The organism is Altererythrobacter sp. Z27, from assembly GCF_052683155.1.
In genome coordinates, this window is the sequence record NZ_JBQYMC010000001.1 from 1 (window position 1) to 112,795 (window position 112,795).

The window sequence follows — 112,795 nt, forward strand, 5'->3', positions numbered from 1 at the left end:
TCAGGGCTGACGATGGCGATCGGGTCAGGGCTGTTGAACGGCGTTACGTTCTGGATGCGCGAGCCGGTGACCAGAATTGCTTCCGACTCGGTTGAAACCTGATCGGCATCTTCGGCGACTTCGGCATCTTGTGCGAAGACAGGGCCGGAAAGCGCGACCGCCCCAAGTGCAACGCCCGCAAGAAGCGGGAAACGACCGCGTGACGCGGCTACAAAGCTTTTCATATTAACTCACCCCTGAGCTGTGCGGATTTTGCCGCGTTGATGGCCCGAGAGAAGCAAACTGAGCGACGGGAAGCAAGGCAGAGGAGGGGAAATTAACGGAGAAGGTGCGGTTTGGTTCCAGACTGGTGACCAAAATGCAACATGTGGCAACTTGCTCCATGCCAGCAAATGTGCCGTTGGCGGCTCAAGCGCCGGGCCGAGGCAGGTTGCTATTCTATCCGGCGGCCTTTCACGCCCATCTGGCCATCGATCCGGATAAAGTAGGAGCCGAGTGAGGCCTTCTTGAATTCGACGGAATCACCGACCTGCGGCGCGCTCAGTCGCGAAGGTACGTTGCTCATTTGCCAGACGCTGCCTTCTTCGATGGTTATGATCCAGCCATCGCGAATGCCCCTGACCCGCGTTATCGTGGATTGCAGCAGTTCAAGGTCATCCTTGCCGCTGAACAGGCCGAGTTTGGGCAATGTGAAGCCGAACATGCCGCGGCGAGTCTTTTCAAGCTGCTCCTTTTCGACGACCTGAACTTCGCCCGATTGCGTGGCGGCCACGATCGCACCGACCGATTTATCGAAACATGCGAGCCGCGCCGAGTCGTCGGCGATCGCCTGGCACGCGCGGAGTTCGTCGAGATAGCGATCCTGCGCCGAACTATCCTGTGCCGAAGCTGGATTCGCCAGCAGCAGGAAACCGATAGCCAGTGCGATTAACGATCCACGACGCATGCAAACCCTCTCCATCGAACGCTTTATCCGCCGGATCGCACATTTTGCCGCTCTGGCCAACTGTAGCAGCACGGCAACACGTGGCAAAATAGAGGCATCAAACTGCGCGTGCGACGTTGCGATATTGCGCGACCTTGTCCTAGAGGCGTCAAATTCGGTCGCTATTGTCCGAAGGTTTGTAGTGTGCGTCCTTCGGTCGCACGTTTTTCAAGGGGATTGGAATGTCCAACCGTTCAAACAAGGCTATGCTCCTTGCCGGCACCGTTATGGCGTCGGTCATGGCAGCCACGCCGGTATATGCGCAGGACGTCAGCGGTGCTGACGAAGAAGCTGCGCCGTCGCAAGCCATCGTCGTCACCGGTTCGCGTATTCAGCGCGTCGACCTGACTTCGACCAGCCCTGTCGCGGTGATCGCGGCCGAGGAATTCGAACTGACCGGCGCTGTGAACGTCGAGCAGGTCGTCAACACCCTCCCGCAGGTCCTGCCTGGTGTCACCAGCTTCTCGAACAACCCGGGTAACGGCGCTGTCACGCTGAACCTGCGCAACCTCGGCTCGACCCGCACCCTGGTGCTGGTGAACGGCCGTCGCTGGATGTTCTACGATACCAACCAGGTCGTCGACCTCAACACCATCCCGCAGTTCCTGCTTGCTGGCGTTGACGTTGTGACCGGTGGCGCTTCGGCCGTTTACGGTTCGGACGCGGTTTCCGGCGTTGTCAACTTCCGCCTCAAGGATGTCGAAGGCATCGAAGCTGGCGGCAGCTACTCGCTCACCGGCAAGGGTGACGGCTCGCGCTACGCAGCCAACCTCGCGATCGGTTCGGCATTTGACGATGGTCGCGGCGCAGTGACCATGTTCATGAACTACACCCGTCGTAAGCCGATCTTCCAAGGCGCACGCGCGTTCTCGCGCAATGCGGCTGCTGACGGTTGTATCGTTCCGGGCAGCACCGATTCCGCTACCGGCATCGGTACGCCGTTCCCGACTGGCACGACCGTTTCGACCTGCGACTCGCGCGGCGGTGAACTCGGCTTCGTAGCGGGGGGGTCGCCGACTGGACCTGTTGCCTCGATTATTGTTGGTGGTAGCACCTACAAGTTCGAAGACACCGGCGGCGCTGTTCGTCCTTTCCAGGACCCGGGTGATCTCTACAACTTCGCTCCGGCGAACTACTTGCAGCTTCCGCAGGAACGCTATCTCACGGGCGCTTACGGCCACTATGAGATCTCGGACGGCGTGGAAGTCTATTCGGAACTGAGCTACGTCAACAACCGCGTGGCGCAGGAACTCGCTGCTACTCCGACCGGCGTCTCGGCGCCATTGCTGATCGCCAGCCCGTTCTTCAATGCAGCCACGCAGACCCTGCTTCAGGCGAACGACGCTGACGGCGACGGATATGCTCAGACGACGGTCCAGTATCGCTTCCTCTCGGCCGGTGCACGTAACTCGGAACAGAACCGTGACGCTTTCCGCGTTCTCGGCGGCGTCCGTGGCAGCATCACCGATACCATCGATTTCGATGCGTTCTATTCGTACTCGAAGACCAGCAACCGCCAGCTGCAGCGCGGCAACATTTCGCGCAGCCGCTACATCCAGGCGCTGACCTGGGAGCTGAACGGAGGCACCCTCCAATGCGCCGACGCCTCGGCACGTTCGGCTGGCTGTGTGCCGATCAACGTGTTTGGTGACGGCTTGGCTGACCAGGCTGCTGTGAACTTCGTGTCGGTTGACTCGACCAACCTCCAGACCTCGTCGCTGCAGAACGCCGTTGCCTCGATTTCGGGCACGTTGTTCAACCTCGGCCTGGGTGCTGAAGACGTCGGCTTCGCGTTCGGCGCCGAATATCGCAAGATGGCTTCGGAATACATTCCGGACGAATTCCTCGCTTCGGGCGACGTGCTCGGCTTCAACGCCGGCCAGCCGACTTCGGGCTCGTACGACGTGAAGGAAGTGTTCGCCGAACTTCGCGTTCCGATCATCGAAGACGGTATCGTGCATCGCCTCGATATCAACGGCGCGGCCCGTTACTCCGACTACTCGCTTGACGCGGTGGGCGGCAGCTGGACCTACACCGGCGGTATCGACTTCGCTCCGATCCCGGACATCCGCTTCCGTGCACAATATGCCCGTGCGGTGCGTGCGCCGAACGTGGAAGATCTGTTCGGCGGCCAGTCGACCGGCTTCCCGAACTCAGTCGATCCCTGTTCAGACCGTGGTTCGGTGGCTTCGCGCACGACGGCGCTGCGTGACTTCTGTATCGCGATGGGCGTTCCCGCCGCGAACGTGTTCACCCGCCAGGTCCAACCGGCAACGCAGATCCAGGGCTCCTTCGGCGGCAACCCGGATGTGCAGGAAGAAACTTCGGATACCTACACCGCCGGTGTGGTGCTGCAGCCGAGCTTCGTCCCGCGCCTGAACGTCACGATCGACTATTTCAACATCAAGGTTGAAGACACGATCGGCGTTCTTGCTGGCGGTATGAACTCGGCCCTCGGCCTGTGCTTCAACACCATTCAGGACGCAAGCAATCCGATCTGCGCGGTCTTCGCTGGTAAGCGTGGCAGCACCGGTGCTCTGGGCCAGACGGCCGGTGGCGAAAACCCGCAGTTCCTTTCGGATAACGTGGGTATCCTGAAGACCAGCGGTATCGACATTCAGGCCGACTACTCGGTGGATCTGTTCAACGGCAAGCTGGGCTTCTTCTACCTCGGTACCTGGCTGGACAAGTTCCGGTCGATCCCGATCCAGTCGATCCCCGAGCGTGAGAACATCCTCGAAGGCGTGCATGGCCTGCCGAAGTATCGTCACAACGTTCGCGTGACCTACACGGAAGGACCGGCTCTGGCTTCGGTGCGCTGGCGCTATGAAGACGGCACCCAGTCTGGCCGCATCAACAACGTGTTCAGCGGCACCGACCGTGTTGGCACCGATCCGGCTCTGATCTCGAAGCCATATGTCGGTTCGATCAACTACATCGACCTGGCCTTCGGCTATGACATTGACGAGCGTCTTTCGATCAACGTCGGCGTGAACAACCTGTTCGACAAGAAGCCACCGATCATCGGTAGCGATGCAGAACAGGCGAACACCCTGCCGAGCTTCTATGACGTGCTCGGTCGCGACTTCTTCGTCTCGGCTCGTCTGAAGCTCTGATCGAAGTCTGACTGAATGAAGGGGCGGCGGGTCTTCGGATCCGCCGCCCTTTTCATTTGGGCTGTACAGGAAGTGCCGGCGGGCCTTGGCCCGGTATCGGTCCCGGCGGAATTAGCGTGCTGTCGAGGCCGTGACGTCGAAAGCGACGGTCATGCGATCGCCTTCGGTTATCGGCCGCGTTCCGTGGAACAGCGTACTCGGAAACAGGGCGCAAAAGCCCGGCTTGGGACGGATCGCCTTTAGCGGCTCAAGGCCACCGACCAGCTCGCGCGGAGGACGGCCCAATTCGAGCCAGCCTGGGCGTGATTCCAGATCGACCTGCTCAGGAACTTCGAAATAGCAGGCTGACGACAAAAGCCCTCTGGGGTGGATGTGGGTCGCGTGGCGACCCTGGCCTTGCAGCCTGATCGACCAGCTTCCGGTGATCGCCCATGGATACTCTCGATGGGCAAGCAGCGGGTGCGTCGGATCGAATGGGGGCAAGCCTGTGCGGTACTCCGCGAGCACGTCTTCAAGCGCATGTTTGAGACGAGCAAGCTCGGGTTCGATCCGCGCGAACAGCGCTCCTTTGGTCTGGCTGCCTTGCTTGACCGACTGGCCGATTGGCATGAACGAACTTCGGTGGAGTTCCAGCAAGCACTCGCGAATTGAAGCGAATACGCCTTCGCTCACAGGCAGAGCCACTTCCCGCACAAGGCCCGGTTGGCCATGCAGCCATTCATGCCTTGGATCTCCGAGCAGGCGCCAGCAGACATCGATCAGGGCCCATGCGGAGATGTCGACCATCTTCGGATCGACTATCGCCGCAAGCAGGTGCTCTGCCTCTTGGATACGCCCGATCCTCAGCAGATTGCGCGCACGCGAAACGGGCCATTCGGGCAGGCTGCCCTTCGCAAATTGGGCGAAGATTGCTTCGGCTTCGGCGCCTTGGCCCGCTTCTCCCAAAGCGATCGCCCGCGATAATGCGATCGGCTCGCTATCGGGCCATTGTGACGATGCCTGGGCCAGGACTTCCGCAGCTTCACTCTGACGGTCGACGCCCGACAGAGCCGCCGCCCAGGCGAGGTAAAGATCGGGGGTGATGTCTTCCTTGGCAGCCTGCGCGAAATGGCTCGTAAAATCGCCCCTTTCGCCTGCCCCCCAGCGCATTTCCGCATGGAGCGCGAGACCCTGGACCCACATCGGCAATTGCCTCACCAGTGCATCTGAACATTCGAGCGCTTCACTATGCCGCCCGGCTGCTGAAAGCGCCTGGATATAATCATGGAACAGCTGCGCATCGCCGGATGCGCGAGACAAGGCGAGCTCGTAATCCGCAACCGCGCTGTCCAGCCCGCGCTCTAGCGCCAGCCGCGCCTGGCCCGCGAGTGCCTTGGCATTATCGGGATCGAGCGACAGCGCTCGGGCATAGTGGTTGCTAGCCCACTCAAATTGCGCAGCCTGTCGTTCGGCATTGGCGCGGATCGTCCAATAACGGGCAGAGCGCGTGCTGCCAGCCTCATGTTGTGCGAGCAATTGCGCCGCACGTGCCGGTTGATCCATCTTCAGCAGTACGATCGCGGCATTGATCGCCGCTTCCTCGAGTTCCGGTTCCAGCGCCAGTGCCCGCTCGAACAATTCGAGCGCCTGGGCATCGCGCCCGGCACGCGCATGGAAATTGCCCGCGCTGTTGGCAAAGCGCGCGTCGCCCGGAAAACGCTCAAGCCCCTGTTCGTAAAGCGAAGATGCCGCCGCGTCGTCGCCGCTTTGGGCGAGTAGCGAGGCCTGCTGGGCCAGTGTCGGGGCGTCGCTCACGCCGGGCTTATCGGTCGCGGAGCCATCCGGTGATGGCGTAGCGCCCGATCGGCGCGAAGGAGGGTACAAAGGTAACCTGATGCGGCTGCGGCACGCGGAACAGGTTGAGCGAGTTGAAGCGCGGGCGGAAACCCTGCACCACATTGCCGTCATCATCGAGGAAGTTGAGGTAACCGCCCCAGTCCGGGTGCCAGTCGTCGATCGTGAAGTTCATCACATAGGCGACCCTCCAGCCATCCATCACATGGCTGTCGATATGCCGACCGAGGAATTGCTGCTTTGCGAACAGCGTGGCCTGCCCATCGGCCTTCACGAGGTGTTCGCCGGTGATGTCGCGTGCGAGGTCAAGGAATTCGGGTGAATTGACGTGCTCTAGGATTATCTCGTGCGGGCCGCCCGGCTCCCATCCTTGCTCCATTGCTTTGAGGATCGGGTATTGCGCGAAACGGAATGCGTAATCGCCCCGTGCCGCTGCTTCCTGTGTCGCCTCGCCAATCGCCTGCGCTCGTTGCTGGCCTTGTGGCGCTCTCATCTCATGCGGAAGGATCTGTTGCGGGCCGGTGAATGCGGTCCCTTCTGCCTGCATCGCAAGGCCCCAAGGGGTGCGGGTAGCCAGGATCTCGCGGATTTCCTCGGCTGTGTCGCGCGTCAGGAAATCGCGCACTTGGACACGGGTGTCGCGCGCGAAGGCTTCCGCCAGGGCCGAACGGTCCAGATCCGGATTAATTTCGAACAATTGTCGCGCCATGATTGCCGGAGGGAATAGGCGTCGGCCACCGATCTTGGCAAGTGAACCTTGGTGGCGATTGCCGTCAATTTCGGACTTGCCGTCTACGAGCCCGTTTTCAGCTGCGGCGATAGGACCGGAAATCGGCGAATGGCTGGGACTTGCCATCTTCGAATAGCGGTTCGTGGGCGATTACTTCAAACTCGGCGGATGCCATTGCCGAATCGAACCGCTTCGCGTCTGTCGTTGTCTCGCAAGCGGACTCCAAAGACGCGATGCGGCCCAATTCGTTCTGCGCTTTCGACACGATTGAATCGATCAGGCGAGCGACATTCGCTGGATGGTCACGAGCGCCCATCACCAGCGATTGCTTGATAGCTTCGGCAATGTTCCAAGCCACGGACTGGGGGCCATATGTGCGCGCCCCTTCCGCAGGAGCGTCGGCGATCTGCTGCGGAATCAAGGCGACGCCGGCCGATCTGAGCTGCAGGCTGCGCTTGGCGATTGCTGGCAGGTCCCGCTCTTCTAGTGCCCAGCGAAGCTGCTCGCGCTGCTTGAGGTTGTGCGCCAGGATCGGGCCATCCTTGCGGTGCGTCAGAATGGCAAGCGTGCCCCCTTGGCGCAGAACCCGCGCAGCCTCGCCAGCAACGATTTCGATATCTCCATACTCGAAACCGAACTGGCTCGTCACGGCATGAAAGCGGCCATCAGGAAAAGGCAGCGACTCCATCCTGATGCCGGGCCTGATCTTGGTCCCGCGCGGAGGCTCAGGAAGCTGTTCCGCCGAATCCGTGCCCGTCAGTTTCAGATCGCGTCTCGCCGCCAGCAGCCAGCGCATGACCTTGCCATCGCCGGTTGCAAGGTCGAGAACCTGCGCAGATTTGGGCAAGCTCTTGGAAAAAGAGTGCCAGGCAGCCTGCTGCGCCGCATCGATCAAGCGGTAACCGGCGGGAAGGCATCCGCTGCCTTGTCCGGCACTCTTGTTTGCAGCCCAGAATTCGTTCCAAGCGCCTTGGGAGGTCTTGCTCATTGGACCATTTTCGACTGGCCCAGCGTCAATTGCAACCGCCGTCGGCCCGATTGCACCGGCAGCAGCGCCGGGCGCGAGCCACCAACTTGATTAGTTGACGCAAACGTAAGCCGTGCCTAACCGAGTGGCGAATTGAAACGCGAGTGAGGAGTCTCCCAATGCCGACCGCCTATATCGTCGAAGCCGTGAGAACCGCAGGCGGGCGCCGCGGCGGACGCCTGGCCGGGGTGCACCCGGTCGACCTGCTCGCCAAGTCGCTTGATGCCATTGTCGAGCGCAGCGGGATCGACCCGACGGCAATCGACGATGTGGTGACGGGCTGCGTCAGCCAGGCCGGCGAGCAGGCGATGCAGGTCGGGCGCATGGGCGTGCTCGCGTCGAAGCTGCTGCCGCAATCGACCCCCGCGGTGACGATCGACCGCCAGTGCGGCTCCAGCCAGCAGGCGATCCAGTTCGCTGCACAGGCGGTGATGAGCGGCACGCAGGATGTGGTGATCGCCAGCGGCGTCGAAAGCATGACCCGTGTACCGATGGGCTCGAACGTGACCTTCCACATGAAGGAAGGCCTCTACAGCAAGGCCGCCGGGATCGAAGAGAAGTTCCCGGGCATCAACTTCAGCCAGTTCATGGGCGCCGAGATGATCGTGCGGAAGCATGGCTTCACTAAGGACGACCTCGACCGGTTCGCCTATTCCAGCCACCAGAAGGCGATCGCCGCGACCCAGGGCGGGGCGTTCGAACGCGAAGTGGTTCCGGTGGAAGTCGAAACGCCCGAAGGCACGCAGATGCACACGGTCGACGAAGGCATCCGCTTCGATGCCTCGCTCGAGGGCATTGTCGGCGTCAAGCTGCTCAGCCCTGAAGGCGCTATCACCGCTGCCAGCTCGAGCCAGATCTGCGACGGTTCCTCCGCCGTGCTGGTGGTGAGCGAGGAAGCGCTCAAGCGCCACAACCTCACGCCGCTCGCGCGCATCCACAACCTCACCGTGACCGCGGGCGATCCGGTGATCATGCTCGAAGAACCGCTGTTCGCGACCGACCGCGCACTCCAGCGGGCAGGTATGAAGATCGACGACATCGACCTGTTCGAAGTGAACGAGGCCTTCGCTTCGGTTCCGCTCGCATGGCTCAAGCACACCGGCGCCGACCCGGACCGGCTTAATGTCCACGGCGGGGCGATCGCGCTCGGCCACCCGCTCGGCGCTTCGGGCACCAAGCTGATGGCCACGCTGGTCCATGCGCTGCACAGCCGCGGCAAGAAATATGGCCTGCAGACGATGTGTGAAGGCGGCGGCGTCGCCAATGTCACCATCGTCGAGGCGCTTTAAGTCTTTCCAATCTGAGAGGAAATAACTGATGGAAATCAGCAGCAATACCCCTGCAGTCGTCACCGGCGGGGCCTCGGGCCTGGGTGCGGCAACCGCCCGCGCGCTCGCCGCAAAGGGCGCCAAGGTCGCGATCTTCGACATGAACGAAGAGAAGGGCAACGCCATGGCCGCCGAACTCGGCGGCGTGTTCTGCAAGGTCAATGTGACCAGCGACGAAGACGTAGACGCCGGTTTCGCCAAGGCGCGCGAAGCGCATGGGCAAGAGCGGATCCTGGTCAATTGCGCGGGCATCGGCAATGCGATCAAGACCGCCAGCCGCAGCAAGGAAGACGGCAGCATCAAGCACTTCCCGATCTCGGCTTTCGATTTCGTGATCCAGGTGAATCTGATCGGCACGTTCCGCTGCATCGCCAAGTCGGCTGCGGGCATGCTCACGCTCGATCCGCTGGACGAATTCGGCGAGCGCGGCGCGATCGTCAACACCGCCAGCGTGGCGGGTGAAGACGGCCAGATCGGCCAGGCGGCCTATTCGGCTTCGAAGGCCGGCGTTATCGGCATGACCTTGCCGATCGCGCGCGACCTGATGAACGAAGGCATCCGCGTCAACACCATCCTGCCGGGCATTTTCGACACCCCGCTGCTTGCTGCCGCGCCGCAAAACGTGCGCGACGCGCTGGCAGCTTCGGTGCCGTTCCCCAAGCGCCTCGGCATCCCGACCGAATATGCCAAGCTGGCGCTGTGCATGATCGAGACCGGCTATTTCAACGGCGAGGACGTGCGCCTCGACGGCGCGATCCGGATGGCCCCGCGCTAAGTCTGGCGCACGCGACCCGGCGCGGTCGCGCTTGCGGCCCATGGGGCCGGGACAATTCAAGTGACACGAACCCCCGCCAGCGATGGCGGGGGTTTTTGTTCGTCGGTCCGTTCGGGGGCGCTCTAAGACGAAGCGACCAAGGGTCCGTTATTGGGTGGAAAGCGGACATTGTCCAAATCGACCCAGATGCTAGCAACTTAATGCAGCTAAGGGCGCAGGTGGTGCCAATGCTTTTATCGAAGGATATCTTGCTTCGGTTGCATAGCTAATTACGAAGCTCTTGAAGGCAACGAATGATCGAAAAATTATTGAAGTACGTTTTTTTGAGAAGCTCGCTATTCCACGTGAACGGAGGCAGGCTCGGGCAGGCTCGGGCAGGCTCGCAAGCACTTCGACGTTGCTCTGAGCATGACGCCCAACAAATCCGATCTCATGAACGCATATGATGCGCGACTGTTGATGCTCGAAGGTCGACACGAGGCAGCAAGGGATCGATTCAGAGAAGTTATTGAATCAGTTTTAGATTCTGAAGACGTAAATGCAGCCTATATCGAGAGGTTTTGCCGTTTCATTCTCGCCCTTTATGAGCAGGATGCGAAAGCACGAGCTATGAAGTCTGAGGCGATGAAATTGGTGGCCGAGAAGAAATGTCGACGCCTTCTGCCTTTTCTTTCAGATCAATCAATTGGCTCGATTCTGGAGTATCAGAGGCAGGCCGACACCAATTTTGCGGCGCGCTCCCATGCCGGGGCCTTGCAGGCCAACCTCGAATACGATCCAACCGTGTGGCACTAAATTGCTTTGCGCGATCTAATTCTGGACTTTGGCATTTGGAGTGCGCCAACAGAAGGCTGAACGTCCGCAATTGGGTCGTTAGCAGACATTCACGATTTTCAGTGCTCTAATGTCCGAAAGTGGGTGGAAAGCGGGCGCTAGAGACATGAGATCGAAACTTGCCTAGCGGGGTGTCTGGCTCAAGTAAGTGAAGCCGGTGTTGCCTCCTCGCTTTCTGTAGCGCTGGTTAGTTCAGGGTGCCGGTCGACCAATACAGCTGCCGTCGCGTGAGCGGTCACGTTCAAGACAGTCTTGAAGATGTCGGGAATTGTTTCGACAACGAGCAGCACAACCACGAACTCGATTGGAAAGCCAACGAGTGCTGCCATGGGTGCCCAAGAGGCAAGGAATGTGGCGGCGGCTGGAAGACCAACCTTGCTCATTTCAATCAGGATTCCAACAATGCCAATCATCAGGAGGGTGCCGATACTCAGCGGCGGCAGTTCGTAAACCTGGGCGGCGTAGATTGAGGTAATGAGGAAACCCCAGGGGGCAATAAATCGGAAGATCACCGCTACCATCGGCACGGTAGCATCGATAGCTGCCTCCGATATTCCCATTTCGCGGCAACTCTTGATTGTCAGCGGCATGCAACCAGTCGAGCTTTGCGTTCCGATGGCAACCGACTGGGTTGGCAGCATGGCCTTTGCAAACCGATCTAGCGGTATCCTGCCGACGGTAACAGCGATCAGATAAATCACCGCAATCGCCATAAGAATCTGCGCTACTGAGAGTCCGATGTTGTGGGCCAGCCCAGCGAAGACATCCGTCCCGTGGTTGTGAGTGGTTGGGAGGATCAGCAGCGCGACGCCCAAGGGAGCAAAGCGCAAAACCCAATTCACGATGATGAATATCACATCGGCAAGCCCCGTGAGCGCGGCCACCAGTGTCTCCTTGCCTTTGCCATCTTCGAGCTTCGCCAGGGCCGCGCCGAAGACAAGGGAAAAGAACAGGACTGGCAGCAAATTGCCACTGCCCATTGCTGCAACAATATTGTTGGGCACGAAGGATAGGACCGCATCCGCCCAGGGCACGCTGGCAGACGGGATGCCTTCACCTGCCATGGCCCGAAGCGCCTGGGCCATGTCGTCGTTGATCGGGAAAAGCCAAAGTAGGCCATATGTGGAGAGTATCCCGAGTGGGATACCCAGCAGGTAAAGCCCGATAATGACCGTTATTGCTCGACGTGTCGCCCTGCCGCCGCCAGACAACCCTTGGGTTCGCAGGAACAGCGTCGACAAAAGGGCAAAGACCAACGGGAGAATGGTCATCTGGAGCGCCCTTAACCAAAGCTGCCCACCGACGGAGAGAACTGCGACCATGTCGTCCACGCGTTCGACCGTTCCGGCCGAGGGCAGGGCGAGGCCAATTGCGGCCCCTATTGCAAGCCCTACGAGTATTTGTGCCGCCAAGGGCAGTGCGAACAACTTTCGAAAAACACCCATACGACTTCCCCCACAGCCCAAGGTGCGAGTAAAACCGAAGCAAGGCAAGAAAACCGGTTCCTAAGGTCCACAATTGGGTCGTTAGCGGACATCTGTGAGCAACATCTCTCCCATCGTCATTCCCGCGAAAGCGGGAATCCATAAGCCAAATGGCGCTGACCCTCCGTGGATTCCCGCTTTCGCGGGAATGACGAGCTGTGGGTCGTTCCCTGATTGGCCGCTTTCCTACTCGCCCGCACATGCCCTATCGGTTTTGCCGATGACACGCCCCGCCATTTCGCGCCAAAGTGCACATGCTTGCAAGCGCAGGCATCCGGGCGGAATTTTCCTTTCCAGGACAGTGTCGCATGTGTCGCATAGCCGGGCATGGCAGGGAGTGAGATTGAGATGAACTACACACAGATCCTCGTCGACAAGGCCGATGGCATTGCCACCATCACGCTCAATCGCCCCGAGAAGATGAATGCGTTCACGCGCGTCATGATGGACGAGATCATCGCGGCGATGGACGATATCGATGCGGATGACGATGTGCGCGCGGTCATCTTCACCGGCCAGGGCGATCGCGCATTCTGCGCCGGCGCCGACCTTACGCCCGAAGGCGGCGGCCATGTCTTCTCCGATCCGACGCCGGTCGACGACCTTTCGGACGAGCGCGTGCGCGACGGGGGAGGGCGCTTGACGCTGCGCCTGTTCGACAGCACCAAGCCATTGATTTCGGCCTGCAATGGTGTTGCCGTGGGGGTCGGCATCACGATGCAGCTGGCGATGGATATCCGCCTCGCTTCGGACAATGCGCGCTATGGCTTCGTCTTCGCGCGGCGCGGGATCGTGCCCGAAGCCTGCTCGAGCTGGTTCCTGCCGCGGATCGTGGGGATCAGCCAGGCGCTCGAATGGTGCTACACCGGCCGCGTGTTCGACGCCGCGGAAGCCAAGGCGGGCGGGCTGGTGCGCTCGGTGCATCCGCAAGCCGAGCTGATGGACGTGGCGCGCGGCCTTGCGCGCGAGATCGCGGACAATACTTCGGCAATTTCGGTGGCGATGACGCGCGCGATGATGTGGCGCCTGCCGTCGGGCGACCATCCGATGGACGCGCACCGGATCGACAGCAAGGCAATCTATCGCCTGTCGCGCGGAGCGGATGCCAAGGAAGGGATTGCGAGCTTCCTCGAAAAGCGCAATCCGGCCTATCCCGGCAAGGTCAGCCAGGACATGCCCGATTTCTATCCCTGGTGGGACGAGGCCAAGTATCGCTGAGCGCTGAGCGGCGCACTTGCCAGCGCCGATGGTTGCATTAGAAACCGGATCAATGGACGCAAAGGTTAAACCCGGCGGGCGGCTGGCAGATTTCCTGCCATACCAGCTATCGGTCACTTCGAACGCGGTCAGCAGCCTGATCGCCGAGCGCTATCGCGTGCGCTTCGGGCTCAAGATCCCGGAATGGCGGGTGATGGCGGTGCTGGGCGATGCGGGGACGGTGACGCAGCGCGCACTCACGGACGCCACGCTGATGGACAAGGTGGCGGTCAATCGCGCCTGCAAGGTGCTTGAGGATCGCGGGCTCATCGCGCGCCGCCCGAACACCGATGACGGGCGCTCGCACCTGCTCGAACTCACGGCAGAGGGGCGCGCGATCCATGGCGAAGTGATGCCGCTCGCAAGGGAAATCGAGGCGGAAATCTTCTCGACATTGGGTGAGGCCGAATGCGAGCAGTTCCGCGAATTGCTGAGCCGGGTTTTCCGCCAGGCGGAAAGGATGCGGCCCGCCACGCGATCTTGACGCGTGACGGGCCGGCTCCGTCTGGCTCGTCCTAGTTACCCCCTTGGGACGAGCGGCGGTATGCCTTGCGCGGTTACGCCGCGCGGGTCAGTTGCCGCCTCCGCCCCCGGGAGGGCCGCCGGCGAAAGCGTCGGCGATCGAGCAGGCTGCCGGACCAAGGATCACGATGAACAGCACCGGCAGGATGAACAGGATCAGCGGAACGGTCATGATCGCGGGCAGGCGGGCGGCCTTTTCTTCCGCGCGCATCATGCGCTCGTTGCGGAATTCGGCGGACAACACGCGCAGCGCCGAGGCGAGCGGAGTACCGTAACGCTCGGTCTGGATCATGGTGGTGACCACGCCGCGCACCGATTCCAGGTCGACGCGATAGGCCAGGTTGTCGAAGGCCTTCTTGCGTTCGTTGAGGAAGGACAATTCGATCGCGGTCAGCGCGAACTCGTCGCCCAGTTCGGGATAGGCGCGGCCCAGTTCCTTGGCGACGCGGTTGAAGGCAGCGTCGACCGTAAGACCGGCCTCGGCGCAGATCACCAGCAGGTCGAGCGCGTCAGGCAGGCCCTTGCGGATCTCGTTGGTGCGCTTGGTCGCGATGTTCTTGAGATAGATTTCGGGGCCCTTGTAGCCGAAGAAGACGGCGGCGGAGAGCGCCATGACCTTCTTCATCTGCCAGTCGGGATAGATCTCGACGACATAGAGCAGGACGAAAGCGGTGAGGCCCAATACGATCGGCAAGACCATGCGCAAGCCGATGATCAGGACGGCGAGTTCCTTGTTGCGGAAACCGGCATGGGCCAGCTTCTGCTGGATCGCTTCGATCTGGCTCTGCTGGAGGACCTTCATGCCTTCCAGCTGCTGCTTCATCTTGTCGGTCGTCTGGCTCTTGCGAACCAGGCTCGTACGCTTTTTCGCGTTCGAAGTGACGATCCCTGCCTTGAGTTCTTCGCGCCGCTCGTTGAGCGACTTGACGCGCTTGGCCATCGGGTCCTTCACGGTGACCGCGGCGTAGATCGCCATCATCACCGCAAACGCCGCGATACCCGCCAGAATCGTCCCGATGACGATAACGTCGAAGCCGAGAAGCTTGGGTCCAGTGCTCGTGCTAAACATGATGTCCTGTTCCCCGCCTAAATTTCAAAGCTGACCATCTTGGCCATGATGAAGCCGCCAATCGACATCCAGACCATGCCGCCCAATCCGGTTACGATGAGCCGGTCATCGCTGAAGAAGCCACTCAAATAGGCCGGGTTGATCCACCAAATCATGCCGAAGACGACAAATGGCAATGCGCCGACGATATAGGCCGAAGCTTTCGATTCCGAGCTCATTGCACGGATCTTGAGCTTCATCTGTGAACGCTTGCGGAGAACATCCGAAAGGTTCGACAGTGTCTCGGCGAGGTTGCCGCCGGTTTCGCGCTGGATCGCGAGCGTGATGCAGAAGAAGTTGAATTCGGGAATGCCCAGCCGGTCGCCGGTTTCCTGGAGCGATTCCTCCATGGTGCGGCCGATCTTGATGCGCTCGACGATGGCCTTGAATTCCTCGCCTACGGGGCCGGGAACTTCCTGCGCCACCACCACCAGCGTTTCAGTGACCGGTAGGCCCGAGCGCAGGCCGCGAACGAGCAGTTCGATCGCGTCGGGAAATTTGGCGACGAAATTGTTGGTGCGCTTGTTGATGGTCCAGTTCACTACCATGTGCGGCAAACCGGCACCCACAACCATGCCGACCCCCAGCGAGAGCAGCAGAGCACCCGAACGCAGGTAGATCAGCACTGCAATGACCAGGGCGATGCCGAGTGAAGCATAGAGATATTGCGAAAGCGTCCACTTCTTGCCGGTCCGCTTCAGGCGCATTTCGAGCGCTTCGGCCCGCGAGCCGGCGCCTGCCACGCGGTGCACCTTGGGCTTGCGCGCGGCGATCGCCTTCTTGAGTTGCGATTCGACCTTGGTGTCGGTGCTTTCCGAGTGGCGGTAACGCACCGCCTGCAAGCGGCGGCTGCTGGCTTTGGACACTGAGGTGCCGGTCGCCAGGGAATAGACGCCAAACAGCAATCCCATGACTACCAGGCTCAGCAACAGGGTCTGAAACATGCCCATGCGATTGTCCCGCCTTTCGTTCTCAATTCAACGTGCGAAGGGGGCGGCGTGTCTGTCCGGTCTGCATATTTACCGGATGGGCACGCCATGCCCTTTTATTCGGCCGGCTCGTGAGCTGGCTGCGTCTTGTCCTTCTTCGCCATCAGCGATTTCAGGTCGAAGCTGCCCAGCAGCGACTTCTTGCCGGTTTCTCCCGTAGTGAAGTCGTCCGCGCTTGCGCCCATGACGCGTTCACCGATCTGGCGGATCACTGCGCTTGCCTTGCTCGAGCGGTTGGCCTGAGCGAAGGTCTGGCCCAGCTTGGCCGCATTCGCCGCCGCCTTGGCGTCGTACGGGATCGAAAAATCGATCTGGCGTTCGATCGAAGCTTCGAAATCGGCCTTGCTGATTTCGGCAATGCCCGATTGCACCTTGTTGGCGATGACCAGCGAATGCGCATGCGCAGCGTTGGTCTTGAGCCAGGAAAGGATGCGGATGGTGTCGCGCGCCGAGGCGAGCGTCATTTCCGCCATCAGCACCACCAGGTTCACGTCCGACAGGACATGCGGGAAGTTGATCAGCATGTTGCGCGGAAGATCGACCACGGTCATTTCGAACGCCTGGCGGAATTCCTCCTCCAGCTGCACGAAAGCGGCGCCGTCGGTCATCAGCGGCGAATTGATCGGTGCCTCTGCCGAAAGGATCGACAGATTGTCATTGGCGCGGATCATGGCGCGTTCGATGAACAGGCCGTCGATGCGGCTCGGATTGTCGATCGCATCGGTGAGGCCGCGGCCCGGCTCGAGGTCGAGCGTCAGCGCCCCGGTGCCGAAATGCACGTCCAGATCGAGCAGCGCGGTCGGCGACTTGTGCTCTTCGCTGAACATCCAGGCAAGCGAGGTCGCCAGCGTCGAAGCGCCAACACCGCCACGAGTGCCGATAATCGCGGTCGAAATGTGATGCTTGACCCCGTCGCCCTCCTGGTTGCGCGGTGCAGTGAACACGGCCTGGGCCTGGTTCAGAGCATCACGCAACTGGCCGGCCGAGAGCGGCTTCAGCAGGTAATCGTGGATGCCGCTCGCGAGCAGGTCGCGATAGAGACGCACGTCATTGACCTGGCCGATTGCGATCACGACTGTGCCGGGCTCGCAAACCTCGGCAAGGCCGTTGATGTCGTTGAGCGGATCGCCGCTTTCCGACAGGTCGACCAGCAGGATGTTCGGGCTCGCGCTGACACTGAGCGACTGCACGGCATTGCGCAGGCCACCCTTGTTGCACTTCTCCGGCTGCCAGCCCAGCTCGATCACCACCGGGCGCAGAACGTCCAGCGCGGCATCGTCGCAGATATAGGCGGCGAAGGGATCGCGGTTGCCGGCCATGCCGGATTTCCAGGGCGCGTTCATGGCTTAGTTACCTCCGCTTTCGGTTTTGGCGAGACCTTGGGTTCCGGTTGGAGCCTGCTCGCGATAGGAATTGATCGCTTTCGACGAACTCATGATCACGGTTTCACCCGTGCCACGCTGGCCTTCGAGCAGATCCTGCGGATTGGCGACCATGGCAGCGAGGTTGCTGTTGGTTGCACAACCATAGTTCGGGTTGGTCCCATTGTTGTAGTTCATGTCCGACTTGGCCGACCAGTCGGGGCAACCAGGGACCGAAGCGGTCGAACGGGTCAGCACGACGCGGGCATAGCCCGGCAGCATGGAGCCCGAAGTGACCGGCGCACCGGATTCGACCAGGATGCCGCGGCGTCCGGCAAGATCGGCCACCGCTCCGCGGGTCGCTTCGCTGGCGAGCGGATCGTCGATCGAAATGCGGTCGCCATAGCCAAGCTCCATCGCATCGAACCAGCCTTCAAGGCGCTGCTGCTCCGAAATGGTCAGCCCGCTTTCGCTGGTCTTCACGTCAAAGGTATAGCTGGTGCGTTCAACCACCGGCTGCTTGACGCTGTAGAGGCTCTTGTTCGTGGGCATGCCGCCACAAGCACCCAGCGCGAGGCCGAGCGAGAGGGCGAGGGCACCCGCAAGCTTGCTGTGATTTGCAAAGGGCATCGTTCTCACCTTTCCCGATTAGAGGCTGAAACCAGGAGTCGCGGCTTCAGCGCGGCGATCCTTGTTGCGTTCTTCGTCTTTCGACTGGCGCGGCGCGAGTGCGTCAGGGGTAACTCCGCCAACGCTCGGCGGCGGCACTTCCTTGTCGACCGCCGTCGCTCCGGGGCGGATTGCGCCGCTCTGGCCATCGTTCTCGCGATAACCGACAAGCTGCTCAAGCTCGCTCGACGTACGGAAGCCGTCGGTCGGCAGCTTGATGTCGCTGGCGTTGACCGGCTTCACCAGATACGGCGTCACCACGATCACCAGTTCGGTTTCGCCACGACGGAACGAGCGCGAGCGGAACAGATTGCCCAGGATCGGGATGTCACCCGCGCCCGGCGCCTTGTCGATCGTCGTCTGAGCATTGTTGCTCATCAGGCCGGCGATCATGAAGCTCTGGCCTGAACCAAGTTCAACAGTCGTTTCCGCACGCCGGGTCGTCAGAGCCGGGATCTGGAATTCGTCGATCATGACCGCGCCCTGGCTCGAAAGTTCGGAAACTTCCGGACGGACTCGGATCGAAATCCGGCCGTTGGCCAGCACGGTTGGTGTATAGGCGAGGCTAACCCCATATTTACGATATTCGATCGAAGTCGAGCCCAGACCCTGGCTGATCGGGATCGGGAATTCGCCGCCGGCAAGGAATTCGGCGGTTTCGCCCGAAAGAGCCGTCAGGTTCGGCTGCGATAGCGTGGTTACCAGGCCGTCGCGTTCCGCGAGGTCAAGTGCAGCGCCAATATCGAGGCCGAGCAGCTTGCCGAATGCCCCGATCGTGGTTGAACCAGATGCTCCGGTAACCAGCGAGCTGCCGGCCGGGCCACTGGTCAGGCCAACGCCCAGGCCACCAGGGCTGCCGGGCGTATATTGCGGCGAGAAAGCCCGGCCGTTTGTGATGCCGAACTTGAAGCCGCCGGTCTGGTCGACCGTGAGCAAATTGGCGCCGATGGTGCGAACCAGCGAGCGGCTGACTTCCGCGAAGCGCACCTGCAGGTTGACCTGCAGCGGCGTCGCCATCTTGAGGCGGCTGATCACATTGGTGCCGTCGCCGACGAAGGCCTGGACCAGGCGTTCGGCTTCAGCAGCATCTTCCGGGGCCGCCACAGTGCCGGTCAGCAGAATGGTGTTGGTTCCCATGGTCGCAACGCCGATCTTCGCTTCGGGCATCGCCAGCGCCAGCATCTGGTCGATGCTGTCGATGTTCGAGCCGACGCGGACATTGGCGGACCAGATCACGTCGCCGCGCGAGTTGCTGGCATAGATGGTGGTTTCGCCACCGGCCTTGCCAAACACATAGAGCTGGCGCTGCGATTTCACCTGCACATCCGCCACGGCGTCATTGGCGATGAACACATCGGCCATGGCACCGGGGATGGTGACCAGTTCGCCGCGACCGATCGAGATCACGATGTCGCTGGCAGGGCTGGACACCGACTGCGCGGTCGCAGTGGTCATCGGCACGCTCGCCAGCGGCGCGATGGCCAGGCTTGCAAGCAGCATTTTTGCGGTCAGGCGGCGTTTCATGGTCTTGCCCCTCGGTTGAATGCGATTTGCCGGGACGGCGTTGATGGCTTCGAATGTGCTCGTCATCGTCCGTCCCCTCAGTTGATCAGCAGCGAGCCGGCGACCGGCACGGTGCGGCCGGCGTCGTTCACGCCGCGCGCTTGCTGGTTCAGCAGGGCGTTCGAGCCGCCGCTCACCGGCACTGCGGTGGTCTGCTTGCCACGGGTCACGCGGACGACCGGGCCGGCGTTGGTGGCGACATAGGAAGTCGAGCTGCCGTCGCCCGAAGCCGAGCGGGGCGCTCCCCCGTTCATCGGCGGCATCGAACGGCGCTGGAAGCGCGAGACGTCACCACCGGTGCTGTAGCTCGAGCTGCGGTCATTCGGACGGCTCATTGCCGTGCGGATCAGCTCTTCTTCCTGCTCAGGCGTCGCATTGTCGGGGATCACGACGTCACCCGAAGCGATTGCGCGTTCGAGTTCGATCTGGTTGTCCGCGATCGAGCGCAGCGCCAGGCTGAGCGTGCCGATGGTCTGTGCCACGGCAACCTTCTCGGCGATCTTTGGCGTCACTTCGAGCGTCACGGTGCGGAAAGCACGGACGATGGTCTTGCCGTCTTCACCGGTGGTCTGCTCGGTCGACTGGTCGGTCGCGAGCACGCGCAGGTTGCGCATCACCGTTTCGGCAGCCTTGAGGTCTTGCCCTTCGTCACCCTTGACCGTCTGGGTCAGGACGAGGTCGACCCGGTCGCCCGGGAAGACAAAGCCAGCCACACCCGTCTTGGCCGAAACCGGAACGGTCACAGCGCGCATGCCGGGGCCAAGCGCCGCAGCCAGGAAGCCACGGTCGCCCGGGCTCACCAGCGAACCCTGGGTCACCGGCTCACCAGCCGTGATCGGGTGGCGCACGACAGTGCCGAGCAACTGGTTGATGTCCGCTTCGCCGTCGATGAAGTAGGCGTCCTTGACCAGCTCTTCAGGCCACTGCTGGAAGCTGATCGCATCCGCAGTGATGATCGTGCCGGTCGGCAGCGCGCGCTGCGCCACCAGAACCTTGGGTCCTTCAGGAACCGGTGCTGCCACCACTTCGGGTGCCGCGCTGCCGGCAAACATGCTCCGTGCTGCCAATGCGGTGCCGATCGCGATGACCAGCGCTCCAAGCAGCAAAACCAGCTTCTTCCTATCCATGGCTATTCTAGCCCCCTAGTTCGGCCCGATCGCTTGCGGGCGGGAATGGTTCATCCGTCTATTCGCAGACTGGTTAAAATCAGGTTCATCCCAATCCGGCCGCTTCGCCGGCCCTTGGAATATATTGCGTGCCGAGCACCCACAGGCCGCCCGCAGCGATTGCGACGCCATAAGGAACGGCGATGCGATCACGCTGGCGGCGCATGACATGCCAGGCACCGACGAGGATGGTCAGGATGCCGCCTGCCAGCGCCATCACGATCAAAAGTTTCAGGAACCAGCTCGGCTCGATCCACAGCGCCAGGGCGGTGAGAAGTTTCACATCCCCGCCGCCCATCATCTTGAGTGCGAACAATCCGGCGAGCACGGCAAAGGCAGCCAGCGCCACCCCCAGTTGCATCGCCACGCCGGGCCACAAAGAAAGGCCGCTGGCCCACCAGAACAAAGGCGCGGCCAGCGCGATGCCGGCATTGAGCCAATTGTCGATCTGGCGGCGGCGCAGGTCGGTAAAGGCCGCGAAAAGCAGCGCAATTGCCAATCCAACCAGCAATCCGTAGTGGAGATATTCGCCCAGCATGAAGCCCCCAGTGGTTCCCCTAGGAGGCCAGAGCTAAAGGGTATCACTTACCAAAAAGTAACCAAGCCCGAGGGGATGATATTAGCCACATGGAAACAGCGGCCTCCAAACCGATCGATCGGCGGGCAATTCCGGCCGACGCAACAGAGAGCACATGGGCCGCGTCTGACGGCTTTCTGATACGCCGGATCGACTGGCCCGGCGGTGGCGAAGGGCAACCGGTACGCGGCTCTATCCTGTTTTTCCCGGGGCGCGGCGACCATTACGAAAAATATCTCGAGACGCTGGAGCAATGGCATCGCGCAGGCTGGCGAGTCACTGCCTCGGACTGGCGCGGGCAGGCCGGCTCGGGCCGCTTGGGCAATGATCAGGTTACCGGACATATTGGCGATTTCGGCGATTGGGTGACGGACCTCGCCGCCTTCTGGCCGCAATGGAAGGCTTCGACCCCGGGGCCGCACATTCTCGCCGGCCATTCGATGGGCGGGCATCTGGCGCTGCGTGCGCTGGCAGAGCGCAAGGTCGATCCCGATGCGCTGGTGCTCTCCGCCCCCATGCTAGGTTTCGTGGGGCCGCTCCCGCCAGCGTTGGGGCAGCTTGCCGCGCGGCTGATGTGCGCGATTGGCGACCGCCGCCGCCCGGCATGGAAGTGGAGCGAGAAGCCGGGCGAAGTGCCCGCTTCGCGCCAGGCGCTGCTGACGCATGACGACGAACGCTATGCCGATGAATTATGGTGGCGCGAGCACAGGCCCGAACTGGTGATGGGGCCGGGCAGCTGGGGCTGGGTCGAGCGGGCCTATGATTCGATGCGCGGCCTGTTCGCGCCCGGCAAGCTGGAAAGCGTGACCACGCCAGTGCTCTTGCTGGGGACGTCGAACGACAAGCTCATTTCGATGAAAGCGATTGAGGCGGCGGCGCAGCGCCTGCCCAATGCGACGCTGGTGCGGTTCGGCGACGAGGCGGATCACGAGATCCTGCGCGAAGTCGATCCCGTGCGTGACAGGGCGATGGCCGGTATTGCGGAATTCCTCGACCGGGTGGCGCCGCCGCAGTGAGCGAACACTTCGATATTGCGATCATCGGCGCAGGGATGGCGGGCGCCAGCATTGCCGCGGAAATTGGCGATGCTGCCAGCGTGCTCTTGCTCGAAGCCGAGGACATGCCCGGTTATCACGCCACGGGACGCTCCGCCGCTTTCTGGGAAGAATGCTATGGCGGGCCGGCGATCGTTCCGCTCACGCTTGCATCGGGGACTTACCTGCACGAGCACGGCTTTCTGAGCGACCGCGGGGCGCTTTATCTCGCGCGCGAGAAGGACGAGGCACTGATCGAAGGCTTCTTCGCCGATTTTTCAAGCAGCGGCGCGTTGTTCGAGCGGATCGGACGCAGTGAGCTGGACCGGATAGTGCCGGGGTTAAAGCAAGAATGGGACCGCGCGATCTGGCAACCGCGCTGCGCCGATATCGATGTGGCCGGGCTCCATGCGCATTACCTTGCAATGGCCAAGGCTGCTGGCATCCTTCCGCAATGCCGTGCCCGGGTGGCGGCAATCTCGCGCAGGCAGGGCGGGTGGAACCTTATGCTGGCCGACGGCCGCGAGTTCTCTTCTGCCACGCTGGTGAATGCGGCGGGCGCCTGGGCTGACGAGATCGCGCAAATGGCGGGCGTCCGTCCGCTGGGGATCACGCCCTATCGCCGCACCGTGGTGCAATTGCGGGTCGATCCGCCGCCGCCCGACGATCTGCCGCTGTGCCTCGATATTGCGGGGGAGTTCTATTTCAAGCCCGAGAGCGGGCGGCTGTGGCTGAGCCCGCATGACGAAACGCCGTCACCTGCCGTCGATGCCGCGCCAGAAGAACTGGATGTCGCCATCGCGATCGACCGGCTTGAACACACCACCAATTGGCAGGTACGCGGGCTTGAGCGCAAATGGGCGGGGCTGCGCAGCTTCGCGCCCGATCGCCTGCCCGTCTATGGCCGCGATCCATCCTGCCGCGAATTCTTCTGGTTTGCAGGGCAGGGCGGCTACGGCATCCAGACAGCTCCCGCGGCTGCGCGGCTGGGGGCGCAACTATTGCTGGGGAGGGAGCCTGACGCGATGACGCAGGCCCTTGATGCCGACGCATACTCTCCCGCGCGCTTCCGATAGGTCGATTGCAGCCTGCACCGCTCGATAGAGATTAATCACGAGGCACTGGCTTTTTGTTTTCGGTTCTTTAGTCTGTGGCGATCCGTAAAGTCTGTCGAAGGAGAAATTGCATGGCTCACCGCTTCGAGATTCGTAAGAACAAGAAGGGCGAATTCGTGTCCTATTTCGTCTACAATTCGGAAACGATCTGGTGGACCGAAGGTTACAGCTCAAAGGCGAGCGCGAAGAACGCCATCGAATCGGTACTCAAGAACGGGCCGAACGCGGAAGTCGTCGACACTACCACCGGCTGAGCCAGCCTCACTCTTCAGAATTGGCGCCTCAACAGGGCGCGGTGCGGGCGCGGGCTAGGCGCCCTTGCCGTTGCGCTTGTCGGCCTCGTCGCTGGCGAGCCGGTCGGCGCGTTCGTTCTCGATATGGCCGTTGTGGGCCTTGACCCAATGCCAGGCGATCTTGTGGCGTGATGCGGCATCGATCAGTTCGCGCCAGAGGTCTTCGTTGAGCACCGGCTGCTTCGCTGCGGTTTTCCAGCCGCGCTTCTGCCAGCCGTGGACCCATTTGGTGATGCCATCGACGACATATTTGCTGTCTGAGTAGAGATCGATCCTGCACGGTTCGGTCAGCGTGCCCAGCGCCCTGATCACAGCGGTCAGTTCCATGCGGTTGTTCGTCGTCACCGCTTCGCCGCCGGACAGTTCCTTCTCGTGGCGCCCCATCCGCAGCAAGGCGCCCCAGCCGCCGGGGCCGGGATTGCCCTTGCAAGCGCCGTCGGTGAAGATTTCGACCTGCTTCATTTCACGCGCCTGCCGTTCAAAGGCCTTGCGCGAACAGTTCTTCGCCATGCGCGGCGTAGAATTGCAGGCGGCGAGCGAAATCCATCGGGTCCTTGCGCGTGACCAGCGCGTCGGCTGGCGTATTGAGCCAGTCGTCCGCGCGGCTCGAGATGAAGCGCATGCAAGCGCCGCGCGCCAGTGCGGGCAGGGCGTCACGCTCGACTTCGCTTAGGAGGCGCTCGGCCTGATAGCCTTGCAGGAGGGCCTTGGAGACATCTTCGCGGAAGGTTTCGCCGCCACGCTCGAAGCACCATGCCGCATGGGTCACCGCCAGATCGTAAGCGAAGAAATCGCTCGCGGCGAAATAGAAGTCGATCAGGCCGCTTACCTCGTCGCCCAGCATCAGCACATTGTCGGGGAACAGGTCGCAATGCACCACGCCATGCGGCAACCCGCCCGGCCAATGTCCCGCCAGCCATGACAGCTCGCCAAAGGCGAGATCGGGCAGCGCTGGATCGATCGTGGCCAATGCTTCTGCGCCGCAATCGTTGATGGTCCGGTCCCAACCTGCCAGCCCGAGCGTTTGCGTGCGCGACTGCGGAAAATCCGCCACGGCTTGGTGGATGCGTGCCAGCGCGCGACCCACCGAGCGCGCCTGTGCCGGAGTGGGATGATCGATCGAGACCCCGGACAGATATTCGATCAGGGCCACCGCCTTCCCGTCGATGGTCCGCCACAATGCGCCGTCGCGATCGTGGATCGTGCGGGGGACCGGGCAACCGCGCGCCGCGAGGTGATCGAGCAATCCGAGGAAGAAGGGCAGGTCGGAAGTCTCGATCCGCCGTTCGTACATGGTCAGGATGAAACGCGCGCCGCGCCCGTCGTTGCCGGTAGTTTCAATCAGCCAGTTGCTGTTCGACACGCCTTCGGCAATGCCCTTGGCGGATACTAGCGAGCCGACATCATAGGCTTCGATCAGTTCGGCCAGCCGCTCGGCGGCGAGATGCGTATAGACCGCCATCGGTGCCCAGCCGCTATTCCACCAGCTGGCGCGGCAGCTTGAACACCATCTTCTCTTCAACCGCGGTGAAGGTTTCTTCCTCGACGGAGCGCCATTCGGAAAGCCTGGCGACCACTTCACGCACCAGCGTTTCCGGGGCGGAGGCACCGGCGGTGAGGCCGATAGTGCCGACCCCTTCGAGCCACGCCGGGTCTATCTCGGAGGCGCGCTGGATCAGGTGGGCGCTTGTGCCGAGCCGCTCGGCCACTTCGACCAGCCGCAGCGAGTTCGAGCTGTTGGGCGCGCCGATAACCAGCACAAGGTCGCTCGCCGGTGCGATCTGCTTGACCGCCGCCTGCCGGTTGGATGTGGCGTAGCAAATGTCTTCCGCCTTGGGTCCCACGATATGCGGAAAGCGCGCTTCCAGGGCGGCGATGACCTCAGCCGTATCGTCGACCGACAGCGTAGTCTGCGTCAGGAACGAAAGCTCACAGTCGCCCGGCAGGTCCAGCTTCGCGACATCCTCCACCGTTTCGACAAGGGTAATCTGGCCCGGTTCGACCTGGCCCATAGTGCCGATCACTTCGGGGTGCCCGGCATGGCCGATGAAGATGATGTGACGGCCTTTCTCGATCTGGCGTTCGGCCTGGCGATGGACCTTGCTCACCAGCGGGCAGGTAGCGTCGAGATAGAGCAATTTGCGACGCTCAGCTTCGGCGGGAACCGATTTGGGTACGCCATGCGCGCTGAACACGACCAGGGCATCGCCCGGCACTTCATCGAGTTCCTCGACGAAGATTGCACCCTTGGCTTTCAGCGCATCGACCACGTATTTATTGTGGACGATCTCGTGCCGGACATAGACCGGCGCGCCATAGCGTTCGAGCGCGCGCTCCACGATCTCGATCGCACGATCGACCCCCGCGCAAAAACCGCGCGGTGCGGCAACCAGCAATTTGAGCGCGGGAAGCTTGTCCCCGGTTTCCGATGCGTGAAAGGGAGCGTTCATGTCTCGCCCTCTAGCGCTTTGCAACGCGCGCCGCTAGGGCGTGACAACGCAATTGCCGCGAGGGTCGCTTGGCCCCGCGAAAAGGACCATGGCCCGCAAGGGCCGCAGTGAGGATTGCCATTTGATGACCCGTCGCAGCCGTATCGTTTCCACCGTCGCTCTTGCCATTGCCCTGGCTGGCTGTGCCAAGGAAGGCGAACTGGTTGTCGAACAGGGTGTCGGCATCACTGCCGTGCTGTCTTCCTGCCCCGCCGTGGGAATCCCCGACTATACCGGCGATGTGACTCTGTTCCGCGGTGCGGGGGAGCACACTGCGGACAATATCGATGTGGTCGCTGCGATCACCAACCTTCGCTACACTTGCGATGAAACGGGCGAACGGGTTTACACCAACGCCACTTTCGACGTGCTTGCCCGCCGCACCGATGTGCGCGGCGCGCGTACGGTGCAGCTGCCTTACTTCTCTTCCGTCCTGCGCGGCGGCAGTGCAGTGGTGACCAAGCGTGTCGGCACTGTCACGCTGACCTTTGCCGATGGCGAGGAACGCGCAAGCGCTTCGGCGCAGGCGGGTGCCTTCGTCGACCGCGCCGAAGCGACGCTTCCGGCCGAAGTGCGCGAGCGGATCACTCGCCGCCGCCGCCCTGGCGATCCCGACGCTGCGCTCGATCCGCTGGCTGACCCGCAGGTGCGTGCAGCTGTGCAGCGTGCGTCATTCGAACTCCTGATCGGCTTCCAGCTGACGCAGGACCAGCTCGCCTATAACGCCACGCGCTGATGCAGGGGGCCGCAGGCCCCGCCACGCTTGCGATTCTGCGCAATTCGGCTAGGCGCACGAGCCATGTCCGATAGCCCAACCATCTATAAGCTTTTCGCCGCAAAGATCGACGCGGCGCTGTCCGCGCTCGAAGCCGAAGGCGTGCTGCCCGCCGGTGCATCGCGCCAGAACGTAGCGGTCGAACCGCCGCGCGATTCCAGCCATGGCGACCTCGCCACCAATGCGGCCATGGTGCTGGCCAAGCCCGCCGGGCTCAACCCGCGCGCGCTGGCCGAAGCCATCGTCGCGAAGCTTGCCGCCGATCCTTCGGTTGCAAGCGCCGAGATCGCCGGCCCCGGCTTCATCAATCTTCGGCTCGATCCCGCCGTGTGGCTGGCGGAGCTTTCCGCCATCGCCGCTTTGGGCCGCGATTTCGGCCGTTCGCAGACGGGCGCAGGCCGCCGGGTCAATGTCGAATATGTCTCGGCCAACCCAACCGGCCCGATGCATATGGGCCATTGCCGCGGCGCGGTGGTGGGCGATGCGCTGGCCGCATTGCTCGAATTCGCCGGCAATCAAGTCACCCGCGAATATTACATCAACGATGCCGGCGGCCAGGTCGACGTGCTCGCGCGTTCGGCCCATTTGCGCTACCGCGAAGCGCTGGGCGAAGAGATCGGCGAGATCCCCGAAGGGCTCTATCCCGGCGACTATTTGATCCCAGTTGGCGAATATCTCGCGGGCGAACTGGGTGACCGGTTCCGCGACGTTCCCGAAGCGGAATGGCTGCCGATCTTCCGCGCTGAAGCGGTCGAGCAGATGATGGAGCTGATCAAGCGCGATCTGGGCCTGCTCGGCATCCATCACGACCTGTTCTCATCAGAGGCTGCGCTGCACGCCGCGGGCAAGCCCGACGCCGCCGAAGCATGGCTGCGCGAGCATGACCTTGTCTATGACGGCATCCTTGAAGCTCCCAAGGGCAAGACGCCCGAGGATTGGGAGCCGGTCGAGCTGCCGCTGTTCCGCTCGACCAAATTCGGCGACGACCAGGATCGCCCGATCAGGAAGTCCGACGGAAGCTGGACCTATTTCGGCGCCGATCTCGCCTATCACATGGAAAAGGCCAAGGCGGCGGACGAGCTGATCGATATCTGGGGCGCCGACCATGCCGGTACGGTCAAGCGGATCAAGGCCGCGGTTGCCGCGCTGAGCGAAGGCGAAGGCAAGCCGATCCCCTTCGACGTGAAGCTGGTTCAGATGGTCCAGCTGATGAAGGGCGGCCAGCCGTTCAAAATGTCGAAGCGCGCGGGCAATTTCGTGACGCTGGCGGACGTCGTGGACATGGTGGGCAAGGATGTGGTGCGTTTCACCATGCTCACCCGCAAGCCCGAAGCGCAGATGGACTTCGATTTCGACAAGGTTGTCGAAGCGTCGAAGGAAAATCCGGTGTTCTACGTGCAATATGCCCATGCGCGGATCCGTTCGACCATGCGCAAGGCGGCAGCAGAGGGCTTCGCGCCTTCGGGCGATGCGATCGACCTGCTGGGTGCGGAAGAACTCGAGCTGGTCAAGCAGGCCGCGCAATTCCCGCGCGAAGTGGAGGCGGCCGCCAAGGCGCGCGAGCCGCACCGCATCGCCTTCTATCTTTATGACCTCGCCGGGGCCTTCCATGCCTATTGGAATCTCGGCAACGATCGGCCTGACAAGCGCTTTATCGTCGCGGAAAATGCGGCGCTGACCGGTGCGAGGCTTTTCCTCGCCGAACAGTTAGGGCAAGTTGTCCGCAACGGCTTACGGATCCTGGGGGTCGAAGCCGTCGAGGAGATGTGACCATGGTCTCGCCGGGCGAGGGATATCGGGACAGTAGCGGGAACGCCGAACTGGCGCTGAGCGGCGACGACAGCCTGCCGTGGCTCGAATCGGACGAATACGATCCTGACGAAGGCGCAGTCGACACGGCGCGGATCGTCGGCTTCGCTGCCATATTGCTGGTAATCCTGGCCGCCGCGATCGGCGGGGTGTGGTGGTATTCCAACAATGCCTCGGGCGAGCAAATCCTGGCCGATGGCAGTACGATCAAGGCTCCGGCAGGCCCCTATAAGGAACGGCCCGAGGATGCCGGCGGCAAGGAATTCGCCGGAACGGGCAATGTCGCGCCCGCCGTTGGCGAAGGCATCATGCGCGAGGGCCAGCTGGCCGAGCGGCCCATGCCGCAGCCTGTGCCCGTCACGACGCCGACCGCGGGAGGGGCGCCGCGCCCTTCAATCGCGACGCGCAGCAGCGAGGAAACTCCGGTCGAGCAGGCGGGCGTGGGCGTGCAGGTTGGCGCCTATGGCACGCGCGCTGCGGCTGAAGCAGGCTGGGCAACGCTACTGAGGCAAACCGACGTGCTTTCCGGCGTGAGCCACCGCGTGGTGAAGGGGCAGGCCGATATTGGCACCGTCTATCGCCTTCAGGCGGTCGCTTCCGATCCCGCCACCGCACGTACGCTTTGCGAAGCGCTAAAGGCCGATGGCGTGGCCTGCCAGGTCAAACGCTGAAGCCAAGACCCGCAAATGCGCCGGAATGGCGTGGAAACGCGCCGTTTTCCCCCGCGCTAACCATGTCCGAACTTGCCGTTTTTGGACTTTGCTGCGACTCTTTTTGCCATGACGCCTGCCATTTTCGGGATTGCCGGGGCTGAGCTGACCGCCGATGAGCGCGCCTTCTTCAAGGAGGCCGATCCGGCGGGCTATATCCTGTTCGCGCGCAATTGCGCCGATCCCGTGCAGCTGCGTCGCCTTACAGACGATCTCCGGTCAATCCATGGGCGTGAGCGCCTGCTGGTTTCGATCGATCAGGAAGGCGGGCGCGTGGCGCGGCTCAAGCCGCCGCATTGGGCCGCCTATCCCGCTGGAGAGGCTTTCGACCGGCTTTACCGGATCGCCCCCGCCAGCGCGATCGAGGCTGCCCGAGCCAATTCCCATGCGATGGCGCTTGAACTCGCGGCGATGGGCATCAGCGTCGATTTCTGCGCTCCGCTCGACGTGCGCCGCCCCGAAACCGACAATGTGATCGGCAATCGCGCGTTGGGCAGCGATCCGATGCAGGTGGCCGCGCTCGGTCGCGCGGTGCTGGACGGGCTGGCGCGCGGCGGGGTTACGGGGTGCCTCAAGCATATCCCGGGCCATGGGCGCGCGACCTGTGACAGCCATCACGAACTGCCGGTTATCGAAGCGAGCGAAGACGAGCTCGAGGTGGACATCGCGCCTTTCCGTGCGCTCAACCATGCCCCGATCGGGATGACCGCGCATATCCGCTTCACGGCTTGGGATGCCGAGCGCCCGGCGACGCTTTCGCCCATCGTCATTCGCGAGATCATTCGCGGCCGGATCGGCTTCGACGGCCTGTTGCTGACCGACGATATCGACATGGAAGCGCTGGAGGGCAGCGTTCCCGAGCGCGCGGCGCAGGCGCATGCCGCCGGTTGCGATATCGTGCTCAACTGCTGGGCCAAGCTGCCCGATATGGCGGCGATCGCCGAAATCCTGCCCGCGATGGACGCGGTCACCGCCGAACGGCTCGACCGTGCGCTGGCGCCGACCATGCTGCGCGACGAGTATGCCGAGGCGACGGAACTGCTCTCCAAACGCGATGCGCTGCTCGAAATTGCGGGGGCGGCGGCATGAACGAGGACGGCCTGCTGTTCGATGCCCCTGTGGCCGATGGAAGCGCCGATGCGTGGGACAGCCCGGCAGCCGCGCCTGCACAGGACGATTCGGCACTCTATCTCGAACTCAACGGCTGGGAAGGCCCGCTCGACCTCCTGCTCGACCTCGCGCGGCGGCAGAAGGTCGATTTGCGGCAGATCTCGATCCTGGCTCTGGTCGACCAATATCTCGGCTACATAGAACGGGCCGAAGCCCTGCGGCTCGAACTGGCGGCCGATTATTTGGTGATGGCCGCGTGGCTGGCCTATCTCAAATCGGCGCTGCTCCTGCCCAAGGAAGAGCAGGAAGACCCTAGCCCCGAGGAACTTGCGCTGCGCCTGCAATTGCGGCTGCAGCGGCTTGGCGCGATGCGCGAGGCGGCGGCGCGGCTGATGGCGCGCGATCGGCTGGGGCGCGACATCTTCCTGCGCGGCGCGCCCGAAGGCCTGCGGATCGATCGCAAGACCCAGTGGAAATGCGACAGCTTCGCGCTGATCCAGGCCTATGGGCAGGTCAAGGCGCGCACGGCGCCGCGCATCTATCACGTGATGGATCGCCCGGTGATGACGCTCGACAGCGCGCTCGACCGGGTTTCGGCCATGCTGGGCGTAACGCTCGACTGGATGGATTTGCGCGACTTCCTGCCGCCGCATGCCGAGCCGCGGCTGCGCAAATCGGCGCTGGCTTCCAGCTTCGTCGCTGCGCTTGAACTGGCGCGGCTGGGCAAGGCCGAGATCGCGCAGGAGGAGATATTCGGCTCGATGCGTATCCGGAGGATCGTGCAGTGACGGGGGAAGTACCCGACGAAACCGTGCGCGCGCTGGAAGCGACCCTGTTCGCTGCAGAGGAACCGATGAGCGTGGAAGCGCTGGCCGGGCATCTCGGCGGGCTGGAGAACGCACTGGTGAGGCAGGCGCTCGATGAGCTTCAGGGCCATTACTCCCGGCGCGGCATCCGGCTGGTCGAACGCGGCAAGCGCTGGCATTTCGAAACCGCGCCCGATCTGGCGCATCTCTTGCGGCGGGAGCGCGAACAGGTCCGCCGCTTGAGCCGCGCGGCGACCGAAGTGCTCGCGATCATCGCCTATCACGAACCGGTCAGCCGGGCGGAAATCGAATCGATCCGCGGGGTGCAGACCGCCAAGGGCACGCTCGACGTGTTAATGGAGGCGGGCTGGATCAAGCTCGCCGGGCGGCGCGAAGTGCCGGGCCGACCGGTGATCTACGCCACCACGCCCGAGTTCCTCGACCATTTCGGCCTGTCGAGCCGGCGCGACTTGCCGGGCATTGACGAATTGCGCGCCGCCGGTCTGCTCGATCCGGTCGACGAGGCGTTCGAAGCATTCCAGGGCGAGGAAGACGAGAGCGACGAAGCTTCTGGGCCCGATGGCGACGAGGAAACCGACGATTTTTCGGCCGAAGAGCCAGCCTGACTGGCGCTGGCAGCCGGCGCAACCTATATTGGCTGCAGTTCCTAATTTGAGAGACAACCCATGAGTCTTGGCCCCTGGCAACTTATCATCATTGCGATCGTCATTCTCGTGCTGTTCGGGCGCGGGCGCATCTCGGAAATGATGGGCGATTTCGGCAAGGGGATCAAAAGCTTTAAGCAGGGCATGAATGACGAAGCCGACAGCGCTTCAAAGCCTGCCGGGCAGATCGAAGCGTCCGCACGCGATGCGCGCCCCGCCGCCGAGAGCAAGCAGGATCGCGCGCCCGCCGAGCGGAGCGATGGCTCCAACTGACTGACGCGAGAGGCGGCGCCGCACACCAATGTTCGATATCGGCGCAAGCGAACTGCTGGTCATATTGATCGTGGCGATCCTAGTGATCGGCCCGAAAGACATGCCGCTTGCGATGCGCACGGCGGGCCGATGGATCGGCAAGATCCGCCGCGTCTCGACCCATTTCCGATCCGGTATCGACGCCATGATCCGCGAGGCCGAACTCGAGGAAATGGAAAAGAAATGGAAGGCCCAGAACGAAGCGATCATGGCGCGTTCGGGCGAGGGCGATGCAGATCCGGTGCATGAGATGACCGGCCCGCCCGCAGCATCGGCCGAAGCGGCGACACCGACATTCCCGACCGAGGACGACCCGCCCGCTCCCGCCGCCGAGCCGCAATTGCCGCTCGATTCGCCAAAAAAGCGGGATTGAGATCGCGCGATGGCACTCAAGATTCGCGATATTGACGAGACCGAAGCGCCGCTGCTCGATCATTTGATCGAACTGCGCGCACGCCTGGTGCGCTGCGTCTTGGCCTTGGCGGTCGGCTTTGCGATTTGCCTCTATTACGCCGATCCGATCCTTGGCTTCCTTGTCCAGCCGCTGAAGGACGCTTTCCCGGAAGGGGAAGGGCAGCTGATCTTCACCAAGCTCTACGAAGTGTTCTTCGTCGAGCTGAAGGTGGCGCTGTTTGCGGGCTTTTTCGTCAGCTTCCCGGTGATCGCAAACCAGCTTTGGGCCTTCGTTGCACCGGGACTCTACGCGAAAGAGAAGAAGGCCTTCCTGCCATTCCTGATTGCCACGCCGATCCTGTTCATCGCGGGCGCGGCATTGGCCTATTACGTGGTGATGCCGACCGCCTTCGAATGGTTCCTCGGCTTTGGCGGAGAGGCTGGCGGATTGCAGATCGAAGCGCTGCCATCGGCGGGTGATTATCTCGGCCTGGTGATGCAATTTATCCTGGCGTTCGGGATCAGCTTCCTGCTGCCCGTGCTACTGCTGCTGCTCAACCGAGCCGGCATCGTGACCCGCGCGCAGCTGGCCGGTGCGCGCCGCTATGTGATCGTCGGCATTGTGGCGCTGGCCGCTGTCGTCACTCCGCCCGATCCCGGATCGCAGGTAATACTGGCGATCCCGCTGCTGTTGCTGTTCGAAGGTTCGCTGCTGCTCATGCGTCTGCAAGAGAGGAAGGGAAACGAAACCGGAGAGACCGCTGCAATTTCAACGGTTGTCGATTCGGAAACCACCGTACCATCACAATCGCAGCCGAAATCCCAAGCAGATGACCAAAGTCTTACGTAGCAGGTCGAACTTGCGCGGCCGTTTGTGAGTACTGTCCTGGTAAGCACCAAAAAAAACGGGGCCCAAAGGGCCCCGCTCTCTCTATTTGGTTGGCAACCCTATTAGGGGCTGACAGGCTTGTTGTCGCCATCGGCGATGATCACGATGCCGGCGATAATCGCTGCAAGTGCGACGGCACCAAGCAACATACCACCGATTTCGTTTTCGCCTTCGACAGGAGCCGAAGTGCGAGCGTACGAAACCTCAGCGATAGCCGGGGCGGTGGCGAGAGAGAGGACCGCAGCTGCTGCTGCGAGAGTACGGATCTTCATTGAGGGTCTCCTGTTGGCATTGTCTCAATCAGCTGCGAAACTACGGGAGTCTCGTCATTTTGACAAGTTCAAAATAGCCCCCGATATTTCGTCAAACTGTTCGAAAACGTCGTTGAATTACATATTTGGTGCGATGCTGTTGCAATAATGCCGCGCATTCTATCGGGCGGCCTAATCTTAACCCGAATGCACGCGGCTTAATGTCGAGTCAGACCTTAATTCTAAGTAAATGCGCACATATTGCATAGCTGTTAGGTTCCAAATCGAAGTCATTGAGCGACATAAAGCCGCTCGCCATTGGCCCAAGTCTCGAAAATCGCCGTCGTCCGAATGTCTTGCGGTGACGACAGGAACGGATCGCGGTCGACCAGGATGAAGTCGGCGCGCTCGCCCGGCAGCAACCGACCGAAGCGCCCTTCGGCAAATCCCGCATAGGCTCCGCCTGAAGTAAAGGCGGCGAGCGCAGCCTCACGCGTGACGCTTTCCTGCGGCAGCCAGCCGCCGAAGGGTTCGCCATTCGCATCGGTCCGGCTGATAGCCGCTGCGAAGCCGGCAAAGGCGTCGGCGGGCTCGACCGGAGCGTCCGAACCGAACGCCAGCGGCGCGCCAGCCTCGGCAATGCTGTGCCATGCATAGGCGCCATCGAGGCGCTTGGGCCCCAGCCGGGCTTCCGCCATCAGCCGGTCGCTTGTCTGGTGGAGCGGCTGCATCGAGGCGATGATGCCGTGATGGCCGAACAGCGCGATATCGGCCGGGTCGACGATCTGTGCGTGTTCGATCCGCCAGCGACGGTCACCCAAATAGGATGAACTCAGTTCCTCGACCGCGTTGAGCACTTCCGCATTGGCGGCATCGCCGATCGCATGCACTGCTATCTGGAAGCCATCCATCGATGCCCGGCTCATCAGATTGCGCAGCTGGGCGGGGGAAAGAAGCGGCAGGCCCTTATGGGTCGGCTCGTCGTGATAGGGTTCCTTCAGCGTCGCGCCGCGCGAGCCGAGCGCGCCATCGAGATAGAGCTTGATCCCGTTGAGCCGCAGGCGGTCATCGTAAAGCCACGGGGTTGGTCCCGGCCCACCGATGATTTCCATCGATTGCGCGCTGTCGGCATAGGCCATGATCCGCAGCTTGAGCGTGCCATTGTCGCCGGCGCGGCGGAAAGTCTGCCAGTCCTCGATCGAGGTGCCCATGTCGGCGACAGCGGTGATTCCGTTCGCCAGAAGCGAATTCTGCGCCTTGCGCAAGGCGACATCGCGATCCGCCGGGCGCGGAGCAGGCACCACCGCGTTGACGAGCGTTTCGGCAGCATCGACGAACACGCCGGCCGGTTCGCGCGAGCCGGGTTTGCGGATGATGCGGCCGCCATTGGGGTCCTGCGTTGCCGCGGTGATCCCGGCGCGTTCCATCGCCAGGCTGTTGGCCCAGCTGGCATGCCCGTCGACGCGGCTCAGCCACACCGGCCGGTCCGACACAATGGCGTCGAGTTCGGCCGCGGTGGGAAAGCGAACCAGGCCCCACTTCTCCTGGTTCCAGCCGCGCCCTAGGATCCATGGGCGTCCCGGATTTTCCTCGGCAAAGCGCGCGATCGCCGCCAGCGCCTCTTCCAGCGAATTGGTGTTCGAGAGATCGAGCGTGAGCTGGCCGAAGCCGATTCCCATCACATGCACATGCGAATCGATCATGCCGGGCAGCATCACGCGGCCCTTGCCGTCGACGCGATAATCGATGCCTTCGGGCCGCTCGTCCCCTTGCTGGAGCAACGCACGGACGCGGCCATCGTCAGCGATAACCAGCGCATCGAACCGCGCGAGTTTGCCCGCTTCATCGATCGTGACGCCCTGGACATTGTCGACCAGCGTGTCCGCCGATGCGGGCACGGCCAGCATCGTGGCCGTTGCGACTGCGGCCATGGAAGCCAGGCTACGGATCATTTGTCATCTCCCTTGGGCAGGCGGGATACCAGCGCGCTCGTGTCGAGCCTGCCGCCGCCATTCGCCTGCACTTCTGCATAGAATTGATCGACCAACGCCGTGATGGGCGAGGACAGGCCCAGTCGCCGCGCTTCCGCAAGCGCATAGTTAAGGTCCTTGCGCATCCAGTCGATCGCAAAACCGAAATCGAACTTGTCCTGCACCATGGTGTGCCAGCGGTTCTCCATCTGCCAGCTGCGCGCTGCACCGCCGGAGATCGCTTCGAAAGTCTTGTCCATGTCCAGCCCGGCGGCGCTAGCCAGCCGGATCGCTTCGGAGAGTCCGCCCAGCACCCCTGCGATGCACATCTGGTTCGCCATTTTCGCGGTTTGTCCGGCACCAGCCGCACCAACATGCACTATCCTTGCAGCATAACAGTCCATCACCGGGGTCGCGAAGGCCATCGCTTCCGCGCTGCCGCCGCACATGATCGCCAGCGCACCGTTCTCGGCGCCGGCCTGTCCGCCGGAGACGGGGGCGTCGATCGCGGCGATCCCGCGCCGGTTGGCTTCGACATCGATCCGGCGGGCCATGTCGGCCGAAACGGTGGTGTGATCGACCAGCAGCGAGCCCGGCGCCATCGCATCGATCGCGCCATCGGGGCCAAGCAGGACCTCGGCCAGATCATCGTCATTGCCGACGCAAGTGAACACGATGTCCGCATCGCGCGCCGCCTCTGCCGGGCTGGGCGCGGTCGCCACTTCGAGCCCCAGATCGGCGCAGGCCTGTCGCCACGCCTCCGCGCGCGCCGGGGTGCGGTTGTATGCAGTCACCGAATAACCGGCGGCGGCGAGGTGGCGGGCCATGGGTGCGCCCATCACGCCGAGGCCGATAAAGGCGATTTTGGATTGGCTGCTCATGAAAATGGCGGGGTAATGCCAATTGGGCCGGGTGCAACCGCTTTTATCGGCGCATCAAGATTCATTGGCGTTGCCCTTGCCACCCCAACTGCCTATGCCCCGCGCCATGACGACCAAGCCGGCCTTTGCCAGTGACGATGCAGCGCGCGATGCGCTGACGATCGATGATGTTCGCGCCGCCGCCGCGCGGATCAAGGGTGCCGTGGTGCGCACCCCGATGATGCGTTCGCTCACACTGTCGCAGATCGCCGGGTGCGAGATCTGGCTCAAGTTCGAGAATTTGCAGTTCACTGCCGCCTATAAGGAGCGCGGCGCGCTCAATGCGTTGCTTCACCTGAGCGAGGAGCAGAAGCAGCGCGGCGTGATTGCTGCGTCGGCGGGCAATCACAGCCAGGGGCTGAGCTATCACGGAACGCGGCTGGGCGTGCCCGTCACCATCGTGATGCCGCGAACGACCCCCACGGTCAAAGTGATGCAGACCGAAAGCGTGGGCGGCAATGTCGTGCTCGAGGGCGAAACCTATGATGACGCCTATGCCTATGCGCGCCAGCTCGAGAAGGAACGCGGGCTCACTTTCATCCACCCCTTCGACGATCCGCTGGTCGCGGCGGGGCAAGGCACCGTCGGGCTCGAAATGCTCGAAGACGTGCCCGATCTCGACTGTATCGTCGTGCCGATCGGCGGCGGCGGCCTTATCTCCGGCATCGCCACGGTCGCCGATGCGATCAATCCCGCGATCGAGATGGTCGGCGTGCAGGCCGAGCTGTTCCCGTCGATGTATGCCCGGATCAAGGGCAAGGAGATGGATTGCGGCGGCGACACTCTGGCCGAAGGCATTGCGGTGAAGGCTCCGGGCGAATTCACTTCGCGCATCATCGCCAGCCTGGTCGACGATATCCTGCTGGTGGATGAGAAGGCGCTGGAAACGGCCGTCTCGCTGCTGTTGCAGATCGAAAAAACCGTGGTCGAAGGGGCGGGTGCGGCCGGGCTTGCGGCGGTGCTTGAGAATCCGGAGCGTTTCGCGGGCAAGAAAGTCGGGCTGGTGCTGTGCGGCGGCAATATCGACACGCGCCTGCTCGCCAATGTTTTGCTGCGCGATTTGGCCCGCCAGGGGCGCCTCGCCCGCCTGCGGATCACGCTGCAGGATCGCCCCGGTGCGCTGTTCAAGGTGATGCGCGAGTTCAACGAACACAACGTCAATATCATCGAGATCTACCACCAGCGGATTTTCACTTCGCTGCCGGCGAAGGGCCTGATCACGGACATCGAATGCGAGGCGCGCGACCGCAAACAGGTCGATGCATTGGTTAAGGCGCTGCGCAAGAAGGGCTATTCGGTCGACCTCGTCGAGCTCAACTGATCCCAAAAAAACGCGTTGTTGGGCGATTTTGGCGCCTGAAATGGCGATATTAACCATGCGGCATGGTTAAAGCCCTTTTACCGGCGGCCCTGAACAGGCATAACAAGGCCTTAACGCGCTCGAAGCGCGATTCCGCTGGTTGGACAAGGACTTTGGTAGACCCGTGACGGCGCCGATTCGCTTTCCCCGATTCTTCGTGACGAGTGCGGCGCCGTGCCCGTACCTGCCGGGGCGCAGCGAGCGGAAGGTATTCACGGAGCTGAAGGGCCCCCATGCGGAGCAGCTCAACGAAGCGCTCGGGCGGATCGGATTCCGCCGCAGCCAGACGGTTGCCTATCGCCCCAGCTGCCTCGATTGCCAGTCCTGCGTTTCAGTGCGCGTGGCCGCGCTCGACTTCGAACCTTCGAACACGCAGCGCCGCAATCTGCGCCGCAATGGCGACCTCAACGCGATCGAATGCCGCCCCTGGGCGACCGACGAGCAATTCGCGCTGTTGCGGCAGTATCTGGGTGAGCGCCATCCCGATGGCGGCATGGCGGCAATGGACGAGATGGATTTTGCCGACATGGTCGAGCATACGCCTGTCTCCAGCACCATGATCGAATATCGCGAAGTTACCTCGACCGGAGAGCCGGGTCGGCTTGTCGGCGCTTGCCTGACCGACCGGCAGAGCGACGGGCTGTCGATGATCTACAGCTTCTACGATGCGCACCATCCGATGCGCACGGGGCTGGGCAATTACATCATCCTCGATCACATCCGCCGCGCGGCGGCCGAAGGCCTGCCCTACGTCTATCTCGGCTATTGGGTCGAGGGATCGCCGCGGATGCAATACAAGGTGCGCTATCGCCCGCTCGAGAAGCTGACCCGTGACGGATGGGAACGAATTTCGCGCGAAGAGCAGGATGCGTTGATCGTCTCTGCCACCAAGCGCCGGAATCCGGTGCCCATTGCGAGCGGAAAGGATGGCCGGCAACCCCGCATCGGCACGAGCTGACACAATCCTTCCGCGTCCAGCCGTTCCCATTCTTGCACTGTGCCTGCTGGCGCAGCCCTTGGCGCTGGCCGCGCAGGAGCCGCCTGCATCGCCGCAGCTTGAAGATTTGATCCCTGAGACTGCGGTCGAGCAGCCCGAGCAATGGGCGACCGAGGGGACCGAGGCTTCTGCCGCTGAAACGAGCGAGCCGGACGAGGCGCCCGAAGCTCCCTTCGCTGAGCTCGAAATTCCCGCGCCGGGATCGCCGGAACTCGATCTTGACGCTTCGGCAGATACTGGAGTGGTTGAAGCTGCGGACGGGCCGCCTCCCTTTGCCGGGATCGCGGAATTGCAGCTGCCTCCCGCGCCAGAACTCGAGAATGTCCGGATCGATTCAGGACTGGAGCTCGCCTTCCCGGTCGACCGCGATGCCTTTCCCGATCGCAATGCGTTCATTTCGCGCTTCCGCGAGCTGCGCGAGGCAGAGCAGATCGGCAATGGCGCGGACAATGTTGCGCTCCGTGCCGCGCGGATCAGGGCCGATCGCGAACTGCTCGAACGCCAGCTTCGGGTCTATGGCTATTACGATGCGCGGGTCACGCGCAATCTCGACGAGCAGGCCGCTGCGGCAGAGGCGGCGGGCGAGAACCCGGTGGTCCGTTTCGCGATATTGCCGGGGCTGCGTTACAGCTTCGGCGCGATCGACCTGGGGCAGCTTGATACTGCGCCCGATTACCCCGGACTGCGCACCACCTTCGCCATCGCCAGCGGCGATCCCTTGCTGGCGGACCGGATCGTGGAACGCCGCAATGCCTTGGCCAGTGCGCTTGGCGAAAGCGGATATCCGTTCTCGCGCCTGAGCGAACCCCAATTGCTGATCGACCATGAACGCAGCGAGGGCGACCTCACGCTCACAGTCGAGCCGGGCGGCAAATATGTATTCGGCGAAGTGACCAGTAGCCAGCCTGACTTCCTCTCGAGCAAGCATCTCGCGCGGATTGCCCGGTTCGAGCCGGGCGAACTTTACCAGCGCAGCCTGGAACAGGATCTGCGCCAGGCGATCCAGGCCACCGGCGTGGTCTCTTCGGTCACGATCACCCCGCGCGAAATTTCGCCGCCGGTCGATGGCCAGCTGGGCGAGCTCGCGATGGATGTCGCAGTCGAGAAGGGCAAACTGCGCACCATCGCGGGAGCTATCGGTTATGGCTCGGAAGACGGGATCAAGGTCGAGGCGAGCTGGGAGCATCGCAATCTGTTCCCGCCCGAAGGTGCCTTGCGGATCCGCGGCATATTGGGAACTCGTGAAATGTTGGCCGGCATCGGATTTCGGCGGAACAATTTCCGCGGCCGCGACCAGCTGCTGACGCTCGACGCCTATACCAGCGACATCAGGACCGAAGCGGTCGAAGCGCGAACAGTGGGCCTGCGCGGCGCATTCGAGCGATATTCCAACCTGCTCTTCCAGAAGCCGTTCAGCTGGCAGGTGGGTGTTGAAACGATTTTCACCGACGAGCGCAACCGGGTGATCGGCGGGATCGAGCGCCCGCGGCAGGAATATCTCGTCGGCTCGCTCTTCGGTCGGGCAACGATCGACCAGAGCGACTCGCTGCTCGATCCGACCCATGGCTTCAGGGTCACCGCATTCCTCGCCCCCGAAATCTCGCGCACGCTGGGCGACGATACGACCTATTTGCGAAGCCAGCTCGATGCGAGTGTCTACCAGCCGGTGGGCAAGGGGCTGACACTCGCCGCGCGCGGGCGTTTTGCGACCATCCAGGGGGCTAAAACCTACCAGGTCGCACCTTCGCGGCGGCTCTATTCGGGCGGCGGTTCGTCGGTTCGCGGCTATGCCTATCAGGCAGTCGGCCCGCGCAACGATTTCGGCGAACCGACCGGCGGGCGCTCGCAAGTCGAGTTCTCCGCTGAAGCGCGGATCGACACCGGCCTGATGGGCGGTGCGGTGCAAGTGGTCCCGTTCTTCGACCTGGGCTCGGTCTCGATCGACCCCACGCCCGACTTCCGTTTCGTCAATTACGGCGTCGGGCTCGGGGTTCGGTACAAGACCGGCTTCGGCCCGATCCGTGTAGACCTGGGCATTCCGCTTAACCGTAACCCGATGTTCGACAGCTCGTTCGCGGTCTATGTTTCGCTGGGGCAGGCCTTCTGATGACAGAGGAGGCCTTGCCCGATGACGGACCCGATACGCCTGAGATTTCGCGGCGCCGGCGCTGGGCGAAACGGCTTGGCTGGGCGCTCGCGGCAGTTTTCGCGCCGCTGGTGCTGGCTTTCCTCGTGCTCAATTCGCCGATCGGCAAGCGCTTCATTGCGGACCAGATCGCTTCCTATGCCCCCGCATCGGGCCTGAAGATCGAGATTGGCCGGATCCAGGGCGACATCTATCGCGAGGCGATCCTGCACGATGTTGTGCTGTCCGATCCCAAGGGCAAATTCCTGACCATCCCCGTGGTCGAACTCGACTGGCGCCCGCTAAGCTGGATCCCCCGCGGGCTCGACATCCGCCATCTTGTGGCACGGCGCGGGCGGCTTGAGCGCCTGCCTGAACTGCTGCCGGGCGATCCGGACAAGCCGATCCTGCCCGATTTCGATATCCGCATCGATCGGTTCGAGATCGACAATCTCACGCTGGTGCCTGGCCTTGCCACGCCCGATGCGCAGCGAGTGGACCTTAGCGCGCATGCGAATATCCGTGACGGGCTGGTCGCGCTGGAAGTCGACGGGACATTCGGCAAGACCGACAAGCTCGAGCTGGCGCTTTACGCAGAGCCCGATGGCGACCGTTTCGATCTCGATCTCGACTATCGCGCGCCTGCGGGCGGCGTGGTGGCGGGGCTGGTCGGCGCAGAAGAGGGCTATACCGCGCGCATCCTTGGTGACGGAACCTGGCGCAACTGGCTGGGGCATGTGCTGGTCAAGCGCGGCGACGCGCGCCTTGCCGCCTTCCGGCTGACGCATCGTGCGGGTGATTTCGGACTGATCGGCGAAGCCTATGCCGCCGATGTCACGAGCGGCCTGCTGCAGCGCGCGCTCGGCAGCCGCACCGGGGTGATTATCTCGGGCACGTTCGAGGACAGCGAATTCGATGGCAAACTCTCGCTCGGCAGCGATGCATTGACGCTCAAGGGCGAGGGCGGAATCGACCTCGCCGACAACCGCTTCGATGATTTCGGCCTGGAAGCGGCGCTGCTTGATCCGGAAGTGTTCGGCGAAGGGGTTGCGCTCAGCAGCGCGAGCATGCGCGCGACCCTTGATGGCGGGTTCCGCGAGTTCACCATCGTACATGACATCACCGCCTCGGAACTGATGCTGGGCGAAATCCGCACCATCGGCTTGCGGCAGGAAGGCACCGGGCGGCTTGACGAGGGAACGCTGCGCATCCCGCTCAAGCTGGCGCTGGGCCAGATCGAGACCGGCAGCGAGATCGTGGACAAGGAGCTCATCTCGGGGCGCATCGGCGGCGAGTTGACCTATGGTGGCGGGCGGATACGCGCCAATCCCTTGCAGGTCGCATTCCCGCGTCTCTCGGGGCAGCTCACGCTCGATGCCGATCCTGTTGCAGGCAGCCTGCGGCTTGCCGGGCCTGCACGTCTCAATCCGACCACGATTGACAGTCTCGGCACAGCCCGGGCCGACACGCGGCTCGACTTCGCTTTGGCCAGCGGCAAGCCATGGACGCTGAGCGGCCAGATCGACGGGACGCTCTCGGCGCTGTCCAACTCGACGCTTGCGGGCATTGTGGGCGATCCGATCTCGATCAGGACCGGCTTTGCGGTGGAGGCGGGCGCACCCGTTCGCTTCGACGAGTTCACGCTCGCTTCCGGCCAGCTGGAGATGGCGGGCGCGGCGCAATGGAGCGAAACGGGTTTCACCTTTGATGCGCGCGGCGCGCACACGACCTATGGCGAATTCACGCTCGACGCCGCGATCGAGGAGGGCGGGCCGCGTGCGGTGCTGGCGCTGGCCAGTCCCTTGCCCGCGGCAGGGCTCGAAGATGTGCGGCTGACGCTTGCCCCGGCCGGTGACGATTACCGCATCGATGCTTCGGGCAATTCGCTGCTGGGCGAATTCGTCGGAATCCTGCGGCTGGCGATCCCCGAGCGCAGGCCCGCCACCATCGATGTCGAGCGGTTGCGCATTTGGCAGACGCTGGTCGAAGGCAGGCTGGCCTTCGAGCAAGGCGGAGCGCGCGGCAGGCTGGAGCTGGATGGTGGCGGCCTTTCGGGCAATGTCGCCTTTGCCCCGAATTCGGGCGGACAGGGTATCTCCGCGGAGATAGCAGCAGACCGCGCCACTTTCGGCGGCGGGACGCCGATCGACCTCGGGCAGGCGCGGCTCTCGCTCGATGGCACTTTCGGCAAGGGTGCCAGCCGCATCCGTGGCGATTTGAGCGGCAGGGGGCTGCGTTATGGCCAGCTGTTCCTCGGCAGGATCGCGGCCCATGCCGAACTCGCCGATGGAGCGGGCAAGGTCAGCGCTTCGATCATCGGCCGCCAAGTCGAACGTTTCAGCCTGCAGCTAGATGGCGACATAGCCCCCGGCCGGATCGCTGCGATCGCGCGCGGCAATTATGCCGGCACTCCGATCTCGATGCCGCGCCGCGCGGTCTTCACGCGCATTGGCGATACCGGCTGGCGGCTTGCCCCGGCGCAATTGCGCGTGGGCGAGGGGCAGGCTGGCGTTTCGGGCGAATTCGGCGGCGCGCGGACCGCGCTTGAACTGAAATTGTCCAAGATCCCACTCAGCCTTGGCGATTTGGTCGTGCGCGACCTTGGCCTTGGTGGAACCGCTTCGGGCATCGTCGCCTATGAGGACCAGCCGGGCAGGGCGCTGACCGCCGATGTCCGGGTCAAGGTGGAAGGGCTGACGCGGTCGGGCCTGCTGCTCGCGTCGCGCCCGGTCGACCTGTCGCTGGTGGGCAGCCTTGGCCAGAACGAACTCGAAGCGAAGGCGGTGTTCGCGGTACGCGAGGAGCGCCTGGGATGGATGCAGGCGCGCATCACGGGCATGGCTCCGTCAGGCGAGCTTTACGAACGGCTCCAACGCGGCGCGCTCTCTGCAGACATGCGCTTCGACGGCCCGGCGGAGGCAATCTGGCGGCTGGCGGCGGTCGATGCGATCGACCTCTCGGGTCCGGTTGCGATCCGCGCGAGGGCGAGCGGGACACTGGCCGAGCCAAGGGTGCGCGGCACCGTGACGAGCAGCGATTTGCGCGTGCGCAGCGTGCTTTCCGGAACCGATTTGCGCAATGCCAGCGTGTCGGGCGATTTCGAAGGCTCGCGGCTGTTCCTGCGGCGCTTCGCCGGGAAAGCAGCCGGCGGTGGCACGATCACCGGCAGCGGGACGATCGACCTCGCCGATATGGAGCCCGGGCGCGGGCCGAAGCTCGATTTGCGTGCGGCGGCAGACAAGGCGCGGTTGGTCGATGCGCGGGGCCTGCGCGCCACTGTGACCGGCCCGCTGCGGATCGTCTCTTCCGGCAATGGCGGCACGATCGCCGGGCGGCTCGAAGTCGACCAGGCCGGCTGGCAGCTGGGCAAGGCCGACGAAACGGTCGCCTTGCCCGAGATTGCCACGCGCGAGATCAATCTGTCTCCCGAGATCGCCCCGATCACCAAGCCCGCTTCACCGTGGCGCTATCTGATCGACGCGCGGGCGCGCAACGGCATCGCGGTCGACGGCATGGGCCTCGACAGCGAATGGCGCGGCGACATCGTCCTGCGCGGGACGACCGCCGATCCGCGTATCGGGGGCGAGGCGCAGGTGGTGCGCGGGACCTACACTTTCGCAGGCACCAGTTTCGAGCTTACTCGCGGGCGGATCGACTTCGACGTCGATGCACCGATCGACCCGCAGCTCGACATTGTCGCCGAAACCGAACGCGATGGGCTCAACGTCACCGTCAACGTGCGCGGCAAGGCGCTGACGCCCGAGATCACCTTCGCTTCGGACCCTGCGCTGCCCGAAGAGGAAATCCTCGCGCGGCTGCTGTTCGGCGGATCGATCACTACGCTTTCGCCGACCGACGCGCTGCAACTCGGCGCTGCACTGGCCAGCCTGCGCGGCGGCGGCGGCATGGACCCGATCAACAAGCTGCGCAGCGCGATCGGGCTCGACCGCTTGCGCATCGTTGGCGCCGATCCGGTGCTGGGCCGCGAAACCGGGGTCGCGCTTGGCGAAAACCTCGGGCGCGATTTCTATGTCGAGCTGATCACCGACGGGCGCGGCTATAGCGCGACCCAGCTCGAATTCCGCGTGACCTCTTGGCTGTCGCTGCTCGGATCGGTCTCGACGCTGGGCCGCAATAGCGCGGTGGTGGAAGTCAGCCGCGACTACTGACCTGGCGCTTCATCAACCGCGGGCATAGACCCGCGCTTCGGCCTGTCGGCGGCGCACCAGCCCCTTGAGCACGCGGCCCCCGGCGCGGTTCCAGCGCGAAAATTCCTCCACCGCTGCAACATGGTCGCCTGCACAGTGCCGCTCGGTCAGCGTCGCACGGGCGATCGCGCCGGTGTTGTAGTGAAAACTGACGAGCGCATCGAACTGCGCCTGCGTAGTCGCGGCATTGCCCAAAGCCTTCGCCACATCGGCGGCGTGGCGTTTGACGTCCTGCATCAGACGCGCATCGCATTGTTCCTGTGTCCAGACGGTGCCGGGGCCGATGTCCGGCCCGGTCGCGCCCCAGCCGATCGTCCAGGGCGCGCCGCCGGTGCCGGGATCGGGATAGGCCTCGACCAGTCCGTCAGGCCGCAGCGATGCGCAGCCTTCGAAACGCTTGATCAATTCGAATGCTTGCGAACCGGGATTGAGCGCTGCTGCTGGCTGAAGCGCGCCGCAGGCCGCGTCGATCGCGCGGTCGATCCGTTCGACTTCGGACTGGCGGAAACCGCGGCCCAACAGGTCGCGGACGGTGTCGAAAACGGGTTTGCGTGTCATGCCTGATGCCTCGGTTCGGGGATGGGAGGCGCAGGCATTAGGCACAATCGCGGGGAGTAGGAAAATGGTTTCGCGCGAATTGGCGGGCTCGCGCCTTGGGAAGCCGCTGTCCGTTATGCGGCGGCCCAGCCAGCCTGCAGCACCATCACGCACATGGCGATCAGGATGACCGAGCCGATCGTCCAGAAGGTCGCGCGGATGTCGTGAACCTGTGCGCTGGCATAGGCCAGGAAATGCAGCACGCGTGAGATGACATAGCCGTAGAACAGCCATTGCGCGAGCGCGAGCGACGGGTCGGTCATCACGAACAGCAGCCCGATGATGCCGAAGAACGGCAGGTTCTCGAGGTGGTTCTGCATGATCCGGCGATAGCGCTCGACCTGCTCGTTCGGAGCGGTCTGGTCCGCATTGGGAGCGGGGTTGATCGGCGTTTTGCGCATGTCTTCAGGAGCGCGGAATCCGCCTTTGACCCGCAGCATCTGGATCACCGTGAGCCACGCGGTCGCGATCCCAAGCAGGATCATCAGCGACACGGAGACGGCATAGGTCGCAAAGACCGGATTGTTCAGGCTGAGCATTTCCATTTCACGGCTCCCGGCAGCTGCCCAAAGGATGCGCCCGTTTGATGGGCGAGGCAAGGGCGCGCCCTGCCGGGCAGCGAACGCAAGCAAAAGGGGCGCCCGGATCGCTCCGGACGCCCCCTGCATCGCTTGATCGCTGGAGGACGGATCAGGCGCTGTAATACATGTCGTACTCGACCGGGCTCGGAGTCGTTTCCCAACGGCTCACTTCGTCCCACTTGAGTTCGATATAGGCTTCGATCTGGTCCTTCGAGAACACGTCGCCCTTGAGCAGGAAGTCGTGGTCGGCCGACAGAGATTCGAGCGCTTCGCGCAGCGAACCGCAAACGGTCGGCACTTCGGCCAGTTCGGCCGGCGGCAGGTCGTAGAGGTTCTTGTCCATCGCTTCGCCCGGATGGATCTTGTTCTGGATCCCGTCGAGGCCCGCCATCAGCAGCGCGGCATAGGCGAGATAGGGATTGGCCATCGCATCGGGGAAGCGGAACTCGACGCGCTTCGCCTTGTCGCCCGCACCGTATGGGATGCGGCACGAAGCCGAGCGGTTGCGGGCCGAATAGGCGAGCAGCACCGGAGCTTCGAAGCCCGGCACCAGCCGCTTGTAGCTGTTGGTGGTCGGGTTGGTGAAGGCGTTCAGCGCCTTGGCATGCTTGATCACGCCGCCGATGTAATAGAGGCAGTTTTCCGACAGGCCGGCATAGCCATTGCCTGCGAAGGTCGGCTTGCCGTCCTTCCACAGCGACATGTGGGTGTGCATGCCGCTGCCGTTATCTTCCTTGATCGGCTTGGGCATGAAGGTTGCGGTCTTGCCATAGGCCTGGGCGACCATGTGCACGACATATTTGTAGATCTGCATGCGGTCGGCGGTTTGCACCAGCGTGCCGTAGGTCAGGCCCAGCTCGTGCTGTGCCGCGGCCACTTCGTGGTGATGCTTGTCGCAGGGCAGGCCCATTTCGAGCATGGTCGTGACCATCTCGCCGCGGATATCCATGCAGCTGTCGACCGGGGCGACGGGGAAATAGCCGCCCTTGGCGCGCGGACGGTGGGCAAGGTTGCCCGCCTCATATTCCTTGCCGGTGTTGGTCGGCAGTTCGATGTCGTCGATCGCGAAGCCCGATCCGGCATAGCCGTCTTCGAAACGCACGTCGTCGAACATGAAGAATTCGGCTTCGGGGCCGACGAACACGGTGTCGCCCGCGCCGGTGGTCTGGAGATAGGCTTCGGCGCGCTTCGCGGTCGAGCGCGGATCGCGCGCGTAGAGATCGCCGGTCGAAGGCTCGACGATGTCGCAGAAGATGATCATCATCGGCGTGGCGCTGAACGGATCGATATAGACGCTATCGAGGTCCGGCTTCAGGATCATGTCGGATTCGTTGATGACCTTCCAGCCGGCGATCGACGAACCGTCGAACATCAGCCCGTCTTCAAGCTCGTCTTCGCCCATGACGCCGGCGCACATGGTGAGGTGCTGCCACTTGCCCTTGGGATCGGTGAAGCGCAGGTCGACCCATTCGATCTCATTGTCCTTGATCGTCTTGAGGACGTCTTTCGCCTTGCTCATTTGTGTATGCCTCCAGCTGGTCTTGGTGGGTGCCCGGTGTTGCCTTGCTTGCGGGCGGGTTGTTCGTTGCGGTGTCAGGTCGGGCCGGATGCCCGAAATGCCCCGCGTCAGATTGCGTCGTCGTCGCGCTCCCCGGTGCGGATGCGCAGCGCGCTTTCGATGGTCGAAACGAAAATCTTGCCGTCGCCGATGCGCCCGGTCTGCGCGGCGGCGGCGATTGCCTCCACGACGCGTTCGGCCACGGCGTCGCTCACCACCACCTCAAGCTTCACCTTGGGCAGGAAGTCGACGACATATTCGGCGCCGCGATAGAGCTCGGTATGGCCCTTCTGGCGCCCGAAGCCCTTGGCTTCGGTCACGGTGATACCTGACACGCCGATCTCGTGCAGCGCTTCCTTCACCTCGTCGAGCTTGAAGGGTTTGATGATCGCTTCGATCTTTTTCACGGTTAGCTTGGCCCCTGCCGCTATTGTCCGGCGCGAGGCCGCTTCCGCTTTGATGCAGGAGCGTTTCGGCCGGACAGACAATTTACTGCCATATCCAAAACAAGAATCGTGCCAATCGCGCGACAAAGGGGCAGGCATGGTGGGATGCGGGGCCTGCTGTTCCCCGGCGGGAGAACTCGGCTGCGCTGGTGCGCGGATAATGCCCAAAAGCAGGACGTGAACTGCCTAAAAAATAGGCACCGAGCGGCTGTTTTAGAGCGCGAGCCCTTCGGTTTCGGGCAGGCCGCACATCAGGTTGAGGTTCTGGATCGCCGCGCCGCTGGCGCCCTTGCCAAGGTTGTCGAGCCGCGCGACGAGCCGCACCTGCGCACCGTCGGCGCTGGCGAAGGCGAACAGTTCGAGCCCGTCCCACGGCGTCGCGCCAGTGTGCAGCAGCAGTTCGGAAGGTTCGTCTTCGAGCGGGTGGACCTTCACCACCGGCGAACCGGCGAAAAAGTCTGCCAGCGCCAGGTGGATCGTCGCGATATCGGCGGAAGCGCCCATCGCGGCGAGCGGCAGCGGCACATCGACCAGCATTCCGCGGAAGCCAGGCACCACTCCGGGCGAGAACACCGGCGCATGGGCAAGCCCTGCATGCCGCTGCATCTCGGGCAAATGCTTGTGACCCATCGCAAGGCCATAGGCGCGGAAGGCGATGTCGCCTTCGGCCTCGAAACGCTCGATCAGCGCCTTTCCGCCGCCCGAATATCCGGAGACGGCATTGACCGTGTAGGGCCAGCTGGCGGGCAGCGGCCCGGCGCGCACCAGCGGCGCGACCAGCGCGAGGAAACCGGTGGGATAGCAGCCGGGATTGCTGACGCGTTCGGCGCCCGCGACCGCAGCATGCCCGATCAGTTCCGGAAAGCCATAGGTCCAGCCGTCGGCTACGCGATGCGCGCTGGAGGCGTCGATGAAGCGCGTTCCCGATCCTTCCGCCAGCGCGACCGCTTCCTTCGCGGCCTCGTCCGGAAGGCACAGGATCGCGACGTCGGCGGCATGGAGTGCATCCTTGCGCGCAGCCTCGCTCTTGCGCTGTGCGTCGTCGAGCAGCAGCAGTTCGAAATCGGCGCGCCCGGCGAGCCGTTCGCGGATTTCGATGCCGGTCGTCCCGGCGGCGCCGTCAATGAAGATGCGGGTCGCCATCGCGCGCCCTAGCCTGCGGCGGGGAGGAGGCTGGCCACGGGCACATAGCCGCTCGGTCCGTCCGGCCCCAGGCAGGCCCAGGCCCAATCGCCTGCGATGTCGAGCACTTCGACGCTGGTGCCGCTCTCGAGCCGGGTCACGACGTCGCTGTCGGCGCGCGAGGCGAGATGCATCGGGGCGCCTTCGGTTGCCACGCTGCGCACTTGCGGGATCACGTAATGCGCCGCGAGATATTTGCCCGCCAGCGCCATATGCGCCAGGTCTCCGCGCAGCGGCAGAGTGCCGGGCGCAGGGCGCGCAACCGGGCCGGCCAGCCGCAGCGGACCTTCGGGTACGTGATATGTCGCCTCACCGCTCACTGGCGCGTGTTCCCCTGGTCTAACAGCCCCGCTCCACGCGGGCTGCGCGGGCGCTTATACATCGAAGGCCTTTCCGGCAAGTTAGCCGTGGCCGACTTATTTGCCAGCGTAGCGCGCGCGCAACATGTGGAAAGTGGCGCGCAAGCCATATGCGGCGCCGCCAGCGGGCCTGCCGGGCTTGGCCGAGGGGCGCCAGGCGAAGGTGTCGAAATGGGCCCACTCGATCCCTTCACCCACGAATTTGTCGAGGAACAGCCCTGCCACGCTCGCCCCGGCAAAGCCGTTGGAATGGGCGTTGTTGATGTCCGCCACATCGGACTTGAGCCATTCGGCATAGGCGGGGGGCAGCGGCAAGCGCCACGGTTCGTCGTCGCAGGCCCGGCCTGCATCGATCAGCGCCTGCGCGGTTTCATCGCGCCGCGTCATCAGCGCAGGGTAGTCCGGCCCCAGCGCCACGCGCGCAGCGCCGGTGAGCGTGGCGAAATCGACGATGAGGTCGGGCTTTTCCTCGCTCGCGCGGGTCAGCGCATCGCCCAGGATCAACCGACCTTCGGCATCGGTATTGCCGATCTCGACGCTCAGGCCCTTGCGGGTCGAAAGGATATCGCCGGGGCGGAAGGCATTGCCCGCGATGGCGTTCTCGACCGCCGGGATCAGCAAATGCAGCCGCACCGGCAGGTGATGGGTCATGATCAGCCGCGCCAGCGCGATCGCATGTGCCGCGCCGCCCATGTCCTTCTTCATCAGCTTCATGCCGCTCGCGGGCTTGATGTCGAGCCCGCCGGAATCGAAGCACACGCCCTTGCCGACCACTGCCAGCACCGGATGCTTTTCCTTGCCCCAGGTCAGGTGCATCAGCCGTGGCGCATGGTGGCGCGCCGCCGCCCGGCCCACGGCATGGACCATAGGGAAATCGCGTTCGAGTACGTCGCCCTTGACCACTTGCAGTTTTGCATCATGCGCCTTGGCCAGCTTTTCGCATTCTGCCTCGAGCGCGGCGGGGCCCATGTCTTCAGCGGGGGTGTTGACGAGGTCGCGCACGAGGTTCTCTGCCTCGGCCTCCGCAATCGCCTCGTCGAGCCCCTTGGCCTGCTTGTTAAGCAGGATGCGCGGGCCGGCCTGCGCATCGTCGGGCTTGAGATAGCGGGTGAAGCGGTATTGCGCGGTCTGCCAGCCGTGCAGAGCCGCGCCCGGCTCACCATCGGCGAGGCGATAGGTGCCGCCCGGCAGGTCCTCGGCCAGCTTGGCGAGGCACCAGCTGGTGAGCTTGGCGGGATCGGCCACGCCGCCCGCAGCGAACCAGCCATCCCCATCGGGCACGATCCCGACCTGGAACGGCTTGGCTTCGAACTTCTGCGCCTTTAGCGCCGCGCGCTGCCCGATCGAAAGCGGCTTCAGCCAGGCCTCGAGGCCGTCCTTCGTGACAAGGTGGATAGCGATGGCGTCTTGCCCGCGGTCGGGCTGGATCAGCGCGTCTTTCTTGCTCATGGGAAGCCTTTAGCTTGTTTTGCGGTGCCAGCCCACTCCCCCTCCCAGCCACCCGATAGCGTGCCGGTAGTTTATCGGGTGGTTGGGAGGGGGAGCGGGCCGGAACCGTATTCAGACGAACTATCTAGTGACGCCAAACGCGTTGTCACTCGCAATTTTGCGCGTCCGTCGCTATGTGGGCGCCATGCACCAGTACCAAGTCATCGATGGAAGCGAGACCGTCTATCGCGACGGCACGATCAAGCTGCACGGGCCTGAAGGGTTCGAGGGCATGCGCAAGGCCGGCCGCCTTGCGGCGGAAATCCTCGACGAGCTGACGACCTTCGTGAAGCCGGGCGTGACCACGGCCGAGATCGACGATTTCGCGCGCGGCATGATGCTGGATGCGGGCGCGGTGCCCGCCACGCTGGGCTATCGCGGCTACGCGCACAGCTGCTGCACCTCGATCAACCATGTGATCTGCCACGGCATCCCGGGCGACAAGGCGCTGAAGGATGGCGACATCGTTAACATCGACGTCACTCCGCTGCTCGACGGCTGGCATGGCGATACCAGCCGCATGTTCTACGCGGGCGAACCGCCACTAAAGGCGACGCGACTGGTCGATGTGACCTATGAATGTTTGATGCTGGGGATCGAGGCGGCATCGAAGCCGGGCGCGCGGCTGGGCGATATCGGCGCCGCGATCGAAGCGCATGCCCACCAGTTCCGCTATGGCGTGGTGCGCGAATTCTGCGGCCATGGCTTGGGCCGCCTGTTCCACGATGCGCCCGAAGTGGTCCATGCGGGCCGCGCGGGCACCGGACCGGAGCTCAAGCCCGGCATGTTCTTCACCATCGAACCGATGATCAATGCGGGCAAGCCGTGGGCCAAGGTGCTCAATGACGGCTGGACGGCGGTGACCCGCGACAAGTCGCTCAGCGCGCAGTTCGAACACTCAATCGGCATTACCGAAAACGGGGTGGAGATCTTCACCAAGAGCCCCAAGGGGCTGGACAAGCCGCCCTACGCCTGACGGCGGGAAGTGGGTGAGGAACGGGGTAGTCCTAGCTCGACCGAACGTACTTCTCAGCGTTATCTTCAAAGTTGTTCCAGTCGAGCCTCATCTTCTTGCCCTTTGCCTTGGGCAATGCTTTGCGGTCGATCAGCTTGCTGCTGACCTCGAACCCCGCGCTAATCTTGACGATCAAAACCTTGCTAAAGTTTCGTTCGAGATTGAGCACGATGGTGTTGTTGCGCTTGAATGGAGTGATCGTCTTGACCTCAACAAAGTGATTGCCAAGCTTGCCGTCGGACCCCTTCGCGTAGTTCCGATGTAATTTGATGCCGTGAGTGATGGCCCCGTAGAGCTCGCCAAGGTCGCCATAGATTTGCAGGTGGCTTCCAGTAAGTTCATGATAGCTTTGAGCTACTTCGAGCAGGCTCTGGAATATTGGGACTAGATCGACATCTAGATTTGGGTAGCGGGCTTCAAACTCTAGTCGATCAAGATACGAGTTGATCTCTGTCCAAGTAATCCACTCGCCGTCATCATAGATGGCGTTGTCGTCGTTCCACATTTTCAGGCAAGCCTCTAGTAAAGCTCAGCCAATAAGTCCTGACAGTAAAAAATCTGTTCCTCCGAATATGATCTTGTGAGGCCACGCAGGTCCGGAGATCGTGAGCGTGCCGATGGTTTCTGCAATTGGGCCGTCAGCCGACATTCCCGATTTTCCTACATGGCCGCGTTCTGGCAAGAGAACGGCGCTCTTTGTAATTGTCGGATCGCCCCAACCCTTCGCGGCCAAAATCCGGGAAAAGGTTTTCCTTCTCCAGGACTATGTCGCATGTGTCGCATTGGCCGGGAAAGCGGCATTAAATCTCGGCTACAATACGAAAGCCGCTGGAGACTGTGGATCCATTCGCGATCAGAACCGCCGCATCACTGAAAGCCGAGACTGCACATAATCATAGCCTTCACCGAGCACTGCGCCATTGGCCGGTGTCTGCGTATAGGTCAGTTCGCCTGAAACCGACCAGGGGCTGCCACTGGCCGGGCTAATGACACGCAGCTGGGCGAAATTGGCTTGCTGCCAATCGGTCGCCGAATCTTTCTGTATGCCAATCCCGCCAGCAGCAAGCAGCTGCCAGCCGTCCACAAACCTGCGGAGCTGGACCACAGGCACCAGCTGCGCATAGCTACGGGGCGAGTAATAGTCGAACTCGCCCGGGTCGCTGCTGCGGAAATAGCGGCCGCGCATTTGCACGCTCAGTCCCCATTCGGGTTTCAGCACATGAACATAATTGCCTCTCAGGTGGAGGCGGACATTGTCGCCGGTGAATAGCTGTGCGCCGGTGAGCACCGTCATCACATTGCGCTCATCCAGCGGAATATCGATCGCTGCGCCGGCAAAGGTCGAATAGATGCCGCTCTCAAGGCCCATCGGCGTTTCGACAATGTCTCGCTCGACGAAGAATTCCTTGCGATAACGCGAGTCATCATGGATCGACACCGAACCGATCAAATCATCACCATCGGTCCCGATCAGGGTTTCCCACGTCCAGGCATTGCCCTTAGTCGCGAAACGGAGGTAGGCGCGCTCGCGCTCTTCGGTGAGAAGGCCGGATGGTTCGTACCAGGCTTTCTCGAGCCGGAGGCCAATCCGATCACCCGCGCCATCGTTGCGGAAGTCCAGGTCGAGCGCTGTGCGCAGCACCGATGTGTCGTCGCTATCGGAGGAATAGAAGACCTCCACGCCCGCCGCCTGGCTGGCCCCGACGCCCTGTTCCGCCTGCGCTGAAAGTACGCCCGGCAAGGCCAAGGCGCCAAGCGCGATTGCGCCCCTGGCATAGGTGCTCAGTCCCAATTCTTCTTCCCTCCAAAGAGTTCGGCCGCATAACCCCAAACCGAAACCGGCTGCATCACGAACGGGTAGATGAAGGCATAGAGGATGAAGCCCCACCAGCTCTTCTCCATTTCAATCCCTTCGCGCCGCAGCATGCGTGTCTGGATGCGGTAGATCACGATGTTCCAGAGCGCCGCGAGCGGAAGGACCAGCAATGTGATCGGCCCGGCGAGCCAGAAAATTCCGAACAACGCCAGCAGCAGCCCCGGAATGAAGGCCAGCGTAAAGGCAAGATCGATACTGATGAACATCAGGTTCCAATAGATGAACATTGTCGACAGCCGACGCTTGCCCAACAGCCGCTTGTGGATGGCCAGCGCTTCGATCATCCCGCGAGCCCAGCGCTTGCGCTGCTTCGAGAGTTCATTCAATGTTGCCGGCGCGTAGGTCCATGCGATGGCATCTTCCGCGTGGCGGACGATATAATTGCGGCGCAGCAGCGACCACGTCAGCACGATGTCTTCGCCCACCGTGTCAGGCCATCCACCGGCCTGGACCAGCGCGCTGCGCCGATAGAGCGAGAAGGCGCCTTGGGCCACCAGCGTGCCGTTATAGTTGCCCTGCATGCGCTTTACCGCCGCGATCCCGTGGAAATAATCCCACTGCTGGGCCTTGGTGATCCAGCTTTCCATAGTGTTCGCAACCAGCACAGAACCGGCGATGGCGGCCGTCTGCGGCGGGCTAGCATAAAGATGCGCAACCATAGCGGTTATGCTGCCCTTCTCGAGTAGCGTGTCAGCATCAATGGTGATGACCAGCTCGTGCGAAGCGATATTGAGCCCGTGGTTGAGCGCGCGCGCCTTGCCGCTGTTCTTAACCATGCGCTCTACCCTGAGCGAATAATTGTCAGTTGCCGCAAACATTTCCACGCATGCGTTCGCAACCGAAAAAGTGGCGTCCTTCGAGCCATCGTCGATCACAATGACTTCCAATTGGCCGGGATATGTCAGCTCGCTCAGATTGCGGAGCGTGGCCGCAATCAGATCCTCTTCCTGGTAAGCCGCCACTAGCACGGAGATGCCAGGCCAGCCTTCGGGCGCTTCCTTGAGCGAGTTGGGGCGAAGGGCGAGACTGCCCAAAAGGAAGGCGTTCATGAAGCCCGGCACGTATGCGATGAAGGTCAGAACAACCATCGCCAGAACTGGATGCGACAGGTTTCCAAGATCACTCAGCCACGGCAGCGAAAGCCAGACGCTGATCAGCATCCAAAGCGATGCGAACGCCAGGGATGCCGCAAAGATCAGGTTCCTGCGCTGCGCCCGCTTGCGCCAATAGGCAAGGTCACGGCGCAAGCCGAAGGCGCGTCGATCGGGGCCGACATAGGTGGGATCCGACACTGCTGGTCGCAGGTCGGCCACTCTCTCATCCATGGCATTGAGCTCTCGTAAAATCCAAAGATGAATCGCGCGGTAAGGATATCGGCCAAACCGTTGGCAAGGTTTGTCGGGCAGTCAGGCAATCCGCGTGAGGAGACCCTGCCATGGCTGACAGCATTCTAGATCGTCTGATCGATGCCGCGATTGTGATCGGAATCTTCGTCGGCAAAGGCGCATTCGCGTTCGCCGCAATCTGATCGATCGGAAATGGTTGCCCTCTGCCGATGCTGGCAGGCCCACTATGAAACATATGGGCCAAGTGCCGGCGGAGCAGGAATCGCACCTGCATTCATGGCGAACTGAATCAACAGGTAAGCGGTGAGAACGGCCGCCACGGCCACAACGGCTGCGAGCAACGCAAGGGCGAACACCGATCTCGGATTGACGCTGCTGAAGTTGTAAGGTTCTGCTACCTCGGCGGTCTCATCCAGATGCCACTCTGGGGACATCGTACTTTGGTATTCGTCTGAATGTGTCTTCATCCCGGCACAGCTCCTTCGGGCGTGCGAAACTTTAAAACACATTGTGAATCAATAAATTCGATTTACTAGTAGATCTTGGGTCGCGCTGGCGAACAGATGCGGCCTGTCCAATGCGGTGTATCTGTCCAGTTCCGGAATCGAGCCGGGGCTTTCCTTGTCGCTGAGGCCGGGGAGTGTACGGAAAGCCAAACATGCCCCTTTGCGCCACCCCCGTTTTCTAGTCGGTGACGTTTGCGGACATCGCTAAGTTTCTCTCCCCGCCCTGATCGCAGCGCCTGCCGCAAAGGGCGTGATCGCCACCAGCAGCAGGCTGATCGCGGCTGAAAAGCCCAAAGTCGCCGGATCGCCGCGCTCGAGCGCGCCCGCGCCGAAGATCAGGATCGGCAGCGCCAGCGGGATGAGCAGCAGGCCGGAAAGCGCCGCGCCCGCGCGCAGCCCCGCGGTCAGCGCCGCGATCATCAGGCCCACCGCCGCCAGCCCCGGCGTGCCCGCCAGCAGGCCCAGAAGCAGCAGGTGCAACGTCTCGCCATCGAGCTTGAGCAGCGCGGCGGCAGGCAAGCACGCCAGCATCAGCAGCGGCCCGAAGCTGAGCCAATGCGCGACGAGGCGCACCGCCATCACGATCTCTTCGGTCACACCGCGCAGGTTGAGCTGGTCGAAAATGCCCAGCGCGATATCCTCCTGCACCAGCCGGTCCAATGGCAGGATCGCCGCCAGCAGCGCCGCGATCCACAGCACTCCGCCGCCGGTCCTTGCGAGCAGCGGCGCATCGGGGCCGACCGCAAAGGGATAGAGCATCGCCACCGCGAGGAAGAACAGCAGCGGCAGCACTGCACCGCCGCGGCTGCTGCCGAACAACAAATTGCGCAGGTCACGCCACATCAGCGCGGTGAGCACGCGGATCATGGCACGAACTCCGCCAGCTCGAGCACGCGCATCCCGTCGAGCGGGAAGGGCTGGTGCGAGGCCAGCACGCAGATCCCGTGCGCGCGGGAGTGGCTTTCCACCATCGCGCCGACCATGCTCACACCGCGATGGTCGAGCCCGTTCAATGGCTCGTCGAGCAGCCAGATCGGCGCGGTTTGCGCGGATAGCCGGGCAAGCGCAGCGCGCTTGCGCTGGCCGGTCGAAAGATAGCGCACCGGCACATCGAGCAAATGCTCCATGTCCCATGGATAGTTCGTGCCCGGCGTCGCGTCGATCGCGCGCCAGAAGGCAAGCGCGTGGCTCAGCAGCTGGTCAGGGTCGAGCGCGGGCTTCTCGTCGAGCAGGCCGACCGCGCCATCGCGTTCAACCGTTCCGGCATAGGGCGAGAGCAGCCCGGCCAGGATGCGCAGCAGGCTCGACTTGCCGATGCCGTTGGCGCCGGTGACATGCAGCACGTCGCCCGGCTCGAGCGACAGCGACAGCCCGCGGAACAACACGCGGTCGCCACGTCGGCAGGCGAGATTACTGGCTGTCAGGCGCGGCTCCATCGCGTAAAGCGATAGGCGTTCCGTCGCCGAGCGCCAAGTATCCGATTTCGCTTGTCAACCGGAGGTGCATCGACACACATGAACGCCAACCGGGATGAGGCAAGGCAGAAGGCGCTGGACCATTCCGGCCTAGTACGCGATGGCCACGTCACATTCGCCGTGCCCCCTGCTAGAAAGGCCTGCCATGACCGTTCCCCAGCTGACCGATGCCGAATGCGACACATTGCTGGCCGCACATCCCGAATGGTCGATCGCGCGCGAGGGCAGGGCAATCGAACGTATATTCAAATTCGAGAATTTCAGCGAGGCATGGGGCTTCATGAACCGCGTGGCGCTGCTGGCTGAAGCGCATGACCACCACCCCGAATGGTTCAACGTCTATAACCGGGTCGAGATTACGCTGACCACACATGATGCGGGCGGATTGTCCGAACGCGATGCGGTGATGGCGGCAGCGATCGATGCGCTACTCACATGATTGCACGCTGGCTTGCCGTTCTTGCTCTCGGCCTTCTGGCCCTGCCGCTGCATGCGCAAACGCCCGCCCCCGATTGGCGTGGCGTCTTCAAAGGAACTATCGGGCGGCACCAGGTGGTCGCATGCCTCGATCGGGACAATTTCGACAGCGCTGGGCGGGGCACATATTATTACCTCCGGCACCTCAAGCTGATCGCGCTCAGCAGCAAAGTTCCATCAAAAGTCTGGCGCGAACGCAACAGGGGCGATTCGTGGAACGAAGAGACGGGCCCACTCTGGTCGATAACAAAGTTCGATGCCGTCGGCCTATCGGGAACGTGGAACAATAAAGGCAAGGCCCTGCCGATCCGGCTTGCGCGAGTGGTGCTTCAAGATCCCAAAGGCTGGAGTTTGTGTGACGATCCAGCCTTCATCGGGCCGCGTATCAAGCCTGCGGAGTTCGATCGGGTGCCTGATATGCTGGGCGGTTTTGCCTATACGCAACTCAATTATCGCCCGCCGCAACACTTTGCGGAATCCGTCACGATTTCGGGTTTTACTTTTGCGCCTACGCGGCCGGGCGATGGTGCTATCAACCGGCTGCTTGCGGAACACTTGCCGAAAGGCCGGGTAGAGGATGATTACATCCAGTGCCTCGCAAGCGCGGCGGCGGTAAGCGGCTTTGACGGCGATTACCAGGAGGAACTCAAGCCCCATTTCGCCAATGCTTCCTTCATCGACGTGCAGGTTCGCATGGGCGACTACTGCGGCGGGAGCTATCCCAACTTTGGTATTTGGCACCGGGTGTTCGACCGTGCCACCGGCCAGGAAGTGGAGTTGACGAGCTGGCTCAACGAGGCAGCTCTTCCGCCCGTCGATTGGGAGGATCCGGAAACGGGCACCAGTCTGCGACATGCTGCAGTGGCGCAATGGCCAAAGGACGAAGATCGCGAGTGCGCCTATACAGCGCTGCAGGAAAACAGCTGGCGGCTCGGCCTGTCCGCAGAAGGCCTGCTCGCGAGCCCTTCGTTGCCGCATGTCGCGGCAGCGTGTGAGGTATGGGTCACTGTGCCATGGCCTAAGTTAGAGCCGTTCCTGTCCGACAAGGGGCGCAACGAACTGGCGCGTCTGCGCTAACCTGCCGGTTTGGCGTGGCAGGCGCGCAGGCGGCGCCTAGAATACGCGTGCTATTCCACTATCCCGATCCCCTGCGCGCGCATCTGCTTGCGCACGCTGCCGGGCAGGAAGCGCGAGAGGAACAGCAGGCGGCTCGCCATCTTGCCGACGGTGTAGTCGAGCTTGTCGCCATGCACCGCGTCCCACACCACTTTGGACACGTCGCTGACGGGTGAGACTTCAACTCCTGCCTCGACCAGGCTTTCCTTCACCGACTGGTTGGATTCCGGCCGGGTCTGCTCGATCAGCGGGGTGTCGATGAAGCCGGGGCAGAGTGCGGAAACCTTGATCCCGTCAGCCGCCCATTCGGCGTCGAGACTGCGCGTCATGCCGCGCACCGCCCATTTTGTGGCGCAATAGACGCTCATGTTCGGGGCACCGATGATCCCGGCAAGGCTGGCGGTGTTGACGAGTGCTGATCCGGGCGCGGTCTTCTTGAGATGCGCATAGGCTGCCTGTGCGCCGAAGAGGACGCCCTTGACGTTGACATCGAGCAAGGCCTCGATCTCGCCAACCGGCTGCTCGGATATCGGACCGCCATGGCCGATGCCTGCGTTGTTGAATACGGCGTCGATCCGCCCGCCGGCCGCGGTCGAGAATGCGTTGAGCGCCGCGTCCCACGCTGCGCGGTCGCGCACATCGAGCTTGTGGGCATATTTGAAACCGCCCGGGATCAGGGCGAGCGTTTCTTCCATTCCCTGTTCGTTGACGTCGCCAATGCCCACGAACCAGCCGCGCTTGCCGAAATAGATGGCGACTTCGCGCCCGATCCCCGAACTGCCGCCCGTAATGAAGATTGCCCTGCGTTCGCCCATTTCATCTCTCCCAAAAAACAAACCGCGTGCTTGTATTTCATACGGTGCCAGCCCTCACCCCCTCCCAACCACCCGATATTGTTCCGATAAACTATCGGGTGGTTGGGAGGGGTTGAGGGCCGGACCCGCACCGCTAGGACAATCGATATCTCCGCGCGGCTTGCTTGTCAGCTATTTACATTGATGTCAGCTGCCCAGCGCCTCCTCCAGGCCCTGAACGTGTTCGGCACCTTCGAGGATTTGCGCGGTCGAGGGCTTCAACACATCGCCAAGCGGCTCTGCGCGCCCGCCAAGGCATTCGGCGAGGAAGTTTTCGGCGATCGCGAAGAAAGCGATATTGTTGGTCGGCTTGGCGAAGCCGTGGCCTTCATCGGGATAGAGCACATAGGTGACGGGAATCCCTGCCTTCTTCATTGCGCCCACGATCTGGTCGCTTTCGGCCTGCTTGACGCGCGGATCGTTGGCGCCCTGCGCAATCAGCAGCGGCTTGGTGATCTGGTCGGCCTTGTAAAGCGGGCTTGCCGCCTTGAGCAGCGCTAGGCCTTCCTCGGTATTGGGATCGCCCATCCGGTCATGGAACACCTTCACCAGCGGCGCCCAATAGGGCGGGATGGTGGAAAGCAGGGTTTCGAGGTTCGAGGGGCCGACGATATCGACACCGCATGCGAAAGCCTCGGGCGTGAAGGTCAGCCCCGCCAGCGTGGCATAGCCGCCATAGGAGCCGCCCATGATCGCGACCTTGTCCTTGCCGGTGATGCCTTGTTCGACGGCCCAGTTGGTCGCATCGATCAGGTCGTCATGCATCTTCAGGCCCCATTGCAAATTGCCTGCATTGAGGAAGTCCTTGCCGAATCCGGTCGAGCCACGGAAGTTGACCGACAGAACGGCATATCCGCGGTTGGCCAGCATCTGGTGGACGGTGTTGAAGCCGTAGCCATCGCGCGCCCAGGGGCCACCGTGCACGAACAGCACCATCGGCACGGCGTGATCGGGCTTGCCGTCGCCATCCGCATCGCTGCCTGGCGGCAGGGTGAGGTAGGAAGGCAGGGTCAAGCCGTCGCGGCTGGCGATCTCGACCGGATGCATCGGCTGCAGCGGCGCGCCTTCGAGTTCCGGCCGCGAAGTGTAGAAATGGTTGAGCGTACCGGCCTTGCGATCGTAGATGTAGGTCGAGCTCGGCGCGATCAGCGGATCGTTCCACACGATCCACTTGCCGTCATCATCGGTGCGCGACTGGACGCCGAATTCGCCATCGAGCTTGCTGCCGAGGAATTCGAGCGCGGCCTTCACTTCGGGGTCGGTCGCGGTCCATTCGGTCTTGAGATAGGTCGCCGAATAGGCTTCGACCACGCCGGTCTTTGGATCGCGGATCGTGCCGCCGATATCGGCCTTGTCGTTCTCGGCGATCAGAGTGCGTTCGCCGGTCGCCACGGTTTCGGCATAGAGCGCAGCGGTGTTGCGGCCCCGGCTGTCGAGCCAGTAGAGGATCGAGCCGTCATTGGTGTAGCCGGCCGGGTTCGTGGTGAGCGAATCCTCCATCGCGGTGGCCGAGAAAGGCTCGGCTTCAACCTTGCCGTCGACAACGCGGAAATAGTCCGTGCCGCCTTCCGCATTCTGCCGCATGGCCATCCGCACGGTCAGCGTGTCGTCGGCCATGAAACCCGCGTAGCTGTCATTCTGCAGCACCATGGTGAGCTCGCCCGTGTTGAGGTTGAGCAGGTGCACGTCGTGATACTGGGGATTGCGGTTGTTGAGCCCGACCAGGATCTTGTCGCGGATCGATTCCGAACCGCCGATCAGCAGCACCCGGGTCTTCTCGAAGGGCGTAAGGGTGGTTTCCTTGCCGCTGGCGATGTTGACGCCATAGAGCAGGAAGTTCTCATCGCCGCCCTTGTCCTGGATGTAGAGCAGGCTCTGCGAATCCGGCGACCAGAAATACTGCCGGATTGGGCGATCCTTGGCATCGGTCATCGGCTTGCCGCCATCGGGATTTCCGACCGGCGCCATCCATACGTTGAGCACGCCGTCCTTGGGTGCGAGCCAGCTCAGCCATTTTCCGTCGGGGCTGATCTGGCCGCCGGCGCGGGACGGGTTGCCGAACAGCGCATCGCGCGGGATCAACGGGGCGGCTTGGTGGTGCTGGTGCATCGTGGTTCCATCATTGGCGTGGTGATCGGCAAGCGCCATGCCGGGCAGCGCAAGCGCAGTGGCTGCGAGGGCGGTAGTAAGCAGGCGAGTTGCCAGGGGTCGTTTGGTCATCGGTATTCCTCTCTCGAGTTGGAACGGTGCTTTGCGACCTTGCGGTGTGTTGTGATATTAATACACGCAGAATTGTTCGTGGCAATAGATACTCATAACGCGGGATTGGCGTAGAAGTGCCATGTGAAAATCGCCATTGCGCCTCGATGCGGTCGCCAGGCCTCGCCGAACTCGCGGGTCGGCTTTTCGGTGGGGCGTTCGGGCAGTTCGAGCAGCCGTTTGACGCCCTCCTGCACGGCCAGGTCCCCCGCCGGCCAGATATCGGTGCGGCCTTCTGCGAACAGCAGGTAGATTTCCGCCGACCAGCGCCCGATGCCCTTGATCCGGGTCAGCTCGGCGATGGCAGTCTCGTCATCTTCGGGCAGCTTGTCGAAGTCGAGCTCGCCTGCGGCCGACAATTCGCACAGGCTGCGGGCATAGCCCTGTTTCTGGCGCGACAACCCGCAGGCGCGCAGCGTGTCGAAGTCGCGTTCGAGCAGGCATGCAGGGGTGAATTCGAGGCCAAGCTCGGCCTCGAGCTTGTTCCACATGCTGCTTGCCGCCGCGACCGAGACCTGCTGCCCCACGATCGTACGCAGCAGCGTCTTGAACCCGCGGTCGCGGATGCGCGGTTCGGGATAGCCGACCCGTTCCAGTTCGCGCGCTATGCGCGTGTCGCGTTCGGCCAGCGCGTCGAGGCCTGACCGGATTGCCTTGGCGCTCAGTCCCACTAATGATTCCCCTAGCTTGCAAATTGGCTCGGCAGACCGTAGCAGCCCGCCCGAGCACTCGATAGTGGCCGCAGCACATGCGCGCCGATCAGGAAGGAACTTGCACCGATGCCCAAGCTGACCGTCGTCAACCGTGCCGGGGAAGAATCGACCATCGATGTCGAAGACGGCCTGACCGTGATGGAAGCGATCCGCGACAATGGCTTCGACGAGCTGCTGGCGCTGTGCGGCGGGTGCTGCTCCTGCGCGACCTGCCATGTCCTGGTCGATCCGGGCTTCATGGGCAAGCTGCCGCAGATGAGCGAAGACGAGGACGATCTGCTCGAAAGCTCGGACCATCGCGGCGAAACGTCGCGCCTTGCCTGCCAGATCGCCTTCACTTCCGATCTCGACGGGCTCAAGGTAACTATCGCCCCTGAAGATTGAAGTTGATTGCGGCGGGCCGTACTAGGCCCTAATTCTTCCCGCATGAACATTACCAAGCCATTCGGCTCGACGCTCGACCTGATCGGCAATACGCCGCTTGTCCTGCTCAAGGGGCCCAGCGAAGCGGCGGGTTGCGAGATCTGGGGCAAGTGCGAATTCACTAACCCCGGTTCCTCGGTGAAGGACCGCGCAGCACTCTACATCATCCGCGATGCCGAAGCGCGCGGCGAACTCAAGCCCGGCGGCACCGTGGTCGAAGGAACTGCGGGCAACACCGGGATCGGCATCGCGCTGGTCGCGAATGCACGCGGTTACAAGACCGTGATTGTGATGCCGGACAACCAGTCGCAGGAAAAGATGGACACGCTGCGCGCGCTCGGCGCGGAGCTGGTGCTCGTGCCGCCGACCAAATTCGCTGACCCCAATCATTTCGTGCATACCTCGCGCCGATTGGCCGAGGAGACCGCCGGGGCGGTGTGGGCCAACCAGTTCGACAATATCGCCAACCGTAAGGCGCATATCGAAGGGACCGCACCCGAGCTGTGGGAGCAGCTTGAAGGCCGGATCGATGGTTTTACTTGCGCAGCGGGCACTGGCGGCACGATCGCCGGCGTAGGCATGGGCCTCAAGGCCTTTGACGAAAATGTGCGGATCGCGCTGACCGACCCGCATGGCGCCGCGCTCTACAATTACTTCGCGCATGGCGAACTCAAGGCCGAAGGTTCATCGGTTGCGGAGGGGATCGGGCAGGGCCGGATCACCGCCAATCTCGAAGGCGCGCCAATCGACACGCAATATCGCATTTCCGACGAGGAAGGGCTGCATTGGGTCGGGCGACTGCTGCGCGAGGAGGGGCTGTGCCTCGGCCTGAGTTCTGGGATCAACGTCGCGGGCGCAATTGAACTGGGCAAGCAGCTGGTGGCGGACGGGCGCAAAGACGTGCGGGTCGCGACGATCCTGTGCGATACGGGCTTCCGCTATCTTTCGACGCTGTACAATGCCGATTGGCTGCGTTCGAAGGGCTTGCCGGTGTTCAAATGGCTCGAGCGCGATTGACTGGCGGCGACCAGGCTTTAGCCTGACCATGCGATAGCGAAAGGCGATGTTGTGAAACTGCCCAGACTGCGCGGACCGAGCGAACCGCAGATGCCCGATGAAGGCGTCGCGGGCGGCGGTGCCTCGTCCGGAGGGAAACGGTCGCAAGCGGTGCAGCGGCTGCAGGTGGGACTGTCGGGCCTCGCGGCAATGATCCTGCTGGTCGGGCTCGCCAACATCATCCAGGATCGTGCGCGCGTGGCCGACGAAATGGCTGTTCCCGAAGCAGCGTCTACGATTGCGCCGGCTGCGCCTCCGCCGCTGAGCGATCCGCTGGCCGATGCCGGGGTCGTGCCCGATCTCCCCGCAGAGCCCTCGCCGAGCCAGAGCGCTGCGATTGTTCCCGAGCAAGGCAATGGCTCAGGCCGCTCAACGCCTTAGGCTGGCGCTTGCCGCCATGCTGCTGGCGCTCGGCATCGCTGCCGGGCTGTGGGCATGGCAGCAGCTTTCCCAACCGGTCGACCGCAAGCCGCTGGGCGTGATGAGCAGCCTGCCGATCTATTGGCCCGAAGGGGCCGATCTGACGATGGTGATCGAGGGCGGAGGGCAAATGCCCTGGGTCCGCAGCACGCTAGAGGAACGCTACGAACTGTCGCCACTCGATACGCTGGCAGCCGCGCCTGACGGGAAGGGTGGGCAGATCGACCCGCTTGCCGGGCTCGACCGGCTGCTGGTTGCCCAGCCGCGCGGGCTCAGCCCGGCAGACAATGCCGCGCTCGACCAATGGGTGCGCGGCGGCGGACGGCTGCTGTTCCTTCTCGATCCGATGCTGACCGGGCGGTACGCCGTGCCTTTGGGCGATCCGAGCCATCCGGTGGCGATGGGACTCATCCCGCCGGTCATGGTGCGCTGGGGGCTGGGGATGCAGTTCAACGAAGCCCAGCCATTGGAATTTCGCTCCGAAAGCTATGGTGACGGTACGATCCCGGTGCTGCTGGCGGGCGAAATGCTTCTGGCCGATCCCGATCCCGAGGCAAGTGACGAGGAACTGGCGGCACGCGGCGATTGCCGAATCCTGGGCAGCGGGATCGCTGCGCAATGCGATGTGGGGAAGGGGCGGGTGACTCTCGTCGCCGACGCCGCATTGCTCGAATTCTCGGATCCGCCGGGCGAAGCACCCGATCAACTGCTCGCGCTGACCGAATTCGCACTCGATTAGAAGCGGTTGCGCCGCATTCCGGGCGCGACTCGTAGCTATCGGGGAAATCGCGGGAAGTGCAGTGCGCTTGCGACTCGCGAGTCGCGAAATCGACGGAAAAACAGGGGATTGCACGTAGGACTTGTCGCGATTGGAGGGCGGCGGGCATAAATTTGCCTGAAATTATTTGATGATAAATCAATTGTTTACCACTTTATCCCGCGGATTCCCGTAAAAATCCCTTTCATCCCCATGCCTCCCGCGATATTACCAAGGCCCATCGGACATGGAGTTTCGTTCGGCGCCTCCCTCTTGGAGTGCGCACCGCCTGCACTCGCGCGCAGGCGGTGACGGCGAAGCTGTGTCCGTGGGGCAAAGGGGCCTCGGGGAACAGGGCGGAGGGGGACAAGTGTCTTTCGGAGGATATAGTGGACAGGCCTATTCGCCTTCGGGCGACAAGGGTCGTTTTGTCCTGCCTCCCAGCTTCCGCAAGGCGGTCAAGGAATCGTCTGACGGCCGCATCCTCTGCCTCGACAAGCACGATCGCTGGAATTGCCTCGTCGGCTTCGGCCTGTCGCGCAATGACGAGCTCGAAGCGCAGCTCGATCGCGAGGAAGACCGCGCGCTGCGGCTTGGCCGCGACTTCGACCGCGATTTGCGCGCCACCCAGCTGTTCGGATTTGCCCAGGTGCCGTTCGATGACAGCGGCCGCTTCATCATGCCCGAGCACCTGCGCAGCCTCGGCCGCGTGGAGGACGGGCTCTATTTCCAGGGTGCGGGCCGGTTCTTCACGATCTGGAACCCTGTGGAGCTCTCGCGCATGGGCGAGGAATGGGAAGCGGCGCAGGCCGCTTGCGCCAATCTCGTCGCCGAAGCGCAAGCCAAGGGCAAGGGGGGCGGCAAATGAGCCCCGCCGCCCCAGCAAACGACGCCCCCCACATCCCCGTTCTCCTCGATGAAGTAATCGCTGCGCTCGACCCGCAGCCCGGCGATGTCATCGTGGATGCCACTTTCGGTGCGGGTGGATATACCCGCGCGCTGCTTGACTGCGGCGCGACCGTCCATGCCTTCGACCGCGATCCGGATGCGATCGCGCAAGGCCGCGGATGGGCCGAGGCGCGTACTACCCCTCCGCGCCTTGTGCTCCATCCGCGGCGCTTTTCGGAGATGGTGGCGGCACTGGCAGAGGCCGGCATTGCGCAGGTCGATGGCGTGGCGATGGATATCGGCGTCTCGTCGATGCAGCTCGACCAGCCCGAGCGCGGCTTCGCCTTCTCGGTCGATGGTCCGCTCGACATGCGGATGAGCCAGGAAGGCGAAAGCGCAGCGGATTTTCTCAACACCGCCGCGGAATCGACCATCGCCGATGTGCTTTACGAATATGGCGAAGAGCGCCAGTCGCGCCGCGTTGCCCGCGCGATCGTGGCGGCGCGCCCGCTTCACACCACCGGCGAACTGGCGCGCGTGGTGCGCAAGGCGCTCGGCCACAAGCCGGGCGACAAAAAAGATCCCGCCACCCGCAGCTTCCAGGCGATCCGCATCCATGTGAACGGCGAACTCGACGAGCTTCGGATCGGGCTCAATGCCGCCGAGCAGGTTCTCCGCGCTGGCGGGCGGCTGGCGGTGGTGAGCTTTCACAGCCTTGAGGATCGCATCGTCAAGCGCTTCCTGCGCGAAGCCGCGGGCCGCAGCGGCGGTTCGCGCTATCTGCCGGAGAACGATGCGGCGCCCGCGATCTTCACGCAGGTTTCGAAGGGCATCCGCCCCTCCGACGCGGAAATTGCCCGTAATCCCCGAGCCCGTTCTTCAACTTTGCGCCACGCGGTGCGCAGCGACGCACCGCCGAGAAAGGAGGCCGCGTGATCATGTCCGGATCCCGTTTGCACCAGATCGGCTGGCTGGCTGTTCTCGCGATCTGCGGCAGCCTGTTCCTCGCGCTTAGTTTCCGCGTCCATGCGGTGAAGAGCGAAGTGCTGTTGGCGGAACGCCAGATCATCGCGCTTGAGCGCGAGACGCTGATGCTCGAAACCGAATTCGAAGCGCGCGCCAACCAGCGCCAGCTCGCCGAATGGAACGAAGTCGACTTCGGATACCAGGCGCCGCGCGCGGATCAGTTCTTCGAAAGCGAACTCCAGCTGGCGAGCCTCAGCGCGCCGCTGGGCCCGGCTGCACCCAACCCGATCCGGGTCGCACGTGCCGAAACCGCCACCGATGGCGTTGCCACTGCTGCTTCTCACCCGATGGTCTCGCCGGTCTCCGGCCGCCCGGTGACCATGGCCTCGGCGGCCATGCCCGGCGCCACCGCCACGGTAGCGGAAGCCTTTGGCGAACTGCTGGCTGAAGCCTCACCCGTGCGCAGCGCGCAAGCGCGCACCTTGCTGAGTGCCGAGGCGGCTGAATGAACACACTCACGGCCAGCGCGGCCATATCCACGGGCAGAGTAGAACTGGTAGCATTCCGGCGTGAATCCCTCGCGCTGGCGCGCTGGCGGGTGCTGTGGATCGCGCTGGTCTTTGCAGCGGTCGCGGCAGCCGCGCTGCTGCGGATCGCCTATCTCGGGCTGGCCGATCATGGCACGACGCGCACTTCGCTTGAGGAAGCGCTGCTGCCGCCTCGCGGGGAAATCACCGATCGCAACGGAGTGCCGCTGGCGCGCGCCTTCCCCGCCTATGCCTTGTGGTACAACCCCAAAGCGCTGGGCGAAAACGGTTCGCCGCTGGTCAAACCGCCGAAGGAAGTGGCCGCGCGCCTTGTGGCGATATTCCCCGAGCTCGACGAGATCAATGTGGCCGAGCGGCTCGCATCGGGCAAGGCGGGCTATTTGCGCCGCCGCGTCCTGCCCGAGGACGCCAACAAGGTGCAGGCAATCGGCGAACTGGCGCTGGAAATGCCGCGCGAGAACGACCGGCACTATCCGCAGGGCATGCTGGCCGCGCATATCCTTGGCTATGTCACGCCCGACGGCGAGGGCAAAATCGGCATGGAGCAGGTGCTCAACGAGCGGCTGTCCGATCCCGTGACCCGTAGCACTCCCACGCCGCTTTCGATCGACATCCGCGTGCAGGGCGCGCTGGAGGACGAGCTGCGTCGCGGCATGCTGGCGGTCAATGCGATGGGTGCAGCCGGAATCGTGCTTGATGTCGACACGGGCGAGGTACTTGCTCTGGCTTCGCTTCCGGAATTCGACCCCAATGCCGTGCGGAGCGACGATTTGATCTTGAGCGAAGAGGCTCACAAGCGCGGCGAAACGCCGCGGGCCTTTAACCGGGTTACCAACCAGGTTTATGAATTGGGTTCGACCTTCAAGCCACTGACCGTTGCTGCCGCGATCGACGCGGGCGTTGTGCGCGACCTGAGCCAGCCTTGGAATGCGGAGCCGGTTACAGTGGGGCGCTTTACCATCAAGGACAGCCACCCGCTCGGTGCTACGCTTAACGTGCCACAGGCACTGATGCATTCGTCAAACACTGTCACCGCGCGTATTGCAGACGAACTCGGGCCCGAGCGTCTGCGCCGCACGATGATGGATTTGGGCATGAACGAGCGGCCCTATATCGAACTGCCCGCGCGCGGCTTCCCGCTTTGGCCGGGCAAGAAATGGCCCCGTCTAACCACTATGACTGTCGGCTTTGGCCACAGCATCTCGGTTACGCCGCTGCACTTGGCCAGCGCCTATGCCGCCATGGTAAATGGCGGGATCTGGCGCCCCACAACCATGCACAAGCTGGCGGCGCATGAGGTTCCGCGCGGTCGTCGGGTGTTCAAGGCCTCCACTTCGGCCCGCATGCGCCAGATGTTGCGCATGACCACGCTCTACGGCACCGGTCGCAAAGCCGATGCGCCGGGCTTTCGCGTAGGGGGCAAGACCGGCTCCGCCGAAAAGCCTGGCGTTGGGGGGTATCGCCGCACATCGCTCATTTCCACCTTCGCCGCAGCCTTCCCGATGGATCGCCCGCGCTATGTAGTGATCGCCATGCTTGATGAACCCCACGGCACCGTGGCGAGTTCCTATCAGCGCACCGCGGCATGGAACGCAGCGCCTATCGTCGGCAAGCTCGTGCCACGGATTGGGCCGCTGCTGGGCGTACGCCCCGATACCAGCCGCGATGTCGATCTGACCGATCTCCAGCCGCTCGTACCGGAGAAGGAATGATGCGGCTTGCGAGTTTGGCGGAAAAGGCTCGAATCGAGCTCGGATCGGGCGATGATGCGGAAGTGACCGGTTTCGCGATCGATCATCGCAAGGTCGCGCCCGGAACGGTGTTCGGCGCCTTCCGCGGCGCGCGGGTCAATGGCGAGGACTTCATTGCCGCTGCGGTCGAAGCGGGCGCAGTGACCGTGGTTGCAAGGCCAGAGGCAGCAGTTGAAGGCGCAGCCCATATTGCCGATGCTGAACCCCGCCGTGCCTTTGCACGCCTTGCCGCCGCCTTCTTCACGCCGGTCCCGCGCGTGATCGTGGCGGTCACCGGCACCAACGGTAAAACCTCGATCGTCGAGATGACCCGCCAACTCTGGCGCATGGGCGGCGAACGCTCGGCCAGCATCGGCACGCTGGGCGTAACGACCTCCGACGAAAGCGTTTCGACGGGTTTGACGACACCCGATATTGTCACCTTCCTCAGCAATATGAGCGGCTTGGCGCGTGAAGGCGTAACCCATGTCGCCTATGAGGCTTCGAGCCACGGGCTCGACCAGTTCCGCAACGAAGGCGTGCCCGTGGCGGCAGGCGCCTTCACCAATTTCAGCCGCGACCACCTCGATTACCACGGCACGATGGAAGCTTACTTCGCGGCCAAGATGCGGCTGTTCGACGAAGTGCTCCAGCCGGGATCGGCGGCAGTGATCTGGCATGGCGAGGACGATAGCGAGTGGACCCGCCAGGCCATCGAGCATGCGCAAAACAGGTTGCTGCGCGTGCTCACGGTGGGCGAGCGGGGCGACTTCATCCGCCTCCTCGCCCGTACGCCGACCCAGCTCGGCCAGACGCTGGAGATCGAATACGAAGGCGCGCGCCGCACCATCAACTTGCCGCTGATCGGAGCATACCAGGCCGCCAATGCGCTCACCGCCTGTGCGCTGGCGATCGCGACCGGTAGCCAGGCCGGCCAGGTAATCGATACGGCGAACCGCCTGCAGCCGGTGCGCGGGCGGCTGGAGCGCGCGGCGATTACTGTCATGGGCGCTCCGGTCTATGTCGATTACGCGCACACTCCCGACGCGCTCGAAGCGGCGATTGCGGCGCTGCGCCCGCATGTCGAAGGCCGGCTGATTACGGTATTCGGCGCGGGCGGCGACCGCGACCGGGGCAAGCGCGCGCCGATGGGCGCAGCGGCCGCAGCCGGAAGCGATGTGGTGATCGTGACCGATGACAATCCGCGCGGCGAAGAGGCGGCGACAATTCGCGCAGCCGTGCTTGAAGGCGCGCCAGATGCTATCGAGATCGGTGACCGGCGCGCGGCGATTGCCGAAGCGATCCGCCTTGCGGGCGCGCAGGACATTGTGCTGGTGGCGGGCAAAGGCCACGAACAAGGACAGATAATCGGGTCAGGAGAGTCTATGCGGATCTTGCCGTTCGACGACGTGCAGGTGGCGCGCGAATGCGCCGGGGCGGAGGTGGCGCAATGAATGCTTTGAGAGCATTGCGTAGCTGGCCCGCCGACCAGCGCGATGCGCTGCCACTGGCGCTGTGGAGTTCGGACGAGATTGCCGCGGCAACCGGCGGCGTGGCGAGCCATGATTTCCAGGCTTCGGGCGTCGAGATGGACTCGCGCGACGTACGCCGCGGCGATTTGTTCGTGGCGCTCAGCGGCGAAGCGATGGACGGCCACCGCTTCCTGCCGCAGGCCTTCGCCAATGGCGCCGTGGCCGCGATCGTCGATCGCCCGGTCGACTACCCGCATGTGCTGGTGAAAGACACAACCGCCGCGCTCCATGCGCTTGCTGCCGCGGCCCGCGACCGGGCTCAGGCGGTGCGCATCGGCGTAACCGGATCGGTCGGCAAGACCGGAGTCAAGGAAGCGATCTTCCTCGCGCTCGATCGCGCCAGCCGCGGCGCCGCGCATCGCAGCGTGCGCAGCTATAACAACCATGTCGGCGTGCCGCTCACGCTTGCGCGGATGCCTGCGCGCAGCCGTTTCGGCGTATTCGAAATGGGCATGAACCACGCGGGCGAGATCCGCGCGCTGACTGCGCATGTGCGCCCACATGTTGCGCTCATCACTACCATTGCCCCGGCGCATATCGAGAACCTCGGCAGCATGGAGGCGATCGCCGCTGCCAAGGCCGAAATCTTTGAATCGCTGATGCCGGGCGGCACTGCGGTTATCCCGGCTGACAGCCCATGGGCCGCGCATTTGCGCGAAGCGGCGAGGGAATATGCGGCGAAGGTCGTGACCTTCGGCAGTTCACCCGACGCCGACGTGCGCCTGCTCGATGCCATCCCCAGCGCCAATGGCGGATCGCTGGTCACCGCCGACCTTGGCGACACACGGCTGTGCTATTCGGTGGCTGAGCCGGGCGAACACTGGATCGCCAATTCGCTTGGCGTCATGGCGGCAGTCCAGGCAGCGGGCGGAGACCTTGGCGCGGCGGGACTTGCGCTGGCCGAAATGGGCGGGCTCAAGGGTCGCGGCGCGCGCCACCAGCTGGCGGTGCCGGGCGGCAAGGCGCTGCTGATCGACGAAAGCTATAACGCCAACCCCGCTTCGATGCGGGCTACTTTGCGCCAATTGGGCCAGACCCCGGCCACAAGGCGGATCGCCGTGCTCGGGAGCATGAAGGAATTGGGCGACTTCGGGCAGAAGTTCCATGCGCAGCTGACGGAGCCTCTGGCGGAGGCGAAAGTCGATTATGCGATCCTGGTGGGCGACGAGATGCGCGCTCTCGCGCGGGAATTGGGGAAAGGCGGTGCAGTATCGCTTGGCATAACCGTCGGCTTCGCGCATTGCGATAACCCAGCCGAAGCGATCGCGGCGCTCAAGGAATTCGGCATCACTGCAGGTGATGCGATTTTGGTAAAGGGCTCCAACTCGGTCGGACTCGGCGCGCTGGTGTCACACTTCACGGGTCTTTCCGCAGCCGGGACCTAGGATTATCGCATGCTATACCTGATCGCCGAATGGCTGGGTTTCGAAGGCGTTTTCAACCTCATACGCTACCAGACCTTTCGTGTCGGGGCCACGTTGATCACGGCGCTCTTCATTGGCCTGCTGATCGGCCCGCGTTTCATCAACCTGCTGCGCGTGCGCCAGGGCAAGGGGCAGCCGATCCGCGAGGATGGGCCGCAATCGCACCTCGCCAAGCGCGGCACGCCGACGATGGGCGGGCTGATGATACTGGTTTCGCTCACGCTTTCGCTATTGCTGTGGATGGATCTTTCCAATCCGCTGGTGTGGGCCTGCTTCGCGGTCACCATCGGCTTCGGGGCGATCGGCTTCCTCGACGATTACGACAAGGTTGCGAAATCGAGCCATCGCGGCGTCCCCGGGCGCGTGCGTCTGCTGCTCGAATTCGTGGTTGCGGGCATCGCTTCGTGGATCATCGTGAGCCAGGTCAGCACCAATCTCTATGTGCCTTTCCTCAGCGGCGTATCGATCCCGCTCGGCCCGTTCTATTTCGTGTTCGCGGCGACGATCATCGTCGGTTTCGGCAATGCGGTGAACCTGACCGACGGGCTTGACGGCCTGGCGATCATGCCGGTGATCATCGCGGCGGGCACTTTCGCGATCATCGCCTATCTCGTCGGCCGCGTCGACTTCTCGGCCTATCTCGGCATCCCGCATGTCCCGGGCGCGGGAGAACTCGCGATCTTCTGCGCGGCGATCATGGGGGCGGGGCTGGCCTTCCTGTGGTTCAACGCGCCGCCTGCGGCGGTGTTCATGGGCGACACCGGCAGCCTTGCGCTTGGCGGCGCTCTGGGCGCGATCGCGGTGGCGAGCCATCACGAAATCGTGCTGCTGATCGTGGGCGGGCTGTTCGTGGTCGAAACCGCCAGCGTCATCATCCAGGTGTTCTGGTTCAAGCGCACCGGCAAGCGGGTGTTCCGCATGGCGCCGATCCATCACCATTTCGAGCAGCTTGGCTGGAGCGAAAGCAAGGTCGTGATCCGATTCTGGATCGTCGCGATCGTGCTGGCGATGGCGGGCCTGGCAACGCTGAAGCTGAGGTGATGCGCAGGTGATCACCTCTTCCGCCTTCCACGGAAAGAAATACGCAGTGTTGGGACTTGCGCGTTCGGGCGCCGCGACGGTCGAAGCCTTGCTGGCGAGCGGTGCGCAGGTGCTGGCGTGGGACCGGCAGGACAATGCGCGCGCGCCGTTCGAGGGGCGCTGCGAACTGGCCGATCCGATCGAAGCGGACCTGACCGGCTTCGCGGGCGTAGTGGTGTCGCCCGGCGTGCCGCTCAACACGCATCCGATTCTGCCGCATGCGGATCGGTTCGGCGTGCCGGTGATTGGCGATATCGAAATGTTCGCTCAGGCGCGCGCAGACCTGCCGCCGCACAAGGTGGTGGGCATTACCGGGACCAATGGCAAATCGACCACCACTGCGTTGGTTCATCATATCCTCGAAGAGGCAGGCATTCCGGAGGCGATGGGCGGCAATATCGGCCTGCCGATCATGGCGCAGGAGCCTTTGCCCGAAGGCGGGGTCTATGTGTTGGAATTGTCGAGCTACCAGATCGACCTGACTTTCAGCCTCGAATGCGACGTTGCGGCCTTGAGCAATATCACGCCCGACCACCTCGATCGCTATGACGGCTTCGAAGCCTATGCTGCGTCCAAGGCGCGGCTGTTCTCCATGCAGCGGCCCGAACAGTTCGCCGTCTTCGGCTGTGCCGACGAGCCTACTTCTTCGATCCACGCCCGCGAAGCTGCGCGGCGGGAAGCGGGGCGCGCTGCCTGTGCGGACCGGGGTGCGCTGGCGCCGCTCCAGCCCGGCTGGCTGGGGCTTGCAGGCCCGCATAATCTCGAGAACGCCGCGCTTGCCGTGGCAATGGTCGAGGAACTGGGCGTCGCCCGCGCGCAATGGCAGGCCGCTCTCGCGAGTTTCCAGGGGCTGCCGCACCGCATGGAGATGGTCGGCGTGCATGGCGGCGTACTGTTCATCAATGACAGCAAGGCCACCAATCCGGACAGTGCGGCCCCTGCGCTGGCGGGCTATCCGCCCGATCCTTCGATCAATGGCGGTGCACCGCGCATCCACTGGATCGTCGGCGGCCTGCCCAAGGAAGACGGGCTGGGCCCCTGCGCGCAGCATCTTGGCAATATCGCGGCGGCCTACACGATTGGCGAGGCGGGACCGCGTTTTGCCGAACTGCTTGCCCCGCATGTGCGTGTCGAACGGGCCGAGATGATGTGCGAGGCGGTGACGCGCGCGATTGCACGCGCACGCCCCGGTGAGGTCGTCCTGCTTTCCCCCGCTTGCGCCAGTTTCGACCAGTTCCGCGACTATGAAGCGCGCGGCGCGCATTTCCGCCAGGTTGTGGCCGCGCTCACCGGCTCGGACGAGGAAGCCCTCGCAGCGCTCGCTACGGGAGAAACCGCATGAGCTCGGTCAAGCCCTACATCCCGCACCAGCGCGCGCGTAGGACCGGCCCGAACGCGCCGCTGCAGATCGACTGGCGCGCCGAGCTGCGCATCTGGTGGCGCGAAGTCGACCGGGTGGCGCTGGTTCTTGTTCTGCTGCTGATGTTGGTCGGCACGGGAGCGGTCGCGGCAGCTTCGCCTGCCAGCGCGAGCCGGCTCTCAACCTCCGAAGTGCGGCTCGACGATTTCTATTTCTTCAAGCAGCATATCGTATGGCAGACGCTGGGAATTGGGGTGATGCTTGGCGCATCCATGCTCTCGCGCGAGCGGGCGCGGCAGGCGGGCGTGCTGCTGGCATCGGCCATGCTGGTGCTGCTGGCGCTGGTTCCGCTGATCGGCTTCGAAGTGAACGGCGCACAGCGCTGGATCAACCTCGGCTTTTCGCTCCAGCCGTCCGAATTCCTCAAGCCTGCATTCGCCATCCTGCTCGCCTGGATATTGAGCCTGCGTCTGCGCGATCCGGATCTGCCGGTGCTCGGATTCGCATCGGCCGTTCTGGTGCTTGTCGCCATGCTGCTGATGATGCAGCCCAACCTTGGCGACACCATGCTGTTTGCCGGAATCTGGTTCGTGCTGGTGCTGCTATCGGGCGTCAGCGTACAGCGCCTGAGCGCATTGGTCGGCGTGGGCATTGTCGGGCTGACCGCCGCCTATTTCCTCTATGACAATGCCCGCCACCGGATCGATTCCTTCCTTGGCGGCGGCACCGCGTTTGACCAGGTCGACCTGGCCGAACGCACGCTTCTGGCTGGCGGCTGGACCGGTACCGGGCTATGGTTGGGCATCCGCAAGATGAACCTGCCTGAAGCACATACGGACTATATTTTCTCGGTGATCGGCGAGGAATTCGGCCTGCTTGCCTGCGCTCTGGTGGTGATTCTGTACCTCGCCCTGTTGTGGCGCGTGCTGTTGCGGCTGGTCGACGAGGACAACCTCTTTGCAGTGCTCGCCGGCTCCGGGCTGGTCGCGGCGATCGGCGGACAGGCCTTCATCAACATTCTCGTGAACCTGCAACTGTTCCCGTCGAAGGGGATGACGCTGCCGCTGGTCAGCTATGGCGGTTCCTCGACCATCGCGATGTGCCTCACGGTCGGGCTGCTGCTGGCGATAACCCGCCGCAATCCGTTCCTGCGGCGCGAGACGCCGGGGCTCAAGGCGATGCTCGAACGGCGGGAGGATGCGGCATGAGCGGCGATATTCGTACCGGCGCCAGCCGCCACTATGTTCTCGCCGCAGGCGGCACTGGCGGGCATTTGATCCCGGCTTTCGCCCTGGCGAAAGAGCTGGACCGGCGCGGGCACCATGTCGCGCTGATCACTGACGAGCGCGGCGCTGCGATCCCCGGAAAGCCCGATTTCCTAACCGCGCATGTGATTCCGGCAGGCCGTTTCGGCAAGAACCCGCTGCGCTGGCTGGGCGGGATCAAGGCCGTGCTCGAAGGGCGCGCAATGGCGCATCGCCTGTTCGACACTTTCGCGCCGAGCGCGGTGGTGGGCTTCGGCGGCTATCCGGCCTTTCCCGCGATGCTGGCGGCGACGGGCGCGGGTATCCCGACAGTGATCCACGAACAGAATGCAGTGCTGGGTCGGGTCAACCGCCTGCTGGCAGGCAGGGTGGATGCGATCGCCACCTCCTATGACGAGGTCGAGCGGCTCAAGCACAAATTCATCGACAAGGTGCATGTGGTGGGCAATCCGGTGCGCCCCGAAGTGCTCGCGCTGCGCGACGAGGACTATCCGCCCTTTACCGAAGACGGCCTGCTCAAGGTGCTCGTCACCGGCGGCAGCCAGGGCGCGCGAGTGCTGTCCGAAGTTGTGCCTGATGGGCTTGCCATGCTGCCGCCCGCGCTGCGCCAGCGGTTGCAGGTGACGCAGCAATGCCGCGCCGAAGATCTCGACCGGGTGCGCGAACGCTATCGCACGCATGACATCCCGGCAGAACTCGGCACCTATTTCGAAGACATGGATGCGCGGCTGGCCGAATGCCATTTGTTCATCGGCCGCGCGGGAGCTTCGACCATTGCCGAATTGACTGCGGTGGGCCGCCCGGCGATCCTGATCCCGCTGCCGATCGCCACCGACGACCACCAGGCCGCCAATACGCGCGAAATGGTGAAGGCAGGCGGGGCGCGGATGATCCGCCAGCCCGCGGTGACGGTGAAGGAAGTCACCGGCTGGGACGACAAGGACAATCGCGAGCGGGTGGCGCAGTCCGACGCGTTCCAGAAGCTGTCGAAGGATATTTCGCTCCAGATACAGGCGATGGCGATGGCTCCGCAGACGCTTGCCAATGCCGCGCATGCGGCGTGGAACTGCGGGCGGCCGCATGCCGCGCGCGACCTTGCCGACCTTGTCGAAGGTTTTGGCGGGGTGGACCTGATGGACGTGATCCGCGTCGGCGGCGAAAGCCTTGAGCGCAATGGCGAGGGCGCGCCCGCTACCGGCGTGGCCAATCGGGATCGCGCGCTATGAAAGGCGTCGGGACCGATATCGGGGTGATCCATTTCGTTGGCATCGGCGGGATCGGCATGTCGGGCATCGCCGAGGTGATGCACAATCTCGGTTACCAGGTGCAGGGTTCGGACATCGCTGAAAGCGCGAGTGTCGAGCGGCTGCGCGCGCGCGGTATCGAGGTCAAGATCGGCCATGCGCGCGAGAATGTAGAGGGCGTCGCAGTGGTGGTAACTTCCACCGCCGTGCGCCGTGCCAACCCCGAAGTTGCGGCGGCATTGGAAGCGCGCATTCCCGTGGTTCGCCGCGCGGAAATGCTGGCCGAACTGATGCGGCTGAAATCGACCGTCGCGGTGGCCGGCACGCATGGCAAGACCACCACCACCAGCATGATCGCGGCGCTGCTCGATCGCGGCGGGATCGATCCCACCGTGATCAATGGCGGGATCATTGAGCAATATGGCTCGAACGCGCGGCTTGGCGCTTCCGACTGGATGGTGGTCGAAGCCGACGAGAGCGACGGCAGCTTCCTGCGGCTCGACGGGACGATCGCGGTCGTCACCAATATCGATCCCGAGCACCTCGACCATTACGGCGATTTCGAAGGCGTGAAGCGCGCCTTCGTGGAGTTCATCCACAACGTGCCTTTCTATGGCGCCGCAGTGCTGTGCATCGACCATCCCGAAGTGCAGGCGGTGATCGGCCAGGTGCGCGACCGCAAGGTGGTGACCTACGGTTTCTCGCTGCAGGCCGATATCTGCGGGATCAATGTCCGGCCCGACGCGGGCGGCAATTTGTTCGACGTGATCGTGCGCCAGCGCGGCGAGGAAGACCGCCGCATCGAAGGCGTACGCTTGCCGATGCCGGGCCGCCACAATGTACAGAACGCGCTCGCCGCTATCGCAGTGGCGATCGAAATGGGCTGCGGCGACGATGTGATCCGCGAAGGCTTCGGCGCATTCGGCGGGGTGCGGCGGCGCTTCACCAAGGTGGGTGAAGTCTCGCTGGAGGGCGGGCGCACTACGGTGATCGACGACTATGCTCATCACCCGGTCGAAATCCAGGCCGTGCTTGCTGCCGCGCGCGAAGCGGTTGGCGGCGCGAACGGCGGGCGCGTGATCGCTGTGGCGCAGCCACACCGCTTCACCCGTCTGCGCGATTTGATGGACGAGTTCCAGACCTGCTTCAACGAGGCGGACCGCGTGTTCGTCACGCCGGTCTACACCGCCGGTGAGGAGCCGATCGAAGGCGTCAGCGCCGAAGCGCTGGTGGCGGGGCTCAAGTCGCGCGGGCACCGTTCTGCGGCGACTGTGGCCGACCAGGCCGAATTGGCGCAGGTGCTGGCAGGCGATCTCAAGGCGGGCGACATCGTAGTGTGCCTGGGCGCGGGCGACATCACCAAATGGGCGGCGGGGCTGGCCGATGCGATCGCAGCGCGGAGAGGCGCGTGATGGCGGCCGAGGCCTTGCCGCAAGCGATGCCCGAGGTGCGCGGAAAGCTCACTCCCGATGCGCCGCTGGCCAAGCTGGTCTGGTTCAAGACCGGCGGCTGTGCCGACTGGCTGTTCGAGCCGGCCGACGCAGATGACCTCTCAGCATTTCTTCGCGCGCTCGATCCGGCAATTCCCGTGATGGCGCTGGGTTTCGGCTCCAACATGATCGTGCGCGATGGCGGGGTGCCGGGCGTGGTGATCCGGCTGGGCAAGGCATTCGCCGGGGTCGAACGGATCGATTCCACCACCTTGCGCTGCGGCGGCGGGGCCAGCGGCATTCTGGTTTCCTCGACCGCGCGCGATGCAGGGATCGGTGGGCTCGAATTCCTGCGCTCGATCCCGGGCACGGTTGGCGGCTTCGTAAGGATGAATGGCGGGGCCTATGGCCGCGAGGTCAAGGACGTCCTCAAGTTTTGCGAAGTGGTGCTGCGCAGCGGCCAGCGCAAATTCCTTTCGCCCGAAGATCTCGCCTACACCTATCGCCATTCGGAACTGCCCGAGGGCGCGGTGGTGATCTCCGCGACCTTCCGCGGCCATATCGACAGCCCGGAGGCGATCCAGGCCGAAATGGACCGCATCGCCGCCGCGCGCGAAGCGTCGCAGCCGCTGCGCACCAAGACCGGCGGCTCAACCTTCAAGAACCCCGATGGGCTCAAGGCATGGCAATTGGTCGATGAGGCGGGTTGCCGCGGCCTGACGGTGGGCGGGGCGCAGGTTTCCGAAAAACACACCAACTTCCTGATCAACACGGGCGAGGCCACCAGCAGCGATATCGAAGCGCTGGGCGAAGAGGTGCGCCGCCGGGTCAAGCAAAACTCGGGCGTCGAGCTCGAATGGGAAATCCAACGAGTAGGCCGCAAGTGACGCTCCCCAAACTCCATGTCGTTGTCTTGATGGGTGGCTGGGCCAACGAACGCGAGGTCTCGCTGATGAGCGGCAATGGCGTCGCTGATGCGCTGGAATCGCGCGGGCACCGCGTCACAAGGATCGACATGGACCGGCAGGTCGCCGCGCGGCTGGCAGAGGCCGCGCCCGATGTCGTTTTCAACGCGCTCCACGGTGTGCCGGGCGAAGACGGCACCGTGCAGGGCATGCTCGACCTGATGGGCATCCCCTATACCCATTCGGGGCTCGCCACTTCGGTGATCGCGATCGACAAGCAGCTGACCAAGCAGGCGCTGGTGCCGCATGGCATCCCCATGCCGGGCGGGCGGATCGTCAGGAGCGCCGATCTCTACAAGAGGGACCCGCTTGCGCGCCCCTATGTGCTCAAGCCGGTCAATGAAGGCTCTTCGGTGGGGGTGGCGATCGTCACTGCCGAAGGCAATTACGGCAGCCCGATCGATCGCACTGTGCCGGGGCCGTGGCAGAAGTTCGACGAGCTTCTGGCTGAACCCTATATCCGCGGGCGAGAGCTTACCACCGCAGTGCTGGACGAGCCGGGCGGGCCGCGCGCCCTCGGCGTTACCGAGTTGAGGCCCAAATCGGGCTTCTACGATTTCGACGCCAAATATACCGACGGGCTGACCGAACATGTCTGCCCCGCCGACATCCCGGCGGAGATTGCTGCGCTGTGCTGCGAATATGCGGTACGCGCGCACAAGCTGCTCGGCTGCCATGGCACCAGCCGCACCGATTTCCGCTGGGACGACGAGCAGGGCGAAAGCGGGCTGTTCGTGCTCGAGACCAACACCCAACCGGGGATGACGCCGCTCAGCCTCGTGCCCGAACAGGCGCGCCATGTGGGCATGAGCTACGCCGACCTGGTCGAGGCCATCGTCGAGGAAGCGCTGCAACGGATGGCGCCCGGGAAACTGGCGGGAGGCGCCGGTGACCACGATTAGGCGATCGGCCAAGGGCGTCCGGCGCGTCGCGCGCGCAAACGATCGTGCGAACAAGGCGCGCAGGGCCCGCAGGACCACCAGCGGCATCATCGACTGGCTGATGGGCTTGTTGCCCTTCACCGAAGAGCAGCTCCATCGCATCTTCCTTGTGCTTATCATCGCCGCCGCCGTGGCGCTTGCGTGGTTCATCGCCACGCTCGCCGGCGTACCGGCAATGGCGCAGGCGCAGCTTGCGCATGTGGCGTCCAACGCCGGCTTCGAAGTGCGCCATGTGCGCGTGAGCGGGGTCGAACGCATGAACCAGGACCGCGTTTACGAACGCGTGCTGAGCGAACGCGACCGGCCCATGCCGCAAGTCGACATCGAAACGATCCGTTCGGACTTGCTCGAACTGCCATGGGTCAAGGACGCGCGCGTATCGCGGCAATTGCCCGGCACGCTGGCGATCGACATCGTCGAGCGGCAACCGCATGCGGTGCTGCAAAAGGCCGACCGGCTGGTGCTGGTCGATGTCGAAGGCAATGAGCTGGAGCCGGTGAGCCGCAATGCGATTGGCGAGCGCCTGCTGATTTCCGGTCCCGGAGCGGCACGCCAGGTCGGTTCGCTCGACCGCCTGCTCGAAACCGCGCCCGCGCTGAGGCCGCAGGTTGGCGGGGCCGAATGGGTCGGCAACCGGCGCTGGAACCTGACATTCAAGACCGGGCAGGTGCTCGCGCTGCCGCAGGGCGATGACGAAGCCGCCGCGGCGCTGGTGTCTTTCGCCCGGCTCGACGGGCAGAACCGCCTGCTGGGCGGCGAAGTCTCGACATTCGACATGCGCGCGCCGCCGCGCATCTACATGCGCATTCCCGGTCGTGCGGACCAGGTGCTGAACGCCAAGAAGGAAGGGACCCCCTGATGGCAGCGACGCGATTCACGCGTTATTTCGGGGCGGTAAACACCGGCTCTTTCCGGATCTCGGCCATGATCATGGGCCAGACCGAAAGCGGTGAGTTGCAGGTGCTCGGGTCGGGCCACCGTGCTTCGAACGGCATCAAGCGCGGCTATGTCACCGACATGGCGGCGGCGACCTACGCCATTCGCGACGCGGTGGAGCGCGCGGAAAAGAACGCGGGCACCAGCGTGCAGAGCGTGTGGGTCGGTTGCGCCGGGGCAGGGCTCGCCAGCCAGGTCGCGAAAGTCGAAATCGATATTGGCGGGCGCCGGATCGAGGAAGAGGATATCGAGCACCTGCTGATCGCCGCGCGCGACACGATCCAGCCCGACGGGCGGATGGTGCTGCATGCGCAGCCGGCGCATTACACGCTTGATGGCGCGCATGGCGTGGCCAATCCCAAGGGCCTCCATGCCGAGCGGCTGGGGGTCGATATCCATGTGATGCTGGCGGATGGTGCGCCCGTCCGCAATCTCACCGAAGCGGTGCAGAACGCGCATCTCGATGTCGAGGCGGTGGTGGCCGCCCCGCTTGCCGCAGGTTACGCCTGCCTCAGCGAGGAAGAGCGTGAACTGGGCGTTGCTTTGGTCGAGATCGGCGGGGAAGTGACCAATGTCGCGGTCTATGCGGCGGGCATGCTGCTGGGGCTGAGGGCGCTTCCCTATGGCTCGGGCGACATCACCGATGCGATCGCTTCGGCGTTCGGTATTCGCCGTTTCCAGGCGGAGCGGCTCAAATGCGTTTCGGGATCGGCCATCGCCAGCCCGACCGACCACCGCGAGATGATTCCGGTCAACGGGCCGGGCGACGACCAGGCCGGGCCGGTCGCGCGCGGAGCCGATGACAAAAACCGCGTGGCGCGGGCCGAACTCGTCTCGATCGTGACGCAGCACCTTTCGCGGCAGACCGACGAGATCGGCCGTGCGCTCAAGTCGATGGGGTTCAGCGGCGTGCGCGGCGGACAGGTCGTGATGACCGGCGGCGGTGCCGAACTCGCCGGGCTCGCCGAATTCGCGCAGGGCGCGCTGGGAATGCCTGTGCGCATCGGGCGCCCGCCCGCGCTTACCGGCCTACCCGAAGCCCACGCCACGCCTGGTTTCGCCACTTTGGCGGGGCTGTGCCTCTATGCGGCGGACGACCCGGTCGACATTCGTTCGATCGGCGAATCGAGCGCGCCGATCACGCGGTTGGGCGGGGCCTTGGGCCTCAGCCGGATGTGGCGTGCGCTGAAAGAAGGATTCTGATGTGGAAAAAGGGCGAAACCCCGTTCCTTAACCACTGTGGATAAGGGTTGTTGGGCTATCAACGGTGTAGCTCCTTTGTGTCAAACACGGGGTAATGGTTAATTGGGCCGTGGTGCGCCCGGAGGACTAACGTCATGAGTATCAATATCGGACCTGCATCGAGCGACGATCTGAGCCCCAGGATCACCGTGATCGGGATCGGTGGCGCGGGTGGCAATGCCATCGCCAACATGATCGAGGCCCAGATCGAGGGCGTCGACTTCATCGCAGCCAACACCGATGCGCAGGCGCTGGCCATGTCCAAGGCAGCCACCAAGATCCAGCTGGGTCCGGATATCACTGGCGGGCTGGGTGCGGGCGCACGGCCAGAAGTGGGCAAGGCAGCTGCCGAGGAAACCGTGGCGGAGATCGAAGACGCGCTTGAAGGCGTGAACATGTGCTTCATCGCAGCCGGTATGGGCGGCGGCACCGGCACCGGAGCTGCCCCGGTCATCGCCGAAGCGGCGCGGCGCAAGGGCGTGCTGACGGTGGGTGTCGTGACCAAGCCGTTCCTGTTCGAAGGCACGCGCCGCATGCGCTCCGCCGAATCCGGGATCGATGAGCTTCAGAAGCATGTCGACACACTGATCGTCATCCCGAACCAGAACCTGTTCCTGATCGCCAAGGCCGAAACCACCTTCAAGGAAGCCTTCATGCTGGCCGACGAGGTGCTGCAGCAGGGTGTTCGTTCGATCACCGACCTGATGGTGATGCCGGGCCTGATCAACCTCGACTTTGCCGACGTTCGCTCGGTGATGAGCGAAATGGGCAAGGCCATGATGGGCACCGGCGAGGGTGAAGGCGAAAACCGCGCGCTCGAAGCTGCTGAACGCGCCATTGCCAACCCGCTGCTCGACGGGGTCAGCATGCAAGGCGCCAAGGGCGTGATCATCTCGATCATCGGCGGCGAAGACATGCGGCTGCTCGAAGTCGACGAAGCGGCCAACCACATTCGCGAACTGGTGGATGAAGACGCGAACATCATCTGGGGTTCGGCATTCAACCCCGATCTGGAAGGCAAGATCCGCGTGTCGGTTGTCGCCACCGGGATCGACCAGCATGCCGTCCAGCGCCTGCCGGAAAGCAATCCCGTAACGCTCGGGGCCGCGCGTGCACCCAAGCGCCCTGCGCTCGATTGGCCGAGCGAGCCTGAAGTTACGGCGCCTGTACCTGAACCCGAACCGATCGAGGAAGAGCCGTTCGAACTGGCGATGGAGGCTGCGCCCGAGCCGGTCGCCGAGGCAGAATACGACTATGAGGAAGAGGAAGCGGCCGAGCCCTTCGACCTGAGCGGAATGCAGGTTGGCGATGACATGGGCGAAGATGAGGACGGCGATGACGTCAACGAGATCGTCGATCCGCTGGCCGGCCTGCGTAACGAAGAGAACGATCCTTATGCCGACGACCTGCGGATGGGCGGCGGCCAGGGTGGCGACTATGATGAAGGCGGGGACGATATGCTCGACCTCACTGCGGAGGCGCCCGCGCAGGGCGATTTCGGCGCCAGCGAACCCCAGCAGGGTGGAGGCCGCCGTGCTTCGATCCTCGGTGGAGGTGGCGGTGCAGGCGGCGGTGCCGGCGAGGGCGGTGGCTCGGGTGGCGGCGGTGCACCCGCAGCAGCAGGTGGCGGCAGCACGCTGTTCGAACGCATGGCCAATTTGTCGCGCGGTGTCGGTCGCTCGGATGACGAGGACGAAGAGGAAGGCGAGGAAGACAATGGCGACGATGGCGGTTCGTCGCTGAGCATCCCGCGCTTCCTCGGCCGTCAGAACAACCAGTAAAACCGGCCGTTCGTCGCTGGTTCAGCTGGCTTGGGCTAGCCGACGCGCGTTCCCTATGGCTATGGCTGCCGGATGATGCCCGCACGCAATTTTGCCCTGCCGGTGGCGATTGCCACGACGATAATGAGCGCCAGCCTTGCTGGCCCGCTTTCCGCGCAGCAAACTGCGGGCGGCGCTACTTCGCGCGAAGTCGTGCAGTCCTTGCCAACACCCGAAGTCGAGCGACTGCGCGCGGCGCTACAGCGGCTGGCGAGTGAAGCGGAAAGCGTCGATGCGCTGGTCGATGCAGGCGACGCCTCGCTGGCGGTCGGCGACCTTGAGGCTTCGCTCGGCTTCTTCGGCCGCGCGCTGGAGCTTTCGCCCGAGCACGCCCGTGCCAAACTCGGGCTCGCATCGGTTTATTTGCGCTCGCGCCGGCCGCTCGATGCGCTCCAGATGTTCGCCGAGGCCGAGCGCGCAGGTGCACCGACCGACGACTTTCTTGGCGATCTGGGCCTGGTGCAGGACCTCGTCGGCAACAATGCGCAGGCACAGCAAAGCTACCGCACCATGCTCGCCACCAAGCCTGGCGACGATGAAACGCGCCGTCGGCTGGCGATCAGCCTTGCCATTTCGGGTGACCGCGCCGGGTTCGAAGCCGCCTTGTTGCCGATGCTGCAGCGACAGGACCTCGCGGCCCATCGCGCGCGCGCTTTCGGGCTGGCGATCCTTGGCGACGCCAAGGAAGCATCGGCGCTGACCGGCCGATTGATGCCGCCCGATCTTGCCAGCCGCATGACACCCTATCTCGACTATATGCCGCGCCTCACGCGCGCGCAGCAGGCGGCGGCGGCCAATCTCGGTATCTTTCCGCGCGCGGCCGAGATCGGGCGCGACGACCCGAACATCGCGCGGGTCGCCAGCTCTGCCGACCGTTCTGCGGCCAAGGCGGGCGATCGACTTGCTCCGCGCGGCGCGCCGCTGGGCGAACGGACCACAACCCGCTCGCTCCCTGCAACCCAGCAACCTGAAGCGAGCAGTCGCTTGGCCCAGGTCAGCCGCGAGCAGGCGGCGGCGCAGCCGGCTAGCGTCTCCGAGGCCTTTACCGGGTTTGCCGGGCCGGTCTCCGCATCGCGCAAGCCGGGCGAGGGCGCGGTCGATATCACCGCGATCGATATCCCGCGCGAATCGCGCGAACCGCCCAAGCCCGCTCCGCCGGTATATCCCAGCCGCCATTGGGTGCAGCTGGCCACCGGGCGCGACCGCGATGCATTGAGCTTCGACTGGCGCCGCATGGCGCGCAAGGCGCCTGACCTGCTCGGCAAGCGTTCGCCCTATGTCGTGCGCTGGGGGCAGGCCAACCGGTTGCTGGCCGGGCCATTCCCGACGCAGGATGCGGCAAGGGAGATGGTGCGGGCCTTGCGCCAGCAGGGCTTCGACAGCTTTACCTATACCAGCCCAGCTGGCGAGGAAATCGTTGAACTCAAATGATGAATCCTGAATTCGCCGGTTTCTTTGCACAGGCTTTGAACAGGCGAATTTTGTTCTCCCCAGCCGCTCGCTTGCCAGCCATTGCCTTTCCCCACCCGGCCAAGGCAATCAGCGCAACGATGCAATCGAAGATCCCCCTCGTATGAGACCGCGCGAAGTCGAATATCGCGAATCGGACGATGCCGCGCCGGTGGAAATGCTGGCCGCGCTGTTCGAGGCGCGTGGCTGGGCGTTCGAGATCACCGCCGAAGACGAGCTTGCCGGCGAAGTGCAGGGCAGCTGGGCGAAATACCAGCTCAAGGCGATCTGGCGCAGCGAAGACAATGTCCTCCAATTGCTGTGCCTGCCCGATATCCGCGTGACGCAGGACAAGCGGCAGCAGGCCTATGAGCTGCTCGCGCTGGTCAATGAGCAGATGTGGCTCGGCCATTTCGACATCTGGTCGAACGGCAGCGTGCTGCTCTATCGCCATGGCGCGCTGCTGGGCGACGAAGGACTGCTCAGCATCGACCAGGCGCAGGCGCTGGTCGAAACCGCGATCGACGAATGCGATCGCTTCTATCCCGCGTTCCAATTCGTGTTGTGGGGCGACAAGAGCCCGCGCAGCGCGCTCGAAAGCGCGCTTGTCGATGCGGCGGGGGAAGCCTAGGCCTGCCTCGAACTAGCCAGGGCTGAGGTGCGAGAATGGCCGAATTCGAAAAGCTGCTGATCGTCGGTTGCGGCAATATGGGCGGCGCGATGCTGGCCGGCTGGCTGGCGGCGGGCGAGGATCCGGCGCGCTTCGAAGTGCTCGACCCGGCGCTGGAATCGGCCCCTGCAGGCGTGGTGCTGCACCGCTCGGCTCCGGCGAACCCCGATCACGACGCCGTGCTGCTGGGCTTCAAGCCGCAGCAATTGCCCGCGCTGGCGCCGGGGCTGCAAGGGCTCGCGAGCGAAGGGGTGACGGTATTCTCCTTGCTTGCGGGGATCGACCTTTCGATGCTGGCGGGCGCGTTCCCTTCGGCGGCAGCGCATGTGCGGGTGATGCCCAATCTGGCCGCGCGGATCGGCAAATCGCCGGTGATCCTCGCCGAGACTGGCCTCACTGCGCCGCAGCGCGAGGCCGCACAGGCGATGTTCGGCACGCTGGGTACTGCGCTGTGGCTGCAGGATGAAGCGCAGTTCGACCTTGTCACCGCATTGGCCGGTTCGGGGCCGGGCTTCGTCTATCGCTTCATCGACGCACTGGCGGCGGCCGGGACCGAACTGGGCCTCGATCGCGCGCTGGCAGACCAGCTTTCGTTGGCGATGGTCGAAGGCGCGGCGAGCCTTGCGGCGGCAGCGGATGCTTCGCCTGCCGAACTGGCGGACCGGGTTGCGAGCCCCGGCGGAATGACGCGCGAAGGGCTGAATGTGCTCGACGATGATAATGCGCTCAAATCGCTGCTGATTGCGACGCTGCGCGCGACCGCGGAGAAGGGCGGCGAACTCGCACGGCAGGCGCGCGAACAGGGTTAAGCTGTTGCGCCGAATGCAAGCCGGTTTTCCTTGAAAATCAGTGCCGGGATTGCGATATTGCGCGAACCGGCTTGTCGTCGCTCGGCGCCGGAGAGGAGTTTACAATGGCTGATTGGAACGAAACCCAGCGCACGCAGCAGGGCTTCGGCTCGGTTCCGCGCACTGGCGGTGAACTCGCCGGTGGCATCACCTTTGATGAGGGCCTGCGCAAGCACATGCTCTCGATCTACAACTACATGACCTCGGGCGTATTGCTTACGGGCATCGTCGCGCTGCTTGCTGCGCGCTCAGGCCTGACGCTTGCGTTCGCCTCTGGTCCTCTGATGTGGCTGGTCGCGCTTTCGCCGCTGGCGATCGTGTTCGCGATGAGCTTCGGCGCCAACCGCTTCAGCAAGGGCACGCTACAAGTGCTGTTCTGGTCCTTCGCCACGCTGATGGGCCTGTCGATGTCGACGATCTTCCTGGTCTTCACCGGCGGTTCGATCGCGGCGACTTTCTTCGCCACCGCGGCGGCCTTCGCCGGTTTGAGCCTGTTCGGCTACACCACCAAGAAGGATCTCAGCGGCTGGGGCAGCTTCCTGATCATGGGCGTTGTTGGCCTGCTGGTCGCCATGCTGCTGAACCTGTGGCTGCAGTCGCCGGCGCTGATGTGGGCGGTGAGCTTCATCGGCGTGCTGATCTTCGCAGGCCTAACGGCTTACGACACGCAGCGCCTGAAGCACGAATACAGTTATTACCGCGGCACGGAGTTCGCCGGCAAGGCGATCATCCTTGGCGCGCTGAGCCTGTATCTGGACTTCATCAACATGTTCCAGTTCCTGCTGCAGTTCATGGGCCAGCGCGAGTAATCGCAACGCGCCCGGTCGCACGCACGACTCGTTTCACCGATGCCCGAGGTGCCCAGCGCATCTCGGGCATTTTCTTTGTTCGGGATCGGGTATACCCAATGCGCATTAACCTTCGGAGTTCAGCCGAAGTTAGGGATGGGGCGAATAGCTTCCACGGGTCGTAACGAGAGGGCACCGAAATGGGTCGAGGTATTTTGGCGAAGACCAAGCTTGCTATCACTGCCGCAGGCATCGCGGCGCTCGCCGCTTGTGCGGCTCCTCCTCCGCCTCCCGCACCGGTCGCTTATGCGCCGCCCCCTCCGCCGCCCCGGGTCGTAATTCCGCCGCGGCCCACGCCGCCTGCAGGTGCCTTCGCCACCATGGCGATCCCGCAAATGTCCGCCAACGGTGTCCGCCAGACGGTCAACACCGGCATTTCGTCCGAGCAGAAACTGTGGAACCTGCGCTCGGGTCTCAATGTCGCCGCGCTCAACTGCCTGCGCGCCGAGCACGCCGGCCTGGTCGAGAATTACCGTACCTTGCTTAAGCAGCATTCGCGCCAGCTGGCCGCGACCAACAATGCGCTTACCAAGCAATATCGCGACAAGCACGGCAAGTCGTTCCGCGATCATCAGGACGCCTATATGACGCGCGTCTATAACTACTTCGCGCTGCCGCCCGTTCTGCCCGAATTCTGCAATGTCGCGCTGCAAGTCAGCCAAGAGGTGGCGCAGGTAAAGCCGGGGCAACTGCATAATTTCGCCGAACAGGCGCTGCCGCGCCTCGAAGCGGTCTACGAGCAGTTCTTCAGCGCGTATGAGAAGTATCGCGTCGATCTCGCTGCGTGGGATGCGCGCTATGGCGCCGGTGGTGGCCGGACCATGGAAGCGACCTACAACCAGGTTGCGACCAGCTCTAACCTCACTTCCGAATAGACGCTTCGGGAAGGCCACGCCTTTACGCCGGCGGCCTGCGGGTCGCCGGTAAAGCGAGGCAATTCGGGTGCAATTTTTCTTTGCAGGCGCCACGCCGTTTCGCTAATGCGCACGCCCGGCGGCCGGAAGGCTGCCAGCCACACCTGAACGGGGCCGTAGCTCAGTTGGGAGAGCGCGTCGTTCGCAATGACGAGGTCAGCGGTTCGATCCCGCTCGGCTCCACCAGGTGTCCCCTGATTTCCTACACCTCTTTGGCTTGATTGCGCCCTGCGCCGCGCCTATTGCCGCGCCCGTGGAGGGATGTGGCGAAAGCCGTGCCTTTCCATGATTTGCGTGCCGGTAACGGGAACGCGGTGCGGGCGGTGTTGCGCCCAATTCCGCGGCTGTCCCTGCAACTGTAAGCGGCGAGCATCCGTTTCATGCGCCCGAATTTCGGGTGCACCCACTGGGCCGATTGGAGCCTGGGAAGGGGAAGCGGGGGCGATGACCCGCAAGCCAGGAGACCGACCGGCTGCGCAGTCGCTCTTGCCTGGTCCAGGGATTGGCCCGGCGCGAAACCTTTCGTCTGAGCGACGAGTAGCGGCCGGGGCCGCATCGGAGCGGCAAGGGGGGCACGCGCTGGCCCAATTTGCCGATCCGGCTGCCGCAAGGCGGAGATCCCGGCCGGACAATCGCTCTGGCGCGAAAGGGATCTGATTTTTCATGCGAAGTTATCTTCTAGCCGCAAGCGCGATCGCGCTCGGCCTGCCGCTGCCGGTACAGGCGCTGTCGGACGGTTCCGACGACGGAATCGGCGCAATATTGGTCAATGCCAGCCGTTCGGGCGAACCGCTGGCCACCGAAGATTATCCCGGTTCGGTTTCCGTCATCTCCAGCGAGGAATTCGATCTGCGGCAGGTGCGCAATGTGGCCGATGTGCTGCGCGACGTGCCGGGCGTGGCGGTGAGCGGCGTGGCCGGGCAGACGCAGCTGCGGCTGCGCGGGAGCGAAGCCAATCATGTGCTGGTGCTGGTCGACGGGATCGAAGTGTCGGATCCTTTTGCGGGCGAATTCGAGATCGGTGCGCTTCAGGCTGAGATCGGATCGAGCCTTGAAGTGCTGCGCGGCCCGCAAAGCGCGCTGTATGGTTCCGACGCGATCGGAGGTGTGGTCGCCTATCGCAGCGCTTCAGGTCGCGAAGCGCCGGGTGGGGCGGCGCGATTGGAGGCAGGGAGCTTCAGCACGGTCAACGCTGCGGCACGCGCGGGATTCGCGGGCGATACGCATGAGTTCGCGCTGGGTGCCACGCTAGTCTCGACCGACGGCACGCCCAATGCACGCGGCGGTACGCGCGATATCGGGCGCGACGGGCTGGCGCTATCCGCCAAGGGGTCGTTCGATCCGGCGGCGGGGGTGCAGCTGCGCTTCGCCGGGCGCTATGTCCGGAGCGAAGGCCAGTTCAACGACCAGGATTTCGACCCGGCCAGCCCGACCTTCGGTCATGTGATCGACTCGCCGGATACGCGGTTCGAACAGGACGCATTCTATGCGCTGGCCGGGCTCAATGTCGCAACGCAGGAGGGGCGCTGGACGCATGATTTCTCGGGCCAGCTGGCCGATATCAGGCGCGACAGCTTCGGCCCGTTCGGGCGCAGCTTCGGGCATGAGGGGCAGCGGCTCAAGGCCTCCTACGTTTCCTCCTATGAGCTTGGCGGGCCCGCCTTCGCGCACAGCCTGACATTCGCCGCCGATGTCGAGCGCGAAAGCTTCCGCAACACCGATCCTTTCGGCTTTGCCTTCACCGGCTGGCGCAGCGCGCGCAATGTCGGGCTGGTGGGCGAATATCGCGCCGCGAGCGAACTGTTCGATTTCTCGGCTGCGATCCGGCACGATCTCAACAACCGCTTTGCCGATGCGACGACATTTCGCGTCGCCGGAGCGATCCAGGCCGCGCCCGCCACGCGCATCCGCGCTGCCTATAGCACGGGGACCAAGAACCCGGGCTTCTACGAGCTTTACGGCTATGTCGACGGGCGCTTCATCGGCAATGCGGATCTGAAGCCGGAGAAGTCGACCGGCTGGGAAGCGGGGATCGACCAGTCGCTGGGCGGCGATGCGTTGCGGATCTCCGCGACCTGGTTCGACAGCGAACTCGAACACGAGATCTTCACCGACTATCCCGCGCCCGACTATCTGGCGAGCCCGGCCAATCGCGAAACCCTGTCGAAGCAGAAGGGTCTCGAACTGAGCGCCCGCGCACAGATCGGTCCCCAAGTGACGCTCGATGCTGCCTATAGCTGGCTCGATGCCGAGGAGGACGGGATCGAAGAAGTGCGCAGGCCCGGCAATATCGCCTCCGCTGCGCTCACATGGCGCGCGCCGGGCGATGCGGGTTCGGCCACGCTGATCGTGCGCCACAATGGCGCCACCGACGACCTTGCCTTCACCGATCCCAGCTACGTGCCCGTGACGGTGCGGCTCCACGCCTATACGCTGGTCAATCTGGCGGCCGAGGCGACGCTGACGAGCCGCATTCGCGCGTTCGGCCGGGTCGAGAACCTGCTGGACGAGACATACGAGCAGGTGTTCAGCTTCATCTCGCCGGGCCGCTCGGTAATTGCGGGGCTGCGCGTCACGCTCTAGCCTCGCCAAATCGCTCGCAATCTGGACGGGAAATGCATAGGGGGAGCCCATGCATTTCCTCGACCAAGCCAAGATCTATGTGAAATCGGGTGCCGGCGGCCCCGGCGCCGTCAGTTTCCGGCGCGAGAAGTATATCGAGTATGGTGGCCCCGACGGCGGTGACGGCGGGCGCGGCGGGGATATCGTGTTCGAGGCCGTGCAGGGCCTCAATACGCTGATCGACTTCCGCTACACCCAGCACTTCAAGGCCCCACGCGGCGGCCACGGCATGGGCAAGGATCGCACCGGCGCCAGCGCCAAGCCGCTGGTGATCAAGGTGCCGGTGGGCACGCAGATCATCTCGGACGAAGACCGCGAGACGGTGCTGGCCGATTTCACCGAAGTCGGGCAGCGTATTACCCTGCTCGAAGGCGGGCTCGGCGGGCGCGGCAACGCCAGCTACAAGACCGCGACCAATCGCGCTCCGCGCCAGCACCAGCCGGGCTTGCCGGGCGAGGAAATGTGGTTGTGGCTGCGGCTGAAACTGCTCGCCGATGTCGGGCTGGTGGGCCTGCCCAATGCCGGCAAGTCGACCTTCATCAACCAGGTTTCCAACGCCAAGGCCAAGGTGGGCGATTATGCCTTCACCACGCTCGTGCCCAAGCTGGGCGTGGTCCGGCACAAGGGGCGCGAATTCGTGCTGGCGGATATTCCGGGCCTGATCGAAGGCGCGGCTGACGGTGCGGGGATCGGCGACCGTTTCCTGGGCCATATCGAGCGCTGCCGCGTGCTGATCCACCTGATCGACATTTCGGGCACGGGCGACCAGGACCCGGTCGAAGCGATGCGGGTGGTCGAGGATGAACTCGCCGCCTATGGCGAAGGGCTGGATGACAAGCCGCGGCTGGTGGCACTCAACAAGATCGATCTTGCCGATCGCGAACTGGCAGAGGAATTCGCCGCCGAACTCAAGGAAGCCGGGGCGGACGACGTGTTCCCGATTTCGGGCGCAACCGGCGAAGGTGTGACCGAACTGCTCGATGCGGTGCTCGGCTATCTGCCCGATCGCACCGCGACCGAGACCAAGGGCGTCGAGGTAGAGGACATGGACGGGGAGGAGGGCGGCGAATGGTCGCCGCTGTAACCCGATGAGCCGACCCGCCGAACTGGCCGATCTGCGCGCTTGCCGCCGCATCGTCGTCAAGGTCGGCTCTTCGCTGCTGGTCGAGGCTGGCGCACCGCGCAGCGCGTGGCTTGCCTCGCTCGCGCAGGAACTTGCAGCGCTGAGGGCGCAGGGCCCCGAATTGATCGTGGTCAGCTCGGGCGCGATTGCGCTGGGCGCGGCCAAGCTCGGGCTTGCCAAGGGCGGGCGGGCCAGCCTGGCCGATGCGCAGGCGGCGGCGTCGGTCGGGCAGATCGCGCTGGCTGGACTGTGGGCGGAGAAGCTGGGCCAGCACGGCCTCACCGCGGCGCAGATGCTGCTGACGCTCGAAGATCTCGAGGATCGCCGCCGCTACCTCAATGCCTCGGCCACGCTTGCACGCCTGCTCGAGGCGGGCGCGGTGCCGGTCGTGAACGAGAACGACAGCGTCGCGACCGAGGAAATCCGCTTCGGCGATAACGACCGGCTTGCCGCGCGCGTGGCGCAGGCCGCCGGGGCCGACATGGTGCTGCTGCTGAGCGATGTCGACGGGCTGTATGACCGCGACCCGCGCGAAGATGGCGCAGAACTGATCGAGCGGATCGAAGGGATCACGCCCGAAGTTCTCGCCATGGCGAGCGGGGCGTCATCCTCCGGCATGGGCTCTGGCGGGATGACTTCCAAGCTGCAGGCTGCGCAGATCGCCGAACGCGCCGGGATCGCGCTGGCGATCGTCAACGGCACGCACGAGGCACCCATAGCCACTGCGCTGTCCGCCAATCGCGGAACCTTGTTCCTGCCCCAGCGCAGCGACGGCGCGCGCAAGGCGTGGCTTGGCGGGCGTCTGGCGCCGATGGGTACGCTGCGTGTCGATGAAGGCTGCGCCAATGCCCTGAAGGGCGGGGCAAGCCTGCTCGCAGCCGGAATCGTCGGCATTTCGGGGGCATTCCGGCGCGGCGACCTGGTCAAGATCGTGACGATGCGCGGCGAGGAACTGGCGCAGGGGCTCGCCGAATACGAAGCCCATGAAATCCAGGCGATTGCGGGCAAGCGCGCGGAAGACCAGGCAGACCGGCTGGGCTATGCGCCGCGCGCGGCCGTGGTGCACCGCGACCACATGGTGCTGCTGTGACCGGCGAAGTGCCGCTCGCGCTTACCGGAGGCTCCGGATTTGTCGGCCAGGCGGTGCTCGACGTACTGGCCGATCGCAACGAACCTGCTGAGGCGCTGGTGCGGCGTGTGACCGAACACGAACACAGCCGGGTCGATTGGGTGATGGGCGACCTTCATACAAAGCGTGCGCTCGACCATCTCGTCGCTGGAGTTCGCGGGGTGATCCACATCGCCGGGCTTACCAACGCGCCAAGTCCCGCGGAATTCGAGGCCGCCAATGTCGAAGGGACTGCCCAACTGATCGCGGCGGCGAAACAGGCGGGCACGAAGCGCTTCGTCTTCGTCTCTTCGCTCTCCGCGCGCGAGCCCCAACTCTCGGCCTATGGCGCGTCGAAGGCGAAGGCCGAGAAGCTGGTCGAGGACAGCGGGCTCGACTGGACCATCGTTCGCCCCCCGGCGGTCTATGGCCCGCGCGACCGCGACATGTTCGAGCTGTTCCGCAGCGCCAGCTTCGGCTTGGTACCGCTGCCGCCGGGCGGCGCGACTTCGATCATCCACGCACATGATCTGGCGCGATTGCTGGTCGACCTGGTCGATGCGCAGCCTGCGCTGGTGCGCAACCGCACCTTCGAGCCCGACGATGCGCGCGAAGGCGGCTGGAGCCACAAGGAGCTGGCTGCAGCGATCGGGCAGGCGGTGGGGCGGCGTGTGTTCGCGCCGCATTTGCCGCGCGCTGTGCTGCAAGGCGCGGCGGGCGTCGATCGCTTGCTCCGCGGAGCCGGGGCAAAGCTGACGCAGGATCGGGTCGGCTACATGTGCCATCCCAATTGGGTCGCGCGGTCCGATCGCAAGGTTCCCGAGGTGGTGTGGCAGCCGCAGATCGCGGGCGAGGCCGGGCTCAAGGCCACTGCGGATTGGTATCGAAAGCAGGGCTGGCTCTGATTTTCCCTTTGCCGGGCAGTCGGTTGCCAGCCTATCCTGCAACCGGGATCGCGAGTCGCAATGGCGGTAACAGCCGCCTCAACGAGTCACGATAAGGGGAAATCATGAGAAAGATCATACTTGTAGCCGCATTTGCGGCGGTTGCCGCTTGTTCGCAGCCCGAAGCGCCTGCTGAAGAGGCGACGACTGAAGAAGCAGCTGCACCCACCTTCGACGCAGCAGCCGATGGCGGCGTGCCCTATGGCAATTTCAAGGTCACTCTGGCCGACGGTACGGTCCAGACCGAGGAAGTGCGTGAAGACGGCACCTTCACTTCCACCTCGGCATCGGGTGAAGTAGAAACCGGCACCTGGGTGCAAAAGGGCAACCAGTATTGCACGACCCTGGACGCGGAAGGCGCGGTCGAGCGGTGCCACACCGAGTCGATCGACGAGAACGGCGTGTGGGTCTCGGTCGATCCCGAAGGCCAGACGGTTACCGTAGAACGCGTCGAAGGCTGATATTCCGGCACATGATCGTGGGGGCACCGGCGGCGCAGCGCGTTCCGGTGCCCTTTCGATTCGGTTCGCAGGAACAGCTGGCCGTGCTTTCGAATTGGCAGCATCGGGATTTCGGAATAGGATCGGGCAGGGCTCGCATCGAAGTGGCGGCAGATTGCCGCTCGATTCATTTACGATGAGGGGAAAATCATGAAAAAGATCATAGTTGTAGCCGCATTTGCGGCACTCGCGGCCTGTTCGCAGCCTGAAGCGCCAGCCGAAGAGGCGACCACTGAAGAAGCAGCTGCGCCCGCAAATATTGCGGCGGACGGGCTCCCGACGGTGGGCGTCTATAAGGTCACCCAGCCGGATGGCACAGTCATAACGGTCGATGTGAAGGAGGATGGCACCTTCGCTGCAACCGATGCCGACGGCAATTTGATCGACTCAGGCACGTGGGAGCAGAAGTCCCCAGAACAATATTGCGAAACTTCCGACGCGGAAGGATCGACGCAGGTCTGTTACGAGGAAAAGATCGACGAGAACGGCGTTTACGTTTCGAAGAACCCCAACACGGGCGATGTTTCGACGGTCGAGCGCGCCGAGAGCTGATTTTCCAGCTTGATTTGAGGGGCACCGGTGGCGCAGCGCGTTCCGGTGCCCTTCGCTTTTCCGGTTAGAGGAAGGGTTCGTAGCCCGGGGGCAGTTCGCCGTCGTCGGTCAGCGGCGTATGGATGCCGCATTCGGTCTTGTCCCAGCCTTTCCAGCGGCCCGAGCGCGGGTCTTCGCCGGGTTCGACCTTGTGCGTACAGGGGCTGCAGCCGATCGAGGGGAAACCGCGCGCCACCAGCGGATGGCGCGGCAAATCATGCGCGATGAAATGGCCTTCGATATGGCTCGCATCCCAGTCGATCAGCGGATTGATCTTCAAACGGCCTTGCGCATCCGACTTGTCGATCTCGAAACGTGGCAAATTGGCGCGGGTCGACGACTGGAAGGATTTGCGCCCGGTGAAGCTGGCGTCGAACTGCGCCAAAGCCTTGGCCAGCGGCTTGACCTTGCGGATTTCGCAGCAGCCATCGGGGTCGTAGGACCAGCGCAGCCCCGTTTCGTCGCGCGCGGCGAGTTCGGCAGCGTCGGGCGTGATATTGATCAGGTTGGTCAGGCCGAGCCGCTCGATCAGCGTGTCGCGATATTCGAGCGTTTCGGGGAAATGCTTGCCGGTCTCAAGGAACAGCACAGGCACGCCGGGATCGATGCTGGCGATCAGGTGGAGCAAAACGGCGCTCTCCGCGCCGAAGCTGGAAACCACGGCGAGATCGCCCGCCAGGCCGTCACGGATCACCGCTTCGAGCATTTCTTCGGTCGAAGAGCCGCGAAACATGCGGTTGAGCCGCACCGCGTCATGGTCGCAGAAGCGCGGACCGGTGTCGATCCGGTCGACTGTGCGGATGCCGGTCACGGGCCTATCCATGACGCAGCTCGGGGATCGGCCTGCGGCGGTCAGCCGCGTGCTGGTAGACGTTCTCCCAGCGCGCGAAAGCCGCCGCTGCATCCGCTTCATCGAGCCGCTGGTCGGGCGCGAAGGCGTCGAAGCCGCAGCGCCGCAGGAGAGCGAGCTGGTCGATCAGCACATCGCCCACCGCGCGCAATTCGCCCGCATAGCCCGCTTCGCGCAGCACTCGCGCCGCCGAATAGCCGCGCCCGTCGCCGAAGACAGGGAAGTTCACTTCGACCAGCCGCAGCCGGCCCAGATGCGGCAGCAGCGCGCGCGCGTCGTCGCCCGGTTCGATCCGAACCGCGCTGGCATTCGACTGGTCGAGGAAACTGTCGACCGTGACCGTGCCGTGATCGACCGGCTCGTCCTCGCGGAAACGGAACTGCACTTCGTCGGGGCTGGTGCCGCCGATTCCATTGATGCCGGTGTCAGCCATAAAGCGCCTCCTTGAACGGCTCCATGCCGATCCGGCGATAGGTATCGAGAAAGCGTTCGCCCGCGTCGCGTTCGCGCAGGTAGACTTCAGTGACGGTTTCGACGGCATCGACGATGCCTGCCTCATCGAAACCGGGGCCGGTGATGCGGGCGAGCGAAGTGTCCTGCGCCTCGCTGCCGCCGAGCAGCAGCTGGTAGTTCTCGACGCCCTTCTTGTCGACGCCGAGGATGCCGATATGGCCCGCATGGTGGTGCCCGCAGGCATTGATGCAGCCCGAAATCTTGAGCTTGAGCTCGCCCAGATCGGCGGTGCGGCCATTCGCGGCGAAACGCTGCGAAATCTTCTGCGCGACCGGGATCGAGCGCGCATTGGCGAGGCTGCAATAGTCGAGCCCGGGGCAGGCGATGATGTCCTCGATCGTGTCGAGATTGGGATTGGCAAGGCCCGCAGCGTCGAGCCGGGTCCACAGCGCGTGGAGGTCCGCTATCCTCACATGCGGCAGCACGATGTTTTGCGTGTGGGTAACGCGGCATTCGTCGAAGCTGTACTGTTTCGCCAGCTCGGCCATCTCGTGCATCTGTGCCGCCGAGGCATCGCCGGGAATGCCGCCGACGGGTTTGAGGCTGATCACAGCCGAAGCATAGCCCGGCGCCTTGTGCGGCACCGTGTTGCGATCCACCCACAGCGCGAAATCGGGGTCCGAACGGTCGATCCCGGTCGGCAGGCCCGCTTCGAACGCCGGGTCCGCGAAATAGGCCCTGATCCGCTCCAATTCGGCGAGCGGAGGCTCAATGCCCAGCGAAAGGAGGTGAGCGAATTCCTCCTCGACCTGGCGGGCGTATTCTTCCTTGCCGAGTTCATGGACGAGGATCTTGATCCGCGCCTTGTATTTGTTGTCGCGCCGTCCGTAGCGATTGTAAACGCGCAGGCACGCCTCGGCATAGGTCACCAGCTGGTCGAGCGGCACGAATTCGCGGATGCAGGGCGCCACCATCGGGGTGCGGCCCATGCCGCCGCCGACATAGAAGGCCGCGCCAAGCGCGCCGTCCCGCTCGACGATCTGGATGCCGATGTCGTGCAGCTTCATCGCCGCGCGGTCGGTATCGCTGGCGATCACCGCGATCTTGAACTTGCGCGGCAGGAAGTTGAATTCCGGATGGAAGCTCGACCACTGCCGCAGCAATTCGGCATAGGGGCGCGGATCGACCAGCTCGTCAGCCGCAGCGCCCGCGAAATGGTCGGAACTGATGTTGCGGATGCAATTGCCGCTGGTCTGGATCGCATGCATTTCCACGCTGGCGAGGTCGGCCAGCAGGTCGGGCGCTTCCTCCAGCTTGATCCAGTTGTACTGGATGTTCTGGCGCGTGGTGAAATGGCCGTATCCGCGGTCATACTTGTCCGCGATGTCGGCCAGCATGTGCATCTGCCGCGAATTGAGCGTGCCATAGGGGATCGCGACGCGCAGCATATAGGCGTGCAATTGCAGGTAGAGCCCGTTCATCAGCCGCAGCGGCTTGAACTGGTCTTCGCTCAGCCTGCCTTCGAGCCTGCGGCGGGTCTGGTCGCGGAATTCCTCGACACGGGCATCGACCATCGCCTGGTCGTATTGGTCATAAAGATACATCAGATCACCCAGTTGCCGATTTCGGGGTCGGCCGGCTTGAGCGTGAGGTCAGGGCGCACGGTGGGGCCGAGCGCGCGCACGCGGTCCTTGATATGCGCCGGGCGAACGCCATTGGCATCGCGGCTCGCTTCGATTGCATTGGCGGCATTGACGCGCCGGGCGGATTGCTCGCGGGCGAGGATTTCGTCGGCGCGTTCGCCCACATCCACGGCGTCGTTGACATAGACCGACCAGCCGGTGCCGTCCCACCACACCACAGCGCCCGATTTCAAATCGTTGCCTGTGAGGATCTTCACAGCACTGCCTCCGCCGCGAGTTGCGCCACTGATTGGTCTTCGCGCGCGGTGACTTCGCCGATCACGATCAGCGCCGGGCTTTTGACCCTTTGCCGTGTGACCAGTTCGGGCAGGCCGGCCAGCAGCCCGCGCAGCACCCGCATATGCGGGCGCGCGGCATTCTCGATCACGGCCACCGGCATGTCGGGCGCGAGCCCTTCCGCCATCAGCTTTTCGGCGATCTGCGGCGCGGTCTTCACGCCCATGTAGATCACCAGCGTGCGGCCCTTTCCGGCGAGGCCCGACCAATCCTGATCGGTCAGTCCCTTGCACTGGCCGGCTACGAAAGTGACCATGGAAGAGGCGTCACGGTGGGTCAGCGCGATCTGCGCCGCCGCCGCCGCACCATTGGCGGCGCTGATGCCGGGAACGATCTCGACCGGCACGCCAGCCGCACGCGCGGCTTCGGTTTCTTCGCCGCCGCGCCCGAAGATCAGCGGGTCGCCGCCCTTGAGCCGCACCACATCGCGCCCGGCGCGCGCTTCGCGCACCAGCAATGCGTTAATGTCGTCCTGCTGCATCGTGTGTTGCGAGCGGCGCTTGGCGACCGAGATGAAGCGCGTATCGCGCCCGGCGAGCGCCAGGATCGCGGGTTCTACCAGCCCATCATGGACGATGATTTGCGCGCGGTTGATCAGCCGCGCGGCGCGCAGGGTCAGCAGGTCCGGATCGCCCGGGCCTGCGCCAACGAGATAGATGGTGCCGGTCTTTGCCATGCCGGCGAAATGGCCAATCGGCTGCGGACCCGCCAGCGAGAATGGATTTCCAATCGCGTAGCAAAGCTATGCCAGCGCCTGTGGGTGGCAGAGAACCCTATGATTTGGAGCGATTTTCCTCGCGCGCCGCTAGCGCTTCGATGAGCCGCTCGAACTGCGCATTGCCGCGCAAATTGATGTCGCGCTGCGGGAAGGGGATCTCGACATTGTTCTCTTTGAACAGTCGCCACAGGTTCTTGAGAACCTCGGATCGGATATTGCCGACGCCTTCTTCCGGGTCCGTGATCCAGCAGTGAATCACGAAGTTGACCGAGCTTTCGCCATATTCGGACATCCAGATTGTGGGGGGCGGATTCTTCAGCACGCGCGAGCAGGAACGGGCCGCCTCCAGCATCAATTCCTCGGCCTTGTTCATGTCGGCATCGTAGCTCACGCCAACGGGCACCTGCATGCGAACGTTGCGGCTGGAATAGGACCAGTTTTCGACCTGATTGATCATCAGGTTCTCGTTCGGGATCAGATATTCTTTCTGGTCGCGGGTGGTGATCGACACCGCGCGAATGCCGATCTTGCGGATCTGGCCGAAGGATTCGCGGCCCGCCGCATCGGTAACCGCGATGACGTCACCCGGCTTGATCGACTTGTCCATCAGCAGGATGATTCCGGCGATGAGGTTGCCGAAGGTCTTCTGCAGGCCGAAGCCGATGGCGAGGCCGAAAGCGCCCGAGAAGACTGCCAGCGCCGTCAGGTCGATCCCCAGCATGTCGATCCCGAACATGAAGGCGACAGCCCAGATCAGGATCGTCGAAATCTTCTGCGTCAGCAGCCGCTGGGTGTCGTCGAGCCGGGTTGCGCGTTTGATCAGGAGAGCGCTCACCCGCGTAAGCGCCCATGCCGCGGCCAGCACCAGCATGATCACGCCAATCACCACGATACCGTCCCAGACGGACACTCTCGTGTCCCCAAGGTTCACGGCCCAGGAGTCGAGCGTTTCCACGATGCTGCCGGCGATCTCGCTCTTCGAAGCGATGGCTTCCTTGGCGCCTTGCGCGGCCACAACCGCTTCCTGTGCTTCGGGCGGCGCCTGTTCGGCCAGGCTCCAGGCCTGGCCCGGAGGCGGCGTTTCCGTTGCGGTGGGCGAAGGCGTGGCACTTGCGGTCATAGGTCTTTCATTGCGGCAAAGCCGCGCTCAAGGTCGGCGATCAAATCGGCCGGGTCTTCCAGCCCGATCGACAGCCTTATGCCCAACCGATCGCTTTCATTCCATCCCGCGCGCGGCCAGGCGCTTGCATCGCGGTTCGGTGCAGGATCGAAAGGCAGGGCCAGGCTTTCGAACCCGCCCCAGCTATAGCCGATCCCGAACAGTTCGAGCGAATCGACCAGCCGCGCCCGCGCCGCATCGTCACCGCCCTTGAGCACGAAGCTGAATAGCCCGCAGCCGCCGGTGAAATCGCGTTGCCACAGCGCATGGCCCGGATTGCCGGGCAGCATCGGGCACAGGACATGCGCGACTTCAGGTCTTGTGGCGAGCCATTCGGCGATTGCGAGCGCGCTGGCGGTCGATTTTTCGAGCCGTATGCCCATGGTCCTGAGGCCCCGCAGCGCCAGCGAGGCATCGTCGGGGGAAACCACTTGCCCCAGTTGCTGCGCGGTCAGCCGCAAGGCGCGGTACCAGCGTTCGCCCGCACTGGCGGAACCCATCATCAGGTCCGAATGGCCGCCGACATGCTTGGTCAGGCTCATCACGCTGATGTCGCAGCCATGATCGAGCGCGGCAAAGCCGAGCGCGGTAGCCCAGGTGTTGTCGAGCAGGCTCGTGGCGCCCTTTTCGCGCGCGATCGCGGCCAGCGCGGGCACGTCGCACACTTCCATCGTCAGGCTGCCCGGGCTTTCGAGCCACACCGCGCGGGTCCGCTCGCAGAAAGCGGCGCGATAGGCGTCGATGTCGAGCGGGTCGAAGAAACGGTGTTCGACCCCCCAGCGCTTGAGCAGGCCGCGCGCGATATTGCGGCTCGGCTCGTAGGAATTGTCGCTCACCAGCAACACGTCGCCGGGATGGAGCACTGCCATCAGCGCGCCTGCGATCGCCGCCACGCCGCTGGGATAAAGCACCGTGCCATGCGCGCCGGGCTCAAGCTCGGTCAGCGCTTCGGCCAGCGCCCATTGCGTGGGCGCACCGCGCCGCCCGTAATAGAAAGTGCCGTCTTCATTCCCGCCCAGCGCGGCCTTGCGTTCGCCTTCGCTGGCGTAAAGATGCGTGCTGGCGCGCCACACGGGCGGATTGACCACCGGGCCGGTCCATTCGGGCCTGCGCCCGGCCTCGACCAGCCGCGTCGCGGGCTTGCGGGGCGGGCGCTCGCTGGTCACAGCGAAACCGTGGCCTTCGGGGTTGCGGGATCGCTGCCCCAGTCGAGCCAGCTCCCGTCATAGAGCGCGGTATCCTCGCGGCCGGTCAGGTGCAGCGCGAACAGCAGCACACAGGCGGTCACCCCGCTGCCGCAAGTGGTGATGATGGGGCGGTCGGCATCGATCCCGGCATCGGCGAGCGCTTCGCGAAGCTCGTCGGGCGATTTGTAGGTTCCGTCTTCGCGAAACAATTGCCCGAACGGCAGGTTGCACGATCCGGGGATGTGCCCGGTCGGCTGGTTGTGGATCGTGTCGACGGTGGTGCCGGTGAAGCGACCTGCGTCGCGGGCATCGAGCACCTGCTCCTCGCAGCTGTCGAGGTTCTCCATCATGTCGCGTTTGAAGCGGATCCGCTTGGGTGCAGGCAGCGAGAAGGGCTGGGCGCGTTGCACCTGCGGTTCGCCGCTTTCGAGCGCGCGACCTTCCGCCTTCCACTTGGCGAGGCCACCATCGAGGATAGCGACATTGGCCAGGCCATGCGCCCGGCACAGGAACCAGGCGCGCGCCGCGGTCTTCACCGCCGAATCGTCATAGAATACGATCCGGCTGGCCGGCCCCGCGCCGCAGCGCGCCAGCTCGATCGCCAGCTGTTCGGGGCGCGGCAGCGACTGCGGCACGTCGGATGTGTCATCGACCAGCGCGGCAAGGTCGAAAAAGCGCGCTCCGGGAATGTGCGCAGCGGCGAATTCGGCTCGTGCATCGCGTTCGGCGGCGGGCAAATGGCGCGATGCGTCGAGCACCACCAGATCGGTTGCACCCAGATTGCTTGCGAGCCAATCGGTCGAAACAAGGCTGTCCATCTTCATTGGACTAGCGGCGCAGCGCGCGCGCGTCGAGGGGGTGCCTGTCAGCCCGTAGTTTCAAGCGCGCGGGTACGAATATTGTCATAGCCGCCCGGCGGGCCCGAAAGCGGGAGCGGATGGACCCGTCCCCCGGCATTGGGCGATCCCGGCCCGACCAGGAATGTGCGCAGCTCCGGCCCGAAGTCGCTGCCTTCCACGCGCAGGCGGACCAGCGGCATGCAGATCGGCAGCTGGCCTTGCGCGAACACTTCGATCTCGGAAACCGGAAGCTGCAGCTTGCCGGTAACGCTCGCGCTCTGGTGCGGGCCGATCCGGTCGAGCGCGCCGCTAGACGGGAGCTGGCTTGTCGCCGAAGCGAGCTGTTGCTCCATCGGCAAGGCGCGGCTCGAAGTGATCAAATCGGCCGAAATCGCAATATCGCGCAGGGCGCGGTTCGAGCGGTTGGAGATCGTGACGCGATAGTTGACCGTCAGCATCATCAGGCTGCGCATCAGCTGTTCGACTTCGAGCGCGATGTGAAGATCGGGCGCACCGATCTCTTCCGGCTGCGGTGCGGAGCGATCGGCAATAATCGGCGGCTCGATTTGCGGCGGCTGGCGCGGAGTGCGACGGCGCGCGATCAGCCAGCCGCCTAGCCCGCCCGCAAAAAGCGCGCCCAGCAGCCCGGCAGCCCAGCCCCACCAATCGGGCAAGGGCGATCCCGGTGCAGATTCCAGCGTCGCTTCGGAAGTGGCAGCAGGCGGGACGATCGGCTCCGGAATGAAGCCGGTCGGCTGGTCGATCGTGGCGCCGGGCGAGCCCGGTTCGACGAGTGGTGGCGTCAGTGGATCGACGGCGGGCCTTGCAGTGCCTGACGGGCGCGGTGTGGGCGTCGAACTCGGGCGTTGCGAGGGGCTGGCCGCCGGTTGCGAGGGGTTGGCGGCGGGTACCCCTCCTGGCTGCGCCGCGGGGGGTGTTGTGGGCTGCGCAAGGGGTGTGGGAGAGGGTGTCGGGGTAGCCGTGGGGATCGCGCGCGGACCGACGGGCACCGGCCCGCTATCGTCCGCCGGGCCCTCCACTACGGGCGTGGGTGTGGGCGACGGGTTGGGCGGCAATGTATAGTCCTGCGGGCGCTGCTGCGCGGCGAGAGGGGCTTGCGCCATGGCCAGCGCGATCAGGGAACAGGACAGAGTAAAACGGGTCATCATGGCTGCGCTTCAGGGTCAAGCGGGAGCGGGGCTGAATAGGCACTTAACCCGGCGCGATCCAGCCAGTCTCTTGCACTCGGCGTCACTTCGCGGCAACAGCGCGGCATGAGCGACACACCTGACCCGCAGTTCCTGGGCAAGCAGACCGCCTTGCCTGCCTCACCCGAGCAGGCGCAGCTCGACTATGTGCCCAATCCGCGGCCCGACACGCTTTACCTTGTGCGCTTCGCCGCGCCGGAGTTCACTTCGCTGTGCCCGGTGACTGGGCAGCCGGATTTTGCGCATCTCGTGATCGACTATGCCCCGGGAAAATCCATCGTCGAATCGAAGAGCCTCAAGCTGTTCCTCGGCAGCTTCCGCAACCACGCCGGATTCCATGAGGATGTGACCGTTGGGATTGGCCAACGGCTGACCGCGGAAATGAAGCCGCAATGGCTCCGCATCGGCGGCTATTGGTATCCGCGCGGAGGCATTCCGATCGACGTATTCTGGCAGAGCGGCCCTGCACCGGAAGGGCTGTGGGTGCCCGACCAGGGCGTCGCCAGCTATCGCGGGCGCGGCTGACGCGGTTGGGCCAAACAAGAATGGTGCCGGCTGCAGGAATCGAACCCGCGACCTGATGATTACAAATCAACTGCTCTACCAACTGAGCTAAGCCGGCGTGCCTTCTTGAAGACGCGGTCCACTAGGGCAAAGCGCCCCTGGCCTCAAGTAGCGAAGCGATAGGCCGACAAGAAAGCCTCAAGTAGCGAAGCGACAGGCCGACAAGAAAGCCTCAAGTAGCGAAGCGATAGGTCTGAAAAAACACTCAAACCGCGCCGAAAGTCCAGCCTTCTGTTCGTGCGACGTCGGGCGTCAGGCCCGCCGGGCTCCAATAGGTCGGTTCATGCGAGATCTTGCGCAACCATGCAGCGGTGACCAGCGCATCGGACGAATGGTCGTCGATCGGCCCGCTGCCGCGAACCGGCGGGCTACTCAACTTCGCCAGTGCGGCGTTGAGGTCTTCAAAGGTCCGCAGCTTGGTCTTGCCCTTGCCAACGCCACCCCCGCGCGCCGCGATTGAGGTGTACATTTCGACCACCACCGGGCCGCTTTCGGGCAAGGGATCGATCGGCCAGACCGAAACGCGGCCGCGTAGCCGGTTGAGCATGCGCATGCCGGTCAGGCTCGATTTGCCGACCTGCGCCGCGCCGACGAGGTTGAAATTGCTCACCGGGCGCACGCCCTGCTCGCGCTGAGCCTGTTCCGCGCGCCGGAAGCGGCCTTCGCGGGTTGGCGCATCGGGCAGGTGGAAGCGATCGCCGACATGCTCCTTTGAATGCCGGAAATAGCGCGAAGCTTCATGGTGGCTGACGAAGCTTCCGGCCTCTAGATGCGGGTCGGCTGCGCAGATGTCGTCGATCAGCGCCCATAGAGACTGCGCATCGGCGGGGCTTTCGTTCCATTCCGGGAAGAACGCGCCGGCATCGGCAAAGGGCAGCGAAATGCCCAGGTCCATGCCCACCAGCGTTCCCTCGGGCAAGTCTTCGCGCAGCAGGGCCAGCACATCTTCGCGACTCCACCCGCGGCCCGGATCGACCAGAACCGGCGGCCCGCCATCGCCATGCGTCAGCGAGAGCGCGATCCCTTTTTGCCGTTCTCCGCGCGCGCCGGACCAGTCGATCGCGAGGAAATGCGAGAATTCACGCATTGTGGCGTTGCGCGCGAAGGTGCTCCCAATAGGCGATGCGTTCGCGCACCTTGCGTTCGAAACCGCGCTCGACCGGGGTGTAATAAGTTTTCGGCTCCATTCCCTCGGGCCAATAGTTCGCGCCCGAAAAACCACTCTCGGCTTCGTGGTCGTATTGGTAACCCGCGCCATAGCCGATGTCCTTCATCAGCCTGGTGGGCGCATTGAGGATGTTCTGCGGAGGCATGAGGCTGCCGGTTTCACGGGCGCTGGCCCAGGCTGCCTTTTGCGCCTTGTAGGCGGCGTTCGATTTGGGTGCGGTCGCGCAGTAAAGGCAGGCCTGCACCACCGCGAGCTCGCCTTCGGGGCTGCCGAGGAAGTCATAGGCGTCCTTGGCTGCTAGGCACTGGACGAGCGCTTGCGGATCGGCGAGCCCGATATCCTCCGAGGCGAACCGAACCAGCCGTCGCAACACGTAGAGCGGCTCTTCGCCGGCCACCAGCATCCGCGCGAGGTAATAGAGTGCTGCCTGCGGATCGGAACCGCGCAGCGATTTATGCAATGCGCTGATGAGGTTGTAATGCCCCTCGCGATCCTTGTCATAGACCGCAACCCGGCGCTGCAGGAAGGCGCCGAGCGCACCAGGATCGAGCGGCTCGGCGATCCGGGCGTTGTAGAGCGTTTCGGCCTGGTTGAGCAGGAAGCGTCCGTCTCCATCTGCTGTGGCGACCAGTGCGGTGCGTGCTTCGGGTGTGAGCGGCAAGGGGCCTTCGAGTTCTTCGGCCCGGTCGAGCAGCTTGCCGAGCGCGTCTTCGCCAAGCCGGTTGAGCACCAGTACCTGTGCGCGGCTGAGCAGTGCCGCGTTGAGCTCGAAACTGGGGTTCTCGGTGGTCGCGCCGACGAGCGTCACCGTGCCGCGTTCGACGAAGGGCAGAAAACCGTCCTGCTGCGCACGGTTGAAGCGGTGGATCTCGTCCACGAACAACAGCGTTTTCTGTCCCGCCTGCGCGGCGCGATCGGCCTCGGCAAAGGCCTTCTTGAGATCCGCAACGCCCGAGAACACCGCGCTCACTGCGACGAAGCGCATGCCTACCGCATCGGCAAGGAGACGCGCAATGCTGGTCTTGCCGGTGCCGGGTGGCCCCCAAAGGATCATGCTGGAAAGCCGACCTGCGGCGACCATCCGCCCGATCGCGCCTTCGGGCCCGGTCAGATGTTCCTGCCCGATGACTTCGCCCAGGTCGCGCGGGCGCAGGCGATCGGCCAGCGGCGCGTCGGCGCGCGGTTCGTCCCGCCCGGAGGCGGGTGGCGGGGGATCGTCTGCGAACAAGTCTGCCATTGGTCGGAACCAATAGGCCGTTCGCCGGATAGTTGCATAGCCTCCTTGTAAAGTTACATCTAAGATATATCATAGAGCTATCAAAGCATATCAGGAGAACCCCCATGACCTGGAACAAGAACCGCCGCTTCAGCCGTTCCGACGCCTTGCCCTTTCTTGCCATGATGGCGGGCAATGGCGGCAATTGGAGCGCGAACTGGGGCGGCAGCAGGTGGGACGAAGAAGAAGGTGGCGAATGGGAAGGCGGGCGACATCGCCGCCGCCGTCGCATGTTCGGCCAGGGCGAGTTGCGGCTCGCGCTGCTGGCGCTGGTGCGAGACGAGCCGCGCCATGGCTACGAGCTGATCAAAGCGATCGAGGAGCTGACCGGCGGCGAATATGCGCCGAGCCCCGGCGCGGTCTACCCCACGCTGCAGATGCTCGAGGATGAAGGCATGATCGCCGAAGCCGAAGCGAGCGGCGCGAAAAAGCCGTTCGAGGCCACGGTCGAAGGCATTGCCGAACTCGATGCACGTGCCGACGAAGTCGAGGAACTGATGCGGCGCCTCGCCCGCATGGGTGAACGGCGCTCGAAAGTCCGCTCGCCCGACCTGTTCCGCGCGATGGGCAACCTTGCCAGCGTGATCAAGAACCGCGCCCGGGCGGGCAAGCTCGACAAGGCCGCGATGGACGAGATCGTCGACATCATCGACGAGGTTGCCAAGCGTATCGAGCGGCTCTGAATCTTAACCGGTTTGCGCTCGCGCGCAGTGCAGCATAATCTCCCCCTTATCGGCTCCGCGCTATGCGGGGAATGAGGGGGAGGATCGCTATGAACGATGCCGCAAAGACGCCCTGGCACCTGTGGGCGATAGGTTTGGTCAGCCTGCTGTGGAACTCGGTTGGCGCCTATGATTACACGCAAACCCGCATGCGCAACATGGAGTACCTTGAAGGGATGGGCTTCACCGAGGAAGCCTTGGCTTACATCGATAACTTCCCGATCTGGGCGGATATCGCCTGGGCATTCGGCGTTTGGGGTGCTCTGGCTGGATCGATCCTGCTACTTCTGCGGAACCGCTTTGCCGTGACCGCTTACGCACTTTCCTTGGCTGGTGCGGTATTGTCCAACCTCTACCCGTTCATCGTCGAACCGCCTGCGATGATGCAGTCATCAGCAGCCAAGGTGTTCTCGTTGGTGATCATCGGAATCGCGGCCGCATTGCTTTACTATGCGAACCGGATGAAGGCGGCTGGCGTCCTACGCTAGATCGAGCGCGGCCTGGAGCTTGGCGGCGTCGGCTTCCTGTTCGGCCCGGCGCCGCTCGACCAGCCTGATATAGGTGTCTGCGACGACCTGGTTGATTGCATCCCAGCTGTATTCACGCGCCTTGCGCTCGCCTGCCGCCCCATGTTCCGCGCGTAGCACTGGATCAGTGCAATATTCGGCGAGTGCGTCTGCGCATCCGGTCACATCGGCAGACTGGCCTGCCAATGGCACAAGCTTGCCTGTAACTCCGTCCACCACAATGCTTGCGCTGCCGGTCGCTCCGGCGGCAACGACTGGCAGGCCGCTAGCCATGGCCTCAAGCGTGACATTGCCGAAAGCTTCGGTGACGGACGGGTTGAAGAATATGTCTCCGCTCGCCAGTGCCTCACCCAGCGCTGCACCGGTCTTGAAGCCGGCGAAGCTCCCGCCGGGCAGGTTTGCCTCGAACCAGCCGCGCGCGGGCCCGTCGCCGATCACCAGCACCTTGTGCGGGATCTGGCGCTTGCGCAGTTGCACGATCGTGTCTGTAAAGACGTCGAGCCCCTTTTCCATGACCAGTCGGCCCAGGAACACGATCGCGACGTCTTCGTCTGCCAGCCCATGGGCGCGGCGCCATTCCGGATCGCGCTTGCCCGGATCGAAAATCGTGCGATCGACCCCGCGAGACCAGATCACGATATCGTCATGCATGTCTTGTTCGATCAGAGTGTCGACCAGGCTTTGCGAAGGGGCTACGAGCGCGTCGCAGCGATTGTAGAGCCGCCGCAGGATCCATTCGATCACCGGCTCGAGGAAGGCCATTCCGTAATAGCGCGGATAGGTTTCGAAGCGGGTATGGACCGAAGCGAGCACGGGAATATCGTAATCCTGCGCCCAACGCAGCGCTGCGTGCCCCGCCGGATCGGGTGAGGAGAGATGGACGATATTGGGCTGGAACCGCTCAAGATCGCGCTTCACTGCGCTGCCAAGCCCGGTGGGAAGGCGATACTCGCCGCGCCCTTTCACGGGCATCCGGACATTGGGAAGCCCCACAAGGTCGCCGGTCGGCTCGAAATCGGGATTGGGTACTTTCGGAGCGTAGACGCGCACAGCCGCGCCCTGCCGGAGGAGATACTCCACCAGCCGGTTCAATGCCTGGTTCGCGCCGTCGCGCGTGTAGTTGTAGTTGCCGCTGAACAGGGCAATGCGAAGATCGCTCGTCTGCATGGTGCAAGCGCCATAAAGAAGCCCGCGGCGATTGGCGAGAGCGAGAACGCAATTCTGGCTATGCTGCCGTTCCGTAACGCTATTTGCGGCGCGCAAATGAAAAGCGGCGCGCCACCGGCGCGCCGCCCCCCAAACTAGGCCAGAGGCCTGTTTAACTATTGCCGGACGTAAGGCCGGTTATAGTGCCCATCACCATCTCGTAGATCCGACGAGCGATCAGGCTGGCCGAGACGCCTGCTGCAGCGATGGCAACATTGCCGAATATCGCACTCAGATATCCGCCCACGGCAGGGATACTTGCCAGCGCCGCTGCGACTACAGGCAGCACCAGCACCGCAAGGAACATTCTGACGGCATTATCCTGATCCGCCCAAATGCCTGCGATGATCGCAAGCACAAGGATTACCAATGCGACATCCAGGCCCGGAATGTTGACCACCCCGGCAACAATCGCCAGCAGGATTGCCAGCGTTGAAGCGATTCCACCAATTTTTTGCATTTTCTCTCCCCCCAAGTTTCTTATCATGGAGGGCTGCGATCTTAGCCTTTGCAATGCTGCACTATCAAATTTCCATGCTGCGCAGCAAAATATTGATAATAAAACGTAAATATGAATATCCTCAGTCTTTTCCACAGGCTCGGTTTACGTAGCGTCAACCGATAGGCCGAGGCTGGGGCGCGACGAATCGATCTTAAATCGATCGCAAATCGTCGAAACGCCTGCGTGGAATCCGGCTTGACTAGTTGCATCGCGCCACTAATGCGGCCGACGGGCCACGCGGTCCCAACGCCGCGCGTGCTCTCTGCAAGGAGAGTCTACATGACTGAGAATACGCTTCCGACGCGCAAACCTGTGCGTCCGTTTTTTTCTTCCGGTCCCTGCGCCAAGCCGCCGGGCTGGTCCCCTGACAAGCTGGCTACCGAATCGCTCGGCCGTTCGCATCGCGCGAAGATCGGCAAGGCGCGGCTTGGCTATTGTATCGACCTGATCCGCGAAGTGCTCGAGGTGCCGGCGACGCACCGCATTGGGATTGTTCCAGGTTCGGACACCGGCGCGGTCGAAATGGCGATGTGGACGATGCTCGGTGCTCGCCCGCTCACCACGCTGGCGTGGGAGAGCTTCGGCGAAGGCTGGGTGACCGATGCCGCGAAGCAGCTCAAGCTCGATCCCACCGTCATCCGCGCCGACTATGGCGAACTGCCCGACCTTTCGCAGGTCGATTGGTCGAATGACGTGATCTTCACCTGGAACGGCACCACATCGGGTGTGCGTGTGCCCAACGGAGACTGGATCGCTGCAGACCGCGAAGGGCTGTGCATTGCCGACGCAACCAGCGCCGTGTTCGCGCAGGACATTGCCTGGGACAAGGTCGATGTGCTGACCTTCAGCTGGCAGAAGGTGTTGGGCGGCGAAGGCGCACACGGTGTGCTTATCCTTGGTCCCCGCGCCGTCGAGCGGCTGGAGACCTACACTCCTGCATGGCCGCTGCCGAAGGTGTTCCGTTTGATGAGCAAGGGTGCGCTTGCCGAAGGCCTGTTCAAGGGCGAGACGATCAACACTCCGTCCATGCTCGCGGTCGAGGACGCGATCTTCGCGCTTGAATGGGCGAAATCGGTAGGCGGGCTCGAAGGTATGAAGGCCCGCGCCAACGCCAACGCCGCTGCGCTCGATGCGATCGTGCGGCAGCGCAACTGGCTCGGCCACCTCGCGTCGGACCCGGCCAGTCGCTCGAACACCAGCGTTTGCCTGACCGTCGATGGCGCCGATGCGGACTTCATCAAGAAGTTCGCGGGCCTGCTCGAGGAGCATCACGCGGCCTATGACATCGCCGGATATCGCGATGCACCTCCCGGCCTGCGGATCTGGTGCGGCGCGACGGTCGATACCGCTGATATCGAAGCGCTGGGCCCCTGGTTCGACTGGGCCTGGG

At 63.8% G+C, this 112,795-nt stretch carries 108 protein-coding genes, 2 tRNA genes and 1 riboswitch (1 of these 111 cut by a window edge); of the genes, 61 read left to right on the plus strand and 49 right to left on the minus strand.

The window, feature by feature from the left end:
* Nucleotides 1–224, minus strand: a 224-nt coding sequence (locus ACUJ47_RS00005) for a hypothetical protein (protein ID WP_445536434.1), incomplete at its 3' end; no start/stop codon positions are given.
* 209 nt (nucleotides 225–433) lie between these two features.
* Entirely contained in the window at nucleotides 434–946 is a 513-nt protein-coding gene (locus ACUJ47_RS00010; protein ID WP_445536435.1) for a hypothetical protein, read from the minus strand.
* A 221-nt stretch (nucleotides 947–1,167) separates the two neighbouring features.
* Between ACUJ47_RS00010 and ACUJ47_RS00015 the strand changes: the two genes are divergently transcribed.
* Entirely contained in the window at nucleotides 1,168–4,101 is a 2,934-nt protein-coding gene (locus tag ACUJ47_RS00015; RefSeq protein ID WP_445536436.1) for a TonB-dependent receptor domain-containing protein, read from the plus strand.
* A 111-nt stretch (nucleotides 4,102–4,212) separates the two neighbouring features.
* Here the strand turns inward: ACUJ47_RS00015 and ACUJ47_RS00020 are convergent, their stop codons facing one another.
* The 3 genes from ACUJ47_RS00020 to ACUJ47_RS00030 all read right to left on the minus strand — a co-directional run bounded on the left by ACUJ47_RS00020 (nucleotide 4,213) and on the right by ACUJ47_RS00030 (nucleotide 7,559).
* The gene (locus ACUJ47_RS00020) at nucleotides 4,213–5,895 is read right to left on the minus strand and encodes a 2OG-Fe(II) oxygenase family protein (RefSeq protein WP_445536437.1); all 1,683 of its coding nucleotides are present in this window, start codon (nucleotides 5,893–5,895) and stop codon (nucleotides 4,213–4,215) included.
* A 7-nt stretch (nucleotides 5,896–5,902) separates the two neighbouring features.
* Nucleotides 5,903–6,631, minus strand: a complete 729-nt coding sequence (locus ACUJ47_RS00025; protein ID WP_445536438.1) for a 2OG-Fe(II) oxygenase — start codon at nucleotides 6,629–6,631, stop codon at nucleotides 5,903–5,905.
* A gap of 109 nt (nucleotides 6,632–6,740) precedes the next feature.
* Nucleotides 6,741–7,559: a class I SAM-dependent methyltransferase gene (locus tag ACUJ47_RS00030; protein ID WP_445536439.1), complete on the minus strand. Its 819-nt coding sequence runs from the start codon at nucleotides 7,557–7,559 to the stop codon at nucleotides 6,741–6,743.
* Nucleotides 7,560–7,810: 251 nt separating this feature from the next.
* On the opposite strand from ACUJ47_RS00030, the gene ACUJ47_RS00035 reads away from it, so the two are divergent.
* From ACUJ47_RS00035 to ACUJ47_RS00045, 3 genes are all read left to right on the plus strand, one after another.
* On the plus strand, nucleotides 7,811–8,980 hold the full coding sequence (locus ACUJ47_RS00035; RefSeq protein WP_445536440.1) for an acetyl-CoA C-acetyltransferase: 1,170 nt from the start codon (nucleotides 7,811–7,813) through the stop codon (nucleotides 8,978–8,980).
* Between the two features lie 28 nt (nucleotides 8,981–9,008).
* Nucleotides 9,009–9,794 carry an SDR family NAD(P)-dependent oxidoreductase gene (locus tag ACUJ47_RS00040; RefSeq protein ID WP_354144496.1) on the plus strand — a complete coding sequence of 262 codons (786 nt, stop codon included), beginning with the start codon at nucleotides 9,009–9,011 and terminating at the stop codon, nucleotides 9,792–9,794.
* A 408-nt stretch (nucleotides 9,795–10,202) separates the two neighbouring features.
* Nucleotides 10,203–10,589, plus strand: a complete 387-nt coding sequence (locus ACUJ47_RS00045; RefSeq protein WP_445536441.1) for a hypothetical protein — start codon at nucleotides 10,203–10,205, stop codon at nucleotides 10,587–10,589.
* A gap of 179 nt (nucleotides 10,590–10,768) precedes the next feature.
* Here the strand turns inward: ACUJ47_RS00045 and ACUJ47_RS00050 are convergent, their stop codons facing one another.
* Complete coding sequence (locus ACUJ47_RS00050) at nucleotides 10,769–12,073, minus strand: dicarboxylate/amino acid:cation symporter (protein WP_445536442.1); 1,305 nt, start codon at nucleotides 12,071–12,073, stop codon at nucleotides 10,769–10,771.
* Between the two features lie 387 nt (nucleotides 12,074–12,460).
* Here ACUJ47_RS00050 and ACUJ47_RS00055 point away from each other — a divergent pair, with 387 nt between their 5' ends.
* Both ACUJ47_RS00055 and ACUJ47_RS00060 read left to right on the plus strand, forming a co-directional pair.
* Nucleotides 12,461–13,330 (plus strand): crotonase/enoyl-CoA hydratase family protein, encoded by an 870-nt coding sequence (locus ACUJ47_RS00055; protein WP_445536443.1) that lies wholly within the window; start codon nucleotides 12,461–12,463, stop codon nucleotides 13,328–13,330.
* A gap of 52 nt (nucleotides 13,331–13,382) precedes the next feature.
* Nucleotides 13,383–13,853, plus strand: a complete 471-nt coding sequence (locus ACUJ47_RS00060) for a MarR family winged helix-turn-helix transcriptional regulator (RefSeq protein ID WP_445536444.1) — start codon at nucleotides 13,383–13,385, stop codon at nucleotides 13,851–13,853.
* A gap of 87 nt (nucleotides 13,854–13,940) precedes the next feature.
* On the opposite strand, the gene ACUJ47_RS00065 is transcribed toward ACUJ47_RS00060, so the two are convergent.
* The 7 genes from ACUJ47_RS00065 to ACUJ47_RS00095 all read right to left on the minus strand — a co-directional run bounded on the left by ACUJ47_RS00065 (nucleotide 13,941) and on the right by ACUJ47_RS00095 (nucleotide 21,285).
* The gene (locus ACUJ47_RS00065) at nucleotides 13,941–14,960 is read right to left on the minus strand and encodes a type II secretion system F family protein (RefSeq protein WP_445536445.1); all 1,020 of its coding nucleotides are present in this window, start codon (nucleotides 14,958–14,960) and stop codon (nucleotides 13,941–13,943) included.
* A gap of 17 nt (nucleotides 14,961–14,977) precedes the next feature.
* Nucleotides 14,978–15,949 carry a type II secretion system F family protein gene (locus ACUJ47_RS00070; RefSeq protein ID WP_445536446.1) on the minus strand — a complete coding sequence of 324 codons (972 nt, stop codon included), beginning with the start codon at nucleotides 15,947–15,949 and terminating at the stop codon, nucleotides 14,978–14,980.
* Between the two features lie 95 nt (nucleotides 15,950–16,044).
* A complete protein-coding gene (locus ACUJ47_RS00075; protein WP_445536447.1) occupies nucleotides 16,045–17,331 on the minus strand; it encodes a pilus assembly protein CpaE in 1,287 nt (428 codons plus the stop codon).
* 3 nt (nucleotides 17,332–17,334) lie between these two features.
* Complete coding sequence (locus ACUJ47_RS00080; protein WP_445536448.1) at nucleotides 17,335–17,979, minus strand: CpaD family pilus assembly protein; 645 nt, start codon at nucleotides 17,977–17,979, stop codon at nucleotides 17,335–17,337.
* A gap of 18 nt (nucleotides 17,980–17,997) precedes the next feature.
* Nucleotides 17,998–19,542 (minus strand): type II and III secretion system protein family protein, encoded by a 1,545-nt coding sequence (locus tag ACUJ47_RS00085; protein ID WP_445536449.1) that lies wholly within the window; start codon nucleotides 19,540–19,542, stop codon nucleotides 17,998–18,000.
* A gap of 77 nt (nucleotides 19,543–19,619) precedes the next feature.
* Entirely contained in the window at nucleotides 19,620–20,708 is a 1,089-nt protein-coding gene (gene cpaB, locus ACUJ47_RS00090; protein ID WP_445536450.1) for a Flp pilus assembly protein CpaB, read from the minus strand.
* Between the two features lie 85 nt (nucleotides 20,709–20,793).
* Nucleotides 20,794–21,285, minus strand: coding sequence for an A24 family peptidase (locus ACUJ47_RS00095; protein WP_445536451.1), 492 nt, complete (start codon nucleotides 21,283–21,285; stop codon nucleotides 20,794–20,796).
* Nucleotides 21,286–21,374: 89 nt separating this feature from the next.
* Between ACUJ47_RS00095 and ACUJ47_RS00100 the strand changes: the two genes are divergently transcribed.
* The 3 genes from ACUJ47_RS00100 (at nucleotide 21,375) to ACUJ47_RS00110 (ending at nucleotide 23,727) form a co-directional block, all read left to right on the plus strand.
* Nucleotides 21,375–22,340, plus strand: a complete 966-nt coding sequence (locus tag ACUJ47_RS00100; RefSeq protein ID WP_445536452.1) for an alpha/beta fold hydrolase — start codon at nucleotides 21,375–21,377, stop codon at nucleotides 22,338–22,340.
* Nucleotides 22,337–23,434: an NAD(P)/FAD-dependent oxidoreductase gene (locus tag ACUJ47_RS00105; RefSeq protein WP_445536453.1), complete on the plus strand. Its 1,098-nt coding sequence runs from the start codon at nucleotides 22,337–22,339 to the stop codon at nucleotides 23,432–23,434. Before ACUJ47_RS00100 ends, ACUJ47_RS00105 begins: the two co-directional genes overlap by 4 nt.
* A 110-nt stretch (nucleotides 23,435–23,544) precedes the next feature.
* Nucleotides 23,545–23,727 (plus strand): YegP family protein, encoded by a 183-nt coding sequence (locus tag ACUJ47_RS00110; RefSeq protein WP_445536454.1) that lies wholly within the window; start codon nucleotides 23,545–23,547, stop codon nucleotides 23,725–23,727.
* Nucleotides 23,728–23,781: 54 nt separating this feature from the next.
* Here ACUJ47_RS00110 and rnhA read toward each other — a convergent pair whose 3' ends face one another.
* Genes rnhA through ispH form a run of 3 tightly spaced genes read right to left on the minus strand, consistent with a single transcriptional unit; the run spans nucleotide 23,782 to nucleotide 26,216 of the window.
* Nucleotides 23,782–24,228 (minus strand): ribonuclease HI, encoded by a 447-nt coding sequence (gene rnhA, locus ACUJ47_RS00115; protein ID WP_445538825.1) that lies wholly within the window; start codon nucleotides 24,226–24,228, stop codon nucleotides 23,782–23,784.
* Nucleotides 24,229–24,244: 16 nt separating this feature from the next.
* Nucleotides 24,245–25,228, minus strand: coding sequence for a homoserine kinase (gene thrB, locus ACUJ47_RS00120; RefSeq protein ID WP_445536455.1), 984 nt, complete (start codon nucleotides 25,226–25,228; stop codon nucleotides 24,245–24,247).
* 13 nt (nucleotides 25,229–25,241) lie between these two features.
* The gene (gene ispH, locus ACUJ47_RS00125) at nucleotides 25,242–26,216 is read right to left on the minus strand and encodes a 4-hydroxy-3-methylbut-2-enyl diphosphate reductase (protein ID WP_445536456.1); all 975 of its coding nucleotides are present in this window, start codon (nucleotides 26,214–26,216) and stop codon (nucleotides 25,242–25,244) included.
* A gap of 124 nt (nucleotides 26,217–26,340) precedes the next feature.
* Here ispH and ACUJ47_RS00130 point away from each other — a divergent pair, with 124 nt between their 5' ends.
* From ACUJ47_RS00130 to tatC, 9 genes are all read left to right on the plus strand, one after another.
* The gene (locus tag ACUJ47_RS00130) at nucleotides 26,341–26,991 is read left to right on the plus strand and encodes a hypothetical protein (RefSeq protein ID WP_445538826.1); all 651 of its coding nucleotides are present in this window, start codon (nucleotides 26,341–26,343) and stop codon (nucleotides 26,989–26,991) included.
* 63 nt (nucleotides 26,992–27,054) lie between these two features.
* A complete protein-coding gene (argS, locus tag ACUJ47_RS00135; protein ID WP_445536457.1) occupies nucleotides 27,055–28,800 on the plus strand; it encodes an arginine--tRNA ligase in 1,746 nt (581 codons plus the stop codon).
* Between the two features lie 2 nt (nucleotides 28,801–28,802).
* The gene (locus tag ACUJ47_RS00140; RefSeq protein ID WP_445538827.1) at nucleotides 28,803–29,510 is read left to right on the plus strand and encodes an SPOR domain-containing protein; all 708 of its coding nucleotides are present in this window, start codon (nucleotides 28,803–28,805) and stop codon (nucleotides 29,508–29,510) included.
* Nucleotides 29,511–29,618: 108 nt separating this feature from the next.
* On the plus strand, nucleotides 29,619–30,638 hold the full coding sequence (gene nagZ / locus ACUJ47_RS00145) for a beta-N-acetylhexosaminidase (RefSeq protein WP_445536458.1): 1,020 nt from the start codon (nucleotides 29,619–29,621) through the stop codon (nucleotides 30,636–30,638).
* Entirely contained in the window at nucleotides 30,635–31,447 is an 813-nt protein-coding gene (locus ACUJ47_RS00150; protein ID WP_445536459.1) for a segregation and condensation protein A, read from the plus strand. Before nagZ ends, ACUJ47_RS00150 begins: the two co-directional genes overlap by 4 nt.
* Nucleotides 31,444–32,091: an SMC-Scp complex subunit ScpB gene (scpB, locus tag ACUJ47_RS00155; RefSeq protein WP_445536460.1), complete on the plus strand. Its 648-nt coding sequence runs from the start codon at nucleotides 31,444–31,446 to the stop codon at nucleotides 32,089–32,091. Before ACUJ47_RS00150 ends, scpB begins: the two co-directional genes overlap by 4 nt.
* A gap of 60 nt (nucleotides 32,092–32,151) precedes the next feature.
* Nucleotides 32,152–32,403 carry a twin-arginine translocase TatA/TatE family subunit gene (tatA, locus tag ACUJ47_RS00160; RefSeq protein WP_445536461.1) on the plus strand — a complete coding sequence of 84 codons (252 nt, stop codon included), beginning with the start codon at nucleotides 32,152–32,154 and terminating at the stop codon, nucleotides 32,401–32,403.
* Between the two features lie 28 nt (nucleotides 32,404–32,431).
* A complete protein-coding gene (tatB, locus tag ACUJ47_RS00165) occupies nucleotides 32,432–32,815 on the plus strand; it encodes a Sec-independent protein translocase protein TatB (RefSeq protein WP_445536462.1) in 384 nt (127 codons plus the stop codon).
* 9 nt (nucleotides 32,816–32,824) lie between these two features.
* Complete coding sequence (gene tatC, locus ACUJ47_RS00170; protein WP_445536463.1) at nucleotides 32,825–33,685, plus strand: twin-arginine translocase subunit TatC; 861 nt, start codon at nucleotides 32,825–32,827, stop codon at nucleotides 33,683–33,685.
* Between the two features lie 101 nt (nucleotides 33,686–33,786).
* On the opposite strand, the gene ACUJ47_RS00175 is transcribed toward tatC, so the two are convergent.
* From ACUJ47_RS00175 to ACUJ47_RS00185, 3 genes are all read right to left on the minus strand, one after another.
* A complete protein-coding gene (locus ACUJ47_RS00175; protein ID WP_445536464.1) occupies nucleotides 33,787–33,996 on the minus strand; it encodes a hypothetical protein in 210 nt (69 codons plus the stop codon).
* 269 nt (nucleotides 33,997–34,265) lie between these two features.
* Nucleotides 34,266–35,927, minus strand: coding sequence for an amidohydrolase (locus ACUJ47_RS00180; protein WP_445536465.1), 1,662 nt, complete (start codon nucleotides 35,925–35,927; stop codon nucleotides 34,266–34,268).
* On the minus strand, nucleotides 35,924–36,826 hold the full coding sequence (locus tag ACUJ47_RS00185; protein ID WP_445536466.1) for an NAD(P)-dependent oxidoreductase: 903 nt from the start codon (nucleotides 36,824–36,826) through the stop codon (nucleotides 35,924–35,926). The genes ACUJ47_RS00180 and ACUJ47_RS00185 overlap by 4 nt, the downstream gene beginning before the upstream one ends.
* Nucleotides 36,827–36,932: 106 nt before the next feature.
* Here ACUJ47_RS00185 and ACUJ47_RS00190 point away from each other — a divergent pair, with 106 nt between their 5' ends.
* The 4 genes from ACUJ47_RS00190 (at nucleotide 36,933) to ACUJ47_RS00205 (ending at nucleotide 45,516) form a co-directional block, all read left to right on the plus strand.
* The gene (locus ACUJ47_RS00190; RefSeq protein ID WP_445536467.1) at nucleotides 36,933–38,186 is read left to right on the plus strand and encodes a threonine ammonia-lyase; all 1,254 of its coding nucleotides are present in this window, start codon (nucleotides 36,933–36,935) and stop codon (nucleotides 38,184–38,186) included.
* A gap of 163 nt (nucleotides 38,187–38,349) precedes the next feature.
* Nucleotides 38,350–39,183, plus strand: a complete 834-nt coding sequence (locus ACUJ47_RS00195) for an arginyltransferase (protein ID WP_445536468.1) — start codon at nucleotides 38,350–38,352, stop codon at nucleotides 39,181–39,183.
* Nucleotides 39,152–41,329, plus strand: coding sequence for an autotransporter assembly complex protein TamA (locus ACUJ47_RS00200; protein WP_445536469.1), 2,178 nt, complete (start codon nucleotides 39,152–39,154; stop codon nucleotides 41,327–41,329). The genes ACUJ47_RS00195 and ACUJ47_RS00200 overlap by 32 nt, the downstream gene beginning before the upstream one ends.
* Entirely contained in the window at nucleotides 41,329–45,516 is a 4,188-nt protein-coding gene (locus ACUJ47_RS00205) for a translocation/assembly module TamB domain-containing protein (protein WP_445536470.1), read from the plus strand. The genes ACUJ47_RS00200 and ACUJ47_RS00205 overlap by 1 nt, the downstream gene beginning before the upstream one ends.
* A gap of 12 nt (nucleotides 45,517–45,528) precedes the next feature.
* On the opposite strand, the gene ACUJ47_RS00210 is transcribed toward ACUJ47_RS00205, so the two are convergent.
* The 7 genes from ACUJ47_RS00210 to ACUJ47_RS00240 form a co-directional block, all read right to left on the minus strand.
* On the minus strand, nucleotides 45,529–46,113 hold the full coding sequence (locus ACUJ47_RS00210; protein ID WP_445536471.1) for a lysozyme: 585 nt from the start codon (nucleotides 46,111–46,113) through the stop codon (nucleotides 45,529–45,531).
* Nucleotides 46,114–46,226: 113 nt separating this feature from the next.
* Nucleotides 46,227–46,697 (minus strand): MAPEG family protein, encoded by a 471-nt coding sequence (locus tag ACUJ47_RS00215; protein WP_445536472.1) that lies wholly within the window; start codon nucleotides 46,695–46,697, stop codon nucleotides 46,227–46,229.
* A gap of 145 nt (nucleotides 46,698–46,842) precedes the next feature.
* Entirely contained in the window at nucleotides 46,843–48,252 is a 1,410-nt protein-coding gene (gene glnA, locus ACUJ47_RS00220) for a type I glutamate--ammonia ligase (RefSeq protein ID WP_445536473.1), read from the minus strand.
* A gap of 107 nt (nucleotides 48,253–48,359) precedes the next feature.
* On the minus strand, nucleotides 48,360–48,698 hold the full coding sequence (locus ACUJ47_RS00225; RefSeq protein WP_354144463.1) for a P-II family nitrogen regulator: 339 nt from the start codon (nucleotides 48,696–48,698) through the stop codon (nucleotides 48,360–48,362).
* Nucleotides 48,699–48,950: 252 nt separating this feature from the next.
* A complete protein-coding gene (gene argC / locus ACUJ47_RS00230) occupies nucleotides 48,951–49,880 on the minus strand; it encodes an N-acetyl-gamma-glutamyl-phosphate reductase (RefSeq protein ID WP_445536474.1) in 930 nt (309 codons plus the stop codon).
* 8 nt (nucleotides 49,881–49,888) lie between these two features.
* Nucleotides 49,889–50,239, minus strand: a complete 351-nt coding sequence (locus ACUJ47_RS00235) for a hypothetical protein (protein ID WP_445536475.1) — start codon at nucleotides 50,237–50,239, stop codon at nucleotides 49,889–49,891.
* 96 nt (nucleotides 50,240–50,335) lie between these two features.
* Nucleotides 50,336–51,727 carry a leucyl aminopeptidase family protein gene (locus ACUJ47_RS00240; protein WP_445536476.1) on the minus strand — a complete coding sequence of 464 codons (1,392 nt, stop codon included), beginning with the start codon at nucleotides 51,725–51,727 and terminating at the stop codon, nucleotides 50,336–50,338.
* 184 nt (nucleotides 51,728–51,911) lie between these two features.
* On the opposite strand from ACUJ47_RS00240, the gene map reads away from it, so the two are divergent.
* Nucleotides 51,912–52,742: a type I methionyl aminopeptidase gene (map, locus tag ACUJ47_RS00245; protein WP_354144572.1), complete on the plus strand. Its 831-nt coding sequence runs from the start codon at nucleotides 51,912–51,914 to the stop codon at nucleotides 52,740–52,742.
* Nucleotides 52,743–52,773: 31 nt separating this feature from the next.
* Here map and ACUJ47_RS00250 read toward each other — a convergent pair whose 3' ends face one another.
* The 6 genes from ACUJ47_RS00250 to ccmA all read right to left on the minus strand — a co-directional run bounded on the left by ACUJ47_RS00250 (nucleotide 52,774) and on the right by ccmA (nucleotide 57,945).
* Nucleotides 52,774–53,286, minus strand: coding sequence for a hypothetical protein (locus tag ACUJ47_RS00250; RefSeq protein WP_445536477.1), 513 nt, complete (start codon nucleotides 53,284–53,286; stop codon nucleotides 52,774–52,776).
* Between the two features lie 348 nt (nucleotides 53,287–53,634).
* Entirely contained in the window at nucleotides 53,635–54,573 is a 939-nt protein-coding gene (locus ACUJ47_RS00255) for a hypothetical protein (RefSeq protein ID WP_445536478.1), read from the minus strand.
* Nucleotides 54,564–55,982, minus strand: coding sequence for a glycosyltransferase (locus tag ACUJ47_RS00260; RefSeq protein WP_445536479.1), 1,419 nt, complete (start codon nucleotides 55,980–55,982; stop codon nucleotides 54,564–54,566). The genes ACUJ47_RS00255 and ACUJ47_RS00260 overlap by 10 nt, the downstream gene beginning before the upstream one ends.
* 245 nt (nucleotides 55,983–56,227) lie before the next feature.
* Nucleotides 56,228–56,470, minus strand: coding sequence for a hypothetical protein (locus ACUJ47_RS00265; RefSeq protein ID WP_445536480.1), 243 nt, complete (start codon nucleotides 56,468–56,470; stop codon nucleotides 56,228–56,230).
* Between the two features lie 243 nt (nucleotides 56,471–56,713).
* A complete protein-coding gene (locus tag ACUJ47_RS00270; RefSeq protein ID WP_445536481.1) occupies nucleotides 56,714–57,376 on the minus strand; it encodes a heme exporter protein CcmB in 663 nt (220 codons plus the stop codon).
* Nucleotides 57,373–57,945, minus strand: a complete 573-nt coding sequence (gene ccmA, locus ACUJ47_RS00275) for a heme ABC exporter ATP-binding protein CcmA (protein ID WP_445536482.1) — start codon at nucleotides 57,943–57,945, stop codon at nucleotides 57,373–57,375. Before ccmA ends, ACUJ47_RS00270 begins: the two co-directional genes overlap by 4 nt.
* Before the next feature lie 184 nt (nucleotides 57,946–58,129).
* Between ccmA and ACUJ47_RS00280 the strand changes: the two genes are divergently transcribed.
* Nucleotides 58,130–58,423: a 4a-hydroxytetrahydrobiopterin dehydratase gene (locus ACUJ47_RS00280; RefSeq protein ID WP_445536483.1), complete on the plus strand. Its 294-nt coding sequence runs from the start codon at nucleotides 58,130–58,132 to the stop codon at nucleotides 58,421–58,423.
* Nucleotides 58,420–59,538: a hypothetical protein gene (locus ACUJ47_RS00285; protein ID WP_445536484.1), complete on the plus strand. Its 1,119-nt coding sequence runs from the start codon at nucleotides 58,420–58,422 to the stop codon at nucleotides 59,536–59,538. Before ACUJ47_RS00280 ends, ACUJ47_RS00285 begins: the two co-directional genes overlap by 4 nt.
* Before the next feature lie 50 nt (nucleotides 59,539–59,588).
* On the opposite strand, the gene ACUJ47_RS00290 is transcribed toward ACUJ47_RS00285, so the two are convergent.
* The 3 genes from ACUJ47_RS00290 to ACUJ47_RS00300 form a co-directional block, all read right to left on the minus strand.
* Nucleotides 59,589–60,392 (minus strand): SDR family oxidoreductase, encoded by an 804-nt coding sequence (locus ACUJ47_RS00290; RefSeq protein WP_445536485.1) that lies wholly within the window; start codon nucleotides 60,390–60,392, stop codon nucleotides 59,589–59,591.
* Between the two features lie 186 nt (nucleotides 60,393–60,578).
* A complete protein-coding gene (locus tag ACUJ47_RS00295) occupies nucleotides 60,579–62,651 on the minus strand; it encodes a S9 family peptidase (RefSeq protein ID WP_445536486.1) in 2,073 nt (690 codons plus the stop codon).
* A gap of 92 nt (nucleotides 62,652–62,743) precedes the next feature.
* On the minus strand, nucleotides 62,744–63,361 hold the full coding sequence (locus ACUJ47_RS00300) for a DNA-3-methyladenine glycosylase family protein (protein ID WP_445536487.1): 618 nt from the start codon (nucleotides 63,359–63,361) through the stop codon (nucleotides 62,744–62,746).
* Between the two features lie 108 nt (nucleotides 63,362–63,469).
* Between ACUJ47_RS00300 and ACUJ47_RS00305 the strand changes: the two genes are divergently transcribed.
* From ACUJ47_RS00305 to ACUJ47_RS00460, 32 genes are all read left to right on the plus strand, one after another.
* Nucleotides 63,470–63,787 carry a 2Fe-2S iron-sulfur cluster-binding protein gene (locus ACUJ47_RS00305; RefSeq protein WP_445536488.1) on the plus strand — a complete coding sequence of 106 codons (318 nt, stop codon included), beginning with the start codon at nucleotides 63,470–63,472 and terminating at the stop codon, nucleotides 63,785–63,787.
* A 42-nt stretch (nucleotides 63,788–63,829) separates the two neighbouring features.
* Nucleotides 63,830–64,843 (plus strand): cysteine synthase A, encoded by a 1,014-nt coding sequence (locus ACUJ47_RS00310; protein WP_445536489.1) that lies wholly within the window; start codon nucleotides 63,830–63,832, stop codon nucleotides 64,841–64,843.
* Between the two features lie 51 nt (nucleotides 64,844–64,894).
* A complete protein-coding gene (locus tag ACUJ47_RS00315; RefSeq protein ID WP_445536490.1) occupies nucleotides 64,895–65,263 on the plus strand; it encodes a hypothetical protein in 369 nt (122 codons plus the stop codon).
* A complete protein-coding gene (locus tag ACUJ47_RS00320) occupies nucleotides 65,238–66,041 on the plus strand; it encodes a Gldg family protein (protein WP_445536491.1) in 804 nt (267 codons plus the stop codon). Before ACUJ47_RS00315 ends, ACUJ47_RS00320 begins: the two co-directional genes overlap by 26 nt.
* 388 nt (nucleotides 66,042–66,429) lie before the next feature.
* The gene (locus ACUJ47_RS00325) at nucleotides 66,430–66,927 is read left to right on the plus strand and encodes a division/cell wall cluster transcriptional repressor MraZ (RefSeq protein ID WP_354144448.1); all 498 of its coding nucleotides are present in this window, start codon (nucleotides 66,430–66,432) and stop codon (nucleotides 66,925–66,927) included.
* Nucleotides 66,924–67,883: a 16S rRNA (cytosine(1402)-N(4))-methyltransferase RsmH gene (gene rsmH, locus ACUJ47_RS00330; protein ID WP_445536492.1), complete on the plus strand. Its 960-nt coding sequence runs from the start codon at nucleotides 66,924–66,926 to the stop codon at nucleotides 67,881–67,883. The genes ACUJ47_RS00325 and rsmH overlap by 4 nt, the downstream gene beginning before the upstream one ends.
* A gap of 2 nt (nucleotides 67,884–67,885) precedes the next feature.
* The gene (locus tag ACUJ47_RS00335) at nucleotides 67,886–68,422 is read left to right on the plus strand and encodes a hypothetical protein (protein ID WP_445536493.1); all 537 of its coding nucleotides are present in this window, start codon (nucleotides 67,886–67,888) and stop codon (nucleotides 68,420–68,422) included.
* Nucleotides 68,419–70,173, plus strand: coding sequence for a peptidoglycan D,D-transpeptidase FtsI family protein (locus tag ACUJ47_RS00340; RefSeq protein ID WP_445536494.1), 1,755 nt, complete (start codon nucleotides 68,419–68,421; stop codon nucleotides 70,171–70,173). Before ACUJ47_RS00335 ends, ACUJ47_RS00340 begins: the two co-directional genes overlap by 4 nt.
* Nucleotides 70,173–71,645: a UDP-N-acetylmuramoyl-L-alanyl-D-glutamate--2,6-diaminopimelate ligase gene (locus tag ACUJ47_RS00345; RefSeq protein WP_445538828.1), complete on the plus strand. Its 1,473-nt coding sequence runs from the start codon at nucleotides 70,173–70,175 to the stop codon at nucleotides 71,643–71,645. The genes ACUJ47_RS00340 and ACUJ47_RS00345 overlap by 1 nt, the downstream gene beginning before the upstream one ends.
* Nucleotides 71,642–73,108: a UDP-N-acetylmuramoyl-tripeptide--D-alanyl-D-alanine ligase gene (locus ACUJ47_RS00350; RefSeq protein ID WP_445536495.1), complete on the plus strand. Its 1,467-nt coding sequence runs from the start codon at nucleotides 71,642–71,644 to the stop codon at nucleotides 73,106–73,108. Before ACUJ47_RS00345 ends, ACUJ47_RS00350 begins: the two co-directional genes overlap by 4 nt.
* A gap of 9 nt (nucleotides 73,109–73,117) precedes the next feature.
* Nucleotides 73,118–74,188, plus strand: coding sequence for a phospho-N-acetylmuramoyl-pentapeptide-transferase (gene mraY, locus ACUJ47_RS00355; protein WP_445536496.1), 1,071 nt, complete (start codon nucleotides 73,118–73,120; stop codon nucleotides 74,186–74,188).
* Between the two features lie 7 nt (nucleotides 74,189–74,195).
* The gene (gene murD, locus ACUJ47_RS00360) at nucleotides 74,196–75,569 is read left to right on the plus strand and encodes a UDP-N-acetylmuramoyl-L-alanine--D-glutamate ligase (protein WP_445536497.1); all 1,374 of its coding nucleotides are present in this window, start codon (nucleotides 74,196–74,198) and stop codon (nucleotides 75,567–75,569) included.
* A complete protein-coding gene (locus ACUJ47_RS00365; protein ID WP_445536498.1) occupies nucleotides 75,566–76,795 on the plus strand; it encodes an FtsW/RodA/SpoVE family cell cycle protein in 1,230 nt (409 codons plus the stop codon). The genes murD and ACUJ47_RS00365 overlap by 4 nt, the downstream gene beginning before the upstream one ends.
* On the plus strand, nucleotides 76,792–78,078 hold the full coding sequence (gene murG, locus ACUJ47_RS00370) for an undecaprenyldiphospho-muramoylpentapeptide beta-N-acetylglucosaminyltransferase (RefSeq protein ID WP_445536499.1): 1,287 nt from the start codon (nucleotides 76,792–76,794) through the stop codon (nucleotides 78,076–78,078). Before ACUJ47_RS00365 ends, murG begins: the two co-directional genes overlap by 4 nt.
* Nucleotides 78,075–79,508, plus strand: coding sequence for a UDP-N-acetylmuramate--L-alanine ligase (murC, locus tag ACUJ47_RS00375; RefSeq protein ID WP_445536500.1), 1,434 nt, complete (start codon nucleotides 78,075–78,077; stop codon nucleotides 79,506–79,508). The genes murG and murC overlap by 4 nt, the downstream gene beginning before the upstream one ends.
* Entirely contained in the window at nucleotides 79,508–80,413 is a 906-nt protein-coding gene (gene murB / locus ACUJ47_RS00380) for a UDP-N-acetylmuramate dehydrogenase (RefSeq protein WP_445536501.1), read from the plus strand. Before murC ends, murB begins: the two co-directional genes overlap by 1 nt.
* On the plus strand, nucleotides 80,383–81,393 hold the full coding sequence (locus ACUJ47_RS00385) for a D-alanine--D-alanine ligase (RefSeq protein WP_445536502.1): 1,011 nt from the start codon (nucleotides 80,383–80,385) through the stop codon (nucleotides 81,391–81,393). The genes murB and ACUJ47_RS00385 overlap by 31 nt, the downstream gene beginning before the upstream one ends.
* Complete coding sequence (locus ACUJ47_RS00390) at nucleotides 81,380–82,291, plus strand: cell division protein FtsQ/DivIB (RefSeq protein WP_445536503.1); 912 nt, start codon at nucleotides 81,380–81,382, stop codon at nucleotides 82,289–82,291. The genes ACUJ47_RS00385 and ACUJ47_RS00390 overlap by 14 nt, the downstream gene beginning before the upstream one ends.
* Entirely contained in the window at nucleotides 82,291–83,571 is a 1,281-nt protein-coding gene (gene ftsA / locus ACUJ47_RS00395) for a cell division protein FtsA (RefSeq protein ID WP_445536504.1), read from the plus strand. Before ACUJ47_RS00390 ends, ftsA begins: the two co-directional genes overlap by 1 nt.
* Nucleotides 83,572–83,705: 134 nt before the next feature.
* A complete protein-coding gene (ftsZ, locus tag ACUJ47_RS00400; RefSeq protein ID WP_445536505.1) occupies nucleotides 83,706–85,391 on the plus strand; it encodes a cell division protein FtsZ in 1,686 nt (561 codons plus the stop codon).
* Nucleotides 85,392–85,463: 72 nt separating this feature from the next.
* Complete coding sequence (locus tag ACUJ47_RS00405; protein WP_445536506.1) at nucleotides 85,464–86,861, plus strand: SPOR domain-containing protein; 1,398 nt, start codon at nucleotides 85,464–85,466, stop codon at nucleotides 86,859–86,861.
* 142 nt (nucleotides 86,862–87,003) lie between these two features.
* Nucleotides 87,004–87,510 carry a YbjN domain-containing protein gene (locus tag ACUJ47_RS00410; protein WP_445536507.1) on the plus strand — a complete coding sequence of 169 codons (507 nt, stop codon included), beginning with the start codon at nucleotides 87,004–87,006 and terminating at the stop codon, nucleotides 87,508–87,510.
* Nucleotides 87,511–87,545: 35 nt separating this feature from the next.
* Entirely contained in the window at nucleotides 87,546–88,358 is an 813-nt protein-coding gene (proC, locus tag ACUJ47_RS00415; RefSeq protein ID WP_445536508.1) for a pyrroline-5-carboxylate reductase, read from the plus strand.
* Nucleotides 88,359–88,462: 104 nt separating this feature from the next.
* Entirely contained in the window at nucleotides 88,463–89,206 is a 744-nt protein-coding gene (locus ACUJ47_RS00420; RefSeq protein ID WP_445536509.1) for a Bax inhibitor-1/YccA family protein, read from the plus strand.
* A gap of 179 nt (nucleotides 89,207–89,385) precedes the next feature.
* Entirely contained in the window at nucleotides 89,386–90,120 is a 735-nt protein-coding gene (locus ACUJ47_RS00425) for a hypothetical protein (protein ID WP_445536510.1), read from the plus strand.
* Between the two features lie 149 nt (nucleotides 90,121–90,269).
* Nucleotides 90,270–90,345 (plus strand) — tRNA-Ala (locus ACUJ47_RS00430).
* A gap of 96 nt (nucleotides 90,346–90,441) precedes the next feature.
* Nucleotides 90,442–90,646: riboswitch (cobalamin riboswitch) on the plus strand.
* Between the two features lie 176 nt (nucleotides 90,647–90,822).
* The gene (locus ACUJ47_RS00435; protein ID WP_445536511.1) at nucleotides 90,823–92,742 is read left to right on the plus strand and encodes a TonB-dependent receptor plug domain-containing protein; all 1,920 of its coding nucleotides are present in this window, start codon (nucleotides 90,823–90,825) and stop codon (nucleotides 92,740–92,742) included.
* Nucleotides 92,743–92,791: 49 nt separating this feature from the next.
* A complete protein-coding gene (gene cgtA / locus ACUJ47_RS00440; RefSeq protein WP_445536512.1) occupies nucleotides 92,792–93,865 on the plus strand; it encodes an Obg family GTPase CgtA in 1,074 nt (357 codons plus the stop codon).
* A gap of 4 nt (nucleotides 93,866–93,869) precedes the next feature.
* Entirely contained in the window at nucleotides 93,870–94,994 is a 1,125-nt protein-coding gene (proB, locus tag ACUJ47_RS00445; RefSeq protein WP_445536513.1) for a glutamate 5-kinase, read from the plus strand.
* Nucleotides 94,991–95,917, plus strand: a complete 927-nt coding sequence (locus ACUJ47_RS00450) for an NAD-dependent epimerase/dehydratase family protein (RefSeq protein ID WP_445536514.1) — start codon at nucleotides 94,991–94,993, stop codon at nucleotides 95,915–95,917. The genes proB and ACUJ47_RS00450 overlap by 4 nt, the downstream gene beginning before the upstream one ends.
* 104 nt (nucleotides 95,918–96,021) lie before the next feature.
* Nucleotides 96,022–96,417, plus strand: coding sequence for a hypothetical protein (locus tag ACUJ47_RS00455; RefSeq protein ID WP_445536515.1), 396 nt, complete (start codon nucleotides 96,022–96,024; stop codon nucleotides 96,415–96,417).
* 189 nt (nucleotides 96,418–96,606) lie between these two features.
* Nucleotides 96,607–97,008: a hypothetical protein gene (locus ACUJ47_RS00460; RefSeq protein WP_445536516.1), complete on the plus strand. Its 402-nt coding sequence runs from the start codon at nucleotides 96,607–96,609 to the stop codon at nucleotides 97,006–97,008.
* Between the two features lie 64 nt (nucleotides 97,009–97,072).
* On the opposite strand, the gene ACUJ47_RS00465 is transcribed toward ACUJ47_RS00460, so the two are convergent.
* The 9 genes from ACUJ47_RS00465 to ACUJ47_RS00505 all read right to left on the minus strand — a co-directional run bounded on the left by ACUJ47_RS00465 (nucleotide 97,073) and on the right by ACUJ47_RS00505 (nucleotide 105,401).
* The gene (locus ACUJ47_RS00465) at nucleotides 97,073–97,870 is read right to left on the minus strand and encodes a phosphoadenylyl-sulfate reductase (RefSeq protein WP_445536517.1); all 798 of its coding nucleotides are present in this window, start codon (nucleotides 97,868–97,870) and stop codon (nucleotides 97,073–97,075) included.
* Nucleotides 97,863–98,330, minus strand: a complete 468-nt coding sequence (locus ACUJ47_RS00470; protein ID WP_445536518.1) for a DUF934 domain-containing protein — start codon at nucleotides 98,328–98,330, stop codon at nucleotides 97,863–97,865. The genes ACUJ47_RS00465 and ACUJ47_RS00470 overlap by 8 nt, the downstream gene beginning before the upstream one ends.
* The gene (locus ACUJ47_RS00475) at nucleotides 98,323–99,954 is read right to left on the minus strand and encodes a nitrite/sulfite reductase (RefSeq protein ID WP_445536519.1); all 1,632 of its coding nucleotides are present in this window, start codon (nucleotides 99,952–99,954) and stop codon (nucleotides 98,323–98,325) included. The genes ACUJ47_RS00470 and ACUJ47_RS00475 overlap by 8 nt, the downstream gene beginning before the upstream one ends.
* Nucleotides 99,954–100,250: a DUF2849 domain-containing protein gene (locus tag ACUJ47_RS00480; RefSeq protein ID WP_445536520.1), complete on the minus strand. Its 297-nt coding sequence runs from the start codon at nucleotides 100,248–100,250 to the stop codon at nucleotides 99,954–99,956. The genes ACUJ47_RS00475 and ACUJ47_RS00480 overlap by 1 nt, the downstream gene beginning before the upstream one ends.
* Nucleotides 100,247–101,005, minus strand: a complete 759-nt coding sequence (gene cobA / locus ACUJ47_RS00485; protein WP_445536521.1) for a uroporphyrinogen-III C-methyltransferase — start codon at nucleotides 101,003–101,005, stop codon at nucleotides 100,247–100,249. Before cobA ends, ACUJ47_RS00480 begins: the two co-directional genes overlap by 4 nt.
* Before the next feature lie 97 nt (nucleotides 101,006–101,102).
* Entirely contained in the window at nucleotides 101,103–102,167 is a 1,065-nt protein-coding gene (locus ACUJ47_RS00490; RefSeq protein ID WP_445536522.1) for a mechanosensitive ion channel family protein, read from the minus strand.
* Nucleotides 102,164–103,372, minus strand: coding sequence for a cystathionine beta-lyase (gene metC, locus ACUJ47_RS00495; protein ID WP_445536523.1), 1,209 nt, complete (start codon nucleotides 103,370–103,372; stop codon nucleotides 102,164–102,166). Before metC ends, ACUJ47_RS00490 begins: the two co-directional genes overlap by 4 nt.
* Nucleotides 103,369–104,211: a sulfurtransferase gene (locus ACUJ47_RS00500; protein WP_445536524.1), complete on the minus strand. Its 843-nt coding sequence runs from the start codon at nucleotides 104,209–104,211 to the stop codon at nucleotides 103,369–103,371. The genes metC and ACUJ47_RS00500 overlap by 4 nt, the downstream gene beginning before the upstream one ends.
* A 47-nt stretch (nucleotides 104,212–104,258) precedes the next feature.
* Nucleotides 104,259–105,401 (minus strand): hypothetical protein, encoded by a 1,143-nt coding sequence (locus ACUJ47_RS00505; protein ID WP_445536525.1) that lies wholly within the window; start codon nucleotides 105,399–105,401, stop codon nucleotides 104,259–104,261.
* A gap of 105 nt (nucleotides 105,402–105,506) precedes the next feature.
* Here ACUJ47_RS00505 and queF point away from each other — a divergent pair, with 105 nt between their 5' ends.
* The gene (queF, locus tag ACUJ47_RS00510) at nucleotides 105,507–105,965 is read left to right on the plus strand and encodes a preQ(1) synthase (protein ID WP_445536526.1); all 459 of its coding nucleotides are present in this window, start codon (nucleotides 105,507–105,509) and stop codon (nucleotides 105,963–105,965) included.
* 21 nt (nucleotides 105,966–105,986) lie between these two features.
* On the opposite strand, the gene ACUJ47_RS00515 is transcribed toward queF, so the two are convergent.
* The 3 genes from ACUJ47_RS00515 to ACUJ47_RS00525 all read right to left on the minus strand — a co-directional run bounded on the left by ACUJ47_RS00515 (nucleotide 105,987) and on the right by ACUJ47_RS00525 (nucleotide 108,409).
* Nucleotides 105,987–106,062, minus strand: a tRNA-Thr gene (locus ACUJ47_RS00515).
* 147 nt (nucleotides 106,063–106,209) lie between these two features.
* The gene (locus tag ACUJ47_RS00520; RefSeq protein ID WP_445536527.1) at nucleotides 106,210–107,091 is read right to left on the minus strand and encodes a hypothetical protein; all 882 of its coding nucleotides are present in this window, start codon (nucleotides 107,089–107,091) and stop codon (nucleotides 106,210–106,212) included.
* Nucleotides 107,084–108,409 carry a replication-associated recombination protein A gene (locus ACUJ47_RS00525; protein WP_445536528.1) on the minus strand — a complete coding sequence of 442 codons (1,326 nt, stop codon included), beginning with the start codon at nucleotides 108,407–108,409 and terminating at the stop codon, nucleotides 107,084–107,086. Before ACUJ47_RS00525 ends, ACUJ47_RS00520 begins: the two co-directional genes overlap by 8 nt.
* Before the next feature lie 104 nt (nucleotides 108,410–108,513).
* Between ACUJ47_RS00525 and ACUJ47_RS00530 the strand changes: the two genes are divergently transcribed.
* Together ACUJ47_RS00530 and ACUJ47_RS00535 are read left to right on the plus strand one after the other, a co-directional pair.
* On the plus strand, nucleotides 108,514–109,131 hold the full coding sequence (locus ACUJ47_RS00530; protein ID WP_445536529.1) for a PadR family transcriptional regulator: 618 nt from the start codon (nucleotides 108,514–108,516) through the stop codon (nucleotides 109,129–109,131).
* Nucleotides 109,132–109,220: 89 nt separating this feature from the next.
* Nucleotides 109,221–109,658, plus strand: coding sequence for a hypothetical protein (locus tag ACUJ47_RS00535; protein WP_445536530.1), 438 nt, complete (start codon nucleotides 109,221–109,223; stop codon nucleotides 109,656–109,658).
* Here the strand turns inward: ACUJ47_RS00535 and ACUJ47_RS00540 are convergent.
* Together ACUJ47_RS00540 and ACUJ47_RS00545 are read right to left on the minus strand one after the other, a co-directional pair.
* Complete coding sequence (locus tag ACUJ47_RS00540; protein WP_445536531.1) at nucleotides 109,650–110,864, minus strand: glycosyltransferase family 4 protein; 1,215 nt, start codon at nucleotides 110,862–110,864, stop codon at nucleotides 109,650–109,652. The genes ACUJ47_RS00535 and ACUJ47_RS00540 overlap by 9 nt on opposite strands.
* A 151-nt stretch (nucleotides 110,865–111,015) precedes the next feature.
* On the minus strand, nucleotides 111,016–111,498 hold the full coding sequence (locus ACUJ47_RS00545; protein WP_445536532.1) for a hypothetical protein: 483 nt from the start codon (nucleotides 111,496–111,498) through the stop codon (nucleotides 111,016–111,018).
* A 186-nt stretch (nucleotides 111,499–111,684) separates the two neighbouring features.
* On the opposite strand from ACUJ47_RS00545, the gene ACUJ47_RS00550 reads away from it, so the two are divergent.
* Nucleotides 111,685–112,795 carry the 5' portion of a phosphoserine transaminase gene (locus ACUJ47_RS00550; RefSeq protein WP_445536533.1) on the plus strand. It continues 20 nt past the right edge of the window, so only the first 1,111 of its 1,131 coding nucleotides appear in the window; the start codon lies at nucleotides 111,685–111,687; the stop codon falls past the right edge of the window.

Coding starts and splice junctions, on each gene's coding strand:
- ACUJ47_RS00010 (WP_445536435.1), bottom strand. CDS start 946: ATGCGTCGTGGATCGTTAATCGCACTGGCTATCGGTTTCCTGCTGCTG.
- ACUJ47_RS00015 (WP_445536436.1), top strand. CDS start 1,168: ATGTCCAACCGTTCAAACAAGGCTATGCTCCTTGCCGGCACCGTTATG.
- ACUJ47_RS00035 (WP_445536440.1), top strand. CDS start 7,811: ATGCCGACCGCCTATATCGTCGAAGCCGTGAGAACCGCAGGCGGGCGC.
- ACUJ47_RS00040 (WP_354144496.1), top strand. CDS start 9,009: ATGGAAATCAGCAGCAATACCCCTGCAGTCGTCACCGGCGGGGCCTCG.
- ACUJ47_RS00045 (WP_445536441.1), top strand. CDS start 10,203: ATGACGCCCAACAAATCCGATCTCATGAACGCATATGATGCGCGACTG.
- ACUJ47_RS00050 (WP_445536442.1), bottom strand. CDS start 12,073: ATGGGTGTTTTTCGAAAGTTGTTCGCACTGCCCTTGGCGGCACAAATA.
- ACUJ47_RS00055 (WP_445536443.1), top strand. CDS start 12,461: ATGAACTACACACAGATCCTCGTCGACAAGGCCGATGGCATTGCCACC.
- ACUJ47_RS00060 (WP_445536444.1), top strand. CDS start 13,383: ATGGACGCAAAGGTTAAACCCGGCGGGCGGCTGGCAGATTTCCTGCCA.
- ACUJ47_RS00065 (WP_445536445.1), bottom strand. CDS start 14,960: ATGTTTAGCACGAGCACTGGACCCAAGCTTCTCGGCTTCGACGTTATC.
- ACUJ47_RS00070 (WP_445536446.1), bottom strand. CDS start 15,949: ATGGGCATGTTTCAGACCCTGTTGCTGAGCCTGGTAGTCATGGGATTG.
- ACUJ47_RS00075 (WP_445536447.1), bottom strand. CDS start 17,331: ATGAACGCGCCCTGGAAATCCGGCATGGCCGGCAACCGCGATCCCTTC.
- ACUJ47_RS00080 (WP_445536448.1), bottom strand. CDS start 17,979: ATGCCCTTTGCAAATCACAGCAAGCTTGCGGGTGCCCTCGCCCTCTCG.
- ACUJ47_RS00085 (WP_445536449.1), bottom strand. CDS start 19,542: ATGAAACGCCGCCTGACCGCAAAAATGCTGCTTGCAAGCCTGGCCATC.
- cpaB (WP_445536450.1), bottom strand. CDS start 20,708: ATGGATAGGAAGAAGCTGGTTTTGCTGCTTGGAGCGCTGGTCATCGCG.
- ACUJ47_RS00095 (WP_445536451.1), bottom strand. CDS start 21,285: ATGCTGGGCGAATATCTCCACTACGGATTGCTGGTTGGATTGGCAATT.
- ACUJ47_RS00100 (WP_445536452.1), top strand. CDS start 21,375: ATGGAAACAGCGGCCTCCAAACCGATCGATCGGCGGGCAATTCCGGCC.
- ACUJ47_RS00110 (WP_445536454.1), top strand. CDS start 23,545: ATGGCTCACCGCTTCGAGATTCGTAAGAACAAGAAGGGCGAATTCGTG.
- rnhA (WP_445538825.1), bottom strand. CDS start 24,228: ATGAAGCAGGTCGAAATCTTCACCGACGGCGCTTGCAAGGGCAATCCC.
- thrB (WP_445536455.1), bottom strand. CDS start 25,228: ATGGCGGTCTATACGCATCTCGCCGCCGAGCGGCTGGCCGAACTGATC.
- ispH (WP_445536456.1), bottom strand. CDS start 26,216: ATGAACGCTCCCTTTCACGCATCGGAAACCGGGGACAAGCTTCCCGCG.
- ACUJ47_RS00130 (WP_445538826.1), top strand. CDS start 26,341: ATGACCCGTCGCAGCCGTATCGTTTCCACCGTCGCTCTTGCCATTGCC.
- argS (WP_445536457.1), top strand. CDS start 27,055: ATGTCCGATAGCCCAACCATCTATAAGCTTTTCGCCGCAAAGATCGAC.
- ACUJ47_RS00140 (WP_445538827.1), top strand. CDS start 28,803: ATGGTCTCGCCGGGCGAGGGATATCGGGACAGTAGCGGGAACGCCGAA.
- nagZ (WP_445536458.1), top strand. CDS start 29,619: ATGACGCCTGCCATTTTCGGGATTGCCGGGGCTGAGCTGACCGCCGAT.
- ACUJ47_RS00150 (WP_445536459.1), top strand. CDS start 30,635: ATGAACGAGGACGGCCTGCTGTTCGATGCCCCTGTGGCCGATGGAAGC.
- tatA (WP_445536461.1), top strand. CDS start 32,152: ATGAGTCTTGGCCCCTGGCAACTTATCATCATTGCGATCGTCATTCTC.
- tatB (WP_445536462.1), top strand. CDS start 32,432: ATGTTCGATATCGGCGCAAGCGAACTGCTGGTCATATTGATCGTGGCG.
- tatC (WP_445536463.1), top strand. CDS start 32,825: ATGGCACTCAAGATTCGCGATATTGACGAGACCGAAGCGCCGCTGCTC.
- ACUJ47_RS00175 (WP_445536464.1), bottom strand. CDS start 33,996: ATGAAGATCCGTACTCTCGCAGCAGCAGCTGCGGTCCTCTCTCTCGCC.
- ACUJ47_RS00180 (WP_445536465.1), bottom strand. CDS start 35,927: ATGATCCGTAGCCTGGCTTCCATGGCCGCAGTCGCAACGGCCACGATG.
- ACUJ47_RS00185 (WP_445536466.1), bottom strand. CDS start 36,826: ATGAGCAGCCAATCCAAAATCGCCTTTATCGGCCTCGGCGTGATGGGC.
- ACUJ47_RS00190 (WP_445536467.1), top strand. CDS start 36,933: ATGACGACCAAGCCGGCCTTTGCCAGTGACGATGCAGCGCGCGATGCG.
- ACUJ47_RS00200 (WP_445536469.1), top strand. CDS start 39,152: ATGGCCGGCAACCCCGCATCGGCACGAGCTGACACAATCCTTCCGCGT.
- ACUJ47_RS00205 (WP_445536470.1), top strand. CDS start 41,329: ATGACAGAGGAGGCCTTGCCCGATGACGGACCCGATACGCCTGAGATT.
- ACUJ47_RS00210 (WP_445536471.1), bottom strand. CDS start 46,113: ATGACACGCAAACCCGTTTTCGACACCGTCCGCGACCTGTTGGGCCGC.
- ACUJ47_RS00215 (WP_445536472.1), bottom strand. CDS start 46,697: ATGGAAATGCTCAGCCTGAACAATCCGGTCTTTGCGACCTATGCCGTC.
- glnA (WP_445536473.1), bottom strand. CDS start 48,252: ATGAGCAAGGCGAAAGACGTCCTCAAGACGATCAAGGACAATGAGATC.
- argC (WP_445536474.1), bottom strand. CDS start 49,880: ATGGCGACCCGCATCTTCATTGACGGCGCCGCCGGGACGACCGGCATC.
- ACUJ47_RS00240 (WP_445536476.1), bottom strand. CDS start 51,727: ATGAGCAAGAAAGACGCGCTGATCCAGCCCGACCGCGGGCAAGACGCC.
- map (WP_354144572.1), top strand. CDS start 51,912: ATGCACCAGTACCAAGTCATCGATGGAAGCGAGACCGTCTATCGCGAC.
- ACUJ47_RS00250 (WP_445536477.1), bottom strand. CDS start 53,286: ATGTGGAACGACGACAACGCCATCTATGATGACGGCGAGTGGATTACT.
- ACUJ47_RS00260 (WP_445536479.1), bottom strand. CDS start 55,982: ATGGATGAGAGAGTGGCCGACCTGCGACCAGCAGTGTCGGATCCCACC.
- ACUJ47_RS00265 (WP_445536480.1), bottom strand. CDS start 56,470: ATGAAGACACATTCAGACGAATACCAAAGTACGATGTCCCCAGAGTGG.
- ACUJ47_RS00270 (WP_445536481.1), bottom strand. CDS start 57,376: ATGATCCGCGTGCTCACCGCGCTGATGTGGCGTGACCTGCGCAATTTG.
- ccmA (WP_445536482.1), bottom strand. CDS start 57,945: ATGGAGCCGCGCCTGACAGCCAGTAATCTCGCCTGCCGACGTGGCGAC.
- ACUJ47_RS00280 (WP_445536483.1), top strand. CDS start 58,130: ATGACCGTTCCCCAGCTGACCGATGCCGAATGCGACACATTGCTGGCC.
- ACUJ47_RS00285 (WP_445536484.1), top strand. CDS start 58,420: ATGATTGCACGCTGGCTTGCCGTTCTTGCTCTCGGCCTTCTGGCCCTG.
- ACUJ47_RS00290 (WP_445536485.1), bottom strand. CDS start 60,392: ATGGGCGAACGCAGGGCAATCTTCATTACGGGCGGCAGTTCGGGGATC.
- ACUJ47_RS00295 (WP_445536486.1), bottom strand. CDS start 62,651: ATGACCAAACGACCCCTGGCAACTCGCCTGCTTACTACCGCCCTCGCA.
- ACUJ47_RS00305 (WP_445536488.1), top strand. CDS start 63,470: ATGCCCAAGCTGACCGTCGTCAACCGTGCCGGGGAAGAATCGACCATC.
- ACUJ47_RS00310 (WP_445536489.1), top strand. CDS start 63,830: ATGAACATTACCAAGCCATTCGGCTCGACGCTCGACCTGATCGGCAAT.
- ACUJ47_RS00320 (WP_445536491.1), top strand. CDS start 65,238: ATGGCTCAGGCCGCTCAACGCCTTAGGCTGGCGCTTGCCGCCATGCTG.
- rsmH (WP_445536492.1), top strand. CDS start 66,924: ATGAGCCCCGCCGCCCCAGCAAACGACGCCCCCCACATCCCCGTTCTC.
- ACUJ47_RS00335 (WP_445536493.1), top strand. CDS start 67,886: ATGTCCGGATCCCGTTTGCACCAGATCGGCTGGCTGGCTGTTCTCGCG.
- ACUJ47_RS00340 (WP_445536494.1), top strand. CDS start 68,419: ATGAACACACTCACGGCCAGCGCGGCCATATCCACGGGCAGAGTAGAA.
- ACUJ47_RS00345 (WP_445538828.1), top strand. CDS start 70,173: ATGCGGCTTGCGAGTTTGGCGGAAAAGGCTCGAATCGAGCTCGGATCG.
- ACUJ47_RS00350 (WP_445536495.1), top strand. CDS start 71,642: ATGAATGCTTTGAGAGCATTGCGTAGCTGGCCCGCCGACCAGCGCGAT.
- mraY (WP_445536496.1), top strand. CDS start 73,118: ATGCTATACCTGATCGCCGAATGGCTGGGTTTCGAAGGCGTTTTCAAC.
- ACUJ47_RS00365 (WP_445536498.1), top strand. CDS start 75,566: ATGAGCTCGGTCAAGCCCTACATCCCGCACCAGCGCGCGCGTAGGACC.
- murG (WP_445536499.1), top strand. CDS start 76,792: ATGAGCGGCGATATTCGTACCGGCGCCAGCCGCCACTATGTTCTCGCC.
- murC (WP_445536500.1), top strand. CDS start 78,075: ATGAAAGGCGTCGGGACCGATATCGGGGTGATCCATTTCGTTGGCATC.
- murB (WP_445536501.1), top strand. CDS start 79,508: ATGGCGGCCGAGGCCTTGCCGCAAGCGATGCCCGAGGTGCGCGGAAAG.
- ACUJ47_RS00385 (WP_445536502.1), top strand. CDS start 80,383: ATGGGAAATCCAACGAGTAGGCCGCAAGTGACGCTCCCCAAACTCCAT.
- ftsA (WP_445536504.1), top strand. CDS start 82,291: ATGGCAGCGACGCGATTCACGCGTTATTTCGGGGCGGTAAACACCGGC.
- ftsZ (WP_445536505.1), top strand. CDS start 83,706: ATGAGTATCAATATCGGACCTGCATCGAGCGACGATCTGAGCCCCAGG.
- ACUJ47_RS00405 (WP_445536506.1), top strand. CDS start 85,464: ATGATGCCCGCACGCAATTTTGCCCTGCCGGTGGCGATTGCCACGACG.
- ACUJ47_RS00410 (WP_445536507.1), top strand. CDS start 87,004: ATGAGACCGCGCGAAGTCGAATATCGCGAATCGGACGATGCCGCGCCG.
- proC (WP_445536508.1), top strand. CDS start 87,546: ATGGCCGAATTCGAAAAGCTGCTGATCGTCGGTTGCGGCAATATGGGC.
- ACUJ47_RS00420 (WP_445536509.1), top strand. CDS start 88,463: ATGGCTGATTGGAACGAAACCCAGCGCACGCAGCAGGGCTTCGGCTCG.
- ACUJ47_RS00425 (WP_445536510.1), top strand. CDS start 89,386: ATGGGTCGAGGTATTTTGGCGAAGACCAAGCTTGCTATCACTGCCGCA.
- ACUJ47_RS00435 (WP_445536511.1), top strand. CDS start 90,823: ATGCGAAGTTATCTTCTAGCCGCAAGCGCGATCGCGCTCGGCCTGCCG.
- cgtA (WP_445536512.1), top strand. CDS start 92,792: ATGCATTTCCTCGACCAAGCCAAGATCTATGTGAAATCGGGTGCCGGC.
- proB (WP_445536513.1), top strand. CDS start 93,870: ATGAGCCGACCCGCCGAACTGGCCGATCTGCGCGCTTGCCGCCGCATC.
- ACUJ47_RS00455 (WP_445536515.1), top strand. CDS start 96,022: ATGAGAAAGATCATACTTGTAGCCGCATTTGCGGCGGTTGCCGCTTGT.
- ACUJ47_RS00460 (WP_445536516.1), top strand. CDS start 96,607: ATGAAAAAGATCATAGTTGTAGCCGCATTTGCGGCACTCGCGGCCTGT.
- ACUJ47_RS00465 (WP_445536517.1), bottom strand. CDS start 97,870: ATGGATAGGCCCGTGACCGGCATCCGCACAGTCGACCGGATCGACACC.
- ACUJ47_RS00470 (WP_445536518.1), bottom strand. CDS start 98,330: ATGGCTGACACCGGCATCAATGGAATCGGCGGCACCAGCCCCGACGAA.
- ACUJ47_RS00475 (WP_445536519.1), bottom strand. CDS start 99,954: ATGTATCTTTATGACCAATACGACCAGGCGATGGTCGATGCCCGTGTC.
- cobA (WP_445536521.1), bottom strand. CDS start 101,005: ATGGCAAAGACCGGCACCATCTATCTCGTTGGCGCAGGCCCGGGCGAT.
- ACUJ47_RS00490 (WP_445536522.1), bottom strand. CDS start 102,167: ATGACCGCAAGTGCCACGCCTTCGCCCACCGCAACGGAAACGCCGCCT.
- ACUJ47_RS00500 (WP_445536524.1), bottom strand. CDS start 104,211: ATGGACAGCCTTGTTTCGACCGATTGGCTCGCAAGCAATCTGGGTGCA.
- ACUJ47_RS00505 (WP_445536525.1), bottom strand. CDS start 105,401: ATGATGACCCGTTTTACTCTGTCCTGTTCCCTGATCGCGCTGGCCATG.
- queF (WP_445536526.1), top strand. CDS start 105,507: ATGAGCGACACACCTGACCCGCAGTTCCTGGGCAAGCAGACCGCCTTG.
- ACUJ47_RS00520 (WP_445536527.1), bottom strand. CDS start 107,091: ATGCGTGAATTCTCGCATTTCCTCGCGATCGACTGGTCCGGCGCGCGC.
- ACUJ47_RS00525 (WP_445536528.1), bottom strand. CDS start 108,409: ATGGCAGACTTGTTCGCAGACGATCCCCCGCCACCCGCCTCCGGGCGG.
- ACUJ47_RS00530 (WP_445536529.1), top strand. CDS start 108,514: ATGACCTGGAACAAGAACCGCCGCTTCAGCCGTTCCGACGCCTTGCCC.
- ACUJ47_RS00535 (WP_445536530.1), top strand. CDS start 109,221: ATGAACGATGCCGCAAAGACGCCCTGGCACCTGTGGGCGATAGGTTTG.
- ACUJ47_RS00540 (WP_445536531.1), bottom strand. CDS start 110,864: ATGCAGACGAGCGATCTTCGCATTGCCCTGTTCAGCGGCAACTACAAC.